General features: G+C 66.8%; 115 protein-coding genes, 1 tRNA gene and 1 riboswitch (1 of these 117 cut by a window edge). Of the genes, 61 read left to right on the top strand and 55 right to left on the bottom strand.

What is annotated here, in order from left to right:
• Window positions 1–1287, top strand: the 3' portion of a protein-coding gene (gene ligD, locus GQE99_RS02995; RefSeq protein WP_161350096.1) for a DNA ligase D. The gene continues 1155 nt to the left of window position 1, outside the view; the window shows 1287 of its 2442 coding nt (coding positions 1156–2442); its start codon lies off the left edge, out of view; its stop codon occupies window positions 1285–1287.
• Between the two features lie 3 nt (window positions 1288–1290).
• Here ligD and GQE99_RS02990 read toward each other — a convergent pair whose 3' ends face one another.
• The 3 genes from GQE99_RS02990 to GQE99_RS02980 all read right to left on the bottom strand — a co-directional run bounded on the left by GQE99_RS02990 (window position 1291) and on the right by GQE99_RS02980 (window position 3400).
• On the bottom strand, window positions 1291–1473 hold the full coding sequence (locus GQE99_RS02990; RefSeq protein ID WP_161350095.1) for a DUF3008 family protein: 183 nt from the start codon (window positions 1471–1473) through the stop codon (window positions 1291–1293).
• A 27-nt stretch (window positions 1474–1500) separates the two neighbouring features.
• On the bottom strand, window positions 1501–2922 hold the full coding sequence (locus GQE99_RS02985) for a phospholipase D-like domain-containing protein (RefSeq protein ID WP_161350094.1): 1422 nt from the start codon (window positions 2920–2922) through the stop codon (window positions 1501–1503).
• A gap of 70 nt (window positions 2923–2992) precedes the next feature.
• Window positions 2993–3400, bottom strand: a complete 408-nt coding sequence (locus GQE99_RS02980) for a CBS domain-containing protein (protein ID WP_161350093.1) — start codon at window positions 3398–3400, stop codon at window positions 2993–2995.
• 226 nt (window positions 3401–3626) lie between these two features.
• On the opposite strand from GQE99_RS02980, the gene GQE99_RS02975 reads away from it, so the two are divergent.
• Genes GQE99_RS02975 through GQE99_RS02965 form a run of 3 tightly spaced genes read left to right on the top strand, consistent with a single transcriptional unit; the run spans window position 3627 to window position 5266 of the window.
• Window positions 3627–4277 carry a sensor histidine kinase gene (locus GQE99_RS02975; protein ID WP_161350092.1) on the top strand — a complete coding sequence of 217 codons (651 nt, stop codon included), beginning with the start codon at window positions 3627–3629 and terminating at the stop codon, window positions 4275–4277.
• Complete coding sequence (locus GQE99_RS02970; RefSeq protein WP_161350091.1) at window positions 4270–4995, top strand: Crp/Fnr family transcriptional regulator; 726 nt, start codon at window positions 4270–4272, stop codon at window positions 4993–4995. Before GQE99_RS02975 ends, GQE99_RS02970 begins: the two co-directional genes overlap by 8 nt.
• A 37-nt stretch (window positions 4996–5032) precedes the next feature.
• Complete coding sequence (locus tag GQE99_RS02965; RefSeq protein ID WP_161350090.1) at window positions 5033–5266, top strand: DUF6894 family protein; 234 nt, start codon at window positions 5033–5035, stop codon at window positions 5264–5266.
• Between the two features lie 45 nt (window positions 5267–5311).
• On the opposite strand, the gene GQE99_RS02960 is transcribed toward GQE99_RS02965, so the two are convergent.
• From GQE99_RS02960 to GQE99_RS02945, 4 genes are all read right to left on the bottom strand, one after another.
• Entirely contained in the window at window positions 5312–5884 is a 573-nt protein-coding gene (locus tag GQE99_RS02960; protein ID WP_328794037.1) for a hypothetical protein, read from the bottom strand.
• A gap of 39 nt (window positions 5885–5923) precedes the next feature.
• Window positions 5924–6241, bottom strand: a complete 318-nt coding sequence (locus GQE99_RS02955) for a hypothetical protein (protein WP_161350088.1) — start codon at window positions 6239–6241, stop codon at window positions 5924–5926.
• A 283-nt stretch (window positions 6242–6524) separates the two neighbouring features.
• Window positions 6525–7301, bottom strand: coding sequence for a transglutaminase-like domain-containing protein (locus tag GQE99_RS02950; RefSeq protein WP_161350087.1), 777 nt, complete (start codon window positions 7299–7301; stop codon window positions 6525–6527).
• Window positions 7302–7388: 87 nt separating this feature from the next.
• Window positions 7389–8510 carry a cobalamin-independent methionine synthase II family protein gene (locus GQE99_RS02945; protein WP_161350086.1) on the bottom strand — a complete coding sequence of 374 codons (1122 nt, stop codon included), beginning with the start codon at window positions 8508–8510 and terminating at the stop codon, window positions 7389–7391.
• Between the two features lie 338 nt (window positions 8511–8848).
• Window positions 8849–8955: riboswitch (TPP riboswitch) on the top strand.
• On the opposite strand from GQE99_RS02945, the gene GQE99_RS02940 reads away from it, so the two are divergent.
• The 4 genes from GQE99_RS02940 (at window position 8946) to GQE99_RS02925 (ending at window position 12084) form a co-directional block, all read left to right on the top strand.
• Window positions 8946–9557, top strand: a complete 612-nt coding sequence (locus tag GQE99_RS02940; protein WP_161350085.1) for a YkoF family thiamine/hydroxymethylpyrimidine-binding protein — start codon at window positions 8946–8948, stop codon at window positions 9555–9557. Its footprint overlaps the riboswitch before it by 10 nt.
• 55 nt (window positions 9558–9612) lie before the next feature.
• A complete protein-coding gene (locus GQE99_RS02935; protein ID WP_161350084.1) occupies window positions 9613–10380 on the top strand; it encodes an ABC transporter permease in 768 nt (255 codons plus the stop codon).
• Window positions 10367–11107, top strand: coding sequence for an ABC transporter ATP-binding protein (locus tag GQE99_RS02930; protein WP_161350083.1), 741 nt, complete (start codon window positions 10367–10369; stop codon window positions 11105–11107). Before GQE99_RS02935 ends, GQE99_RS02930 begins: the two co-directional genes overlap by 14 nt.
• Window positions 11104–12084: an ABC transporter substrate-binding protein gene (locus GQE99_RS02925; RefSeq protein WP_161350082.1), complete on the top strand. Its 981-nt coding sequence runs from the start codon at window positions 11104–11106 to the stop codon at window positions 12082–12084. The genes GQE99_RS02930 and GQE99_RS02925 overlap by 4 nt, the downstream gene beginning before the upstream one ends.
• A 16-nt stretch (window positions 12085–12100) precedes the next feature.
• Here the strand turns inward: GQE99_RS02925 and GQE99_RS02920 are convergent, their stop codons facing one another.
• The gene (locus GQE99_RS02920; protein ID WP_161350081.1) at window positions 12101–12901 is read right to left on the bottom strand and encodes a glutathione S-transferase family protein; all 801 of its coding nucleotides are present in this window, start codon (window positions 12899–12901) and stop codon (window positions 12101–12103) included.
• Window positions 12902–13119: 218 nt separating this feature from the next.
• Complete coding sequence (locus tag GQE99_RS02915) at window positions 13120–13668, bottom strand: helix-turn-helix transcriptional regulator (protein WP_161350294.1); 549 nt, start codon at window positions 13666–13668, stop codon at window positions 13120–13122.
• Window positions 13669–13822: 154 nt separating this feature from the next.
• On the opposite strand from GQE99_RS02915, the gene GQE99_RS02910 reads away from it, so the two are divergent.
• Window positions 13823–14719, top strand: coding sequence for an alpha/beta fold hydrolase (locus GQE99_RS02910; protein WP_161350080.1), 897 nt, complete (start codon window positions 13823–13825; stop codon window positions 14717–14719).
• Here the strand turns inward: GQE99_RS02910 and GQE99_RS02905 are convergent.
• The 10 genes from GQE99_RS02905 to GQE99_RS02860 form a co-directional block, all read right to left on the bottom strand.
• On the bottom strand, window positions 14704–15510 hold the full coding sequence (locus GQE99_RS02905) for an enoyl-CoA hydratase/isomerase family protein (RefSeq protein WP_161350079.1): 807 nt from the start codon (window positions 15508–15510) through the stop codon (window positions 14704–14706). The genes GQE99_RS02910 and GQE99_RS02905 overlap by 16 nt on opposite strands.
• Window positions 15507–17321, bottom strand: coding sequence for an AMP-binding protein (locus GQE99_RS02900; RefSeq protein WP_328794036.1), 1815 nt, complete (start codon window positions 17319–17321; stop codon window positions 15507–15509). Before GQE99_RS02900 ends, GQE99_RS02905 begins: the two co-directional genes overlap by 4 nt.
• Window positions 17318–17812 carry a MarR family winged helix-turn-helix transcriptional regulator gene (locus GQE99_RS02895; protein ID WP_161350078.1) on the bottom strand — a complete coding sequence of 165 codons (495 nt, stop codon included), beginning with the start codon at window positions 17810–17812 and terminating at the stop codon, window positions 17318–17320. Before GQE99_RS02895 ends, GQE99_RS02900 begins: the two co-directional genes overlap by 4 nt.
• Entirely contained in the window at window positions 17812–19104 is a 1293-nt protein-coding gene (locus GQE99_RS02890) for a TRAP transporter large permease (protein ID WP_161350077.1), read from the bottom strand. The genes GQE99_RS02895 and GQE99_RS02890 overlap by 1 nt, the downstream gene beginning before the upstream one ends.
• On the bottom strand, window positions 19101–19643 hold the full coding sequence (locus GQE99_RS02885) for a TRAP transporter small permease (protein WP_161350076.1): 543 nt from the start codon (window positions 19641–19643) through the stop codon (window positions 19101–19103). The genes GQE99_RS02890 and GQE99_RS02885 overlap by 4 nt, the downstream gene beginning before the upstream one ends.
• 61 nt (window positions 19644–19704) lie before the next feature.
• Window positions 19705–20724, bottom strand: a complete 1020-nt coding sequence (locus GQE99_RS02880; protein WP_161350075.1) for a TRAP transporter substrate-binding protein — start codon at window positions 20722–20724, stop codon at window positions 19705–19707.
• Window positions 20725–20913: 189 nt separating this feature from the next.
• Window positions 20914–21744, bottom strand: a complete 831-nt coding sequence (locus GQE99_RS02875; protein WP_161350292.1) for a metal ABC transporter permease — start codon at window positions 21742–21744, stop codon at window positions 20914–20916.
• Window positions 21744–22604, bottom strand: coding sequence for a metal ABC transporter permease (locus GQE99_RS02870; RefSeq protein ID WP_161350074.1), 861 nt, complete (start codon window positions 22602–22604; stop codon window positions 21744–21746). The genes GQE99_RS02875 and GQE99_RS02870 overlap by 1 nt, the downstream gene beginning before the upstream one ends.
• Window positions 22601–23491: a manganese/iron ABC transporter ATP-binding protein gene (locus GQE99_RS02865; RefSeq protein WP_161350291.1), complete on the bottom strand. Its 891-nt coding sequence runs from the start codon at window positions 23489–23491 to the stop codon at window positions 22601–22603. Before GQE99_RS02865 ends, GQE99_RS02870 begins: the two co-directional genes overlap by 4 nt.
• A 29-nt stretch (window positions 23492–23520) precedes the next feature.
• On the bottom strand, window positions 23521–24426 hold the full coding sequence (locus GQE99_RS02860; RefSeq protein WP_161350073.1) for a metal ABC transporter substrate-binding protein: 906 nt from the start codon (window positions 24424–24426) through the stop codon (window positions 23521–23523).
• A gap of 234 nt (window positions 24427–24660) precedes the next feature.
• On the opposite strand from GQE99_RS02860, the gene GQE99_RS02855 reads away from it, so the two are divergent.
• Entirely contained in the window at window positions 24661–25086 is a 426-nt protein-coding gene (locus GQE99_RS02855; protein WP_161350072.1) for a Fur family transcriptional regulator, read from the top strand.
• 7 nt (window positions 25087–25093) lie between these two features.
• Here the strand turns inward: GQE99_RS02855 and GQE99_RS02850 are convergent, their stop codons facing one another.
• From GQE99_RS02850 to GQE99_RS02840, 3 genes are all read right to left on the bottom strand, one after another.
• On the bottom strand, window positions 25094–25837 hold the full coding sequence (locus GQE99_RS02850; protein WP_235917088.1) for a COG3904 family protein: 744 nt from the start codon (window positions 25835–25837) through the stop codon (window positions 25094–25096).
• Entirely contained in the window at window positions 25837–27123 is a 1287-nt protein-coding gene (locus GQE99_RS02845; protein WP_161350071.1) for a hypothetical protein, read from the bottom strand. Before GQE99_RS02845 ends, GQE99_RS02850 begins: the two co-directional genes overlap by 1 nt.
• A gap of 95 nt (window positions 27124–27218) precedes the next feature.
• Window positions 27219–27617 (bottom strand): DoxX family protein, encoded by a 399-nt coding sequence (locus tag GQE99_RS02840; protein ID WP_328794034.1) that lies wholly within the window; start codon window positions 27615–27617, stop codon window positions 27219–27221.
• A 172-nt stretch (window positions 27618–27789) separates the two neighbouring features.
• Here GQE99_RS02840 and GQE99_RS02835 point away from each other — a divergent pair, with 172 nt between their 5' ends.
• Together GQE99_RS02835 and GQE99_RS02830 are read left to right on the top strand one after the other, a co-directional pair.
• Window positions 27790–27996 (top strand): hypothetical protein, encoded by a 207-nt coding sequence (locus GQE99_RS02835; RefSeq protein WP_161350069.1) that lies wholly within the window; start codon window positions 27790–27792, stop codon window positions 27994–27996.
• Window positions 27997–28064: 68 nt separating this feature from the next.
• Entirely contained in the window at window positions 28065–29420 is a 1356-nt protein-coding gene (locus tag GQE99_RS02830; RefSeq protein WP_161350068.1) for a cyclic nucleotide-binding domain-containing protein, read from the top strand.
• Window positions 29421–29441: 21 nt separating this feature from the next.
• Here the strand turns inward: GQE99_RS02830 and GQE99_RS02825 are convergent, their stop codons facing one another.
• The gene (locus GQE99_RS02825) at window positions 29442–30326 is read right to left on the bottom strand and encodes a LysR family transcriptional regulator (protein ID WP_235917087.1); all 885 of its coding nucleotides are present in this window, start codon (window positions 30324–30326) and stop codon (window positions 29442–29444) included.
• A gap of 169 nt (window positions 30327–30495) precedes the next feature.
• Between GQE99_RS02825 and GQE99_RS02820 the strand changes: the two genes are divergently transcribed.
• From GQE99_RS02820 to GQE99_RS02800, 5 genes are all read left to right on the top strand, one after another.
• The gene (locus GQE99_RS02820; RefSeq protein ID WP_161350066.1) at window positions 30496–31215 is read left to right on the top strand and encodes a DUF4386 domain-containing protein; all 720 of its coding nucleotides are present in this window, start codon (window positions 30496–30498) and stop codon (window positions 31213–31215) included.
• Between the two features lie 27 nt (window positions 31216–31242).
• On the top strand, window positions 31243–31923 hold the full coding sequence (locus tag GQE99_RS02815; protein ID WP_161350065.1) for an NAD(P)H-binding protein: 681 nt from the start codon (window positions 31243–31245) through the stop codon (window positions 31921–31923).
• A gap of 521 nt (window positions 31924–32444) precedes the next feature.
• Window positions 32445–33449: an ABC transporter substrate-binding protein gene (locus tag GQE99_RS02810; RefSeq protein ID WP_161350064.1), complete on the top strand. Its 1005-nt coding sequence runs from the start codon at window positions 32445–32447 to the stop codon at window positions 33447–33449.
• A gap of 60 nt (window positions 33450–33509) precedes the next feature.
• Window positions 33510–34292, top strand: a complete 783-nt coding sequence (locus GQE99_RS02805; RefSeq protein WP_161350063.1) for an ABC transporter ATP-binding protein — start codon at window positions 33510–33512, stop codon at window positions 34290–34292.
• A 103-nt stretch (window positions 34293–34395) separates the two neighbouring features.
• The gene (locus GQE99_RS02800) at window positions 34396–35121 is read left to right on the top strand and encodes an ABC transporter permease (RefSeq protein WP_235917096.1); all 726 of its coding nucleotides are present in this window, start codon (window positions 34396–34398) and stop codon (window positions 35119–35121) included.
• Window positions 35122–35345: 224 nt separating this feature from the next.
• Here the strand turns inward: GQE99_RS02800 and GQE99_RS02795 are convergent, their stop codons facing one another.
• The 4 genes from GQE99_RS02795 to GQE99_RS02780 form a co-directional block, all read right to left on the bottom strand.
• Window positions 35346–36287, bottom strand: a complete 942-nt coding sequence (locus tag GQE99_RS02795) for a phosphatase PAP2 family protein (protein ID WP_161350061.1) — start codon at window positions 36285–36287, stop codon at window positions 35346–35348.
• Between the two features lie 505 nt (window positions 36288–36792).
• Window positions 36793–38190, bottom strand: a complete 1398-nt coding sequence (locus tag GQE99_RS02790; RefSeq protein ID WP_161350060.1) for a TRAP transporter large permease — start codon at window positions 38188–38190, stop codon at window positions 36793–36795.
• A gap of 3 nt (window positions 38191–38193) precedes the next feature.
• Window positions 38194–38844 carry a TRAP transporter small permease gene (locus GQE99_RS02785; RefSeq protein WP_161350059.1) on the bottom strand — a complete coding sequence of 217 codons (651 nt, stop codon included), beginning with the start codon at window positions 38842–38844 and terminating at the stop codon, window positions 38194–38196.
• A gap of 84 nt (window positions 38845–38928) precedes the next feature.
• Window positions 38929–39939 carry a DctP family TRAP transporter solute-binding subunit gene (locus tag GQE99_RS02780; protein ID WP_161350058.1) on the bottom strand — a complete coding sequence of 337 codons (1011 nt, stop codon included), beginning with the start codon at window positions 39937–39939 and terminating at the stop codon, window positions 38929–38931.
• Window positions 39940–40230: 291 nt separating this feature from the next.
• Between GQE99_RS02780 and GQE99_RS02775 the strand changes: the two genes are divergently transcribed.
• The 3 genes from GQE99_RS02775 to GQE99_RS02765 are packed head-to-tail and all read left to right on the top strand — an operon-like array spanning window position 40231 to window position 41381.
• Window positions 40231–40620, top strand: coding sequence for an ArsR/SmtB family transcription factor (locus GQE99_RS02775; protein ID WP_202530561.1), 390 nt, complete (start codon window positions 40231–40233; stop codon window positions 40618–40620).
• On the top strand, window positions 40571–40993 hold the full coding sequence (locus GQE99_RS02770; RefSeq protein WP_161350057.1) for an SRPBCC family protein: 423 nt from the start codon (window positions 40571–40573) through the stop codon (window positions 40991–40993). Before GQE99_RS02775 ends, GQE99_RS02770 begins: the two co-directional genes overlap by 50 nt.
• Window positions 40994–41003: 10 nt before the next feature.
• Entirely contained in the window at window positions 41004–41381 is a 378-nt protein-coding gene (locus GQE99_RS02765) for a DUF1761 domain-containing protein (RefSeq protein WP_161350056.1), read from the top strand.
• 170 nt (window positions 41382–41551) lie between these two features.
• Here GQE99_RS02765 and GQE99_RS02760 read toward each other — a convergent pair whose 3' ends face one another.
• The 7 genes from GQE99_RS02760 to GQE99_RS02730 form a co-directional block, all read right to left on the bottom strand.
• Window positions 41552–42778: a sigma-54-dependent transcriptional regulator gene (locus GQE99_RS02760; RefSeq protein WP_161350055.1), complete on the bottom strand. Its 1227-nt coding sequence runs from the start codon at window positions 42776–42778 to the stop codon at window positions 41552–41554.
• Complete coding sequence (locus GQE99_RS02755; RefSeq protein WP_161350054.1) at window positions 42775–44505, bottom strand: sensor histidine kinase; 1731 nt, start codon at window positions 44503–44505, stop codon at window positions 42775–42777. The genes GQE99_RS02760 and GQE99_RS02755 overlap by 4 nt, the downstream gene beginning before the upstream one ends.
• A gap of 51 nt (window positions 44506–44556) precedes the next feature.
• Window positions 44557–45294 (bottom strand): proteasome-type protease, encoded by a 738-nt coding sequence (locus GQE99_RS02750; protein WP_161350053.1) that lies wholly within the window; start codon window positions 45292–45294, stop codon window positions 44557–44559.
• Window positions 45295–45303: 9 nt separating this feature from the next.
• The gene (locus GQE99_RS02745) at window positions 45304–46101 is read right to left on the bottom strand and encodes a transglutaminase family protein (RefSeq protein ID WP_161350052.1); all 798 of its coding nucleotides are present in this window, start codon (window positions 46099–46101) and stop codon (window positions 45304–45306) included.
• 12 nt (window positions 46102–46113) lie between these two features.
• The gene (locus GQE99_RS02740; protein ID WP_161350051.1) at window positions 46114–47049 is read right to left on the bottom strand and encodes an alpha-E domain-containing protein; all 936 of its coding nucleotides are present in this window, start codon (window positions 47047–47049) and stop codon (window positions 46114–46116) included.
• Between the two features lies 1 nt (window position 47050).
• Window positions 47051–48475, bottom strand: a complete 1425-nt coding sequence (locus GQE99_RS02735; protein ID WP_161350050.1) for a circularly permuted type 2 ATP-grasp protein — start codon at window positions 48473–48475, stop codon at window positions 47051–47053.
• A gap of 195 nt (window positions 48476–48670) precedes the next feature.
• Entirely contained in the window at window positions 48671–49624 is a 954-nt protein-coding gene (locus tag GQE99_RS02730; RefSeq protein ID WP_161350049.1) for an L-threonylcarbamoyladenylate synthase, read from the bottom strand.
• A gap of 99 nt (window positions 49625–49723) precedes the next feature.
• On the opposite strand from GQE99_RS02730, the gene GQE99_RS02725 reads away from it, so the two are divergent.
• From GQE99_RS02725 to GQE99_RS02695, 7 genes are all read left to right on the top strand, one after another.
• Window positions 49724–51439 (top strand): acyl-CoA dehydrogenase, encoded by a 1716-nt coding sequence (locus tag GQE99_RS02725; protein WP_161350048.1) that lies wholly within the window; start codon window positions 49724–49726, stop codon window positions 51437–51439.
• The gene (locus GQE99_RS02720; RefSeq protein WP_202530560.1) at window positions 51436–52479 is read left to right on the top strand and encodes an MBL fold metallo-hydrolase; all 1044 of its coding nucleotides are present in this window, start codon (window positions 51436–51438) and stop codon (window positions 52477–52479) included. The genes GQE99_RS02725 and GQE99_RS02720 overlap by 4 nt, the downstream gene beginning before the upstream one ends.
• Window positions 52476–52940 (top strand): DUF6173 family protein, encoded by a 465-nt coding sequence (locus GQE99_RS02715; RefSeq protein WP_161350047.1) that lies wholly within the window; start codon window positions 52476–52478, stop codon window positions 52938–52940. Before GQE99_RS02720 ends, GQE99_RS02715 begins: the two co-directional genes overlap by 4 nt.
• An 81-nt stretch (window positions 52941–53021) precedes the next feature.
• The gene (locus GQE99_RS02710; RefSeq protein ID WP_161350046.1) at window positions 53022–53156 is read left to right on the top strand and encodes an aa3-type cytochrome c oxidase subunit IV; all 135 of its coding nucleotides are present in this window, start codon (window positions 53022–53024) and stop codon (window positions 53154–53156) included.
• Between the two features lie 64 nt (window positions 53157–53220).
• Window positions 53221–53814: a hypothetical protein gene (locus tag GQE99_RS02705; RefSeq protein WP_161350045.1), complete on the top strand. Its 594-nt coding sequence runs from the start codon at window positions 53221–53223 to the stop codon at window positions 53812–53814.
• A 93-nt stretch (window positions 53815–53907) separates the two neighbouring features.
• Window positions 53908–54639 (top strand): metallophosphoesterase, encoded by a 732-nt coding sequence (locus GQE99_RS02700; protein WP_161350044.1) that lies wholly within the window; start codon window positions 53908–53910, stop codon window positions 54637–54639.
• Window positions 54632–55435 carry a hypothetical protein gene (locus GQE99_RS02695; RefSeq protein WP_161350043.1) on the top strand — a complete coding sequence of 268 codons (804 nt, stop codon included), beginning with the start codon at window positions 54632–54634 and terminating at the stop codon, window positions 55433–55435. Before GQE99_RS02700 ends, GQE99_RS02695 begins: the two co-directional genes overlap by 8 nt.
• Window positions 55436–55501: 66 nt before the next feature.
• Here GQE99_RS02695 and pnp read toward each other — a convergent pair whose 3' ends face one another.
• The gene (gene pnp, locus GQE99_RS02690; RefSeq protein WP_161350042.1) at window positions 55502–57655 is read right to left on the bottom strand and encodes a polyribonucleotide nucleotidyltransferase; all 2154 of its coding nucleotides are present in this window, start codon (window positions 57653–57655) and stop codon (window positions 55502–55504) included.
• Window positions 57656–57968: 313 nt separating this feature from the next.
• Between pnp and GQE99_RS02685 the strand changes: the two genes are divergently transcribed.
• A complete protein-coding gene (locus GQE99_RS02685; protein ID WP_161350041.1) occupies window positions 57969–58538 on the top strand; it encodes a YceI family protein in 570 nt (189 codons plus the stop codon).
• A gap of 1 nt (window position 58539) precedes the next feature.
• Window positions 58540–59073, top strand: coding sequence for a cytochrome b (locus tag GQE99_RS02680; RefSeq protein WP_161350040.1), 534 nt, complete (start codon window positions 58540–58542; stop codon window positions 59071–59073).
• Between the two features lie 64 nt (window positions 59074–59137).
• On the opposite strand, the gene rpsO is transcribed toward GQE99_RS02680, so the two are convergent.
• Both rpsO and GQE99_RS21245 read right to left on the bottom strand, forming a co-directional pair.
• Complete coding sequence (rpsO, locus tag GQE99_RS02675; RefSeq protein ID WP_161350039.1) at window positions 59138–59407, bottom strand: 30S ribosomal protein S15; 270 nt, start codon at window positions 59405–59407, stop codon at window positions 59138–59140.
• A gap of 141 nt (window positions 59408–59548) precedes the next feature.
• Window positions 59549–59929 carry a DUF5665 domain-containing protein gene (locus GQE99_RS21245; protein ID WP_202530559.1) on the bottom strand — a complete coding sequence of 127 codons (381 nt, stop codon included), beginning with the start codon at window positions 59927–59929 and terminating at the stop codon, window positions 59549–59551.
• 156 nt (window positions 59930–60085) lie between these two features.
• Between GQE99_RS21245 and GQE99_RS02665 the strand changes: the two genes are divergently transcribed.
• A complete protein-coding gene (locus GQE99_RS02665) occupies window positions 60086–61372 on the top strand; it encodes a calcium-binding protein (RefSeq protein WP_161350038.1) in 1287 nt (428 codons plus the stop codon).
• Between the two features lie 261 nt (window positions 61373–61633).
• On the opposite strand, the gene GQE99_RS02660 is transcribed toward GQE99_RS02665, so the two are convergent.
• Window positions 61634–61813: a DUF1674 domain-containing protein gene (locus GQE99_RS02660; protein WP_161350037.1), complete on the bottom strand. Its 180-nt coding sequence runs from the start codon at window positions 61811–61813 to the stop codon at window positions 61634–61636.
• A 65-nt stretch (window positions 61814–61878) separates the two neighbouring features.
• Between GQE99_RS02660 and GQE99_RS02655 the strand changes: the two genes are divergently transcribed.
• The 10 genes from GQE99_RS02655 to GQE99_RS02610 all read left to right on the top strand — a co-directional run bounded on the left by GQE99_RS02655 (window position 61879) and on the right by GQE99_RS02610 (window position 73980).
• On the top strand, window positions 61879–63141 hold the full coding sequence (locus GQE99_RS02655; RefSeq protein ID WP_161350036.1) for an RsmB/NOP family class I SAM-dependent RNA methyltransferase: 1263 nt from the start codon (window positions 61879–61881) through the stop codon (window positions 63139–63141).
• Between the two features lie 92 nt (window positions 63142–63233).
• Complete coding sequence (locus GQE99_RS02650) at window positions 63234–64967, top strand: heparinase II/III family protein (protein ID WP_161350035.1); 1734 nt, start codon at window positions 63234–63236, stop codon at window positions 64965–64967.
• A gap of 13 nt (window positions 64968–64980) precedes the next feature.
• Entirely contained in the window at window positions 64981–66570 is a 1590-nt protein-coding gene (purH, locus tag GQE99_RS02645; RefSeq protein ID WP_161350034.1) for a bifunctional phosphoribosylaminoimidazolecarboxamide formyltransferase/IMP cyclohydrolase, read from the top strand.
• A 1-nt stretch (window position 66571) separates the two neighbouring features.
• Window positions 66572–67051 carry a signal peptidase II gene (lspA, locus tag GQE99_RS02640; RefSeq protein WP_161350033.1) on the top strand — a complete coding sequence of 160 codons (480 nt, stop codon included), beginning with the start codon at window positions 66572–66574 and terminating at the stop codon, window positions 67049–67051.
• A 51-nt stretch (window positions 67052–67102) separates the two neighbouring features.
• Entirely contained in the window at window positions 67103–67630 is a 528-nt protein-coding gene (locus GQE99_RS02635; RefSeq protein WP_235917086.1) for a DUF3035 domain-containing protein, read from the top strand.
• Between the two features lie 89 nt (window positions 67631–67719).
• The gene (locus GQE99_RS02630; protein ID WP_161350032.1) at window positions 67720–69075 is read left to right on the top strand and encodes a M16 family metallopeptidase; all 1356 of its coding nucleotides are present in this window, start codon (window positions 67720–67722) and stop codon (window positions 69073–69075) included.
• A complete protein-coding gene (locus GQE99_RS02625) occupies window positions 69072–70382 on the top strand; it encodes a M16 family metallopeptidase (RefSeq protein ID WP_161350031.1) in 1311 nt (436 codons plus the stop codon). Before GQE99_RS02630 ends, GQE99_RS02625 begins: the two co-directional genes overlap by 4 nt.
• Before the next feature lie 110 nt (window positions 70383–70492).
• Window positions 70493–72367, top strand: a complete 1875-nt coding sequence (gene mutL, locus GQE99_RS02620) for a DNA mismatch repair endonuclease MutL (protein WP_161350030.1) — start codon at window positions 70493–70495, stop codon at window positions 72365–72367.
• Complete coding sequence (locus tag GQE99_RS02615; protein WP_161350029.1) at window positions 72364–73599, top strand: DNA recombination protein RmuC; 1236 nt, start codon at window positions 72364–72366, stop codon at window positions 73597–73599. The genes mutL and GQE99_RS02615 overlap by 4 nt, the downstream gene beginning before the upstream one ends.
• A gap of 60 nt (window positions 73600–73659) precedes the next feature.
• Window positions 73660–73980 carry a DUF3775 domain-containing protein gene (locus GQE99_RS02610; protein ID WP_161350028.1) on the top strand — a complete coding sequence of 107 codons (321 nt, stop codon included), beginning with the start codon at window positions 73660–73662 and terminating at the stop codon, window positions 73978–73980.
• Window positions 73981–74094: 114 nt separating this feature from the next.
• Here the strand turns inward: GQE99_RS02610 and GQE99_RS02605 are convergent, their stop codons facing one another.
• The 3 genes from GQE99_RS02605 to GQE99_RS02595 are packed head-to-tail and all read right to left on the bottom strand — an operon-like array spanning window position 74095 to window position 77433.
• The gene (locus tag GQE99_RS02605) at window positions 74095–74745 is read right to left on the bottom strand and encodes a histidine phosphatase family protein (RefSeq protein ID WP_161350027.1); all 651 of its coding nucleotides are present in this window, start codon (window positions 74743–74745) and stop codon (window positions 74095–74097) included.
• Between the two features lie 58 nt (window positions 74746–74803).
• Window positions 74804–75508 (bottom strand): response regulator transcription factor, encoded by a 705-nt coding sequence (locus GQE99_RS02600; RefSeq protein WP_161350026.1) that lies wholly within the window; start codon window positions 75506–75508, stop codon window positions 74804–74806.
• On the bottom strand, window positions 75505–77433 hold the full coding sequence (locus GQE99_RS02595; RefSeq protein ID WP_328794032.1) for a PAS-domain containing protein: 1929 nt from the start codon (window positions 77431–77433) through the stop codon (window positions 75505–75507). Before GQE99_RS02595 ends, GQE99_RS02600 begins: the two co-directional genes overlap by 4 nt.
• A gap of 199 nt (window positions 77434–77632) precedes the next feature.
• On the opposite strand from GQE99_RS02595, the gene GQE99_RS02590 reads away from it, so the two are divergent.
• The 9 genes from GQE99_RS02590 to GQE99_RS02550 all read left to right on the top strand — a co-directional run bounded on the left by GQE99_RS02590 (window position 77633) and on the right by GQE99_RS02550 (window position 88275).
• Window positions 77633–79609: an AMP-binding protein gene (locus GQE99_RS02590; protein ID WP_161350025.1), complete on the top strand. Its 1977-nt coding sequence runs from the start codon at window positions 77633–77635 to the stop codon at window positions 79607–79609.
• Window positions 79610–79712: 103 nt separating this feature from the next.
• A complete protein-coding gene (locus GQE99_RS02585) occupies window positions 79713–80534 on the top strand; it encodes an ABC transporter ATP-binding protein (RefSeq protein ID WP_161350024.1) in 822 nt (273 codons plus the stop codon).
• A gap of 65 nt (window positions 80535–80599) precedes the next feature.
• A complete protein-coding gene (locus tag GQE99_RS02580) occupies window positions 80600–81586 on the top strand; it encodes a branched-chain amino acid ABC transporter permease (protein ID WP_161350023.1) in 987 nt (328 codons plus the stop codon).
• A 2-nt stretch (window positions 81587–81588) separates the two neighbouring features.
• A complete protein-coding gene (locus GQE99_RS02575) occupies window positions 81589–81831 on the top strand; it encodes a hypothetical protein (protein ID WP_161350022.1) in 243 nt (80 codons plus the stop codon).
• Window positions 81831–82907: a branched-chain amino acid ABC transporter permease gene (locus tag GQE99_RS02570; RefSeq protein ID WP_161350021.1), complete on the top strand. Its 1077-nt coding sequence runs from the start codon at window positions 81831–81833 to the stop codon at window positions 82905–82907. Before GQE99_RS02575 ends, GQE99_RS02570 begins: the two co-directional genes overlap by 1 nt.
• A 73-nt stretch (window positions 82908–82980) precedes the next feature.
• Window positions 82981–84264: an ABC transporter substrate-binding protein gene (locus GQE99_RS02565; RefSeq protein WP_161350020.1), complete on the top strand. Its 1284-nt coding sequence runs from the start codon at window positions 82981–82983 to the stop codon at window positions 84262–84264.
• A gap of 64 nt (window positions 84265–84328) precedes the next feature.
• Window positions 84329–85156, top strand: coding sequence for an ABC transporter ATP-binding protein (locus GQE99_RS02560; protein WP_161350019.1), 828 nt, complete (start codon window positions 84329–84331; stop codon window positions 85154–85156).
• Between the two features lie 144 nt (window positions 85157–85300).
• On the top strand, window positions 85301–86521 hold the full coding sequence (locus GQE99_RS02555) for a phenylacetate--CoA ligase family protein (protein ID WP_161350018.1): 1221 nt from the start codon (window positions 85301–85303) through the stop codon (window positions 86519–86521).
• 104 nt (window positions 86522–86625) lie between these two features.
• A complete protein-coding gene (locus tag GQE99_RS02550; protein WP_161350017.1) occupies window positions 86626–88275 on the top strand; it encodes a peptidoglycan-binding protein in 1650 nt (549 codons plus the stop codon).
• A gap of 171 nt (window positions 88276–88446) precedes the next feature.
• Here the strand turns inward: GQE99_RS02550 and GQE99_RS02545 are convergent, their stop codons facing one another.
• From GQE99_RS02545 to GQE99_RS02535, 3 genes are all read right to left on the bottom strand, one after another.
• Window positions 88447–90144, bottom strand: a complete 1698-nt coding sequence (locus GQE99_RS02545; RefSeq protein ID WP_161350016.1) for a PHA/PHB synthase family protein — start codon at window positions 90142–90144, stop codon at window positions 88447–88449.
• A gap of 175 nt (window positions 90145–90319) precedes the next feature.
• Window positions 90320–90445 (bottom strand): type B 50S ribosomal protein L36, encoded by a 126-nt coding sequence (gene ykgO, locus GQE99_RS02540; protein WP_005850168.1) that lies wholly within the window; start codon window positions 90443–90445, stop codon window positions 90320–90322.
• 68 nt (window positions 90446–90513) lie between these two features.
• Window positions 90514–90588: transfer RNA gene (locus tag GQE99_RS02535), tRNA-Val, on the bottom strand.
• A gap of 148 nt (window positions 90589–90736) precedes the next feature.
• Here GQE99_RS02535 and GQE99_RS02530 point away from each other — a divergent pair.
• A complete protein-coding gene (locus GQE99_RS02530; protein WP_161350015.1) occupies window positions 90737–91597 on the top strand; it encodes an N-formylglutamate amidohydrolase in 861 nt (286 codons plus the stop codon).
• 4 nt (window positions 91598–91601) lie between these two features.
• Here the strand turns inward: GQE99_RS02530 and GQE99_RS02525 are convergent, their stop codons facing one another.
• Genes GQE99_RS02525 through GQE99_RS02515 form a run of 3 tightly spaced genes read right to left on the bottom strand, consistent with a single transcriptional unit; the run spans window position 91602 to window position 94057 of the window.
• The gene (locus tag GQE99_RS02525) at window positions 91602–92855 is read right to left on the bottom strand and encodes a DNA polymerase IV (RefSeq protein WP_161350014.1); all 1254 of its coding nucleotides are present in this window, start codon (window positions 92853–92855) and stop codon (window positions 91602–91604) included.
• A gap of 12 nt (window positions 92856–92867) precedes the next feature.
• Window positions 92868–93464 (bottom strand): Pr6Pr family membrane protein, encoded by a 597-nt coding sequence (locus tag GQE99_RS02520; protein ID WP_161350013.1) that lies wholly within the window; start codon window positions 93462–93464, stop codon window positions 92868–92870.
• Window positions 93461–94057 carry a Pr6Pr family membrane protein gene (locus GQE99_RS02515; protein WP_161350012.1) on the bottom strand — a complete coding sequence of 199 codons (597 nt, stop codon included), beginning with the start codon at window positions 94055–94057 and terminating at the stop codon, window positions 93461–93463. The genes GQE99_RS02520 and GQE99_RS02515 overlap by 4 nt, the downstream gene beginning before the upstream one ends.
• Window positions 94058–94131: 74 nt before the next feature.
• Here GQE99_RS02515 and recO point away from each other — a divergent pair, with 74 nt between their 5' ends.
• The gene (gene recO / locus GQE99_RS02510) at window positions 94132–94857 is read left to right on the top strand and encodes a DNA repair protein RecO (protein ID WP_161350011.1); all 726 of its coding nucleotides are present in this window, start codon (window positions 94132–94134) and stop codon (window positions 94855–94857) included.
• Here the strand turns inward: recO and GQE99_RS02505 are convergent.
• Both GQE99_RS02505 and dapB read right to left on the bottom strand, forming a co-directional pair.
• On the bottom strand, window positions 94854–95414 hold the full coding sequence (locus GQE99_RS02505; RefSeq protein ID WP_161350010.1) for a TetR/AcrR family transcriptional regulator: 561 nt from the start codon (window positions 95412–95414) through the stop codon (window positions 94854–94856). The genes recO and GQE99_RS02505 overlap by 4 nt on opposite strands.
• A gap of 92 nt (window positions 95415–95506) precedes the next feature.
• Complete coding sequence (gene dapB / locus GQE99_RS02500) at window positions 95507–96316, bottom strand: 4-hydroxy-tetrahydrodipicolinate reductase (protein WP_161350009.1); 810 nt, start codon at window positions 96314–96316, stop codon at window positions 95507–95509.
• A 73-nt stretch (window positions 96317–96389) separates the two neighbouring features.
• Here dapB and rbfA point away from each other — a divergent pair, with 73 nt between their 5' ends.
• Together rbfA and truB are read left to right on the top strand one after the other, a co-directional pair.
• Window positions 96390–96797 carry a 30S ribosome-binding factor RbfA gene (gene rbfA, locus GQE99_RS02495; RefSeq protein ID WP_161350008.1) on the top strand — a complete coding sequence of 136 codons (408 nt, stop codon included), beginning with the start codon at window positions 96390–96392 and terminating at the stop codon, window positions 96795–96797.
• The gene (gene truB, locus GQE99_RS02490) at window positions 96797–97702 is read left to right on the top strand and encodes a tRNA pseudouridine(55) synthase TruB (protein WP_161350007.1); all 906 of its coding nucleotides are present in this window, start codon (window positions 96797–96799) and stop codon (window positions 97700–97702) included. Before rbfA ends, truB begins: the two co-directional genes overlap by 1 nt.
• Before the next feature lie 130 nt (window positions 97703–97832).
• Here truB and deoA read toward each other — a convergent pair whose 3' ends face one another.
• Complete coding sequence (gene deoA / locus GQE99_RS02485; RefSeq protein ID WP_161350006.1) at window positions 97833–99137, bottom strand: thymidine phosphorylase; 1305 nt, start codon at window positions 99135–99137, stop codon at window positions 97833–97835.
• A gap of 77 nt (window positions 99138–99214) precedes the next feature.
• Here deoA and GQE99_RS02480 point away from each other — a divergent pair, with 77 nt between their 5' ends.
• Window positions 99215–99721: a DUF1643 domain-containing protein gene (locus tag GQE99_RS02480; RefSeq protein WP_161350005.1), complete on the top strand. Its 507-nt coding sequence runs from the start codon at window positions 99215–99217 to the stop codon at window positions 99719–99721.
• Between the two features lie 114 nt (window positions 99722–99835).
• Here GQE99_RS02480 and serA read toward each other — a convergent pair whose 3' ends face one another.
• The 3 genes from serA to mobA all read right to left on the bottom strand — a co-directional run bounded on the left by serA (window position 99836) and on the right by mobA (window position 103466).
• The gene (gene serA / locus GQE99_RS02475; protein WP_161350004.1) at window positions 99836–101428 is read right to left on the bottom strand and encodes a phosphoglycerate dehydrogenase; all 1593 of its coding nucleotides are present in this window, start codon (window positions 101426–101428) and stop codon (window positions 99836–99838) included.
• A 133-nt stretch (window positions 101429–101561) separates the two neighbouring features.
• A complete protein-coding gene (locus tag GQE99_RS02470) occupies window positions 101562–102707 on the bottom strand; it encodes a phosphoserine transaminase (protein ID WP_161350003.1) in 1146 nt (381 codons plus the stop codon).
• 156 nt (window positions 102708–102863) lie between these two features.
• Window positions 102864–103466: a molybdenum cofactor guanylyltransferase MobA gene (mobA, locus tag GQE99_RS02465; RefSeq protein ID WP_161350002.1), complete on the bottom strand. Its 603-nt coding sequence runs from the start codon at window positions 103464–103466 to the stop codon at window positions 102864–102866.
• Between the two features lie 97 nt (window positions 103467–103563).
• On the opposite strand from mobA, the gene GQE99_RS02460 reads away from it, so the two are divergent.
• The 3 genes from GQE99_RS02460 (at window position 103564) to GQE99_RS02450 (ending at window position 105118) form a co-directional block, all read left to right on the top strand.
• A complete protein-coding gene (locus GQE99_RS02460; protein ID WP_161350001.1) occupies window positions 103564–104268 on the top strand; it encodes an AzlC family ABC transporter permease in 705 nt (234 codons plus the stop codon).
• The gene (locus GQE99_RS02455) at window positions 104265–104597 is read left to right on the top strand and encodes an AzlD domain-containing protein (protein WP_161350000.1); all 333 of its coding nucleotides are present in this window, start codon (window positions 104265–104267) and stop codon (window positions 104595–104597) included. The genes GQE99_RS02460 and GQE99_RS02455 overlap by 4 nt, the downstream gene beginning before the upstream one ends.
• 71 nt (window positions 104598–104668) lie before the next feature.
• A complete protein-coding gene (locus GQE99_RS02450) occupies window positions 104669–105118 on the top strand; it encodes an Mpo1 family 2-hydroxy fatty acid dioxygenase (RefSeq protein ID WP_161349999.1) in 450 nt (149 codons plus the stop codon).
• Between the two features lie 55 nt (window positions 105119–105173).
• On the opposite strand, the gene GQE99_RS02445 is transcribed toward GQE99_RS02450, so the two are convergent.
• Window positions 105174–105446: an EF-hand domain-containing protein gene (locus GQE99_RS02445; protein ID WP_161349998.1), complete on the bottom strand. Its 273-nt coding sequence runs from the start codon at window positions 105444–105446 to the stop codon at window positions 105174–105176.
• 341 nt (window positions 105447–105787) lie between these two features.
• Between GQE99_RS02445 and GQE99_RS02440 the strand changes: the two genes are divergently transcribed.
• The 4 genes from GQE99_RS02440 (at window position 105788) to msrQ (ending at window position 109241) form a co-directional block, all read left to right on the top strand.
• Window positions 105788–106120, top strand: coding sequence for a hypothetical protein (locus GQE99_RS02440; RefSeq protein WP_161349997.1), 333 nt, complete (start codon window positions 105788–105790; stop codon window positions 106118–106120).
• Between the two features lie 46 nt (window positions 106121–106166).
• The gene (locus tag GQE99_RS02435; protein WP_161349996.1) at window positions 106167–107660 is read left to right on the top strand and encodes an FMN-binding glutamate synthase family protein; all 1494 of its coding nucleotides are present in this window, start codon (window positions 106167–106169) and stop codon (window positions 107658–107660) included.
• A gap of 67 nt (window positions 107661–107727) precedes the next feature.
• A complete protein-coding gene (gene msrP / locus GQE99_RS02430; RefSeq protein WP_161349995.1) occupies window positions 107728–108624 on the top strand; it encodes a protein-methionine-sulfoxide reductase catalytic subunit MsrP in 897 nt (298 codons plus the stop codon).
• On the top strand, window positions 108624–109241 hold the full coding sequence (gene msrQ / locus GQE99_RS02425; RefSeq protein ID WP_161349994.1) for a protein-methionine-sulfoxide reductase heme-binding subunit MsrQ: 618 nt from the start codon (window positions 108624–108626) through the stop codon (window positions 109239–109241). Before msrP ends, msrQ begins: the two co-directional genes overlap by 1 nt.
• Before the next feature lie 204 nt (window positions 109242–109445).
• On the opposite strand, the gene GQE99_RS21465 is transcribed toward msrQ, so the two are convergent.
• Window positions 109446–109732: hypothetical protein (locus GQE99_RS21465; RefSeq protein ID WP_235917085.1), on the bottom strand; the 287-nt coding region annotated here is incomplete at its 5' end.

Raw genomic sequence — 109732 nt, 5'->3', positions numbered from 1 at the left:
TCGAAGTGCGTGCGCCGCGCCGAGTTCGTGGTCGCGGGGTGGTCCCCTTCGGACAAGAAAGGGCGCCCGTTCTCGTCGCTCATCCTGGGCAGTTACGAGGACGGCGACCTGGTCTATCGCGGCCGGATCGGCACCGGCTTCGACGAGGCGGATTTCGACACGTTGATGTCTGAACTGAAACCACTCGCGCGCAAGACGTCGCCCTTCGACGGCGACCTGCCGTCCGAGGCGAAGGGCGCGCACTGGGTCACGCCGAAGATCGTGGTCGAAGCCGAATACACCGAATTCACCAGCGAAGGCCGGATCCGCCACGGGGTCTACCAGGGCCTGCGCGAAGACAAGGAGGCCGAGGACGTGAGCGCGAAGGCTGAAGCCGAGACCGACAGCGGCGATACCGCCGCGATCTGCGGCGTGAGGGTGTCGAGCACCGGGCGCGTCGTCTACCCGGACGCGGGCCTGACAAAGGGTGAGGTGGCGCAATACTACGCCGACGTGGCCGAACGCATGCTAGACCATGCCGCCGACCGGCCCTTGTCGCTTCTGCGGTGTCCCGACGGAATCTCCGAGGACTGCTTCTTCCAGAAACACGCCGGGAAGGGCTTCCCCGACGGTGTCAGGGCCATGCCGATCGAAGAAAAGGACGGCGGGACCGAGGATTACATGTACGTCTCCACGCCCGATGGCCTCGTCGGCGCGGCCCAGATGGGGACGCTGGAGTTCCACATCTGGGGGGCCCATCGTGACCGGATCGAGCGGCCGGACCGGATGTTCTTCGACCTCGACCCCGACGAGGGGCTCGATTTCGCGGACGTGAAGGCCGCCGCGCGTGATGTGCGCGAGGGGCTGGACGCCGTCGGGCTTTCGAGCGGGGTGATGGTCACCGGCGGCAAGGGCGTGCACGTGGTGGTGCCCCTGCGCCGGATCGCGGAATGGGACACGGTCAAGTACTTCGCCAAGACCTTCGCCCATGTCATGGCCGAGCGTGACCCCGACCGCTACACCGCGACGATGTCGAAGAAGAAGCGCAAGGGGCGCGTGTTCATCGACTGGCTGCGCAACGAACGCGGCGCGACCGCGATCGCGCCTTATTCGCTGCGCGCGCGGCCCGGTGCGGCGGTTGCGATGCCGGTGAGCTGGTCGGAACTCGAGGATCTGAAGCGACCAGACGGCTTCCACGTGGACGACGCCCGCGACCGGCTCTCGCAAGCCTGCCCGCTGAGCCGGATCGAGCCGCACGGGATCGGCAAGAGCGTGGTCGAGGCGCTCGAGGCGTGGTCGAAGGACTGAGGATCAGTCCTTGTGCTCGGGCTTGCCCTTGCGGTCGCTGTCGGCGAAATCCTCGAGCTGTTTTTCAGTCATGGACTCGTACATGTCGCGCGCGGCGCCTTGCAGGTCGTCCTTGTCGGTCTCGCCCCGCTTGGCGGCGAGCGCGGCTCCGGCGGCCTTCTGCTGTGCTTTGGACTTGGCGGGCATCGGGCGTCTCCTTTCCCTTGGGTTTGACTATCCGGCGCGCTTCCACGGGCGCCAGGCATCGCGTTCGCCTTCCGGGTCGCCCAGGTGCATCCGGGCAAGCCAGCCGCGCCAGAGGGGCGGATGGGGCACGATGGGCGGCAGGCGGTGTTCGTTCGCGTCGAGTTGGCGGATCGCGGTGCCGATGCTGCCCGTGGCCCGTTCGGCCCGGGCGACCTGTTCCGCTTCCAGCCCGAGGAAATGTGCGATCAGGCGGTGGCGCAGACCGCGCAAGGGGGCTTCGTCCTCCGCCTCGGCGACCACGTCGCTTTCCGCGTCGTAGCCGCTGGAGCGGTTGGCGAAGTTGAACGAGCCGACGCGGATCAGCCGGTCGTCGACGATCAGGAGCTTCGCATGCACCCGGATCATCCTGCCCTTCTCCGTGCGCGGCGACAGGAGCGACAGGCGATCGTGCACGTCGGCCTCCGTCAGTCGATGGAGAAAGAGGTTGCGTGGCGGGTCCATCATGGCGCGGTCGAAAAAGGACGGCGCGTGACGGCCGGTGATCAGCACGACCTCGGGCCCGTCGGGCTCCTGCAACCGTTCGGCCAGCGCCTCGCGCAGCGGTGGCGCGGTGAGGTAGGTGGTTTCGGCATAGATCGTGCGACGCGCGGCCCGGATGGCGGCCAGCGCGTGCTCCAACCCGGCCTGCGGATCGCCGATCTCGCCGGACGGGTCGGTGCCGGTCAGCGTCACCTCGGTGTCGGTGAGGAGGGGCGAGAGGCCCTCCGGCCAAAGGTCGGTGCGCCGCTCGTCTTCGCCGGTCACGCCTTCGCCGGTCGCTTGGTACCAGCCTGCCCGCGCGACATCGCCCAGCCGGGCGGCGGCGTCGCCGTCGAGCACCACGTGGTTGGCATGCCACGGCGGTCCCGGCCGTCCCGAGGGCAGGCGGCGCAACTTGTTGTGGTCGTGGTGGTGCGGATCGTCCCAGCGGTTCACGGCGATGTCGTCGTTCGGACAGAAGGCAAGACTGTCATCGACCACCAGCAGCTTGCGGTGCATCGCGGCGCCGAAGGAAAGCGTGCTGTCGGTGGCGAAATGCACGTTGCTGCCGGAGAACCAACCGCGCGCGAGCGCCGGTTGGAACCGGCGCGCGAGGTGGGCAAGCCCGCCCGCGTTCCACACGAGGATCCGGATATCGAGCTCGGGCCGCTCGTCGGCGAGGGTCTTGAGAACCGTCCCGATCCGCGTGTCACGCTCGGTGTCCGTGGGGTCCAGTTTCGTGCGGGGGTCGAAGGTCCAGCCGATGAGCCAGACGGAGCGTTTCGCCTGGTCGAGCGCGTCCAGCGCGGCACGGAAATAGGCCGCCGAATCGATCATAACGCCCATGCGGTCTGCACGGGCGCGCGCCCAACCGGGCGTGTCGTCGAACGCGGCCGCCTGGCCGCTGGTGCGGGCGAAATCGGAATCCATCTGTCCTTCCCTGCTGGTCCTCGGGACCACCCGCCGCGCTGGGCGCGCGGCAGGTGCGTCGGTGCGGGTGTCAGGCCGAGATATCCTCGAGCGCGACACCGGCGGCGGACGGGTCGCCGTGGGCCGACAGGTCGCCGAGCGAGATCACGCCAACGAGGCGCTTGTCACGGTCGACCACCGGCATGCGGCGCACCTGGCATTCGCCCATGTTGCGCGCCACTTCGGCGACTTCCTGGTCGTCGTAGCAGAACAGCACGTCCGTCGACATCACGTCACGGAGCGGGCTGTCGGCCGTCTTGTCCTTGGCGATGCCTTTGACGACGATATCACGGTCGGTGACCGTTCCGACCAGGCGGTCGTTCTCGCCGATCGGCAGAAAGCCGGTATCCATGCGCTGCATGATCTCGGCGGCGTCGCGGATCGTTCTGTCGGGTGTGGCTGTCAGGCTGTGCGGGCTCATGATTTCACTGACTTGCATCATGTCCTCCTCACGTATCGGTGGAATCGCAGGATGCGATCCGCTTCACTGGTTAAACCAAGAAAGGCGGGCGAATGTTCCTGCCCGGCCCCGATGGTGCGCGGCGCCGGATCTTTCCCGCCGAGGTAGCCTTTTGATAATCGGGATAGGCAACATTTGTTGCCGACGGACGGCGCCGCAATCCGCATGCTGGAGGAAATATCTCGACCAGATTGGAGGTGCCGAGATGATGGAAGGCCATCACAGCGACGTGGACGATTTGCACGTCGCCGAAATTCGCCATCGCATGACCAACGGGTTTCAAATGCTCGAGTCCTTTGCCCGTCGTCAGCTGTCGGCCTGCGAAACCGAGGAAGCCGAGGTGCGCGTGAGCCAGGTCCTTGAGCAGATTCGGGCGGTGGCGAGCCTTCAATCGGCCCTCGCCGAAGCGGACACCGGGAATTTCCGCGGCTTCCTCGACCGGATCGAATCGCATTGGAAGAACCTGGGATCGGCGCGCAACATCACGGTGACGGTGAATTGCGACGAAATGGAGTCGATGCCGAAAAAGACCTCGGAAAACGCCGCGCGCATCCTGCTCGAAGCGGTGGCGAACTGCGTCGAACACGCCTTCCCGGACGTCTACGGCGGGGCATTGTCCATCGACGTGAGCTGCCCCGACAATCAACATTTCCGCCTCCGCATCTCCGATGACGGCGTCGGAATGGATGGCGATGGCGAGGGTGGTCAGGGGACCGACATCATCCGCTCGCTGGCTGCCGAAATCGGTGGGCGCGCCCTGTGGAACATGCGCGAGGGTGGAGGAACCGTGCTTAATGTGGAGTTTCCTGTTAACTTGCCGTCATCTGTCACCAATTTGAACGGGGTCCATGCCTGATACCAACATCCTCGCGCAGAAGCTTCAGAATGCCGGGCCCCTGGATCCGGCCGATATTGCCCGCCTCGACGAGGTGGTGTCCGAGCCTTACGAGCTTGGTCCGCGCGAGGACCTGATCACGCACGGGGACGACCCGGAGTACGTGAACCTTGTCGTGAGCGGCATGGTCTGCCGCTACAAGGTGCTGCCGGACGGTGGCCGCGCGATCGTGGCGCTCATGCTGCCCGGCGACATCTGCGATCTCCACGTCGCGATCCTGGGACGCATGGACCACAGCATCGGCACGCTGACGGATTGCCGGCTGGTGAAGATCCCGCGGCGCACGATCGAGGATCTGCTGGACAACCATCCGCGCATCCGGCGCGCGTTGTTCTGGTCCACGCTGGTCGACGAGGCGATCCTGCGCGAATGGCTGGTCAACATGGGTCGCCGCCGGTCCGATCACCAGATGGCGCATCTCTTCTGCGAGGTGCACATGCGGTTGTCGGCGGTGAACGAGATGCACGATGCGCTCATGCCCCTCACGCAAGAGGAGCTGGGCGACATCCTGGGCATATCATCGGTGCACGCGCAGCGCGTGCTGTCGGGACTGCGACAGAAGGGCCTGGTGACCGTCCAGGGCAGCCGCGTCGCCGTGCCCGACATCGACAAGCTGTGCGAGTTTGCCGAGTTCGACGGGGACTACCTTCACCTGCGCGACACGCAGGACGGAACATGAGGACAGGCGACACCGCAACCCGAGAGGAGGTTCGGATATGAGACTCTTCTATTTCGACATCAGGGATGGCGCCAGCGTCTCGCGCGACACCACCGGGACACGCCTGGCCGATCTCGAAGCCGCCCGTCATGAGGCATTGTCGGTCCTTGCCCCGATCGCCGGCGATGCATTGCCCGACGACACGCCGTGCTCGGTCACGGTCACAGTGCGTGACGAGGACAGGCAGCCGGTCTTTCACGCGAGCCTCGCGCTCGTGGAGGACTGGATCTGAAAGCGCGGGCTTCCCGTCACGACCCGGGCCGCAGGCGCGGTCGGATCAGCCGCGTCCGCTTAGCCGCATCCAGCGGAAGACCAGCATGAGGATCAGGGTCGTGACGCTCAGCCCGACGAGATCCCCCACCGCGTAGGCCGCGAGTACCGCGAGCGCGTGGCCCGTCAGGATCTCGGCCGAGAACACGATCGACTGGCCGATCGAGTTCAAGATCGACGCAATGACGCCGACGAGCAGGAGCCATTTCCAATGGATGCGCAGGGTTTGCCCGGCATAGAGCCTGTGCCCCAGGAAGCGCATCACCTCGAACGCGAGCACGGCCGAGATCGCGCCGACAAGGATCGAGGCCAGCATCACGGGCGACTGTACGTTGGTGATGCCCTCCGGGGTGAACAGCACCTCGGACAGGAAGCCGCCGACGATGAGCGCGGGCACCGCCGACCATCCCATCAGCCAGGTCGCCAGCACCCGCACGCCGTGGGGCAGGTAGACGAGGCTCGCGAAAGCCGTGATGTCGGGCAGGATGCGCGACTGTACCGGCGTGATGAGAAAGGCGGTCAGGCCGTGCGCCAACACATAGGCGATCACGACGAAGAGGGCACTTTTCAGATACGTCACATGGACCATCCGTGTTCTTCGCAGAGACGGAGGCGTGTCCTACAACTCGGGCAGGTCGCCGCCGACAAGATCACTGCGCACGACGTAGGAACGCGACTTGGTCTCCGCGGCGCGCTCCAGAAGGCCGAGCCCGAGAAGCCGGCGAATCGCCCGGTAGAGCGTTGCCTGCGCCACGGGTTGCAGCAGCGTGTGGCTGCGGATCTGATCGGAGCTGACGATGTCGCCCGGCTTTTTGCTCAGGCTGTGGGCCGCGAGAAAGACATCACGTTCGGTACGGCTGAGATCATCCAGGCCAACATCCCGCTCGAGCTGCCGAAGCATTTCGCGGAGCTCGAATATCGATCGCAGCTTATCCATGTTCAATAATGTCCGTCACGCAGGCCGGTCCGTCAACAATCATAAAAAAGACTGTCCACGGGCACAATTATCATAATGATAATATTGGCCTCGCCGCCGGCCCGTGGTATTGTCTTCAAGACGTCTTTCCGTGAGTGGTGGCGTCGCCTTGTATTTCGATCACTATCCGCCTTGGCGATGAAAGTCGCCAAGGCTCATTCTGTTATATGAATATACTGCCCAAATCCAGATTTTATTCATACCAGGCTTAACGGAAGGGCATACTGTGGCCGGTCCGCCGCGCTCAGACCCGCTCAACCTGCACCGACTGGTACTGCAGCATCGCCGGCGCTTCGGAATCCATGAAGGCCACGTCATAGGCGTCGCGCCCGACGGCGATGATCGCCATCGTCTCCGGCGCGCACATGCCGGTGGGGTCGACAAGGTGCCAGGCCCCGTCGAGCCAGACCTCGGCCACCGCGTGGAAATCCGGCGGCGTCACGTCCGGGCCGTAGTTGGCCACCATCCGCGCCGGGATCTGCGCCGCGCGCACCATCGCGCACATCAGGTGGGCATAGTCACGGCAGACGCCCTGGCGGCCCGCGAAGGTCTCCAGCACGTTGGTATCCGCGTCGGAGCTGCCGGGCACGTAGGTGAGGTTCTCTTCGATCCAGTCGCGGATCGCCGCGACCTTGTCACCCCCCGACAGGTGGCCGAAGCGCTTGCCCACGAAGGTGACGAACTTGTCCGACTGGCAGTAGCGCGAGGGGCGCAGGTAGGGCGCGGCCTCGGCCGGGATGTCGTGCAAGGGTGCCGCGGAGAGGGTGGTGAGCGGGATGTGCGGCCGGGTGATGTCCAGCGTGGCGCGGTAGTCCAGCACCATTTCGGTCCCCGGCACGCGCGCCCAGATCCGTTCGCCCACGCCATCGTCGCCCGCGATCCGCGTCAGCGTCGCGTTGCCCAGGTGCAGTTCTTCGGAGACGACCCTCTGGCCATGCGTGTGCGCGGCTTCCACGGCGAGGAACACGGTGTTCGCCATCGGGAAGGTGTAATGCATGGACAGGTCGATCTTGAGACGCATCGGGGCTCCATCGGGTCGGGCGGGATGTGACCCCGCCCTAACCGCTTGTCCCCCGCGTTTCAACGCTGCCGGGCGTCCCCTTGCTGATCAGGACGAGGCGAGCTCTGCGCCGAGGCGCAGGTTGCGGAGCTTCTTCCAGGTCACGTCGGGGTCGATCTTGCCGTAGCCCGCGAAGGTGCCGAAGCCGCAGTCCGTGCTCGCCACCACGCGGTCTTCGCCCACGATGTCGATAAAGCGCTGCAGGCGCTGGGCCACGAGCTGCGGATGCTCGACGTAGTTCGAGCAGGTATCGATCACGCCGGGGGCGAGGATCTTGTCCTCCGGGATGGCCGCGTCGCGCCAGACCACCCATTCGTGTTCGTGGCACGGGTTCGCGCTTTCGAAGAGGATCGTGTTGGGGCGCGCCGACAGGATCACGTCGATCACCTTTTCGAGCGGAATGTCGTGGTCGTGCGGCCCCTCGTAGTTGCCCCAGCACAGGTGCATGCGCATCCGGTCGGCGGGCAGGCCCTCGGTCGCGGCGTTCAGCGCCTCGACGTTGGCGGCGGCGACCTTCACGAACTCGTCCTGCGACATGTCCTGGTAGCCGGTATGGGCCGACATGGCGAGGTCGGGGCAGTCGAACTGGATGTCGAACCCGGCCTCGAGGATCGCCTCGTACTCGGGCCGCATGGCGGCGACCAGCGCCTCGAGATAAGCCTCGTGCGAGGGGTAGTACTTGTTCACCTGGAAGGCGGTGATCAGCCCCGGCGAGGCGGCGTTCATGAAGGCACGGGTGCCGTCGCCCTCGGCGTCGAGCGCGGTCCGGAAGCGGCGGATGTCGTCCAGCGCCGGCTGCAGGTCGACGAGCTTCACCTCGTCGATGCAGGAGGCGCGGGTGAATTCCTGGCTGCCCATGATCGCGCTCAGCTTCTTGGCAAGGTCGGGGTGGGCCGCCAGGTCCTTGGCCGGCTTGCGTTCGATATGCCCGCCGAAACCGCTCAGGCGTTCCTGCATGTAGGTCGAGTAGCCGACCTTGCCCAGTTCGCCGTCGGAGACGATCGAAACGCCCGCTTCGCGCTGATGCTTCACCGCCTCGTTGATCGCCGCCTGCACGGCGGCTTCGAAGGCGTCCGGGTCGTAGGCTTCGCCTTTGTCCTTGGCCAGCAGCAGCGCGGAGAGCGCGTCGCCCCGCGGCAGGCTTCCGACATGGGTGGTTTCGATGGTCATGATGTGGTCCCGTCTGGCATCCAATTGGTCGGACGCCATCAGACCACCCCGGCGTTGGGAACACAACCTGTGTGAGGGCCGAAGGCTCCCGCCTGGTGCCGGATGCGTGCGCCGGGGAGCGCGCCGCTTTCATCGGAAAGGTTGCTGCGTCGTTAACCCCTCCTCTTAGAAAATGACTTATTTTCAATATGTTGGACGCATCGGAAAACCGGTTTTCCGGAAAAGTGGTTTTCGTGGTGGACGCCGAAACGGGACTGCGGCGGCCGGGGGGCAAGCCCCGCGATTGGTCCAGGACATGGGCCCCTTGACACCCGCCGCCTCCTCGCCGATGACTGTCGCCACATCACCAGGGGTGCCCCGGCCGGGGCTGAGATACGCGGGAGCGCGTGAACCCTTCACAGCTGATCTGGGTCATGCCAGCGGAGCGAGGTTACCATGTTCATAGGCGCGCAAGTGTCACTCTACCCGATGACGTCCGACTTCGTGGAGGTCATCGAAACCGGGCTCGAAGCCCTCTCCCCCTATCGCGAACACCTCCGGATCGAGACCGACGACATGTCGACGCTCATGGTCGGTGCGCCCGAGGCTCTGATCGACGCGATCCGCGACCTCTTCGCGGCCTCCGCCCGCCGGCCCGCGCATGTCACGATGCACGTCACCCTCTCGCGCGGCTGCCCGGGGGAGCCAGACGATCCGACCTGCCGCTGCGATACGCTCATCCGGTCGCAGGACCAGCCGCTCGACGCGCGCAAGGCCGCCGCGCGGGACGCCGTCGAAGCGGCCTCGGTGCTGGGCGTCGGGATCGACGTGCAGTTCTCGCTCTACGTGCTGGGACAATCCCACCACATGGACGAGATCTACGGCTGCATCGACTTCCTGAAGTCCTCCGGCACCTTCCTCCGGTCCAAGAATTTCTGCACCCGGCTGCGCGGTGACGCGGGCGCGGTGTTCGAAACGATCCGACAGGCGTTCCTGCGGTTCGGCCCGGCCGAGGGGCATGTGACCATCGACCTGACGGCCTCGGCCAACTCGCCCAGCCTGCGCTGATCCGCGAACCCGGATCGTGCCCGCGCCGGTCGCGCGGGCCGTGTCGGAGGCCGTCATGTCCCACCTGTTCCGCATCCTGCCCGCTCTCGGTTTCGCCCTGGCGCTCGTCCTGGGCTGGGAGCTTTATTGCGCCCTGAGCGGCGTCTCCACGCTGGTCCTGCCGGCCCCCAGCGGCGTGGTCGGCGCGCTTGTGCGGGAACGGGACGAAATCCTGCGCCACGCGGTGAGCACCGTCGGCGTGGCCGCCACGGGCTTTTCGCTGTCGGTCACCTTCGCTTTCGCCACCTCGGTCGCGCTGCATTTCCTGCCCTGGCTCCGACGCGGCGCAATGCCGCTTCTCGTGGCGAGCCAGACGGTCCCGCTTGTCGCGCTCGCCCCCCTCATGATCCTGTGGTTCGGCTTCGGCCTGCTGCCCAAGGTGCTCCTGGTCATTCTCGTCACCTTCTTCCCGATCCTCGTGAGTCTTCTGTCGGGCTACCGCGCGGCGCCGCGGGCCTTTGTCGACCTGATGACCTCGATGGGCGCGGGCCGGGGCCGGATCTTCCGGCAGGTCAACCTGCCGGCGGCGCGCGCCTCGTTCTTCGCGGGGCTGCGGATTTCGGCCACCTACGCGATCGTGGCGACGATCTTCGCCGAATACGCCGGCGCGCGGCAGGGGATCGGGATCTACATCCTGACCGCAAAGAACAACTTCCGCGCCGATCACGTCCTGGCGGGCGTGGTGGTGTCGGCGGTGCTCACGCTCACGCTTCTGGGTCTTCTGTGGCTCGTGGACGCGCTCACCGCGCGCCGGTTCCGGGAGAGGCGCCATGCTCAGGATTGAGGGGCTCACGATCCGCGCCCGTGACCGGGTGATCGTCGAGGACATCGGCTTCGACATGGCCGAGGACCGGGTCACATGCCTGATCGGTCCCTCGGGCTGCGGCAAGACTTCGGTCCAGAAATGGCTCGCGGGCGTGCTGGCGCCGGAGCTTTCGGTCGAGGGGCAGGCGCGACGCGACGGACGCGGACTTGCCCGACCCGACCCGGATCTCGCCTACCAGCCGCAACAGGACGCGCTCTTCCCGTGGCTCACGATCCGCGAAAACGCCTGCCTGGGGCTTGGTGTCGCGGGCCTTTCGCGTCGGGCGGCGCGTGCGAAGGTCGATCCGCTGTTCACACCCTTCGGCCTCGCGGGGTGCGAGGACCTGTTCCCCGACCAGCTGTCGGGCGGCATGCGCCAGCGCGCGGCCTTCCTGCGCACCATCGTGCAGGACACGCGTTACGTGCTCTTGGACGAACCCTTCTCTGCTCTCGATGCGGTCACGCGGCTCACCATGCAGGACTGGCTCTGCGCCCGGCTGCGCGACCGTCCGCGCGGCGTGCTTCTCATCACCCACGACCTGCACGAGGCGACCCGGATCGCGGACCGCATCCTCGTCATGTCGGCCCGACCCGGCCGGATCGTCGCCGACATCCCTCTCACCATCGCGCGGGAGGACCGGAGCGAAGCCGCCCTGGCCGATCTGCGCACCCACCTGAAGACCCTGCTACTGGAGGACACCCAATGATCAGACATATCCTGACCGCTCTCGCGCTGACGGCCCCGGCCGCCGCGCTCGCCCAGGACGAGGTGAGCATCGCGCTCGACTGGACGCTCAACACCAACCACGTCGGCCTGATCGCCGCGCGCGACCGGGGGCTTTATGCCGACGCCGGGCTCGAGGTCGATATCCTGCCCTATTCCGACACGAGTTCGACCGCGCTTCTCGCGGCCGGTGCGGCCGATTTCGCCTACATGACCTCGCTCGGGTTCATGAGCGCGCGTGCCGGCGGGGCCGACATCACCGCCTTGTGGGTAACGATGCAGCACGAGACCGGGCGACTGGTCTACAACAGCGACAACCCGGACATCACGCGGCCCGCCGACCTGTCGGGCAAGACCTATGCCGGGTTCGGCAGCGACTGGGAGGACGCCCTGATCTCGACCATGATCGAGCACGACGGGGGCGAGCCGGTCTACGATACCGTCACCCTTGGCACGGGCGCCTACGAAGCGCTGGCCACCGGCGCGGTCGACTTCACGCTCGAGGTCGCGACGTGGGAGGGCGTGAACTCCGAGATCCTGGGCCGGGACCAGTCGTCCTTCGCCTATGCCGACTACGGCGTGCCGGACCAGCAGAACGGCTACATCGGGACGCGGGCCGAGGTTCTGGCCGAGAAACCGGAAATGGTCGAGCGCTTCATGGAGGCGACGCAGGCGGGCTATGCCTGGGCGGCCGAGAACCCCGAAGCGGCGGCCGAACTCCTGATCGAGGCGGGTGATTTCCCGAACGAGGAGCTCGTCCAGGGCTCGATGCAGAAGATCGTCGAAGGGGGCTTCCTGCGCGATGGCGACGTGCCGGTGGGCACGATCGACGCGGCACGCTTCGCGCGCATGGCCCGGTTCCTCTTCGACAGCGGTGTCCTGTCGGGCACGGATGGTGCGCCGCTGACCTGGCCCGGCGAAGTGTCGGACTGGTACGATCAGGGCTGGATGGCCGACTGAGGGTGACCGGGGCCGGTCAGGCGACCAGCCCCAGCGCCTCGTCCGAGGCGCTTTCCCCGTACTTGTCGCGCGGCGGCCACGGGCGGTCGCGCCAGTCCGGCTCGAACGCGAAACTCGACACCCGGCGCCCTTCGACCAGCGCGCCGTTCCCCGCGCCCTTGGCGTAGTCGTAGTAGAGTTTCACGATCTCCTCTTCGCTCACCTGGCCCGTGGCCGGGTGGGCCATGCAGGCCTCCCGCCACTTGCGCACGCGGGCGTAGTCCGGCGTATCGGGCAGGGTGAAGCCCTCGTAGTAGTCGAGGAACCAGAAGCGCTTGAACATCGGCGTGAAGACGGCCTCGGCCAACCCGAAATCGTCGAACAGGAACGTCCCGTCCGGGTTGTGTTCGCGCAGGAACCCGTCGATGTCGCGGTAGATCCCCAGGATCTTCTCCTGGTGTTCTTCGCGCCGGTCGGGGTCCTGGTTCAGAACGTAGAGATACCCGGCCGCGGTGAAGGGGCCTTCGCGCGCGATGAGCATGGATTCCACCGCGTGCTCATAGGGATCGGCCCGGCGAAGCGCGCTGCCTTCGAGCACCTCGTCAAGGAAGCGCAGGATCACCAGGCTTTCCTTGATGATCCGCCCGTCCGGCGTTTCCAGCACCGGCAGCGCGGTCGTCCCGCGCGTCTTCTCCAGCAGGGCCGGGTCGCGGGGCTTGGTGATGTCGACCACCCGGAACTCGACCGCGTCCTCCTGTCCCCGCAGCGCGAGCATGATCTCGAGCCGCTGCGAGAAGGGGCAGACCGGGATGTGGTAGACGATATGTTTGTCGGGCATGGTTCACTCCTGTGGCGGACCCGCGAAGGTCATGTTGTCGCGGCGCGCGGCGATTTCGATGGCCGGCATGTCCGCGGGACGGGGCACCGGGCACGATCATCTTGAACGTATGTTCTCTGCCGCGCCACAAGAAGAAGTTTTCGCACGACACGCCACACGCCCGTCGCCCGGAGGCGCCGGCTGGTGTTCGACCTGATGCGCCCGCGGGCCGGGCCCGCTCAGAAGGGAAACCCTGCCAGCCGCGCCACGAGTTCGAGGCTGTTGCGCGCGTTGAGCTTGGCCAGGAGCTTGGCCCGGTGCGTCTCCACCGTCCGGTGTGACAGGTTCAGCGCGCGGGCGATTTCCTTCGCGGTGAGCCCCTCGGCCAGCTTCGCGGCCACCTGCCGCTCGCGTTCCGTGAGCTCGACCGTGGGCCGGATCTCGGACAGGTCGGCGAACGTCCAGACCGCCTTCTCGAACGGCGCCTCCGGGCGCAGGGCCTGGCCCCGGACCCGGCACCAGAAGAGTTCACCCGAGGCGCGGCGCATCAGCCGTTCGTCCCAGTGGCGTCCCGTCAGTTTCATCCGGTCCGGTAGCGTCTCACCGATCCGGTCGAAATCGATCACCGACGGGTAGAGAACGGCGAGCGTCTGGCCCCGCAGGTCGGTCTCGGGGTAGCCGAAGGTTTCCGCGAAGCGGGCGTTGTAGTCCCGGATCACGCGGTTCTCCGAGAACAGGATCCCGATGGGCGCGTAGTCGAACGCGATATCCGAGTAACCGTGGTCCATCGTCCTGCCTTCCGTCCCTGTCGCCACAGATGATCCCATCGGCGCGCCGGGTTCAACGTGTTCGCGCATCGCGCCGGGGCTGCAATCCCGTTTCCCCGCTTCAATCTCCCCCGCGGGCTGGGCTATGTCCGGGGCGACACCGAAGGGGGACAGGATGGGCACACCGGGAAACGACGACACGCCGCGCGAATGCGCGTGGGAGGTGGACGGGCTGACGCTGCGCGGGCTGGCGTGGGGCCCCGCGGACGGCATACCGGTACTCGCGCTGCACGGATGGATGGACCATGCCGACAGTTTCCGGGAACTCGCGCCGCGCCTGGTGGGGTGTCACGTGGTCGCGCTCGACCTGAGTGGGCAGGGGCTGAGCGGGCATCGCGCGCCGCATGCGACCTACAACATCTGGGATGACCTGCCGCAGATCGACGGGCTTCTGGACCAGCTTGGCTGGGACGACTGCGTGATCCTGGGCCATTCGCGCGGGGCCAACATCGGCGCGCTCCTGGCCGCGGCGCTGCCGGCGCGGGTGCGTGCGCTCATCTCGCTCGACGCGCTGGTGCCGGATCCGGCGAAGGGCGATTTCGTGTCCACGCTGCGCGCCTTCGTCGCCGACACCCGCAAGCAGAAGGCCCGCGCGCCGCGCAGCTTCGCCACCCGCGAGGACTACGTCGCGCGGCGCAGTTCCCAAGGCAACGCCGCGCACACGGCCGAGGCGCTGGCCGACCGTGCGCTCGAAGAGGTGGAGGGGGGCTTTCGCCTGCGTGGCGACCCGCGGCTCTTCGCCAGTTCCGCGGTCAAACTGACGCAGGCGGACGCGGACGCCGTGATGCGCGCCATCGCCTGCCCGGTGCTCAACATATGGGCCGAGGACGGCATTCTGCGCGGGCGCCCCGCGTTGGCCGACACGGCGGCGCGCGGGGCCGAGCTGATCGCGGATTACCGGCGCGTGGACATTCCCGGTGACCACCATTTCCACCTGGACCCCGAGGCGGCCGGGCGGATCGCGGCAGAGATCACCGATTTCCTCGCCACGGCGGTTCAGCGCCCGCGGTAGACCGGCTTGCGCCGCTCCATGAAGGCGCGCGGCCCTTCGCGGGCATCCTCGGTCGCCATGACGCGGTCCATCGCTTCGGTCTCGATCGCGAAGCCTTCCGCCAGCGGGCGGCCGATGGCCGACTGGGTCACCGCCTTGATCGCTTCGATGGCCACCGGACCGTTGGCCGCGATTTTCTGTGCCATGTCGAGCGCGGCGGGCAGAACGTCGTCGGCCGGCAGGACCCGGTTCAGCAGCCCGGTCTCGGCCAGGCGGGCGGCCGGGACGGTGTCACCGGTCAGGAGCATTTCCATGGCGATGGGCTGAGGCAGTTGCCGGGTGAGACGCGCCAGCGCCCCCGCGAAGGGGATGAGCGCGTGCTTCGCCTCCGGCAGCCCGAACATCGCGTGTTCGGCCGCGATGCGGATGTCGGTGCCGAGCATCAGCTCGAACCCGCCCGCCAGGCAATGCCCGTTGATCGCCGCGATGACGGGTTTCGGGAACGTCTCGCCCTTCAGCCCCGCGCGGAAGACCAGCGACCGATCGGCAAGGATACGGCGATCCCACTCGGTCTCGGGCGCACGGGCGCCGGAAAGAAGCGGGAGCGACAGTTCAAGGTCACCGCCGGAGCAGAACGTCTTTTCCCCCGCGCCGGTCATCACCACCACCCGGACCGCATCGTCCTTCGCGAGCGTGTCGAAAAGGTCGGCCAGCCGGCAGATCAGTTCCGGCGACAGGGCGTTATGGCGGTCGGGGCGGTTGAGTGTGACCAGCGCGACGGGGCCGTGGTGTTCGCAGGTTAGAACGCTCATGCGGCCATGACCGTCAGGCTGATCGGCATGCCCGCGAGCGCATCCTTCATCTTCTCCACGTCACTGCCCGGGACCTTGACGCGGGTGGCAAGCTTGTCGTCCACCTCGACGGTCGCATCGACGCCCAGCTTGTCGGCCGTGGCGGCGACCGCCCAGCGGATCGCCTCGGCCCGGAGGGTGGGCTTGAAGATCTTGCCGACCGGGGTGACCGGCATCGCCTCGACCATCCCGATGCGTTTGGGCAGGGCGACCGGGTCGTCGATGCGCCCCTTCAGGAAGTCGATCAGCTCCGCTTCGCTGACCGTGCTGCCGGCGCGCAGCTCGGCGAAGACGACGGGCAATTCGCCGGCATAGGCATCGGGCATCCCCACCGCGGCCGCGGTCGAGACCTCGGGGTGGGCCAGCAGCGCGTCCTCGATCATCTGCGGATCGATGTTGTGGGCACCGCGGATGATCACGTCCTTCTTGCGCCCGGTGATGAAGAGCCGGCCTTCCGCGTCGATCATCCCCAGGTCGCCGGACACCAGCCAGCCGCCGTCGAGGAACGTGCCCACGTTGCGCGCCGGATCGGAGTAACCCGCCGCCACGTTCGGCCCGCGCAGCGCGACGATGCCCGTCTCGCCCGCCCCGAGCCGCTTGGTCGGGTCCGCGTCGCCGTCGGTTTCGCCGAACACCGCGACTTCCGTGAAGGGCAGGCGCAGGCCGCAGGACATCGGCGTGCGGGGGCCGTGCACCGGCTCGACCGCGATGGTGCCGGCGCATTCGGTCATCCCGAGGATGTTGCGCACCGGCACGCCCACCTGCTTCTCGGCCGCGTCCGCGAGTTCCGTGGGGAGCGGCGACCCCCCGGTCAGCAGCCATTTGAGCGACGAGATGTCGGCGTCCACCGGCGTCGCCTTCAGCGTGGCGAGGATCGTGGGCACGACGCCGATCACCGTGATGCCGAGGCGTTCCACCTGCTTCCAGATCGACCCCATGAAGGCCGCGTTGCGCATCCCCAGCCGCCCGGGCACGACCAGCGTGCCGCCGGCCGACAGCGTCGACAGGCCATAGACGAAGGCGCCCGCGACGTGGAACAGCGGGAAGCCGTTCACCACCACGTCGTCGGGGCCGAGGTCATGCATGATCGCGCAGGAGCGGGCGACATGCGCCTCGTTCAGACGCATGTGCTGCACGAGCTTCGGCGCGCCCGTGGTGCCGCCGGTGTGGTAGTAACCGGCAAGCGCCGTCTCGTCGCCCTCCGGCACGATGTCGGGGCCGTCGGCCGCCGCGATCATCTCTTCGAAGACACCGTCTGCGCCGGGCGAGGGCTGGTCGGCATCGCAGGCGAGGATGGGCAGGGTGATGCCCGCTTCGCGCAGGGCCGGGACCACGCTGTCCCAGTAGTTGAGCTCGTCGTTCACGCCCATGATCACGACCGCCTTGCAGCCGGCCGCCTCGATCAGTCCGGCGATATGCTCGGGTTTGAGCATCGGGTTGATCGTGCAGGCCCGGCCCGCCACCTGCGCGCCCCAGAGCGCGACCTCGCCATAGACCGTGTGCTGCGTGAGGATGGCGACCGCGCTGTCGGCCGTGACACCCAGGCTGCGGAACACCTTGGCCGCGCCCATGACCCGGCCCGCGAAATCGGCGTAGGTGACAAGCTCGTCGCGCTTCGGATCCGTCGCGTCGTGGAGGTAACGGATCGCGACCGCGTCGGGCCGCACTTCGGCCTGGTGGCGCAGAATGTCCCAGGGCGAACGCTGGGGATAGACCTCGGCGAACGGCTGCGCTTCGATGGCGCGGACGTCCTCCTCGCTGCGGATGATCACGGCTTGGCTCCTTTGTCTTCGAATTGGCGGCGCAGGTTGTCGTCGAGCCGGCCCAACAGGCGCAGGAGTTCGGATTTTTCCTGCGCGGAGAGGCCCTCGGTCAGCGACTCCTCGTTCTTGACCACTTCCTGTTCCAGGAGGGCCAGCCGCTCGGTCCCCTCCTCGGTCAGGAAGACCCGGCGCACGCGCTTGTCGGTCGGGGCGGCGCGGCGCTCCACCCACCCCTCGCGCGTCAGCGTCTCCAGCAGCGGGACAAGGCTGGAGCGGTCCAGGAAGACCGCCTCGGCCAGCCGCGACTGGGGAATGCCGGGGTTCGCCTCGATGATCTTCAGAAGACCGAAATAGCGCGGCGCCGAGCCGAACCCCTCGAGCTGCCCCTCGAACCGCTTGTAGGCGGCGATCTGGAGCAGCCGGATGCGGTAGGCCACCGACTGGCGCAGGAACGGCGGTTCCACCAGCGCGGCGACGTTACGCATGATTTCGCCGCTCATCAGTTCATGCTCCCCGGCAGGAACAGGACGAGCGCCGGGAACGCGATCAGCAGGATGAGGCGCGCGATGTCGATCACCACGAAGGGCGTCACGCCCTTGAAGATCGTGGTGAGGCTGACTTTCGACGCGATCGAGTTGATCACGTAGACGTTCATCCCCACGGGCGGGGTGATCAGGCCCAGTTCCACCGTCATCACGATGATCACGCCGAACCACACGGGGTCGAAGCCCAGGGCCGTGACGACCGGGAAGACGATCGGAACCATCAGGATGATCATCGCCATCGCGTCGAGGAAGCAGCCCATCACGAAGAACAGCAGCAGGATCAGCGCCAGCGTGCCGTAGCGGCCCGCCCCGAGCTCGGTCAGGAAGGTGGTGAACTCCTGCGGCACCTGCGTGATCGCGAGGAAGTAGCCGAAGAGCGTCGCGCCGATCAGGACCGTGTAGATCGCGACCGAGGTGCGCAGTGCCTCGACCAGGCTGTCGAGCAGGCTGGACATGTTCAGACGCCCGCGCAGAAGGCCGATGAGCGCGGTCAGGAGCGCACCGGCGGCCGCGGCCTCGGTGGCGGTCACGATGCCGAAGTAGATCGACAGGATCACCGCGATGAACAGCAGGCCCACGGCCCAGACGCCGCGCAGCGCGGACAGGCCCTCGGACAGCCGGAACGGCTCGGCGGCCGGAAGCTGGCGACCGTACCAGATGCGCACGGTCAGCATGTACATCAGGAGCGCCAGGATGCCGGGCACGACGCCCGCGATGAAGAGCGTGCCGATGTCGGTCTCGGTGATGAAGCCGTAGATCGCGAGCACGACCGACGGCGGGATCAGGATGCCGAGCGTGCCGCCCGCGGCGACGATGCCGGTGGCCGCTTTGTCGGAATAGCCCGCGCTCTTCATCTCCGGGTAGGCGATCTTGGTCATCGTCGCCGCGGTGGCGACGGACGAGCCGCAGATCGCGGCGAACCCGCCGCAGGCGCCGACGGAGGCAAGACCGAGGCCGCCCCGGAAGCCCCCGAGCCAGGCGCGCCCGGCGCGGAAGAGCTCTGACGACATGCCGGAGTTGGTGGCCAGCACGCCCATCAGGACGAAGAACGGGATCAGGGTGAGGTTGAAGTCGGTGATCGCCGAGATCGGCGATTGCGACAGCAGGTTCAGCGCGGGGCGCGTGCCCACGACGCTGGCGAAGCCGCCCACGCCGACGATCCCCATCGCGATGCCGATCGGCACGCGCAGGGCCATGAGGGCGAACAGGATTACGAAGCCGCCACCGGCGATGAGTTCGTTGCTCATTTCTTCTGATCCTCGATAAGCTGCTCGTCGATCCCGTCGAATTCGTCGAGGTCGCGGTTTTCGCGCGCGATCAGCCACAGGCGCACGCCGACGGCGAAGAGCCCGGCGAGCAGCCCGGCCCAGATCGCCAGGAAGAACGGCCAATGCGGCAGGCGCAGGTCCATCGTCGTGTCACCTCCGCTCATCGCCGACATCACCCGGCCCCAGATCTTCCAGGTCATCACCGCCGTGAAGACGAAGAGCACCGCCCAGGCGAAGAGGTTGAGCCACCGGCGCGTGCGCGGGCGTACGGCCTGGGCCAGCAGGTCCACCTTGATGTGGCTGCCGTGATAACCGACCGAGGCCATGCCCCATGCGATCGCCACCCCGAGCATCAGCCGGGAAACGTCGAAGGCATCGGGGATGGGACGGGCAAAGCCGTAGCGGCCGATGGCGGAGGCCACGATGAGTATCGTGACGAGGCCGAGGATCGCCCCCGCGATCCGTTCGATCAGCCGGATCGCCTGGCGGATGGGTCTTTTGGCGGGTGTGTTGTCCATAACGTGTCCTGCAAAAGGAATTGCGCGAGGGCGAATCCGCCCCCGCGCCTATCATTACGGATTAGTAGTCGGCGTCGCGAGCCTCGAGAGCTTCCTTGTACGCCGCGAGGATCGCATCGGCGTCATGGCCGTTGTCGGTGACCGCCTCTTTCCACTCGTCGATGAGCGGTGCGGCGGCGTCGATCCAGCTCTGGACCTCTTCCTCGGTCGGCGTGTTGAAGGTCTGGCCCTCGTCCGCCATCAGCTTCTCTTTCGCCGCCATGTCGTCCTCGGCCCAACCGGCCGCGACGCGACCCGACCATTCCGGGGAGCAGTGCTCGTCGATGACCGCCTTGTTCTCGTCCGACAACGAGTCGTACGAGGCCTTGTTCATGACCATGACCTGCGAGGACAGGTAGAACGGCATGTCGAGGTGGACCGGCACTTCGTCGGTCAGGTTGAAATCGTACATCGACCCCCACGGGAAGGTCACGGCTTCTGCGGTGCCCTTCGAGAGCGCTTCACGCACTTCCGGCGCGGGCACCTGGACGGGGCCGCCGCCGAGAAGCGAGACGAAGCGGGCCATCGTGGCGTGCGCCGGGCGCACGTTCATGCCCTGCACGTCCTCGGGGCTCGTCACGTCCTTCTGGCTGTGGAACGCGCCGGGGGCGTGCGGATGCACGAAGCACACCTTCACGTCGCCCATTTCCTGCTCGGCGCCATATTCTGCGTACCACTCGTGGATCGCCTTGGCACCTTCGACGCTGTCGTCGACCATGAAGGGGGCCTCGGTCAGCGCGTAGATCGGGAACCGGCCGGCGGTGTAACCCGGGTTCACCCAGGCGAGATCGACGATCCCGTCGCGCGCCATGTCGTAGTGGTCCGGTGCCTTGCCCAGCTGCTGCGCGGGGAAGATCTGGATGTCGATGCGGCCATCCGAGGCTTCCATCACCGATTCCGCCCAGGGCTGGATGCCCTTGGTGGCCGGCGAGATGGTCGGCGGCACCCAGTGCGAAAGGCGCAGCGTCACGTCCTGTGCGGTCAGGGTGGCGGGCACGATGGCGGTCAGGATCGCCCCGAGGGCGACGTGGGTCTTTTTCATGATGTCCTCCCAAAGATGTTCGCAACTGCGAAAACTGGGAATGATGGATATCAAACAATCTCGGGAGATCAATGGGAAATTCACGGGGCGGGGCGTGCAGGGATCATCACGCCGCCCGGCGCGGCGCACCCTGCCACGGAATGTCGGGGGATGTGAAGCGGGGGTGACCGGAGGTCGCGCCCGGCGCGTTCAGGCGGCGGCCGAGGCGCGCTTGACCTGGACCAGGCGCCGCACGAAGGCGACGATGAAGACCGCCGTGAGGATCAGCACGATGGTGGGGGCCGGGGCGCTGTCGAGGAAGAAGCTCAGGTAGGTGCCGCCCAGCATCGCCGCCATGCAGATGACGACCGCCACCCACAGCATCCGGCCGAACCGCCGCGTGAACAGAAACGCGCTCGCCCCCGGTGCGATCAGCAGGCCCACGGCGAGGATCAGCCCGGTGGCCGACAGAGTCGCGACGATGGTGAGCGACAGGATGGTCAGGAGGCCGTAGTGCAAGAGCCCCACCCGCAGGCCCGAGGCGCGCGCCTGCGCCGGATCGAAGGCGTGCAGCATCAGGTCCTTCCAGAACAGGACGAGCGCAGCCGAGACGGCGGCCGAGATCAGCCCGGCGGTCCAGAGGTCGCCCGGCCCGACGCCCAGCATGTTGCCGAACAGGATATGGTCGAGGTGCACGTTCGTGTTGATCGAGACGTAGATCACGATACCCAGCCCGAACATGCCGGAGAAGACGACGCCCATCACGGTGTCCTGTTTCACCCGGCTGTTCTCCGACAGGTACCCGGTGGCCACCGCCGTCAGCATGCCCGCAGCGAAGGCCCCGAGGATCAGGGGCAGGCCCAGGACATAGGCCAGCACGATCCCCGGCAGGACCGCGTGGCTCACCGCGTCGCCCATCAGCGCCCAGCCCTTGAGCACGAGAAAGCAGGACAGGAGCGCGGTGGGCACCGACACCATCAGCGCGATCCAGAACGCGTTCTGCATGAAGGGGAACTGGAAGGGCATGAGCAGCATGTCCATCACGCGGCGCCCTCCTTCAGCGCGGCCGCGGCCTTGCGCCGGGCGGCGAGCAGCCCGTGCTTCGGCGCCAGCAGGAAGGTGGCTAGGAAGATGGCCGTCTGCAGCACGACGATGATGCCGCCGGTCGCCCCGTCAAGAAAGTAGCTCGCATAGGCTCCGACGAAGCTCGTGACCGCCCCGATCGCGACCGAGGTCACGATAAGGCGCGGGAAGCGGTCGCAGAGCAGGTAGGCGGTCGCCCCCGGGGTCACCACCATCGCGATCACGAGGAAGGCCCCCACGGTCTGCATCGCCGCGACCACGCTGGCCGACAGGAGTATGAAGAACACCGCCTTGAGAAGCCCGGGACGAAGCCCGATCGAGCGCGCGTGGCTTTCGTCGAAGAAGACGACCATCAGGTCCTTCCATTTCATGATCAGGATGGCGAGCGACACCAGCCCGATGATCGCCAGTTGCAGCGTGTCGCCCGGGGTGATCGCCAGGATGTTGCCCATCGTGATCGTCTGGATCGACACCGCCATCGGGTTCACCGAGGCCATGAAGAGCCCGAGCCCGAAGAACGAGGTGAAGATGATGCCGATGATCACGTCGACCTTGAGCCCCGAGCGATCCGACAGGAATAGCATCGCCGCCGCCGCTAGCCCGCCCGACAGGAACGCCCCGAGCGCGAAGGGCAGCCCGAGGATATAGGCCCCCGCCACCCCCGGGACCACCGAATGCGACAGCGCGTCCCCGATCAGGGACCAGCCCTTCAGCATCAGGTAGGACGACAGGAAAGCGCAGACCGCGCCGACCAGCGCCGACACCCACATGGCATTGGTCATGTAGCCATAGCTGAAGGGTTCGAGGAGCACGCTCACTTGTCCGGCTCCTGCACGCGGGTCTGGTCGCCGTACTGCACGAAGGGCCGCTCATCGTCGGTGAGGATCGTGACGTTGCGCGCGTCCTCGTCGTCGTGGAGGTCCGAGCCGCCCAGCGTGAAGTGGCGCAGCACGCCGCCGAAAGCGGTGGTCAGGTTCTCGCGCGTGAAGGTCGTCTCGGTCAGGCCGTGGGCCAGCACGGTGCCCTTGACCAGGACCGTGCGGTCGCAGAACTCCGGCACGGTCCCGAGGTTGTGGGTGGAAACCAGCATCACCCGGCCCTCGTCGCGCAGCTCGCGCAGAAGCGCGATGATCTGCGCCTCGGTCTTCACGTCGACGCCGGTGAAAGGCTCGTCCAGCAGGATCACCTGCCCGTCCTGCGCGAGCGCGCGGGCAAGGAAGACGCGTTTCTTCTGCCCGCCCGAGAGCTCGCCAATCTGGCGCTTGCGGAAGTCCTGCATGTTGACCCGCCCGAGCGCCGCCTCGACGGCCTCGTGGTCGGCGCGCGAGGGGCGGCGCAGGAAGCCCATGTGGCCGTAGCGGCCCATCATGACCACGTCCTCGACGAGGACGGGGAACGACCAGTCGACCTCTTCCGACTGCGGCACGTAGGCCACGAGGTTGCGCTTCAGCGCCTCCTTTACCCCGAGGCCGAGGAGCCGGATCTCGCCGGCCGCGACCGGCACGAAACCCATCAGGGCCTTGAACAGGGTCGATTTCCCCGCGCCGTTCACGCCCACCAGCGCGGTGACTGTGCCGCGCGGGATGTCGAAGCTGGCGTTGCGCAGCGCGGTGTGGCCGTTGCGGTAGGTCACGGTCACGTCGTGCACCGCGAGGCCCGGCTCCGAGGCGGTGGGGGTGGCCGGTGCGGCCTGCGTGGGGGTCATGTGTTCGGTCATGTCTGCCTTTCGCCGGTTCACTCGGACCCCGCCGTGAGCCCCTCGACCACCGTCTCGGAGGTGACGCGCAGCAGGTCGAGGTAGGTCGGCACCGGGCCGCCCTCTTCCGACAGGCTGTCGACGTAGAGCACGCCGCCGAAGCGCGCGCCGGTTTCGCGGGCGACCTGTTCTGCTGGCGCGGTGTTGACCGTGCTTTCGCAGAACACGACCGGAATGTCGTTGTCGCGCACCCCGTCGATCACCTTGCGCACCTGCTGCGGCGTGCCGTTCTGGTCGGCATTCATCGGCCAGAGGTAGAGCTCCTTCATCCCGAAATCGCGGGCGAGATAGCTGAACGCCCCTTCGCAGGTGACGAGCCAGCGTTGCGCCTCGGGGATCTCGGCGACCGCGTCGCGCAGCGGCTCCAGCGTCTCGCGCAGCGCGTCCTTGTAGGCGGCGGCGTTCGCGCCATAGACCTCGGCATTGTCCGGGTCATGTTCGGAGAAGGCTTCGGCGATGTTGTCGATGTAGACCAGCGCGTTGTCGAGCCCCATCCAGGCGTGCGGGTTCAGCTGCCCCTCGTAGGCGCCGGACGAGATCGAGATCGGCTCGATCCCCTCGGTCAGCGTGACCGATGGCACGTCGCCCAGGTTGCGGATGAACTGTTCGAACCAGAGCTCGAGGTTCATGCCGTTCCACAGGATCAGGTCCGCGTCCTGCGCGCCGACGAGGTCGCGCGGCGTGGGCTCGTAGCCGTGGATCTCGGCCCCCGGCTTGGTCACCGACACGACCTCGGCCGCGTCGCCGGCCACGTTAGCGGCCATGTCGGCCAGCACGGTGAAGGTGGTGACGACCTTCATCCGGTCGTCCTGTGCCTGGGCGGGAGCGGTGACAAGCGCGGCCGCGAGGGCGCCAGCCATGAGACGGGTCAGGGTCGGGGTCATCGTGATCAGTCTCCGATCGTCAGTTGCAAGCGGGTTGCAGATAGGGATAACAGCCCTGCGATCAGTTGCAAGTGCAAATCATTTGCAATAAGAAGAAGCCCACCACCACGGCTGCACCGGTGAACATTCATTGATGGCTGACCTTTCTTTCCCGCCATGTTACCCCGATATCCCAGCCGGATCGGCCCGCTCCGATTTCCGGTTGGCAAGACTACGGCTGGAGCGGGGCGCCAGATGACCAAGGCAAAACACGAAACGCTGATCGACCGCTGCCGGGAGTCCGGGCTGCGAATCACGGGCCAGCGGCGCGTGATCCTCGAGGTGCTGGACGCGGCGAGCGATCACCCGGACGTCGAAGAGCTGCATCGCCGGGTGGGCGAGATCGAACCGGGCGTGAACATCGCGACCGTCTATCGCACCATGAACAAGCTGGCCGAGCACGACCTGATCGAACGCCACATGTTCGACGACGGGCGCCTGCGCTACGAACCCGCGCCCGAAGAGCACCACGACCATTTCATCGACGTGGAAACCGGTGAAGTGATCGAGTTCATGTCGGACGAGATCGAGCGGCTGCAGGAAGAGATCGCGCGCCAGCACGGGTTCGAGATCGTGAGCCACAAGCTCGAACTCTACGTGAAGCGCCGCAAGACCGACTGACCGCGGGTTACTCGGTCACGAAGGCGTAGTCGGTCATCTCTTCGCGCGACAACAGGTAGATCTGGTCGGGCGGCGTGCGCATCGCATGTTCCATGACGCCCAGCGCGATCCCCATGCGCGCGAGGTAGGACATGACCTCGGCCTGACCGCGTTGCACGTCCTCGACCGCCATGAAAGCGGGCAGGATCGTGCTCTCCCCGAAATAATGCTGGTGCACGCCGAGTTGTCCGGTCGCGGCCACATCGCGCGCGACGCCGCCCGCGAAGACATAGGGGCAGGCGGACAGGCAGACGCCGTTGTCGCCCACCTCGGTGTCGATGCCCGCCGCGCGGATCGTTTCGCCGATCTCGAGTGCATCCGCGACCGAGCCGCCGGTGCTGTCGAGCCGTATGCGCGTGACGTCCTGCCCGGCCGAGGCGCGGGTGGAGAGTTCCTGCCCGATCCGTGCGCCGTCGCCCCAGGCGATCTGGCCCGTAAGCGTGATCGTCGATCCTTCGCCGGAGATTTCCAGGCGCTCGGGCATCGGCCCCGTTTCGGGTCCGCCACCGGGCATCGAGGCCGGGGACCGATCCGGCGAATAGGGGCGCGTCGACGGGCCCGCCGGCCGTTCGCGGGTCAACGGGTCGCTGCGCGGCAGCGTGTCGCGCAGGTCGGTGAAGAGCAGCGCGGCGGCGATGGCCACCTGTACGCCGACGATCGCTGTGATCGCCTTGCGGATGCCGCCCGGGCTCCTGTCCGGCATATCGGTCATCAGTCCACCGCACGCACGTGGCGGGTCTTGCCGTCTTCCTCCGGCGGGGTCGGATCGGGCGTGTGCGGGTGCATGTCGAAGGCGCGGGCGGCGTCGAGGGCCGCGCGCATCTCGGCCACGGTCATCGTGTCCTCGATCGTGCGCACGCCCTGGCCCTGCCGGATCGCCGCATGGGTCACCATGAGCACGAAGACGAGCACCGCGGGCAACAGGTCGATGGCGATCGCCCCGGCCCAGGATGGCACGAAATTGCCGGCATAGCGGATGACCGCGTCGGCGGCCGAAAGGGGCGTGTATTCGATCTCCTGCGCGTCCGGCAGTGCCTGAACCTCGGCCGCGGCGGCCTCGAGCGTCGTGGCCCGGTCGGCGAGCAGCACGAGCACGCTTTCGATTGTCGATTGCTGGTTGGCGCGCCCCTCGGCCGATCCGGCGTCGAGATCGGGAAGCACCACGCTGTCGCGCAGGTCCGAGGCGGCGCGGGCCACCAGCGGCGCGACATTGAGCTGGCGCAGCTCCGCGATCAGCCCGGACAGGCGCACGGCCTCTTCCGCGAAGCGGACCGACCGGCCCTCGACCGCGCCCGGTTCGACCGACAGGGCGCGCATCCGGCTGAGCACCGCGTTGCCCTGCTGGAAAGCGGCCTCGACGGCCTCTTCCTGCTCTGCGATCTGTTGTTCCAGCCCTTCGAGCTCGGCGGATTTCTGGGTGAGCACGCGGAACACGGCGCCCCGGCCGGCAAGGCCGGAGAGGTTCCCCTCATCCTCCTGCGCCGACAGGTCCTGAAAGGTTTCGCGCGCGCGGGCGACGTCGCGCTCCAGCGCCTGGCCCGCGATCGTCTTGGAATGGGCGCGCTCCAGCGCGGTCTGGTAGGCCTGCACGGTGTGCGCGAGGTGCTGTTCAACTGCCGCCGCCCCGGCCAGCGCCGCGGCGTTGAGCCAGGAGGACATCGCCACGATCGCCACGGACCCCAGCGCCATCGACAGGAGAAGCCCGATGCGCGAGGCGGCGCTGCGCATCGCGGGCAGGAGCCGCATCATGAACGACCAGAAGACGAAGATGCCGACCGACACGGCCAGCGAATAGGACAGGGCCGCGAAGGTGGTCCACGCGCCGGTTTCGTCCAGAAGCGAGCGCACACCGAGGTAGGTATAGATGCCCGAGGCCGCCGCGAGCACGCCGAGCGCCACGCCGGTGAAGCTGTCGAGCCAGGTCAGGTGTCCGCGAAGCTCCCGCGCGTAGCGCGCCCCTTCGCGCTCCGGCGCGTGTGCCTGATCGTCCTTGGTCACGGGAGTCCCCCACCGGAAAATGCCTTAAACCCCATCAATCTAGGGGCGGGCAGGGGGTCAGGCAACGCAGGCGGGCCGAAATAGCGGCCTTTCGCCTACTTCTTGTCGGGCTGGAACCCGCTGCTGGCCGCGCGTCGGCCGGTCCCGAGGGTCGCGCCGGGGCCCTGCGAGGCGAGGATGAGAAGCCCGCCTGCGATCGCCCAGTTCTTGACCATGATCGTCAGCTGCCACGGGTCCTCGCGCAGGTCCCAGTGGAAGTAGCTCGTGCACAGGCAGTAGACGGCCAGTGCCAGCGCCCAGAACCGCACGCCCGGCCCGGTGATCAGCGCCACCGCCGCCACGGCGTTGAACCCGGCCGCGGCCCAGACGAGCCACGCGGGCAGGCCCAGCCCCGTGACCATCTCGGTCGCCTGGGTCGGGTCCATCACCTTCTGCACCGCTCCCCCGATGAAGAGGAGTGCAATCAGGAAACGGCCGATGAAATTCAGGATCATGGACATGCCGTTCTGTTCGCAAAGTCAGTGAGGAACCACAACCACTTCGCCGCGGGTATGCGAATGCCCGCCTATGGCCAAATGCGCCCGGGCCGGCCTTTTCGCTTCGTGATCACGCGTGAGGCGGCTAGGCTGCGCAAAGAAAGTCATTTTTTGTCAGGAGATTGAGCGCGTGCGGAATTTTCTTTTGCCGGTATTCGGCCTCATGCCTGCCGGCGCGTTCGCGGCGGCCGGCGGGGTCGGTGAAGGGTTCGGGGCCGATGATTGGCTGTCCAAGTGGCCGGTGCTCGCCGTCGTGCTGGCACTCGTCCTGTGCACGACGGGGTTCCTGACCGTCCAGATCCGCCGGCGCGCCCGCGCCATGGGGGACGAGGGGTGAGGCACCCCCACAGCGCCGCCGTTCTTTTCGACGCTTCGAGCGTCCCTTTTCTCCGCGAGGTTTGATCCATGTCCCAGCTGGTGACCCAGTTCCGACGCTTTTTCCGGTTCGAGGGCGTGAGCCTTCAGGTCGTGCTCGTGACCGCCCTCATTTCGTACGTCCTTCAGATCAACGCGATCGTGGGGGGAGAGCCGCTTTACCTGATCGCGTTCTACACGCTCCTGCCCTGGATTCCGCTCGCTATGTTCGAGGGGATCTGGAAGGTCAAGAATTACTCCATGATCGCGGTGCTGGGCCTGTTCACAGTGCTCCAGATCGGCCATTTCGCCGAGCACCTGATCCAGGTGATCCAGCTCAACGTCCTGAACGGCACCGTCGCCTGTCCGCCGCCGGTGGACACGATCGAGAACGCCGGGCGGGCGATCGAGATGGGCCTGCGCACGCTGGCGGCGGAGCCGAGCTATTACTCGGTGGAGCGCATCGCCAAGGCGGGCGCGGACGGCATGCCGCTGCTCGATGCCAACGGTGACTACATCGTCGGTCCGGCTGCTTGCGCCGTCTTCGGACAGCTCGACCTCGAGGTCGTCCACCTGGTGTGGGAGCTCGTGGGGTATTTCGGGACCGGCATGGTCCTGCTCTTCTTCCCGCGCAACGTCTGGCTCTACGTCGCGCTCCTGGCGCTGAGCTGGCACGCGCTCGAGCATCTCACGATCACCTATTTCTACTACTTCGACCAGGCTCCTCTCTGGCCGGGGGTCCAGCAGCTCTGGGCGACCGTGCCGGTGTCGGGAAACAGCTACATGGCGGTGCCCGCGGGGCAGGTCGAAACGATGCTCAATTTCTACCAGGCGGGCGGCAAGTTCGGTCTCATGGCCAACAACGGCCTGTTCGAGCAGCTGACCGGCTTCGACGGGATGCCGGGGCGCGCGACGCTTCACATGGGCTACAACCTCGCCATCACCGTCCCGACGGTGATCGGGTTCCTCGTCGAGCTGCGCAAGCTGCGCTCGCGCTACCTGGAGCAGACCTTCAAGGAGCTTTCGATCGACGAGGTCACGCGGCTGAGCCAGAAGGTGCAGGACGTGGTGTTCCACAAGGGCGACCTGGTGCTGAAAGAGGGTGATCCGGCGACCCATTGCTACCTGATCAAGGAAGGCAAGGTGGACATCGTGATCGACCATGGCGGTCCCGGCGAGAAGACGGTCGCGGAACTCCGCGACGGCGCGCTGCTGGGTGAGATGGGGCTTCTGGACGGGAAGCCGCGGTCGGCAACGGCGATCGCGCAGGGCTATGTCTCCTGCCTTGTGATCGACGCGGTGACCTTCGCGGACCTCATGAACCCGGGCGAGGGGGAGTTCCGGTCCGAGGCGACGATGCAGCAGGTCATGCGCATCGCTGACCTGCGGCGTGCCGACAACGCGTGATGCGATCAGCCGGCGCGCGGCCTAGCGCAGCGCGTCGGCGAGGAAATCCCACACGAAACGCAGCCGCCGGTTCTGGTGGATGTCGCGGTGTGCCGCGAGCCAGATGGGGAACGCGAGCGGCGCCTCTTCCTCGAAGACCCGCTCCACCGCCGGATCGGCGTCGCCGATCCGGTCGTCGAGCATGCCGACCCCCATCCCCTGCTTCACCAGTGCCCACATGACGAGGAAGTTCGCGGTGTGTATCGGGACGTTGTCCTCCGTGATCGGCACGCCGCGCTGCTGCAGGACCGACAGGAAAAGCCCGCCGCGCTCGGGCCCGACGAAACGGGCGTGGGCCAGGTCCGCGTAGCTTCGCACGTCGCCCAACGTGGCGATGTAACCCGGCGTCGCGAACATGCGGGCGGTGGCGTCGCGCACCTTGCGCGCGATGAGGTCGGGTTCTTCGGGGCGGAAGTTGCGGATGGCGATGTCGGCTTCGCGCCGGAGCAGGTCCGAGGCGGTATTGGACACGACGACGTTGACCTCGATGCGCGGCTCGGCCGCGTTCAGGCGCGCGATGATCGGGGGCAGGAGCAGCCCGGCGTAGGCATCCGACGCGCTGATCGTGACCGGCCCTTCCATCGTGTCGTTCTGCCCGAAGGCGACGTTGGACAGCCGCCCCGCGGCCGCGCCCATTGCGCGGGCGTGTTCGATCATCGCGTGGCCCGCCGGGGTGAGTTGCATACCCCGCCCCGCGCGTTCGAAGAGCGTGACGCCTAGCTCCTCCTGCAACGCCTCGACCTGCCGGCCAAGGGTGGGCTGCGCGAGCCCGAGGGCACGGGCGGCAGCCGACAGGGAGCCTTCCTCGGCCGTCACAAGGAAGGCGCGGGCGCGGTTCCAGTCGAAGCTGACGTTTTTCCAATCCATGCGGATATGCATATCAATTCCACGATATTGGTCAATTTTGTTGATGTAGTCCGCGAGCTATAAAACTCTCACCGGCCAACGCGGCCGACCAACATTCAAACGAAACAGCCTCTCGACCGGCGCGCCCCTTCGCGCCGGACCGATGCCCCTGTGCCGAAAGGACCACGCCATGAAAGCCTTCAACGATCCGACCTCCCGCGCCTACGGCCGCCTGACAGGCGCCTTCTATTTCTCCATCGCCATCTTCGGCGCCTTCGCCATCGGATACGTGCCCAGCCAGATCGTCACCGGCGATCCGGCCACGACGATGGAAACGCTCGTTGCCCGGCGCGGGCTCTACAACGCCGGTATCGGCGCGGACGTGCTGGTGATGCTGATCGAGGTCATGACCATGACCATGCTCTACCAGATCTTCCGCCGCACCAACGAAACGCTGGCTTTCGCAGCCATGCTGGCCCGCTTCGGCATGGTGGCCGTGATGGGTGCGATGCTTCTCTTCCAAGCGGGCCTGACCGGGTTGGCCACGGGCGAAATCGCGGCCTCGGACGACATCCGCAATGCGCTTGCCGGGTTGATGCTCGAAATCCACCATGCCGGTGTCTGGGTCTGGCAGGCGTTCTTCTGGATGCACCTGATGCTGCTGGGCACGCTCGTGCTGAAGTCCGGGCTGGTGCCGCGGCTGTTTGGCTACGGCCTGATCGTGGGCAGCTTCGGCTACGTCTTCGACAGCCTCTACAGCTTCGCCTTCCCCGAGGCCGACTGGTTCGGAACCCTGCGCATCGGCTTCCTCGCCATCGTCACCCTGTCCGAAGTCGGCTTCGCCCTCTGGCTCGCCCTCCGCGGGCCGAAGGACACCGCCCCCCTGAACCCGGCGCTGGCCGCGGCCTGATCCCCGAACGTGAAAGGAACCGAACCCATGAAACGCATCTGCATCATCGGCATCTCCGGCAAGCTGGGTCAGTACATGACCGAACACGCCCTGAAGATGGGCTACGAGGTCCAGGGGGTCTGCCGCCCGGAGAGCGTCGGCAAGCTCGCCCGCTTCGAAGGCCGCATCAAGATCTTTCCGGGCCGCACAAACGACCGGGAGGTGATCCGCAAGGCCGTCGAGGGCTGCGACGGGGTCCTCACCGTGCTGGTCCCGTGGGGGGTCGACGATTACGCCTCCGGCACCGCGAAGGCCGTGCTCGCCTTCGCCGATCCGGGCGCCCGGCTTGTCTTCTCCTGCGGCTGGCACATCACGATGGACGGCCGGGACCACTACGGGTTCAGGATGAAGGCGGCGCTGGCCATCGCGAAACTGGCCCGGTTCACCCGCCTCTTGGACGTCGACGACCAGTACCGGGCGACCGACGCGATCTTCGCCTCGAACCGGCTCTGGACCGTCGTGCGGGGATCGGATCTCGAGGAAGGTGAAAGCCAGGGGCTGCCGATCTGGGCCGAACACGTGCAGGACCCGCGCCTTGCTTCGAACCTGACCCGGCGCACGGATTTCGCGCTGTTCATGGTCCGCGCGCTGACCGACGACAGCCTGGTCCACAAGGCCCCGGCCATCGTCAGCCGGGTCTCGGCCTCGGCCACGGCGCATGCGGCCTGACAGGGACCAATATGGCCAAGGCGAAGGCCCCCGGTGACGGGGGTCTTTTGCATCGCGCTGCCCGATCCGGGGCATCCGGCCCCGGCGCCTGCACAACAGGCAGGCGAATTCTGCATTGCAGAGAAATTTTCCCCGATGCGGCATGCTGTCTCTTGAACGGGCAGCAGGGCAGGTTATCTGTAGATCAGGCGGATGGATTTATCCGCATAAATTGTAATCCCGAACCTCGGGATCTTACGATCAAAGCCGCCCGGTCGTGCGTCGTGACCTCCTCCCCACGACGATGCCCGGGCGGTTTTTTGTTTCCGAAATCACCCCGGGCCAAGCCGCCCCAACGCGCAACACGGGTGCATTTGCCGGTGGGGACGTTGAATTGCCTATTGATTGGGCAAGGTCGCATGGAATTAGATCATTCACACAGCAACGACCTCGGGGCCGGGGATTCCGGGCGGTAATTCTGGACCGCCCCCGCCGTTTGACTCAACCCTTCCGAGGCTTTGAAAACAAAGGGAGACTCAATCGTGTTTCATCGCGCCATCCTGACCGCCGCGGCCTCCGTGCTTCTCGGCAGCGCTGCTTCGGCCCAGACCGAGGTTCCGTTCGCGCTCGACTGGAAGTTCGAAGGCCCCGCGGCCCCGTATTTCGTCGCCATCGACAAGGGCTATTTCGAAGAGGCCGGGCTGTCGGTCGAAATCTCTGCCGGCTCCGGGTCGCTCGACGCGATCCCGAAGATCGCCACGGGTGCCTTCCCGGTGGGCTTCGCCGACATCAACTCGGTCATCAAGTTCCTCGACCAGAACCCCGGCGCGCCGGTCATCGGGGCGATGATGGTCTACGACAAGCCGCCCTTCGCGGTGATCGGGCGCAAGTCCCTGGGCATCGAGGAACCCGCCGATCTGATGGGCAAGGTGCTGGGCGCGCCGCCGCCGGACGGCGCCTGGGCGCAGTTCCCGATCTTCGCGGCCGAGAACGACCTGGACATGGACCAGATCACCGTCGAACCCGTGGGCTTTCCGACCCGTGAGCCGATGCTGGCCGAGGGCAACGTGGCCGCGATCACCGGCTTCAGCTTCTCGTCCTACCTCAACCTCGTGCGCCTCGACGTGCCGGAAGACGATATCACGACGCTCCTGATGGCCGACTACGGCGTGGACCTTTACGGCAACGCGATCATCGTCAACACCGATTACGCCGCCGAGAACCCGGAGATCATCGAAGGGTTCCTGGAGGCCGTGGCGAAGGGCTGGAAGGATGCGATCGCCGATCCGGCGGGTGCCATCGAGAGCCTGATCGAGCGCAACCCGGCGGCGGATGCCGACCTCGAGCAGCGGCGTCTGCAGCTGGCCATCGATGCGAACGTGATGACCGACTACGTCGCCGAGAACGGCTTCGGCGCGATCGACGAGGCGCGGATGGAGAATGCCGTGACCCAGATCGGCACGACCTACGAATTCGAGACCGACCCGGACATCTCACTCTACTTCACCGAGGCCTACCTGCCCGAAGGCGGCTTCGCGCTGGAATGACACGATCGGGCGCGGGGGCCGGTCCCCCGCGTCCGCACCAAGAAAAAAGGGGCAGGGCAGATGTATCCCATGATCAAGATCGAGGGCGTGCGCCACGCCTACAAGACCCCGGCGGGGCCGCTTCCTGTGCTCGACGGGCTCGAGCTGTCGGTGGACGAGGGGGGCTTCGTCGCCGTCGTCGGCCCTTCGGGCTGCGGCAAGTCCACGCTGACCCGGCTGGTGGCCGGGCTGATGAAGCCCGACGAGGGCAAGGTGATGCTGCACGGCGAGCTGGTTTCGGGTCCGCGCTCCACCGTCGGCATGGCGTTCCAGAACCCCGTGATGCTGGAATGGCGCACGATCCTGGAAAACATCATGCTCCCGCTGGAGATCGTCGCGACCAAGATGTCGAAGGCCGAGCAGCGCGAGCGGGCGAATTACCTGCTGGAACTCGTGGGGCTCGAGGGTTTCGGCGACAAGCGCCCCTCCGAGCTGTCGGGCGGCATGCGGCAGCGCGCCAGCCTGTGCCGGTCGATCGTTCACAAGCCCGAGGTGCTGATCCTCGACGAACCCTTCGGTGCGCTCGACGCCTTCACCCGCGAGGACCTTTGGCAGACGATGCACAAGGTGAAGGAGGAAGAGCCCTTCACCGGCGTGCTCATCACCCACGATCTGCGCGAGTCGATCTTCCTCGCCGACCAGGTGGTGGTGCTCAGCCAGCGGCCCGCGCGCACGCAATACGTGCTGGACGTGCCCAACACCGGGCCGCGCGATCTCGATCATCTCTACACGGCCGAGGCGGCCGACATGCTCAACATCCTGCGCCACCAGATCGAAGTGGCCCAGGGCCGCGCGGCGGCGTGAGGAGGCGGACATGGCTTACGTTCCGGACATGAAGCCGCGCTCGACCGGCGGTTCGATCGCGAAATTCCTCACCTCCCGGGCCTTCCTCGCCCCGATCATCGCGATGGTGATCTTCGTGGCGCTGTGGGAGTTCCTGGTCTGGGTCAACGACTGGCCCGACTACGTCATGGCGTCGCCCTCGGACCTGCCCGAGGCCTATGCCGATTACTGGGGTCTTTTCATCAAGTACGGCTGGCAGACGCTCTGGCGGACCGTCGTGGGCCTGATCCTCGCCGTGATCGTCGGGCTTCTGCTCGGAATGATCATGGGCTTCTCGCGGCTGATGCGGGACGCGCTCTACCCGCTTTTGGTGGGCTTCAACGCGATCCCCAAGGCGACCGTGGTGCCGATCGTGGCGCTGCTCTTCGTGGGTGCGCACGACTTCAACACGATCCTGATCGCCTTCATGATCTCGTTCTTCCCGATCGCCGTGTCGGTGAGCATCGGCCTGTCGACGCTGGAGCCGGAATACCGCGACATCCTGCGTGCGCTGGGCGCGAGCCAGGCGACGATCTTCTGGAAGATCGCGTTGCCCAAGACGTTGCCGGAGTTCTTCGGCGCGCTGAAGGTTGCGGTGACGCTGGCCTTCATCGGCACGAACCTGATGGAGATCGTGTCGCCCCACGGACGGGGGCTCGGTGCATTGTTCGACAGCGGCAAGACCAACTCGGACTACCCCCTGATGTTCGCCGTGCTCATCGCGCTCGCCGTGCTGGGGATCGTGCTCTACTACGTGATCGTCGCGCTCGAGAAGATCTTCGCGGGCTGGGCGGAGCGGTCGCCGGGCTGAGCGGTTTCGCCGCGGGCGGTGCCCGCGGCGATCCGCGCGGGGGCGCTGCCCCCACCTCAACCGTCATTTGCGGATCGTTCGCGAAGCGCTTGGCGATGTCTGTCGCATGGCCTGCCCCAGAAAGCCAACTGCCGAGATCCATCTGGATCTCGGCAGCCATTCCGTCAGGTGCATCTGCGTCAGGCGTTAGCCTGATACTTTGGGAGTGAGCCTCCTTTTCCGGATCATTCACACCACGACGTCTTGGTTGGCTCCGCCACATTTGCGGCTTCTTCGCGCTTCTTCCAAAACCAGTTGGCGCACCAGACTATGGCGGTCGCCACAATGGCATCCCAAATATAGTGGTAGCCAGAGTAAATCGAAATCCAGACAATCATTGCGAAAAACGACCAGCCCATCACTGCAAGAATGCGTGATCGCTCCTGAAGATAGAGAGCTACCACCGTAGCCACAGCGACATGCATAGACGGAAAAGCCGAGATGGCCGATATTTCAATGACATCAGTGCTTGAAGATACCCTCCACAGGCGGTCCTGAACTTGGCCTATCGGTGACGTAAGCCAATCTTTCGACATGAGAGCGGCATGAAGTTCAGCAAATGTATCTCCGCCGGTCATCCGGTCAATATAGATGGGTCCGACCGATGAGCCGAGTGTGGCGAGGATATTGCCAATCACGAGCCATGACCCGAAAAAGATCCAAGTGAAGCGGCGGGCGCGGCGAATATCAGGGTCAGTCGCGACAACCAAGATCGGGAACGCCAAGGCTGCGAACATCCAGACAGGCAGATAAAGCGTGTGAAACCACGCCGCGAGCGCCTCAGGAGTGATCCTGTGACTCAGCTCCCATGCGTGATTGCCGAATAGGATCGCCTGATCCAACTGAATTAGTGCTTCGTCCGCATAGAACGGAACAAGCTGCGGAATGGTGCATTTCGCGAAAATGAAGCCGACCTGCAAAACGACTGCGCTGGCTGTGACGTAAAGAGTTGGAACCAGGCGATCGATGGACCTTTTGGGCCCCAAGGCAAGAGCTGCGAGGGGTATTGCCCACCACAGCTTGAACAGCAACCCAGACATCTTTTTAAGTTCGTCAATGATCGTTCCAGAAAACGCGTTAAAAGCAGCCGCGAAGTCGTTGTTCAGCAGAGCGGTAATCAGAAGCATTATGCTTAAGTATATAATGCTCGATCTAAACAAAATGCTCATAACACCACCATTAAAATCATTTCAAAGGGCACCCATCGCGGCGAAATGAGGCGACGGTGTGGCACTTGCTTGATAAAACACTGTCGAATTCTTTAAGACAAAGTGGAGAGCGATCTCTGAGAATTGTGACCAGGAAACGAGCGCCAATAGCGAAGGGAGTAAGGCCTCAATCGGTGTCGAACACGCAGGTGTGGAGCAGATTGACTCGTCAGCGCCAGTCGCACCGCTTTCCGCCGAAATTCCGGCGTCGGTCGTTTCGCTTTGGACATAGAACACCCCCTGGTTCCTCAGTTGGTGCTCTCCACTTTTTCAGGCCGACCGGTTTGCCGTTGAATGTGGGCGTAAATGACTTTCGAGCTCCGCCCCCGCACCCCCGAAGTATTTCGGGAACGATGAAGGGGATCGGGGCGACGACAAAAGGGCCGGGAGCGACCCGGCCCTTCTCGCATTTTGGATGGTGCGCCTAGTTCGTGATGATCTCGGGTCCCATGAGGCTTGTCGGCAGCCAGGTCGAGATCCAGGGTACGTAGGTCACCAGGATCAGGAAGGCGAAGAGGATGGCGAGGAACGGAAGCGCCGCCTTGACCACCTTCATCATCGGCATCCCGGCCACGCCGGAGGTCACGAAGAGGTTGAGGCCAACCGGTGGGGTGATCATCCCGATCTCCATGTTCACGACCATGATGATCCCGAGGTGGATCGGGTCGACGCCCAGCTCGATCGCGATGGGGAAGACCAGGGGTGCGACGATCACGATGAGGCCCGAGGGCTCCATGAACTGGCCGCCGATCAGCAGGATGACGTTCACCACGATCAGGAACATGATCTTGCCGAAGCCCGCCGAGAGCATCGCGTTGGCGATCTGCTGGGGGATCTGCTCGTCGGTCAGCACGTGTTTCAGGATCAGCGCGTTGGCGATGATGAACATCAGCGTGATCGTCAGCTTGCCCGCGTCGAAGAGCGTGTCGCGGGTGTCGCGGTGCCACAGCGCGGTGACGATGGCCTGCGGCTTGGACAGGAGCGACTTCTTCGTGCCGTCGTTGTTGGCCTCGGCCAGCGGGCCCATGTCGCGGTAGACGAAGGTCGCGACGATGAAGGCGTAGATGGAGGCGACCGCCGCGGCTTCGGTCGGGGTGAAGATCGCGCCGGTCACGCCGGGGATGCCGTAGATGCCGACCATGATGATGACGATCAGGAGCAGGCCCCAGACCGCGTCGCGGAACGAATTCCAGATCTCGCCCCAGCCGGCCCATTCGCCCTTGGGCATGTTGCGGATGCGCGCGATGACGTAGATCGCGACCATCAGCATGGCACCGGCCAGCAGGCCCGGGATGACGCCCGCGAGGAACATCCGGCCCACCGAGACTTCGACCGACGAGGCGTAGACCACCATCACGATGGACGGCGGGATGAGGATGCCCAGCGTGCCCGCGTTCGCGATCACGCCGGCCGCGAAATCCTTGGTGTAGCCCACCTGCCGCATCGCCGCGATGACGATCGAGCCGATGGCGACCACGGTGGCCGGCGACGACCCCGAGAGCGCGGCGAAGAGCATGCAGGCGAAGACGCCGGCGATGGCGAGCCCGCCGCGCAGGTGGCCGACCACCGCGATGGCGAAGCGGATGATGCGCTGGGCCACGCCGCCGGTCGACATGAAGGACGACGCCAGGATGAAGAACGGGATCGCGAGCAGCGTGTAGTGGCCCGCCATCGCCTGGTAGAAGCTCTGCGCCACCGAGGCGAGCGAGGTGTCCGAGAACAGGAGCAGGAACAGGATCGACGAGACGCCCAGCGACACGGCGATGGGCACGCCGATCAGCAGCAGGCCGATGATCAGGACGAAAAGGAGTGCGACTTCCATGGATCAGTCCTCCAGGCGGGCGGAGTCGACATCGTCTTCCATCTCGTGGGAGACGATGAGGCTGTCGGATTGGCCGCGGATGATGCGGATCGTGGCCTGGATGAAGCGGAACAGCAGGAGCGCGATCCCGATGGGCAGCATGGCGTAGGGGATGACGCGCGGAAGCTTGTCGTATTCCTCGCCGAAGTTGATCCAGTCCTCGAGGAACTTGAGGAACCCCGGCATCGGGACCTGGTCGGTCACGAAGAACGCGCGGTCGCGGGTGTTCTCGTCGAACCCCAGCGGGAACCAGCGCCCCTCGGTCTGCCACAGGCCGGCGTAGGGGGCCCAGTAGTCCCAGGCGCCCTTCATGAGGAGCGCGGCGTAGACGAGGCAGATGGCGGCCGAAACCAGCGCGAGGATGCGGCGCGGGCGTGAGGGAAGCATCCCGGTGATCGCGTCGACGCCCAGGTGCATGGTCACGCGCACGCCGTAGCTGATGCCGAAGAGCACGAGCCAGGCGAACAGGATCAGGGTGACTTCGAGGCCCCAGATCAGCGATTCATTGAAGCCGTAGCGAAGGACCACGTTGACGAAGGTCACGGTGGTCATGAGGCCCAGGATGACGGCGATGGCCGTTTCCTCGAAGCCCCGGCGGTGTCCCGGTGCGGTCATTGTTCCTCTCCCCCCCGACGGGCCTGGCCCGAAACTGCGAAAGGGGCGGCGCGGGGTGGACCCGCGCCGCCCGGGGCGCATGGATTACATGCTTTCGTTGATGTCCTGCGCGGCGGCGATGTTTTCGGCGCCGACGTCACCTTCGAACTGTTCCCAGACCGGCTTCATCGCCGCGACCCAGGCCGCGCGCTGCTCCGGCGTCAGTTCGCGGATCGTGCCGCCGGCGTCGAGGATCGCCTGCCGGTTCTCGGCGTCGACTTCGGCGATCGCCGCGTTGCGCTCGGTCGTGACCTCGTCGAGGATCGTGAGGAACTGCTCCCGCGTCGCGTCATCCAGGCTGTCGAGCCAGTCGACGCTGGCCACGACGAGGTAGTCGAGCAGGCCGTGGTTGGTTTCGGTGACGCCGTCCTGCACCTCGAAGAATTTCTGGCCGTAGATGTTGGACCAGGTGTTCTCCTGCCCGTCGACGACGCCGGTCTGCAGCGCGCCGTAGACCTCGGAGAAGGCCATCGGTTGCGGCGAGGCGTCGAGCGCTTCCATCTGGGCGACCAGCACGTCGGACGGCTGCACGCGGAACTTCAGGCCGGCGGCGTCCTCGGGCATCAGAAGCGGCTTGTTGGCCGAGAACTGCTTGAGCCCGTTGTGCCAGAAGGCGAGGCCCTGGAGCCCGCGGCGAGTCATCGAGTCGAGCATGTCCTGCCCGGCGTCGGATTGCTGGAACTCCTCGACCGCGTCCATGTTCTTGAACATGAAGGGCAGGTCGAAGATGCGGAACACCTTGGTGAACGTCTCGAACTTCGACAGGGACGGCGCGGCGAGCTGCACGTCGCCCTGAAGCATGGCTTCGAGCACCTGGTCATCGTTGTAGAGCGTGGAGTTCGGGTAGACCTCCATGCAGGCGGTCCCGTCCATCTGTTCGTTCACCCGTTCCATCAGCAGGTTCGCGGCGATGCCCTTGGGGTGCTTGTCGGTGTTGGTGACGTGGCTGAACTTGATCACCATTTCGCCGTCGTCGCAGGCGGCGAGGGCGGCGGTGCCGGCAAGGGTGCCGGCGGCGAAGGTGGCCGCGGTGAGCGCGGTCGTCAGGATTTTCATGTGGTCTCCTCCATGTATCTCCCGACCCCGATCGGGGTCTGCCGGTATCTGGCGGGGCGGGCGACGGGGCGGCAAGCGTTGATTGCGCCCGGAGAGATTGAAGGCGCAATGCATTGAAAAATGGTGAATATTTCCGTGGTCCTGCGAGCTTCGTGCCAAATGCCCGGGCTGCATTGTGCGATTTTCCGCACGCGAATATTTGGCCGGTGTGCGGAAAATCGCACACTTCGGCGGTCCCACTCATTCATCTTTTTGGTTGACTGAGCGTCGGCCCCAATATTATTCACCTATATGGTTGAACGAATGGACGACGAGTCGCTGAGCACGATCCTGAAGGCCGCCAGCGATCCGACCCGGCGGGCGATCCTGACGCTGCTTGCGCAGCAGGGCCCGCTGCGGGTGACGGATATTCACAGCCGGTTCGATATGAGCCTCAATTCCGTCTCCAAGCACATCAAGGCGCTGGAGCGGGCCGGGCTCGTGAAACGCCGGACCGAGTGGCGCGAACACCTGATCGAAGTCGACATGGGGCCCCTGTCCCTGATCGACGCATGGTTCGCGGAACTTCGATCCATCTGGGAGCTTCGCCTCGAGGCTCTCGACGGCATCCTGTCCAAGGAGGACCCTGAAGATGACCGACCTGAGCCTGACCGTAGAACGCGTCATAGACGCCGAGCGTGAACGCGTGTTCAACGCGTGGCTGGACCCGAAACTGCTTGCCCGGTTCATGGTGCCGGCCCCGGGGATGAGCGTGCCGCACGCCACATCCGAGGCGCGCGAAGGCGGGCGGTTCGAAATCACGATGCAGGCGGGCGACGACGAGATACCGCATTCCGGCGAGTACCGCGAAATCTCGCCCCACGACCGGATCGTGTTCACGTGGGAAAGCCCGTTTTCGGCCGAGAACAGCACGGTGACCCTGACGTTCGAGCCGGAGGGCGACAAGACCCGGGTCGTGCTGACCCACGTGCGCTTCCCGGACGCGGAATCGCGCGACAATCACGAAAGCGGGTGGGGCGCGATCCTTGCCGCGCTCGACGAAACGCTGCGCTGAGGGGGACGGGATGGATATCGCGATGATGGACTGGGGGGCCGTGGCGCTGGGCACGGTTCTGGCCTTCGGGCTTGGCATGGTGTGGTTCAGTCCGAAGATGTTCGGTCGCGCCTGGTCGACCGGCAGTCACAGCCTTCAACCGCCCGAGAGCCCGCCCGTCCTGGCTATGGTGATGCAATTGCTGGCGACGTTCGCGCTCGCGGTCATGGTGGGGATCGCTGAAACGGCAGGCGCGCTTGGGTTCGCTGCCGGCATCACGGTGACGGTGGCGCTTTTCGTGGCGGGCATGGACCTGTTCAGCCAGAAGACCGGCGGCGCGACGGCGGTGGACGCGGGTTACGTGCTGGCGAATGGCGCACTGATGATCGGAGCGCAGGTGGTGCTTTGACGGGCAAGCGCCCGGTGGCGTCGACCGTATGGGACCCGGGCACAGGGCTGGAGTCCGCACCCCATTTGAAAACCAGTTTTCCGGAAAACCGGAAAACTGGAGTCCTTTGGTTTCAGGGATTGGGGTAAGCTTGTTGCTGAAATCCTGACGGAAACCGGTCCGTCAGCCGCCTAGGCCCGATAATCCTCCGCCCGGATTCCGTGGCGCGCCAGCTTGTCGTAGAACGTCTTTCGCGGGAGCTTCAGACTGCGCGCCGCCCCGGTCGCCTGGCCACCGTGATCGCGCAGCGCCTCGATCAGGAAGGCGCGCTCGACCTCGGCCATCCGCTGGGCCAGACCCAGCCCGCCCTCGGCATCCGGCTCCGCCAGCCCCATCGCGTAGCGCATCGCGGCGTTCATCAGCGCGCGCGCGTTGCCCGGCCAGTCCTGGCCCATCAGGCGCTGGATCGCCTCCGGTGGGACCTCCGGCACCGGCAGCGCGGCCTGTTCGCAGGCGATGGCGACGTAGTGGCGGAAGAGCACCGGGATATCCTCGCGTCGCTCCCGCAGCGGCGGGATGTGTACCCGGGCAGCCTCCAGCCGGTAATAGAGGTCGGGGTTGAACACGCCGCGATCGGCCATCTCGGCCAGGTCGTGGTAGGTGCCGGCGATCACCCTGGGCGCGGCGGGTTGCTCCAGCCGTTCCAGAAGCGCGAATTGCGCGTTCTGGCTCATGCCGCCGACCTCGTCGATGAAGATCGACCCGCCCTCGGCCTCCTCGAACGTCGCGGCAAGGCTGTCGGGGGTCAGCCCGGCACCGGCGATCTTCACGAAGGGCCCGCGCGACAGGGCGGAGAGCAGGTGGATGACCTCGGCCATTTTCGCGGTGCCCACGCCCGGCTCACCGGTGATGACCACGTCGGCCATCGTGCGCGCCACGGTGCGGGCGTCGTTGCGCATCTTCTCGGCCAGGGCCGAGGTGCCACGCAAGAGCCGCGCGGCGGCGTCGCCCGCCTCGACCTGGGCCTTGAGGTTGCGGTTTTCCAGCACGAGGGCCCGGGTCTTGAGCGCCTTTTCCACCACCGTCAGAAGGTCCGCCGGGGCGCAGGGTTTTTCGAGGAAATCGAAGGCCCCCTCCGACATGCCGCGCACGGCGGTCGGGATGTCGCCCTCGCCGGTGAGCAGGATGACGGGGAGCTCCGGGTCGATTCCGTGGGCATAGTCGAGAAGCGCGAAACCGTCCTTGCCGGGCATGCGGATGTCGGTCACCACGACGCCCGGGAAACCGGCCGTCACGTGGTCCTTCGCCTCGATGTAGCTGCCGGCGAGCACCGGTTCCAGGTCGGCAAGCTCGAGCGTCTGGCCAAGCGCCTCGCGCACCGCACCGTCATCATCCACGAGAAGCACGCGCCGCGTCATGCCGCGGCCTCCAGCCCGGCGGGCACCAGTTCCACCGTGAAGACCGCGCCGCCGTCGGGGTGATTGGCGCCACGGATCGCGCCGCCGAAGCTCTGCACCAGCCCGTAGGAGATCGACAGACCCAGCCCCATCCCCTCGGCCTGGCCGACTTCCTTGGTCGTGTAGAACGGGTCGAACACGCGGTCGGGGTCGGCGATGCCGGGGCCGCTGTCGCGCACCTGCAAGCGGACCGACTTGGGCCCGGCGTCGAGCGACAGGGTGATGTGGCGGGGCGCCGTGTCCGTCATCGCGTCGACCGCGTTCGAGACAAGGTTGACCACCACCTGCTGCAGGCGCACCTCGCCGCCGCGCACCATCACCGGGCCCTCGGGCCGGTCATAAGTCAGCGTCACCTCGTGACGCGCGAGCTTGTCGGCGGTCATCTCCAGCGCGGCATCCACGATCGCGGCCAGGTCCACGTCGGTGACAGGACCGCTTTCCTGCCGGGCGAAGGCGCGCAGGTTCTGGATGATGCGCCCCATGCGCCGCGCGAGTTCCGAGATCCGGCCGAGGTTCGCGCGCGCCGCCTCGGGTTTGCCGCGGTCGAAGAACAGCTCGCCGTTCTCGGCGAAGGACCGGATCGCCATCAGGGGCTGGTTCAGCTCGTGGCTGATCCCGGCCGACATCTGTCCCAGCGCCGACAGCTTGCCCGCCTGCACCAGCTCGTCCTGCGCCCGTTTGAGCGCCGCTTCGGCTTCCTTGCGTTCGCCGACCTCGCGGCGCAGGTCGGCGTTTGCGGCGGTCAGTGCCTTGGTGCGCTGGGCCACGCGCGCTTCGAGCCGGGCGTTCGCCGCCGCCTCGACCGCGAGCCGGTCGGCCAGGGCCGCCCGTTTCTGCTGCACGAAGAACAGGATCGCCCCGAAGGTCAGGAGCGCGCCGCCCGCGATCAGGCCCCACATGAGCGCGTCGGCCAGCGCGCCGGCGCTGTCGATCAGGATCTCGGCGGTCAGCCCGATCGCGGGCAGGTCGCGGGCCAGGTGGATGGCGCGCGAAGGAAGGTAGCGGTCCCCGTCGAAGCGCCAGATCTCGCGCCCGGCCACGATCCCTTCGCTGTGGGCGGGCAGCCCGTCCGCCCGGTTCGCGAGGATCAGGTCAGAGCGGTTGGTGATGAACACCCGGTTCTCGTCGTCGGTGAAGAAGACGGGCGGCGCGTCGCCGGGCCAGTTGTCCTCGATCTGGGCGACGGAGACGCGGGTCATGACAGCGCCCATGACGCTGCCCGAGGCATCGCGCACCGGGGCGGCAAAGGCGAAATACCGGCGCTGGCCGCGCGCGGAGGGCGCGATCTCGTTCGTGGTGCCCAGCGCCCCGTTCAGGGCACGCGCCAGCGGCGCATCGGCCGGGTTGCGCGCCACCGCGCTGTCGAGGCTGCCGGCCACCACGCGACCGGTGCGATCGACCACCGCCACGTCCGAGGCCCCGGTCATGTCGGCCATGCCCTGTACCACCTCGCCCGCCGCGGCCTGCGAGCCGCCCCAGATCAGCAGACGCTCTAGATCGGGGTGACGCGACAGCACCACTGCCAGTTCGCGGTAGCGCAGGAGTTGCCCGGTCACGCGGTCGGCTGCCAGCGACAGGTCCGCCTCGCCCCGTTCGGTGAGCCGGTCGAGCGCGTCGCGATACACCACCCAGCCGACACTGGAGGCGAGCAGCGCAGCGGCGAGCACGAAGATGGCAAGGCGTTTCATGGGCGGCGGTCCTTCAGGCAGCGGCCATCATAGGCCGGGCCCGCCGCGCTGTCATGTGTCGAGCTTGAAATCCGGCAGCGAATCCAGGGCCTGTTTCAGCGCTTCGCCCCATTCCGAGGAGATCTCGTGGAAATAGGGATCGTCCGCGTTGATCCGCGAGCGGTGGCCCAGCTGGAGCGTGTCGGTTTCGTAGAGCTGGAAATCGAAGGGCAGGCCCACCGACAGGTTGGCCTTCAGGGTCGAATCGAAGCTGACCAGCAGAAGCTTCAACGCGCGCTCGAAGCTCATCTCCGGGTCGTAGGCGCGCACGAGGATCGGGCGGCCGTACTTGGTTTCGCCGATCTGGAAGAACGGCGTGTCCGGTCCCGCCTCGATGAAGTTCCCCTCGGGGTAGATCATGAAAAGCCGCGGCGGCCCGCCGTCGATCTGGCCACCCAGGATCAGGGTCGCGCTGAACGGGCTGTCGCCGGTGGGCCCTGCGCTTTCATGCGCCGCGATCACGTCGCGCAGCGTTTCGGCCACGAGCCGCGCCGCCTGGAACATCGAGGGCGTCTCGAGCAGCGAGGGCGCGCGGTGCTCCGGCGCCTTGGTGCGCTCGTCGAGCGTGGACATAACCGCCTGCGTCGTGGCCAGGTTGCCGGCGGACATCAGGATGAAGACGCGCTCGCCCGGCACTTCCCAGGTGTGCATCTTGTTGAAGGTCGAGATGTTGTCGACACCGGCATTGGTCCGCGTGTCGGACATCATGACAAGCCCGCGGTCGAGCATCATGCCAACGCAATAGGTCATGGGGGCCCTTTACTGCTGCGCCACCTGGATCTGAACGTCCAGCGTTTCGGTCGCGCCGCCGATGCGCGAACCGACGACCGGCGCAGCTTCGGTGTAATCGAGCCCGGTGGCAACACGAACGTAGCGTGCATCCGGCGATTGTCCGTTGGAAACGTCGAACCCCACCCAGCCCAGCGCGTCCACGTATGCCTCGGCCCAGGCGTGGGTCGCCTCCTGCTCGATCCGGTCGTTCATCATCAGGTAGCCCGAGACGTAGCGCGCCGCGAAGCCCATTTCGCGCGCGCAGGCGACGAAGATATGCGCATGGTCCTGGCAGACCCCGCGCCCGTCGGCCACCGCGTCCTCGGCAGTGCGGCTGGTGTCCGGGTCGCCCTTCTCGTACGTGACCGCGTCCCGGATCACCCGCATCAGGCTGTGCAGGCGCTCGAGGTCCGTCTCGCCCTCGACCTGGCGGATGAGCGCCCGGCAGCCGGAGCCCGCCTTGGTCAGCGGCGTGGAGCGCTCGTAGAGCCAAAGGGGCGAGGGGCCCGGGTGGCGCCCGACGATGCCGCCCGAATCCTCGACCTCGACCTCGCCTTCCGAGATCACGGCGACCTCGGTCGCGTCCCGGTCGATCGAGATCAGCTCGACCGTGTTGTGGTGATGATCCTCGAACACCACTTCGCGCTTGCCGTGCTCCACGCGGGTGGACCAGTCGATCACGGTCTGCTGGTGGCTGCTCTTGGGGATCTTGCGCAGCTGTTGCAGGCCGTAGGTCACCGGCTCGCCGAACCTGTAGCGGGTCGTGTGTTTGATCTTCAGCCTCATGCGCGCGTCACCCTATACGTAGAAACGGTAATCCTGTTCGATCTGGCGCCCCAGCTCCCCGATCGCGTTCAGCACGCTCTGGATGTACTCGTGCAGACCGTATTCGAAGATCTCGTCGATGTCGTGCGACGACAGGCGGTTGGCCAGCTGATCGGCGATGTCGTGGGCCGGAAGCCGCGTGTCGTAATCGCTCGCCAGGTAGTTCAGGTTGTCGCGGATCTTCGACACGCAGAACCCCAGACTGCGCGGCATCCGCTTGTCGAGAATCAGGAATTTCGCGATGTCGCGGGCGTTGTTCTGGTTGCCGTAGGCCATGCGATACCCGCCCGAGGCCGAGACCGAGCGCAGGATGGTTTCCCACTGCACGTTGTCGATGGTCGAACCAACGGCGAAGACCGACGGCAGGAGCACGTAGTATTTCACGTCGAGGATGCGCGCGGTGTTGTCGGCGCGCTCCAGGAAGGTGCCGATGCGCGCGAAATCGTAGATGTCATTGCGCAGCATGGTGCCGTGGGTCGCCCCGCGCACCAGCGCCGTGCGCTGCCGGATGGCCTTGAGAACGTTGGGCAGGTCGCGTTCGCTGACCTTGCGCGCGAAGAGGTCCTTGGATCGCATGTAGCAGGCATTCATCGCCTCCCACACGTCGTTGGTGAGCGCGGTGCGCACCATGCGCGCGTTCTGGCGCGCCTCGGAAATCGCGCAGGCCACCGAGGAAGGGTTGTCGGTGTCGCGCAGCATCCAGTCGATCGCCTGGTCCTGCGTCACCTCCCCGCGGTAGGCGGCATAGCCCTCGGCCACGCCCGCGGTCTGCATCACGGAGCCCCATTCCATCGTGCCCGACCGGGTCAGACCGATGCGCTGCCCGGTCTCGATCAGGCGCGAGGTGTTCTCGGCGCGCTCCAGGTAGCGGTACATCCAGTAGAGGCCGTTCGCCGTCTTGCCCAGCATCTCAGTCCTCCAGCACCCAGGTGTCCTTGGTCCCGCCGCCCTGCGAGGAGTTCACGACCAGCGACCCCTTCTTCAGCGCCACGCGGGTCAGCCCGCCGGGCGTGATGTTGATCCCGTCGGGCGAGACGAGGACGAAGGGCCGCAGGTCCACGTGCCGGGGTGTGAGCCCGGCGCGGTTGAAGATCGGGACCGTGGACAGCGAAAGCGTGGGCTGGGCGATGTAGTTGCCCGGCCGCGCCTGTAGCTTCTTGCGGAACGCCGCGATTTCCTTCTTCGAGGCGGTCGGGCCGATCAGCATCCCGTAGCCGCCGGACCCGTGCACCTCCTTGACCACCAGGTCGGAGAGGTTGTCGAGCACGTATTGCAGGCTCTCCTTTTCCGAGCAGCGCCACGTGGGGACGTTCTTCAGCAGCGGCCGCTCGCCGGTGTAGAACTCCACGATCTCCGGCATGTAGCTGTAGATCGCCTTGTCATCGGCGATACCCGCCCCCGGCGCGTTGGCGATGGTGATCCCGCCCGCGCGGTAGACGTCCATGATCCCGGGCACGCCCAACTGGCTTTCCGGGTTGAAGTTGAGCGGGTCGAGGAAATCGTCGTCGATCCGGCGGTAGAGCACGTCGATGGGCTGGTAGCCCCGCGTCGTGCGCATCGCCACGCGCCCGTCGATCACCCGCAGGTCGTGCCCCTCGACAAGCTCGGCGCCCATCTGGTCGGCCAGGAACGAGTGTTCGAAATAGGCCGAGTTGTAGATCCCCGGCGTGAGCACCGCGACGGTGGGCGGGCCGTCGGCGGCCGGCGGCGCACAGGCCGCGAGCGAGCGGCGCAGGTCGGCCGGGTATGTCGCGACCTGCTGCACCCGGTTGCGCGCGAAGAGCTCGGGAAACATGTGCAGCATGGTTTCGCGGTTCTCGAGCATGTAGCTCACGCCCGACGGCGTGCGCGCATTGTCCTCGAGCACGTAGAACTGGTTGTCGTCGGTGCGCACCAGGTCGATGCCGACGATGTGGGTGTAGACGCCGCCGGGCGGATGCACCCCGATCATCTGCGGCAGGAACGCCTCGTTCTTCGCGATCATCTCGGCGGGCAGGCGCCCGGCCTTGATGATTTCCTGGCGCCCGTAGATGTCGTTGAGGAACGCGTTGATCGCGCGCACGCGCTGCTCGATCCCCCGGCACAGCTTCTGCCATTCGCGCGCGGCGATGATGCGCGGCACGATGTCGAAGGGAATCAGTCGCTCCTCGGCCTCTTCGCGCCCGTAGACGTTGAAGGTGATGCCCGAGAGGCGGAACAGCTCGTCCGCCTCGCGCTGCTTGGCCTTGAGCCGCGCGTTGTCTTCGGCATCGAACCAGGATTGAAATTCGCTGTATGGATCGCGAAGCAGCCCGTCGCGGCCCCACATCTCGTCGAAAATCTTGTCGTCGCTCATGCCCCGACTGTAGCGCCCAAAGATGTAACCACAAACTCTTTGCACGCTTGCGGGCACCGCAAGGGGCGAACTGCCTCATATTTGGGCACTGCTCGGCATCCCTTTCATCTTTCGACAAATACGCCGGAGGGGGTGCGGGGGAGGCAGCGCCTCCCCCGCCCCCCGGATCGGATGGCGCACAGCGCCATTCGACACCTAGTCTCGGGGCGCCGCCGCCCGGCGCAGCCGGTCATTGATCGCGCGGCCGAGCCCTTTCTCGGGGATCGGCGCGACCGCGATCGGGGCGTCGCCTTCGGCGTCGAGCGCGTGGAACATGCCGAAGAGGTTTGCGGCCGCTTCCACCAGGTCGCCGGAGGGCGACAGGTTCATGTCGCCGTCGACATCCGCGAAACCGAGAAGCCGCTCGCCGGGCCGGGCGCTCGCGGCGTTCAGCCGGACGCGCGCGGCGGGCGCGTAATGCGACGACAGCTGACCCGGGGCGGTGATCGCGGCGTCCTCGGCCCGGGTGGCGAGCGGCGCGCCCAGGGCCTCGGCGATCGCCTCTTCCGGCAGCCCACCGGGGCGCAGGAGCACCGGGGTGGGGTCGAAGCCGACGATGGTGCTCTCCACGCCCACGCTGCACGGGCCGCCGTCGAGCACCGCGTCGATCCGCCCCGACAGGCCGGCCAGGACGTGGTCGGCACGCGTCGGGCTGATGCGGCCCGACGGGTTGGCCGAGGGCGCGACGACCGGCCGCCCGACCGCACGCAGGAGTTTCTGCGCAAGCGGGTGGTCGGGCACGCGGATCGCGACGGTGGTGAGCCCGGCGCTCACCAGCGGCGACAGCCCCGCGTCGGGCCGGATCGGCAGGACCAGCGTCAGGGGGCCGGGCCAGAAGGCCTGCGCCAGGTCGCGCGCCTTGCCGGTGAGCTCGGCGATCCCGTCCACCGCGTCGATGTCGGGCAGGTGGGCGATCAGCGGATTGAAGCGGGGCCGGCCCTTGGCTTCGTAGATACGCGCGACCGCGCGATCGTTGGTGGCGTCGCCGCCCAGGCCATAGACGGTCTCGGTCGGAAAACTCACAAGCCCGCCGTCGCGCAGCAGCGCGGCCGCCCGTGCGATGCCGGCCTCGTCGGGGGCCAGCGTCTCGGTCTCGATGGGGCGCTCCATGACGCGGCGTTTTCCTTGTGTCGCAGGTGATTGGGCTTAGGTTCCGACCATCTGCCTAGCGTGGCAGCCCCGCCTTGCCAAGCCAACGAAAGGTGTCCCATGCCCTACCGCTCTCCCGTCAACGATTTCCAGTTCCTGCTCGATCACGTGGTCGGGTTCCGCGCGGTCCAGGACACCGAGAAATTCGCCGAGGCGACCGATGAAACCGTCTCCGCCATCCTGACCGAAGCGGGCAAGCTGGCCGATGAAGTGATCGCGCCGCTGCAGCGTGTCGGCGACACCGACGGCGCGGTGCTTGAAAACGGCGTCGTACGGGCGAGCCCGGGGTTCCGGGAGGGCTACCAGGCGATGGCCGAAGGCGGTTGGATCGGCATGTCCGGCGACCCGGAGCACGGCGGAATGGGGCTGCCTTTCACGCTGACGGCCAGCCTGAACGACATGATCGGCGGCGCCTGCCTCGCGATCGGGCTCAACCCGATCCTGAGCCAGGGCCAGATCGAGGCGCTGGAGGCGCATGCCTCCGACGAGATGAAGGACCTCTACCTTCCCAAGCTCACCTCCGGGGAGTGGACCGGGACGATGAACCTGACCGAACCGCAGGCGGGTTCGGACGTGGGCGCGCTCACCACCAAGGCGGTGCCCAACGGCGACGGCACCTACGCGATCACGGGCCAGAAGATCTACATCTCCTGGGGCGATCACGACATGGCCGACAACGTCTGCCACCTCGTGCTGGCGCGCCTGCCCGACGGGGCGCCGGGGACCAAGGGGATCAGCCTCTTCATGGTGCCCAAGCTCATTCCCGATGCCGACGGCAAGCCGGGGCAGGCCAACGACCTGCGCGTCGTGTCGCTCGAAGAGAAGATGGGCCTGCACGGCTCGCCCACCTGCGTGATGAGCTTCGAGGGCGCGACCGGCTGGCTCGTGGGTGAAGAGCACGCGGGCATGGCCGCGATGTTCACCATGATGAACAACGCGCGTCTCAACGTGGGCGTGCAGGGCGTGGGCGTCGCGGAAGGCGCCTACCAGCATGCTCTGGCCTACGCGCTCGACCGCAAGCAGGGACGCACGCCGCTCGAGAACGGCACCGGCACGATCATCGATTTCGCCGACGTGCGCCGGATGCTGGTGCAGATGCGCGCCGAAACCTATGCCGCGCGCGCCATCGCGCTGGCCTGTTCCACCGCGATCGACATGGCGGGCGCCACCGGTGACAAGGCTTGGAAGGCGCGGGCCGCCTTCCTCACCCCGATCGCCAAATCCTATGGAACCGATACCGGCATCAAGGTGGCCGAGCTCGGCGTGCAGGTGCACGGCGGGATGGGCTATGTCGAGGAAACCGGCGCGGCGCAGTATTATCGCGACGTGCGCGTGACCTCGATCTACGAGGGTACGAACGGCATCCAGGCGATGGACCTCGTCGCGCGCAAGATGATGGACGGTGGCGACACCGCGTTCCGCATTCTCGACGAGATCGAGACCGACGCCGAAGCCGCGCGCGAATCCTACGGCAAGCTCGCCGAAGCGGTCTGGAGCGCGGCCGAGACGCTGCGCGAGGCGACAGAGTGGCTGGTCGAGCAGGATCTGCAGGACCGGTTCGCGGGCGCCGTGCCTTTCCAGTCCGCCTTCGCGCGGGTGCTTGGGGCGCATTACCACCTGCGTTCGGCCGTGGCCGAGGGCGGCGACGGGCCGCGTCGCGCGCTGGCCGCCTTCTACATCGAGCGCCTTCTGCCCGAGCACGCCGCGCTTCTCGAACAGGCGCGCGCCGGGGCGGACGGCCTCTATGCGCTGGCGGTCGAGGACCTGGCGGTTTGACCGTGCACCTGAGCTTTCCCTGGGACGTGGCGCCCGAACCGGGCGAGGCGGTCGAGGTCGCCGAGGGCGTGCTCTGGTTCCGCCTGCCGCTGCCCATGAAGCTCGATCACGTCAACGTCTTCGCCTTCGATGACGGAGACGGCTGGACCATCGTCGACACCGGCTTCGACACGAAGAAGACTCGCGCGATCTGGGAGACGATCCTGTCCGGCCCCTTGGCGGGCAAGCCGGTGCATCGCGTGATCGTCACCCACCACCACCCTGACCACGTCGGGCTGGCCGGCTGGTTCCAGCGCGACCACGGGGCCGAACTGGTGACGACGCGCACCGCCTGGCTGATGTCCCGGATGCTGCGGCTCGACGAGCACGAAAAGCCGGTCGACGAAACGCTGGCCTTCTGGCGTTCGGCGGGGATGGATCGCGAGATCTACGAACAGCGCGCCCATGAGCGGCCGTTCAACTTTGCCGACGTGGTGGCCGAACTGCCGCTCGGGTTCCGCCGGATCAAGGAAGGCAGCACCATCGTCTTCGGCGGCCGCACCTGGGACGTGCGGATCGGCAACGGCCACGCGCCGGAGCACGCGACCTTCTGGTCCCTCGATGACGACCTCGTGCATGGCGGGGACCAGCTTCTCGCCACGATCAGTCCGAACCTGGGCGTCTACGCGACCGAGCCGGAGGCGGACCCGGTGGGCGAATGGCTGGAAAGCTGCCGCAAGCTCATCCACCACGCGCGGCCCGAGCAGTTGGTCCTGCCCGGCCACAAGCTGCCCTATCGCGGGCTTCCGACGCGCATGAAGCAGCTGATCCAGAACCACCATTCGGCGCTCGAGCGGCTGATCCAGCACCTCGACGCGCCGCGCACCGCCGTCGAATGCTTTCCCTTCATCTTCAAGCGCAAGATCGGGGAAAGCGAGTATGGCCTCGCCCTGGTCGAAGCGTTGGCCCATCTCAACCACCTCTACCAGACCGGCAAGGTCACCCGCACGCGGCGCGACGATGACGCCTGGCTTTTCCAGGTGAAAGGTGCGCGGGCATGAGCGCGGGCGCGTCGCCGTCGGGCAAACCCCGCGCCGCCGTCGCGCGCTGCTCGGACGACGCGGCGCCCGGGGCCGAGGAGAAGCCCCTGCCGGCCGCGATGGGCGACACGCCGCCCGAGGCGAAGAGCCCGGCGGAGTGGGCGTATCAACGCATGATCCTCTACATCCAGAATTTCGAGGAACAGCTCGACAACGAGCACGAGGTCGCGATGGGGTTCACCGGATCGGACGCCGGGGTGCTTCGGATCGAGGGGATCGGCTATTTCGACCCGGATATCGTCACCTTCTACGGCACCGACACCTCGGGCGCGAAGACGCAGCTTGTGCAGCACGTCAGCCAACTCAACGTCATCCTGCGGGCCATGCCGCGCAAGCCCGAGCACAAGGAACCCTACCGCATCGGTTTCCGGCTCGTGGCCGACCTGGAACGCGACGCGCAGGATACACCAGGGACGAAATGACGCCCCCGGGGCGTCTGGCACGTGACAGCACGGGCGGAATCGTCTAATCGAAGCCGAAATACAGTCTTGCGAGGATGAAAAATGGCTGAACACAAGCAAGGATCGATGGACATTTCGGTGCAGGAAAAGACCTTCGAAGGGTTCATCAAGATTACCATCCGGTCCGTGATCGCGATCATCGTGGTCCTGATCCTTCTGGCCATCATCGGCGCCTGATCCCCGCGTCGGGCCGCGTCCGGCGGCCCGGGGCTTTCACCTCCCGGCAAGGACGGACCCCGCCATGCGACGCATCATCCTGTCTCTGTTCCTGCTGCTCGGGCTCACGGCCTGTGCGGCGGAAAGCAAATGGGCTCCGGCCGAGGAAGTCGCGCGGGCGCGTTACGTCCACGGCGGTCCGCCGACGATCACGCTCTTCACCGTGGTGAGCAACAGCTCGGACAACGGCGGGCACGCGGGGCTTCTGATCAACGGGTCGCAACGGATCCTCTTCGATCCGGCCGGGACCTGGTACCACCCCCAGATCCCCGAGCGGAACGACGTGCATTACGGCATGAGCGAGAATGCGGTCGATTTCTACATCGACTACCACGCCCGCGTGACGTGGCGCGTCTATCGCCACGACCTCGTCGTCAGTCCGGCCGTGGCCGAGAAGGCGATCCGGCTGGCCGAGGCGTACGGGGCGGTGCCCAAGGCGATGTGCACGCAGGCCGTGACGTCGATCCTGCGCGACCTGCCCGGGTTCGAGAGCATTCCGCGAACCCTGTTCCCGACCACCGCGATGGCCGCGTTCGAGAAGCTTCCGGGCGCAACCGAGCAGGTGTTCCGCGACAACGACCCCGACGACAACCGACAGATCCTCGCCCCGCCGGTCTGAGGGCAGGACACATCAAGAGCAGGGCCGGGCCGATCGCCCGGCCTTTCGTTTTCGGGGGTTTTGGCCGGCCGGCACAGCGGGTAACAGGGCGCCATGCGTACTTATGCCATCGGTGACATTCACGGCTATTCCAGCGAACTCGACCGGGCTCACCGCCTGATCGCCAAGGACCGCGCGCGGGCCGGCGACGACGGCGCGCCCGTGGTTCACATCGGCGACCTGTGCGACCGGGGGCCGGACACGCGCGGCGTGATCGACCGGCTGCTGGCGGGGATGTCCTCCGGCGAGCCTTGGATCGTGCTCAAGGGAAACCACGACCGGATGATGGAGCTCTTCCTGCGCGAAAGCGAAACGCGCGACCACCGTCTGCGCCCGCAGCTGGAGTGGCTGCATCCCAACCTGGGCGGGTCCGAGACGCTGGCTTCCTACGGCGTGGACACGAGCCTTCCGGCCGTCGAGCTGCACCGGGACGCCCGCGCCAAGGTGCCCGAGGCGCACCGCGCGTTCATCGCCGACCTGCCGTTGCAGTATGAGCGCGGGGCCTGTTTCTTCGCCCATGCCGGCATACATCCGGACGTGCCGCTGGATCGGCAGGACGAGGACGACCTCGTCTGGATCCGCGAGCCGTTCCTGTCGGACACGCGCGATCACGGCAAGCTCATCGTCCACGGTCACACCGCGATCGATGCGGCCACGCATTACGGCAACCGGCTCAACATCGACAGCCGCGCCGGGTACGGCGAGCCCATCAGCGCCGTGGTGCTGGAGGGGCGCGACGCGTGGCTTCTGACCGAGGACGGACGGGAAACGCTGCCCCATGTATGACACGCCGCCCCGCCACCTGACGCTGCCGCCGGTCGAACGCACGCTGCTCGACTGGTTCGCGGACGATTACGACCACGTCTTCATCGCCTTCCACCCCTTCTTCCGCGTGCCGGGCTACAGCCCCGCCACCGCCGCCTTCGGCCCGATCCACGCCGATCTGCGCGAAGTGGTCGAATACGCGGGTCTGACCGACGCGGTGATGGCGCGCCCGAACGAGGCGCCGGAAGGGTTCGAGGACGAGATCAAGCAATCGGGCGAACCGGTGCGTTGGGACGAGGTGCAGCGCCTTGTCGGCGCGTCGGATTTCAACCTTTTCGCGCGCACCGCCTGGCTCTGGACCATCGGTGCGGACCGGCCCGACCAGGACGGGCCGATCACCGATGCGCTCGACCGGCTGGTGGCCCGCGGGCTCTACAAGCCCGAAGAGGACACGATGCCGGTGGTGATGGAGCCGATGATCCACCGCTACCTCAATGCCATCGGGGCCGAAGAGGTGACGATATGGTCCGAATTGCGCGACGCGCAGGAGACGATCCACGCCGAGGCCTTCGCCGCCGAGAACCCGCCGGTGCGCCTGCCGGAAGCGCATGTCTCGGCGATCTCCTGCGACTCGCCCCGGATGCTGATCGCGTGGAACTTCGACGGGGTCGAAGCCTTCGTCTGCATTCCCGACGAGGTGCGCCGTCTGGCGGCCCCGGAGCGTTTCTTCGAGGGGCGCTATGCCGGGACCGACACCTATGTCGACTGGCTGAACCCCACGGACCTGTTCAAGCGAAAGCTCTCGCGTCCGAGCTGACAGGGCGGCGGACAAAAAAAGACCCCGGTGTTTCCACCGGGGCCGGTTCCTCGAAAGAGGCCCGCCTTATTCGGCGTCTTCTTTCTTCTTCTTCTTGTCTTCCTGCGGCATCTCTTCGCCGGTCTCCTGGTCCACGACCTTCATGGAGAGGCGAACCTTGCCGCGATCATCGAAGCCCAGAAGCTTGACGTAGACTTCCTGGCCTTCCTTCAGAACGTCAGAAGGATGGTTCAGGCGGCGGTTCTCGATCTGGCTGACGTGCACCAGCCCGTCGCGCTTGCCGAAGAAGTTCACGAAGGCGCCGAAATCGACGATCTTCACGACCTTGCCCTTGTAGACCTCGCCTTCTTCCGGCTCGGCCACGATCGCGTGGATCATGTCGTAGGCCTTCTGGATGGCGTCGCCGTTCGGCGAGGCGATCTTGATGATGCCGTCGTCGTTGATGTCGACCTTGGCGCCGGAGACTTCCACGATCTCGCGGATGACCTTGCCGCCCGAGCCGATCACTTCACGGATCTTGTCGGTGGGAACGGTCATCGTTTCGATGCGCGGGGCGTGGGCGGAGAACTCGGTGCGGCCAGCCGACAGCGCCTTGTTCATTTCGCCCAGGATGTGCATCCGGCCGTCTTTCGCCTGGGCCAGCGCCTTCTCCATGATCTCGGGCGTGATGCCGGCCACCTTGATGTCCATCTGGAGCGAGGTGATGCCGTTTTCCGTACCCGCGACCTTGAAGTCCATGTCGCCCAGGTGGTCCTCGTCACCGAGGATGTCGGTGAGAACGGCGTAGGAGCCGTCGTCTTCGAGGATCAGGCCCATCGCCACACCGGCGACCGGCGCCTTGAGCGGCACGGCGGCGTCCATCATGGACAGCGAGCCGCCACAGACCGAAGCCATCGAGGAGGACCCGTTCGATTCGGTGATCTCCGACACCACGCGGATGGTGTAGGGGAAGTCGGTCGCCGCCGGCAGAACCGCCTGAAGCGCACGCCAGGCAAGCTTGCCGTGACCGATTTCACGACGGCCCGGAGGGCCCACGCGACCGGCTTCACCGACCGAGTACGGCGGGAAGTTGTAGTGCAGCAGGAAGTTCGACTTGTAGGTGCCGGTGAGCGCGTCGATCATCTGCTCGTCGTCGCCGGTGCCCAGCGTGGTGATGACCATCGCCTGGGTTTCGCCGCGGGTGAACAGCGCCGAGCCGTGGGTCCGGGGCAGGAAACCGGCCTCGGAGCTGATCGGGCGCACTTCGTCCAGGGCGCGACCGTCGATCCGCTTGCTGTCACGCACGACCGAGCCGCGCAGGACATCCGATTCCAGCTTCTTGAGCGCGGCGCCGAGGTTCGGATCCTCGAGCTGCTCCTCGGAGAGGCCTTCCTTGATCTCGGTCTTGGCAGCGGCGACCGCGGCGGTGCGCTCCTGCTTGTCCGTGATCGCGTAGGCGGCGCGGATCTTGTCCTCGCCGGCCGCTTTGACGGCCTCGAACAGGTCGTCGTAGTTCGGCGGCGTGAAGTCGAAGGGCTCTTTCGCGCTTTCTTCGGCCAGGTCGATGATGCAGTCGATCACCGGCTGGATCTGCTGGTGCGCGAAGTTCACGGCACCCAGCATCTCGGCCTCGGACAGCTCGTAAGCTTCCGATTCCACCATCATCACGGCGTCTTTCGTGCCGGCGACGACGAGGTCCAGGCGCTGGTCCGGGTTGTTGCGCAGGTCGTGCATGTCGTCGCAGGTCGGGTTCAGGACGTATTCACCGTCCTCGTAGCCCACGCGAGCACCGGCGATCGGGCCCATGAAGGGCGCGCCGGAAATCGTCAGCGCCGCCGAGGCCGCGATCATCGCGACGATGTCGGGATCATTGACGAGGTCGTGGGACAGAACCGTGCACATCACGAGCACTTCGTTCTTGAAACCGTCGACGAACAGCGGACGGATCGGGCGGTCGATCAGGCGCGCGGTCAGCGTTTCCTTCTCGGTCGGCCGCGCCTCGCGCTTGAAGAAGCCGCCGGGCACCTTGCCCGCGGCATAGTATTTCTCCTGGTAGTGGACGGTGAGCGGGAAGAAGCTCTGACCTTCCTTCGGTTCCTTGGCGTACGTCACGTTCGCCATGACCGACGTCTCGCCCAGGGTGGCGATCACGGTGCCGTCGGCCTGACGGGCGACCTTGCCCGTTTCCAGTGTCAGCGTCTCTTCGCCCCACTGGATGGATTTTTTCACTTCGTTGAACATGTAAGCATCCTTCTGGGAGCTCCCGCAGGCGTACCCCGCGTCTCCCGTTGTCATGGCGGCCCCATTGCCGCCGACCCCTCTACCTTTTCATGCGCCGGGGTCAGAGCGTCACGTCTCAGATGACTGGCCCATACAGGAAAACAGCGCCATTTGAAAGCCTTTCCGGGCGCCGGCGCGGCGCGGCGGAAAACGGCGCAGCCGGGGCGGGGCGGGCGCCCGCGCCCGGGTGGGCAGAGCCGGGGAGGCGAGTGAACCAACGCTCCCGGCGCAGGGTATAGACTGCTAGAGTGGCAACCACATGCAGGAGGTGTTCATGCTTCGGTTCCTGGCGTCCATCCTGGCGCTCACGATCTGGTCCGCCACGGCATTGGCCGAGCCCGTTTCCTACCGCCTCGACGCGGCGCGATCCGTCGTCGGTTACGAGGTCGGCTTCGGCGATGACCTGATCAGGGGGCAGATCCCGGTGGCCGCGGCCGATGTCACGCTCGACTTTCGCAGCAATGCCAACAGCAGCGTTTCGGTGACTCTGAACGCCGCCGGGGCGACCTCCAGCTTTCCGTTCGCCGAACAGGCGCTCAAGGGACCCAAGGTCCTGGCCACCGGCCAGTTCCCGACCATGACATTCCGCTCCTCGACCCTGCGCATCGGCACGACGACCGCGGAGGTGGACGGGCAGGTGACCATCCGTGGCGTTACGCGGCCCGTCCGGCTTCAGGCCCAGGTCTTTCGTCAGCGCGGCACCGACGCCGGCGACCTGTCGAAGATGTCCGTGCATCTCACGGGCGCTCTGAACCGGTCGGACTTCGGCGCGACCGGGTGGAGCGACATGGTCTCCGACCGCGTGGTCATCAAGGTCGTGGCCCGACTGGACAGGGTCGAGTGACATGATGCGCAACACCGAGGCGCGGTTCGGCATCGTCACGCGGTCGATCCACTGGATCTCCGCGGTCCTCGTCATCGGGATGCTCGGCTTCGGGACCTACATCGCGCGGATGGAGGTGGACATGTCCAACTTCCACCTGTTCGGCTGGCACAAGTCCTTCGGGCTCGTGGCGCTGACGCTGGTGATCCTGCGGGTGCTCTGGCACCGCCTCTCACCCCCGCCGGGGCCGATGCCCTCTGGCCCCGCGTGGCAGGACCGGCTGGCGAAGGGAACCCACCTCGCGCTCTACCTGCTGCTGCTCGCCGTGCCCCTCACCGGCTGGATCGCCAGCGCGGCGACCGGGATCGACGTGGTCGTGTTCGAGAGCTGGACGCTGCCCCGCATCGCACCGGTGTCGGAGGGCTGGGAAACGGCGTTCTTCGCCGCGCACGGCGTGCTGACCAAGCTTCTCGCCGCGCTCATCCTGCTCCACGTCGCGGGCGCGTTCCACCGCCGGGATGGCACGCTGCGCCGGATGCTTCGGGGGCGGGCCTGACGCAAATGAAAACGCCCGCTCGAAAGAGCGGGCGTTCGCGGGTTCGAGGATCGAACCGAATTCCTTAGCGGCGGATACCCAGGCTCTTGATGAGGTCGCGGTAGCGGCCTTCGTCCTTGCCCTTGAGGTAGTCCAGAAGCTTCCGGCGCTGGGCGACGAGCTTGAGCAGACCACGGCGGGAGTGGTTGTCCTTCTTGTGGGTCTTGAAGTGCTCGGTCAGCGTCGCGATGCGCTTGGTCAGGATGGCGACCTGGACTTCGGGCGAACCGGTGTCGCCTTCCTTCGTCGCGTATTCCTTGATGAGCGCGTTCTTTTCGTCAGCAGTGATCGACATCGGGGTCTCCTTCACGGTTGAGGGTTATGGCGCAAGCCGGGATGTCGTCCAGCAGGGCCCGTGGAGCGCAGCATGTGCTGCAGATGCGGGCGTATAGGGGGAATCGCCCGTCGGGGAAAGGGTTTTCTTCACCGGGACAGGTCAGGGGGCATCGTCCCCGTCCGTCTCCGGTGTGCCCGGGCTCATGGTCGCGTCGGGACCGTCCTGCCCGTCGCCTTCGGCGTCGACCCCGTAGCTTTCGGCATTGTCCGCGTCGATTTCGCGCGCGATGTCGCCGGCCCAGTCGCCGATGATCGGGATGAAGTCGATCTGCGCAAGCAGGTAGGCCGCGACCGAGACCAGGATGGTCGCCCCGAGCACGGACCCCAGGCCGAAGGCGAGCCCGCGATAGAGCTGGAACAGGCCCAGTTTCAGGAGCTGGTCGTGCATCACGATGTAGCGATGATTGTTCAGCTTCGCGACTTCGGCACGCAGCGCGCGCACTTCGTCACTGAGATCATCGTTCTGGGTCTCTTCGGCCATGTCGTCCTCCATCCCTGAACGTAGCACTCCGGGGTCGTGTCTCAACCACCCTGTTAACATTGAATCTTAAGTATTTTCCGGCCGCGACGGCAGGCGTTCGTGCTATGTTCAGCCGTCCGGCCACTTGGGCCGGGCGGGGGTCGAAAGGGTCACTGGATGGGTGTCGCGCTGCTCTTGCTCGGTCTGGTGCCGCTGTATTTCCTTGGCGACATGATCCTTGGCGCCGGAAGCGATCCCGAGGGGGAGGCGGATGAGGGCGGCGATGCGCCCCGGCGCGTAGCAGTCGACACGGTGCTGCGTCCGGAGGACGGGGACGAGACGCCCGTGATCGGCGATCCGGTCGACCCCGACACGGTCCTGGCGCCGAACGAGGGGGACGAAACGCCGGTGATCGGCGCCCCGGTGGATCCGGCCAAGGTGCTGGATCCGATCGAGACCCCCGGCGAGGGCTATGTGCCCGGCAGCGGATCGGCATTGCAGGGACTGCTCGCGACGCAGACGGATTTCAACATCGGCGTGGACTGGCTGGGCGACCACGCACCCTCGACCGCCGACCACGTGCTTGGCGCGGGCGACGACACGCTGGTCCTGCCGGATGGTGGCGCGGGGGCAGGGACGGTGAGCGACCATGACGGCACGCCGGTGATCGGTGCGCCGGGCCGTGTCGACCTGGTCGATGGTGGCGCGGGGAACGACGAAATCGCTCTGGGCGAAAGGGCGGCCTATGCCTTCGGCGGGTCGGGTGCGGATACGATGCGGACCGGCAGCGGCGCATCAGCGCTGTTCGGGGGAACCGGCCAAGATGTGCTGATCGGCGGCGGGGCGGAAAGCGTGATCGACGGGGGGCCGGGCGATGATCGGATTCACGGCGGGACGGCGGGTGAACGGCTCTTCGGCGGTGCGCATGCCGCGGATGGGACCACGATTGCCGACGATGACGTAATCGATGGTGGCCCGGGCGACGATTTCGTTGCCGGGGGCTTCGGTGCGGACCGGCTGTTCGGCCGTGGGGGCGACGACGTGATCGACCATCACGGACGGGTCGAGCAGCAGATCGGGTGGGAGCGGCACGCGTTCGACTGGCACATCGACGGCGCGGCGGACGACCTGCACGGCGGGGCCGGGCGTGATACGCTGATCATGGATCGCGCGGACCGGGCCATGGGTGGCGCGGGGGTGGACACGTTCTGGGTCTACCACGACGACGCCACGGGGACGGGCCATGCGGAAGTGATAGATTTCGAACCGGGGGTCGATTTCCTGCGGGTCACGTTGAACCCCGTGCTGGATCACGGTGAGATCGAGGTCGCGGTGGGTGCGAGCGCGGACGGGGCTGATGGCGTCGTTTCGGTCAATGGCACCGTGGTGGCCCTGCTGCGCGGCACGCCGGGCATCACGCCGTCGGACGTGCTTGTCGAGGTGACGCCGGACATCTTCTCCTGACGCCTGACGGCTTGGTGCGTCGGGAGGCCGGACGTATCACTTCTTCCGAAATCGCTGGTTCGTGGGTGGACGCCCGACGTTCAACTGGGCGCGCGCCTTGGGATGGGCCCTGCCGTCACGGTGTGCACCGGAAAACCGCTTTTCCGGAAAACTGGTTTTCCGGTTTTCCGATTATTATGGGAAATCAATGGCTTGCGGTTGCCCTGGCGCACGCAAATGCAAACGTGCTGTTACCCCGAGGACCGCGGCTGCCGCGTCCGATCAGAAATCGATCGCCAGCCCCTTCTTCTCCCAGTCGCCGTAGCGCACCGGTTCCGGGCCGTCGCGCCCGCCCAGTTCGGTGGGGAGTTCAGTCTTCGCTGCCGCTTTGCGCCGCTCCTCGGCTTCGGCCAGCGCACGCAGGGCTTCGGGGGGCAGGTCGCGTTTGGTTTCGTCGCTCATGGCAGGCTTCCTTGTCTCTCCCGGTTGATATAGGTCGTCGCCACGCGATTGGCAAAGGAGAGCCCATGACCGCCGACCCGACCCTGCCCCGCAAGGTGGCGCTCGACCTGATGGGGGACGTGCTGGAGCATCGGCGGCTGCTGTCCGAGGTGCTGGCCAAGCGCCTTGCCCCGCTCGCCCCGGAAGACCGTGCCCGCGCCCAGCGGCTGACCCTGACCGCGTTCCGCGTCATGGACCGGGCCGACCGGGTTCTGGGCCCGCACCTGCGCAAGCGGCCGTCCGCGCGTATCCTGAACCTCCTGCGCCTGTCGGTCGCCGAGATCTGCGAAGAGGGGTCAGCCTCGCACGGGGTGGTCAATTCCGCCGTGACGCTCGCACGGGCCGACAAGAAGACGGCGGGCATGGCGGGGCTCGTGAACGCGGTGCTTCGCAAGGTCGATCCCGATGGCTGGAACGCCCTGCCGGTCCCGCGCCTGCCGAAATGGCTGCGCAAGCCGCTCACGGACGACTACGGGAAGGACACCGTGGCGGCGATGGAGGCGGCGTTCTACGCCGGCGCACCTCTGGACCTCACGGCCAAGGGTGATCCGGCCGCGCTTGCCGCGCGCCTGGACGGGCGGCTCCTGCCCACCGGGTCCATCCGGCTTGGCACGGCCGGCCAGGTCACGTCGCTGCCGGGCTACGATACCGGCGACTGGTGGGTGCAGGACGCCGCGGCCGCGCTGCCGGCCCGCATCCTCGACGCCGCACCCGGTGAGCGGGTGCTCGATCTCTGCGCGGCGCCGGGGGGCAAGACGCTCCAGCTCGCCGCGGCGGGAGCCGATGTTACGGCGGTCGACATTTCCGCCAGCCGGATGGAGCGCGTGGCCGAGAACCTGTCACGCACCGGTCTTGCAGCGACCTGCGTCACCGCGGACGCGCTGGAATACGAGGGCGGGCCGTTCGACGCGATCCTGCTCGACGCGCCCTGCACGGCCACGGGGACCATCCGGCGCCACCCGGACCTGCCGCATGCCAAGGACGGGTCGGACTTCCCCGGACTCTTCGAATTGCAGGAACACCTGATCGACCGGGCGCTGGGGCTTCTCAAGCCCGGTGGGCGGCTGGTCTATTGCACATGCAGCCTGCTCATAGACGAGGGCGAGGAACAGGTGCGCGACGCGCTCGCCCGTCACCCGGACCTTTCGGTGGACACCGCCGCGCTCGACCGGCCGGGCATCGACCCGTCCTGGCGGACCGAGGAGGGCGGGCTGCGCCTGCGCCCCGATTACTGGCCCGAGATCGGCGGAATGGACGGCTTCTACATCGCGTGCCTGGTTAAGGCATGACTCCCGGACCGGGCGTCTGTAGAGTGCCGCCAGAACCCGGCAAGGGTCGATGCATGAGGTGAGGCAAGGCGACGTTGGCGACGGATTCCCGCATGATCAGCCGCAGAACGCGGTGGCTCAATCGCTGGCACGCCTGGCGCGCCGCGCGCGCCAAGCCCGCGGTCGGGTTCACGTCGCAGCCGGAACCGCGCACCATCGGAAGCTATGCCCGTGGCAAGCAGATGGTCGCCGGCAATTTCCTTTTCGCCGGGCACCTCGTCCAATCCCCCGCCCGCACGCTGTGGGAGATCCGGCCGCCGAGTCCGGATTTCGAGGACGCGCTGCAAGGTTTCGTCTGGATGGACGACCTGGCCGCGCTGGGCGACCGGGATGCGCGCGCCCGGGCGCAGTTCTGGACGATGGACTGGATCGAGCGCTACGGGCGTGGGCGCGGTCCCGGCTGGGTCCCCGACGTGGCCGGACGCCGTCTGATCCGCTGGATCAACCACGCGGTCCTCGTGCTTCGGGGGCTGGACGAGCCCGGGTCCGACGCCTTCTTTCGATCCCTCGCGCAGCAGGCGATCTTCGTCTCCCGGCGATGGCAAGGCACGTCGCCCGGCCTGCCGCGGTTCGAGGCGCTGACGGGCCTGATCTATGCCGGCCTGTCGCTCATCGGGATGGAGCGGCTCATCGAACCCGCCGTGGCCGCGCTGGGCCGGGAATGCGACCGGCAGATCGACGCGGCCGGCGGCATCCCGACCCGCAACCCCGAGGAGCTGCTCGAGGTCTTCACCCTTCTCAACTGGGCGGCGCTCGCCCTGCGCGAATCGGGGCGGACGCCGGCGCCCTCGCATGAGCGGGCCATCGAACACATCGCGCCGATCCTGCGCGCCCTGCGACATTCCGACGGCGGGCTGGCGCGCTTTCACGGTGGCGGGCGCGGCGCCGAGGGGCGGCTCGACCAGGCGCTCGCCACCTCCGGCGTGCGTGGCGGGCCGGTCGACGGTCCCGCGATGGGCTTTGCGCGGCTGTCCTCCGGTCGCACCTCGGTCATCATCGACGCCGACAAGCCCCCGCAGGGCGCGGCCTCTTGGAACGGCCATGCCTCGACGCTCGCCTTCGAGGTCACGTCGGGGCGGCGCCCGCTGATCGTGAACTGCGGTTCGGGTCTGCAGTTCGGCGAGGACTGGGGCAAGGCCGGACGTGCCACGCCGTCGCATTCGGTGCTGGGGCTCACCGGCGTGTCGTCGTCGCGCATGGGTCCCATAGAGCCAACGATTCATGGGCCGCGGGCCCGCCTGGTCGAAGTGCCGGGCGAGGTCGAGGCGCGCCGGATCGGGGACATGGACATGATCGGCGTCGTCGGCGGGCACGACGGTTACCAGCCGCGCTACGGGCTTGCCTACGTGCGCCGGATCGAGCTTGCCGTCGACGGGCGCACCATCGCCGGAGAGGAAACGCTGGCGGCGGTTTCGGAGGCCGAGCAGGCCACCTTCGACCGCGCCCTTTCGCGTGAAACCGGCGAGGGCGTGCCGTTCGATATCCGCTTCCACCTGCACCCGGACGTCGATGCGACCATCGACCTCGGGGGCACCGCCGTGTCGATGGCGCTGCGCTCCGGCGAGATCTGGGTATTCAGGTTCGACGGGCCGGTCGAACTGTCGCTCGACCCCTCGGTCTACCTCGAAAAGAACCGCCTGAAGCCGCGTGCGTCGAAACAGGTGGTTCTATCCGGCGCGGCAATGGATTATGCGACGCGCATCCGCTGGTCCCTGGCGAAGGCGCAGGACACGCCAATCGGCGTGCGCGATCTGGTCATGGACGAGCCGGACGCTGGACAGGACTGACTTGGGGATCCACATGACCGACCTTTCGCCCGTGCGCCGCGCGCTCATTTCCGTATCCGACAAGACCGGGCTCACCGAGCTGGGGCAGGCGCTCGAGGCGCGTGGGGTCGAGATCCTGTCGACCGGCGGCTCCGCCCGCGCGCTGCGCGAGGCCGGCGTCACGGTCAAGGACGTGGCCGAGGTCACGCAGTTCCCCGAGATGATGGACGGCCGCGTCAAGACGCTGCACCCGATGGTGCACGGCGGGCTTCTGGCCCTGCGCGACAACGACGACCACGTCGCGGCGATGAAGGAGCACGGGATCGGACCCATCGACCTGCTGGTGGTGAACCTCTACCCGTTCGAGGCGGCGCTCGCACGCGGCGCGGGTTACGACGAGATGATCGAGAACATCGACATCGGCGGTCCCGCGATGATCCGCGCGGCGGCCAAGAACCACGGTTTCGTCACCACCATCGTGGATGTCGAGGATTACGACGCGCTGCTGGGCGAGCTCGACGCGAACGACGGCGCGACCACCTATGCCTTCCGCCAGCGCCAGGCCCAGATCGCCTATGCCCGCACCGGCGCCTATGACGCCGCCGTCAGCACCTGGATGGCCGAGTCCATCGGCGAGACGGCCCCGCGCCGCCGGGTCGTGGCCGGTCAGCTGGCCCAGACGCTGCGCTACGGCGAGAACCCGCACCAGGACGCGGCGTTCTACACCGATGGCTCGTCCCGCCCCGGCGTCGCGACCGCGACGCAGCACCAGGGCAAGGAACTGAGCTACAACAACATCAACGATACCGATGCGGCGTTCGAACTGGTGGCGGAATTCGCGCCCGAGGACGGTCCCGCCGTGGCCATCATCAAGCATGCCAACCCCTGCGGCGTGGCGCGCGGCGAGACGCTGATCGATGCCTACCAGAAGGCGTTCGACTGCGACCGCACCTCGGCCTTCGGCGGCATCGTGGCGCTGAACCAGCCGCTCGACGGAGAGACCGCCCGGAAGATCGCCGAGATCTTCACGGAGGTGGTCATCGCGCCGGGCGCCTCGGACGCGGCGAAAGAGGTGTTCGCGGCCAAGAAGAACCTGCGGCTCCTCACCACCGACGGCCTGCCCGACACCCGCGTGGGCGGGCAGACGATCCGGCAGGTGGCAGGGGGCTACCTGTTCCAGAACAAGGACAACGGCTTCATCGGCGAGAGCGACCTCAAGGTCGTGACGAAGAAGTCCCCGACGGACGCGCAACTGCGCGACCTGCTGTTTGCCTGGAAAGTCGCCAAGCACGTGAAGTCGAATGCCATCGTCTACGTCAAGGACGGGGCGACGGTGGGCGTGGGCGCGGGCCAGATGAGCCGTCTCGACAGCTCCACCATCGCCGCGACCAAGGCCGCACGCATGGCCAAGGAGCTCGGCCTGCCCGAGACGCCGGCGATCGGATCGGCCGTGGCCTCGGACGCGTTCTTCCCGTTCCCCGATGGCCTGCTCGAAGCGGCGGCGGCGGGCGCGACCTGCGTGATCCAGCCGGGCGGCTCGATGCGGGACGACGAGGTGATCGCGGCCGCCGACGAGGCCGGGCTCGCGATGGTCTTCACCGGCATGCGGCACTTCCGGCACTGACATGCGGCTGATGGTCATCTCCGCGGCGATCGTCTTTGTCCTCGACCAGGTGACGAAGTACTGGGTCGTGCAGGGGATGAGTCTGAAGACGAAGGGGGCCATCGACGTGTGGCCCCCCTACCTCAACTTCCGCATGGCGTGGAACGAGGGGGTGAACTTCGGCCTGTTCTCCTCGTCCGAGGACATCATGCGCTGGATCCTGATCGGGATCGCCATCGCGATCAGCCTCGGGGTGATCTGGTGGGTCCGGCGCGAGAACCTGGGCCGCTTCGGCCTGATCTCGGCCGGGGTGCTCGTGGGCGGGGCGATCGGCAACGTGGTCGACCGGGTCGTCTATGGCGCGGTGGCGGATTTCCTCAACATGTCCTGTTGCGGATTTACCAATCCCTATTCCTTCAATGTGGCTGATATTGCAGTGTTTGCCGGGGCCATCGGGTTGATCCTTTTCCCCGGGGAGGGGCAGAGAAAAAAGGCCCCGTGACGCGGCAAATCGAATGGGGTAAAGAAGGGCAAACGGGTGTTGGAGGCATAGATGCGGGCCATCGTCATGAAATTCGGACTATCTGTTGTGGCCCTCGGGCTGCTGTCCGCCTGTGCCGACGAGGATCCCAAGCTGATGAACATCCGCACGGACACGCCGGACGAATTCTCGATCATGCCCAACAAGCCGCTGGAGCAGCCCGAGGATTACGCCGCGCTGCCCGCGCCCACGCCGGGCGGCACCAACCGCGCCGACGTGAATCCGCAGGCCGACGCCGTGGCCGCGCTGGGCGGCAACCCGGAGGCTGTCACCTCGACCCGCGCCAACGCGGGTGAGGGCACGCTCCTGGCCCATGCGCAACGCTACGGGGCGAACCCGAACATCCGCCAGGTTCTGGCGGAGGAAGACGCCGAGTACCGGCGCGAGAACAACGGTCGCCTGCTCGAGCGCCTGTTCAACGTCAGCGTCTACTACGACAGCTATGCGCAGCAGTCGCTCGACCAGCACCGCGAGCTCGACCGCCTGCGCGCCGCCGGCGTCTATACCCCTTCCGCCCCGCCGGATCCCGAGCGCTACTGAGTTCCGCCGATCAGCGATCACACGGGCGTCATCGGGGTTGTCCCGCCGGCGTCATCGGCTAACTCTGTTTGGTGAACGGAGGATTTCTGATGACCCGATTTCTATCGGCCTGCCTGGCCGCGCTCGCCTTTGCCTGGCCTGCCGCGGCACAGGAGGTGACCGACTACACGCTCGACAACGGCATGCAGGTGGTTGTGATCGAGGATCACCGCGCCCCGGTCGTGGTCCACATGGTCTGGTATCGCGCCGGCGCGGCAGACGAACCGCCGGGGAAGTCCGGCATCGCGCATTTCCTTGAGCACCTGCTCTTCAAGGCGACCGACGACATGGAGTCCGGCGAACTGAGCCGGGTGGTGGCCGAGAATGGCGGGTCCGACAACGCGTTCACCAGCCAGGATTACACGGCGTATTTCCAGCGTATCGCCGCGGACCGGCTCGAGTTGATGATGAAGATGGAAGCCGACCGGATGCGCGACCTCCGGCTCAACGAGGGGGACATCGCGACCGAGCGCGACGTGATCCTCGAAGAGCGCGCGATGCGGACCGAGAATTCGCCCGGCGCGCTTCTGAACGAACAGATGCAGGCTGCGCTCTACATGAACCATCCCTACGGCATCCCGGTCATCGGCTGGCGCCACGAGATGGAAGAGCTCGGGCTCGAAGACGCGATGGGCTATTACCGGAAGTACTACGCGCCCAACAACGCGATCCTCGTCGTCGCGGGCGACGTCGAACCCGAAGAGGTGAAAGAGCTCGCCCGGACCTACTACGGGCCGCTCGAGCCGACCGAAGGGCTGGAGGCGCGGGACCGGCCGAAAGAGCCCGTCCAGCTTGCGGAACGCCGCATGACCTACGAGGACCCGCGCGTCAGCCAGCCCTACGTGGTGCGCAGCTACATCGCCCCGGAACGCAATCCGGACGACCAGACCGAAGCGGCGGCCCTGATCTACCTGTCCGAGATCCTGGGCGGCAATTCGGCCACCTCTGTCTTCGGCCAGGCGCTCGAATTCGACCAGCAGGTCGCGGTATCGACATTCGCGGGCTATGATGCGCTGAGCCTCGACCTGTCGTCCTTCCGGATCGGCATTGTTCCGGCCCAAGGCGTGTCGCTGACCGAGGCCGAAGCGGCGATGGATGCCGTGCTCGCCGACTTCATGGAAGAGGGCATCGACCCCGAACAGTTCGACCGCATCAAGACGCGCATCCGCGCCAACGACATCTACGCGCAGGATTCCATGCGCGGGCTCGCCAACCGGTACGGCGCCGCGCTGACGTCGGGCCTGACCATCGAGGATGTGCAAGCCTGGCCGGAAGTGCTGCAATCGGTGACGCCCGAAGACGTGATGGCCGCTGCCGAGAAGGTGCTGCAACGCGACAATTCCGTGACCGGCTGGCTCACCGGGCCCGACGCGGAACCGACCGCCGATGAGGAGGCCATCCAATGATCCGTCTTGCATTCGCCTTTCTGCTGCTCACGCTCGCCCCGGCCCGCGCACAGGTGCCGATCGAGGAGGTGACCTCGCCCGGCGGCATCACCGGCTGGCTGGTCGAAGAGCACTCGATTCCCTTCGTCGCGCTCGAAATCCGGTTCCGGGGCGGCACATCGCTCGACCTGCCCGGAAAACGGGGCGCGACGAACCTGATGACCGGACTGCTCGAAGAGGGCGCTGGCGACATGGACAGCCGCGCCTATGCCGAAGCCAAGGACGAGCTTGCCGCATCGGTGGGCTTCGACGTTTTCGGTGACGCGCTGACCGTGTCGGCGCGCTTCCTGACCGAGAACATGGACCCGTCGGTCGAGCTCGTGCGCGTCGCGCTGGAAGAGCCCACGTTCGCCGCCGATGCCATCGAACGGGTGCGGGGACAGGTGCTGGCGCATCTGCGGTCCCGCAAGACGGACCCGAACGAGATCGCGAGCGACGCCATCGCCGAAGCCGCCTACGGCGATCATCCCTACGGCTCCTACGACGGTGGCACGATCGAGAGCGTGTCCGGACTGACCCGCGATGACATCGTGACGGCCTGGAAGAACGCCATCGCGCGCGACCGCGTCTACGTGTCCGCCGTGGGCGACATCACGCCCGAACAGTTCGGCGAGGTGATCGACACGGTCCTGGGCGGCCTGCACGAAGAGGGCGGCGAATATCCCGGGCCGGTCGAATACAGCGCGGACCCGGGCGTTTCCGTCGTGCCTTTCGAGACGCCGCAATCGGTGGCCCGTTTCGGCCAGCCGGGGATGGAGATCGACAACCCCGACTTCTTCGCGGCCTACATCGTGAACACGATCATGGGCGGCTCGAACTTCGAGAACCGGCTGTTCGACGAGGTTCGCGAGAAGCGCGGTCTGACCTACGGTATCTACACCTACCTGGCCGACAGCGATTATTCCGACGTGCTGGGCGGGGGCTTTTCCTCGCAGAACGCCGTGATGGGCGAGGCCGTGTCGGTCGTGCAGGACGAATGGCGCAAGATGTCCGAAGACGGTATCACGGCCGAAGAGCTCGAAGCGGCCAAGACCTACCTCACCGGCGCCTATCCGCTGCGCTTCGACGGGAATGGCAACATCGCCAACATCCTTACGTCGATGCAGATGGACGGCTATCCGATCGACTACCCCGAGACCCGCAACGACAAGGTCCGGGCGGTCACGCTGGAAGAGGCGAACCGCGTCGCATCCGAGCTGTTCCAGCCCGAGAACCTGCGCTTTGTGGTGGTCGGGCAGCCCGCCGAGCTCGAGCCCACCGTGAACTGAAACCCCGCGTGCGGCGGCCCCGTGGCCGCCGTGCAACCGCCGCGCACGGAGGTGTTCAGCCCCTCTTAACCGCTGGCGGAATCGCGTGCCGTCATGCTAGGTCTGGTGGCATGCCAGACGACGCCCCCAATATAAGCCGCGAACGGCCGATCATCCGCCAGTTGGACGATTCGGCGATCAACCGCATCGCGGCGGGCGAAGTCGTGGAGCGTCCGGCCTCGGCCGTGAAGGAGCTGGTCGAGAACGCGATCGATGCGGGCGCGACCCGGATCGACGTGGCCTACGGCGACGGGGGCAAGACCCTGATCCGCGTCATCGACGACGGTTGCGGCATCACGGCGGACGACCTGCCGCTGGCGCTGAGCCGCCACGCCACGTCCAAGATCGACGGCTCCGACCTGCTCGACATCCACACCTTCGGCTTCCGGGGCGAGGCGTTGCCGTCCCTCGGCGCGGTGGGCCGGCTCACGATCACGTCGCGCTGCGACGGGGCGGCGGCGAGCCTGCGTGTCGTCGGCGGCGAGATGGAGCCGGTGAAACCCGCGGCGCTCTCGCGCGGCACCGTGGTCGAGCTGCGCGACCTGTTCTTCGCGACCCCCGCGCGGCTCAAGTTCCTGCGCACCGACCGGGCCGAGGCGCAGGCGATCACCGACGTGGTCAAACGCCTTGCGATGGCAGAGCCGCACATCGGCTTCACCCTGCGCGACGTGTCGGGCGGCGGCGAGGGGCGCGTGACCTTCCGCGCCGCCCCGGAGCAGGGCGACCTGTTCGACGCGCTCCACGCCCGGCTGGCCGCCGTGCTGGGCCGCGACTTCGCCGGCAACGCCGTGCCTCTCGACGCGCTGCGCGAAGGCTTCCGGCTCACGGGATATGCCGCGCTGCCCACTTATTCGCGCGGCGCCGCCGTGGCGCAGTTCCTGTTCGTGAACGGCCGCCCGGTGCGCGACAAGCTTCTCATCGGGGCGCTGCGCGGGGCTTACGCCGATTTCCTGTCGCGCGACCGCCACCCGGCCGCGGCGCTCTTCGTCACCTGCGACCCGAAGCTGGTGGACGTGAACGTGCACCCGGCGAAATCGGAGGTCCGCTTCCGCGAACCCGGGCTCGTGCGCGGGCTGATCGTCACCACCATCCGCCACGCGCTGGCCGAAGCGGGGCACCGCGCGTCCTCCACCGTGGCCGAGGCGACGCTGGGCGCCATGCGCCCCGAACAGCCCGCCGCGTCCGCCGATGCCATGCCGCGCGTCTACCAGATGGACCGCCCTTCTCAGGGCGCGATACACACGGCGCGGCAAGCCCAGGCCCCGATGGGGTTCGCCGAGCAGCCCTCGGCCCGTTTCGACCCGGTGGTGGAGCCGGACAGCGCGGCCGCCCCGGACAGCGAAGTCACCCGCGGGGCGGACGAGCGGCTGCCGCTGGGCGCCGCCCGCGCGCAGGTCCACGAGAACTACATCGTCGCCCAGACCGAGGACGGCATGGTCATCGTAGACCAGCACGCCGCCCACGAACGGCTGGTCTACGAAAAGCTCAAACGCCAGATGGCGGAGAACGACGTCGCCTCCCAGGCGCTGCTGATCCCCGAAATCGTGGACCTCTCCGAGGGCGATGCCGGCCTGCTCCTGGGCCTTGCCGACGAGCTCGCCCGCCTCGGACTCGTAATCGAGCCCTTCGGCGGCGGCGCCATCGCGGTGCGCGAAACCCCTGCAATCCTGGGCCAGGTGAACGCCGAGGCGATGATCCGTGACATCCTCGACGAGCTGGCCGACCTCGGGCAGAGCCAGACGCTCCAGGCCCGGATCGAAGCAGTGCTGTCGCGCGTCGCCTGCCACGGTTCGATCCGCTCGGGCCGCTGGATGCGCCCGGAGGAGATGAACGCCCTCCTGCGCGAAATGGAAGCGACGCCCCATTCCGGCCAGTGCAACCACGGCCGGCCCACCTATGTCGAACTCAAACTGGCCGATATCGAACGGCTCTTCGGGCGCACATGATCCAGATCGGTGATACCACCCTCGACCTCTCCGACCCCCTGATGCTGGCCGCGCTGATCGCGGGCGGCGTGGTCGTCCTGCTCGTCATCCTGTTGGCCGTGCTCGTCGTGCGTACCGGCCGGGCGGGCGCGACGAACGCGGATCTGGCGCGCCAGGTGAGCGGGATCGGCCAGGCGGTGCAGATGCTGGGACAGGGGCAGGACCAGCTGTCGGGTGGCCTGCGCACCGTGTCGGACGCGCAAGCCAACGCGCAGAGCCAGATGATCCACACGATGGAAACCCGCCTCTCCGAGGTGCAGCGCCAGATGCAGGACCGGTTGCACGAGAACGCGCTCAAATCGGCCCGCGCACTCTCGGACCTGCAGGAGCGGATGAACGAAACTCTCACCGGCTCATCGGTGAAGACCACGAAGTCGCTGACCGAACTCCAGGAACGCCTCGCAACCATCGACAAGGCGCAGGCCAACATCGAGAAGCTGTCGGGCGACGTGCTCTCGCTCCAGGATATCCTGTCGAACAAGCAGACGCGTGGCGCCTTCGGGGAAATCCAGCTCAACGACATCGTTTCGAAGGCGCTGCCCTCGGACAGCTATTCCTTCCAGCAGACGCTTTCGAACGGCCGGCGCGCCGACTGCCTGATCCACCTGCCCAACCCGCCGGGCCCGATCGTGATCGATTCGAAATTCCCGCTGGAGGCCTACGAAGCGCTGCGCCGCGCGGAGACGCAGGCCCAGGCGGTCGAGGCGGGGCGGCAGATGAAGACCGCCGTGCGCGCCCATATCAAGGCGATCTCCGAGCGCTACATCATCGAGGGTGAAACCGCCGACGGCGCGATTCTCTTCCTGCCCTCCGAGGCGGTCTATGCCGAACTTCACGCCAATTTCGCCGACGTCGTGCGCGAAGGCTTCAACGCCCGGGTCTGGATCGTGTCCCCGACCACCTGCATGGCCACGCTCAACACCATGCGCGCGATCCTCAAGGACGCCCGCATGCGCGAACAGGCCGGCGCGATCCGCAAGGAACTGCACCTGTTGTCGTCCGACGTCACCCGGCTGGGCGACCGGGTCGAGAACCTCGACCGGCATTTCCACCAGGCCTCCAAGGACATCTCCGAGATCAAGATCTCGGCGGAAAAGGCGGGCCGGCGGGCCCAGCGGCTCGACAATTTCGATTTCGAGGAACTGGCCCCCGACGACGAAGTCTCGCCGGTCGTGCGCCTGCCCAAGACCTGACCGCTTGCTGTCCCCCCGCAAGCGCGGGTAAATGGGGGCAACACAAAGGACAGGTCAGACATGCTCGAAATCAGCCCCTCCCGCATCGCCCGCATCGCGATCCAGGCGCGCGAACTGCCTGACACGGAACGGATCATCCGCAGCTACATCTCCGATCTCAACACCGACGAACAGGCGAGCCTCGTGGCGGTGATGTGGATCGGGCGAGACACCTTCTCGGCCGAGGAACTCGATGAGGCGATTCAGACCGCCAAGGCCGAAGCCACCGCGCCGACCGAAGATTACCTGATGGGGGAAACCCTGCTTGCCGACTACCTGGAGGCCGGGCTCGAGGCGCTGGGATACTCGGTCGAGGATCTCGAGGACGACCACCTCAAGTAACCCTTTCATCTTTCCCGAAATACGCCGGGGGTGCGGGGGCTGGCCCCCGCCCATCGCGCGGCGGCGCCGGAGGCGCGGACGCGCCAGACCTGCGCGCGCGCAGGCGCGCCCCGCTCAGATGAAGGTCTGGGCGTATTGCCGGTCCGGGTCGGCCAGGTGCGGCACCGTGTTGAACCGCGTGAGCGTGAGCCCGGCGCCCACCGGGTGCAGCTGGTGGACCGAGCTGTTCATGATGGTCAGCGCAAGCCGCGCCATCGCGGACAGCTGCAGCCCCATCGACACCTTGATCGCCATCGAGATCCAGCCGCCCGACGTGCAGACCAGCGCCCGGCCGTCGCCCTCCGCGATCTCGTGCAGGACCTCGCCCACCCGGTCCTCGAACTGGGTGTAGGTCTCGATCGTGTCCTTGATCTGGCCCTCGCGCCAGGCGGTGAAGACCAGCGGCAGATGCTCGATGAACTCGTCGCGGTTCTCGGGGGGCTTGATCCCCATCTGCGCATGCATCTTGGCGGACAGGTCGAAATAAGCGACCTCGTTCAACCGCGCGTCGCACACCGGATCGGCGTGCCCCATCGCGGCGGCGGTCTCCCTGTGGCGCACCAGCGTCCCGGAATAGACCCGGTCGAACACCTCGCCGACGCTGTCGAAATACTGCCCCAGCCACGCTGCCTGCTGGTGGCCGAGCTCGGACAGCTTGTCGTAGCCGTGTTCGTCGTTCGAGACCGAGTTCGCCTGTCCGTGGCGCACCAGCGTGACCTGTGACATCTGACTTCCTTCATCCGTTCCCGGGCGTGCTACCCCGGGAACATGACAGGGGAAAGACCTAGCGCCACGTGACGTCGCCGAGGAAGATGTAGCCGGCTCCGTAGATCGTCTTGATCAGCTTGGGGTTCTTCGGGTCCTCGCCCAGCTTCGTACGCAGGCGCGAGATGCGCACATCCATCGCACGATCGAAGCTTTCGCCCGCCGCGCCGCCCAGCGCCTCCTGCATCTGCGTGCGATTGATCAGGCGCTTGGGCGCCTCGAGGAACAAGCGGAGCACCTCGCCCTCGGCGTGGGAGAACGACGTCTCGCGCCCCTCGGCATCCTCGAGCACGTAGCGGTCGAAATGCGCGGTCCAACCGGCGAATTGCGCGGTGCTGGCCCCCCCGGTCGCCGCGGGGCGGGCGTCGCGCACCCGGGCGCGCACACGGGCCACGACCTCGGCCGGCTCGAAGGGCTTGATGATGTAGTCATCCGCCCCGAGTTCCAGACCCGTCACCCGGTCCTGCACCTGCGCCCGGCCCGAGATGATGATGATCGCGGCCCCGGATTCCAGCGCCAGCCGGTGCACGAGCGTCAGCCCGTCGCGGTCCGGCAGGCCGAGATCGACGAGGCAGACATCGGGCGCGGTCTTGCGCAACGCGGCCTCGAATTCCGTGGCGCGCCCGAAGCTCACGGTGCGAAAGCCCGCCTCGCCCAACGCGTCGCTCAGCATGTTCCGAATTTCCGGTTCGTCGTCGAGAATCGCGACCAGCGGCTGGCTCATCGTGGCAGCTCCGCATCGAGAAAGGCCGCAAGCTGGCCCTGCGTGAAGGGTTTCGAAAGCACGGCGCGCCCGGCCCGGCGGGGGTCGTCGGCGGGCAGGGACGACATCAGGAGCACGGGGGCGTCCAATCCGGCCCCGGCCAGCTCGCCGGCCAGCGCGTCACCGGTCAGGCCCGGGCCCAGCATGATGTCGGACAGCACCAGCCCGATCCCCTCGATCCCGGCCAGCTCCAGCGCCTCCTCCGCGCTTGCCGCCTCGATCACCTTGTGCCCCAGCGCCATGAGCATCTCGCGCACCGAGGCGCGTATGTCGTCGTGGTCCTCGACCAGCAGCACGAAGCGCGGATCATGCCCCTCGTCGACCGCGCGCAGCGGCAGGCGCATCGTGACCCGCGCCCCGTCCGCGCGGTTGCCGATGCGCACGTGTCCGCCGGACATCTTCGCGTGGTCGTAGACCATCGCGAGCCCCAGTCCCGAGCCTTCGCCGCCCTTCGTGGTGAAGAACGCGTCGAGCGCGTGTTCCAGCGCCGCGTCGCTGAACCCCGGCCCGGTGTCGTCCACCGCGAACTCGATCCAGGTCTCGGCCACGGGCCGCGCGGTCAGCGTGATCCGCCCCGGCCCGGGTCCCAGCGCGTCGCGGGCGTTCAGGACGAGGTTCAGCAGCGCGTCCTGCGTGCCGCCGGCATCCAGGAGCACGGGCGCCTCGAGCCCCTCCACCTTCGTCTCGATCACGTGATCGGCGTGCAGCGTGGGGCGCGCGAGCGTCACGATGTCGCCCAGGAGCCGCGCCACGTCCACGGCCTCGGGCCGAACCTCGCGCGACCCGGACAGGGATGCGATTCGGTCCAGCAGCGCGCCGCCGCGCCGCGCCGCGCCGGCGGTCGCCCCGACCAGTTGCCCGGCGTCCTCGGGCAGGTCCATCTGCCCCAGCCGCGCCTGCAGCCCGAGGATGATGGTCAACAGGTTCGAGAAATCATGCGCCAGCCCCGAGGTGAGCTGTGCCGCCAGTTCCCGCTTGCGGGTCTGGGTCAACGCCGCGCGCGCCTGTGCTTCTTCCGTCACGTCCGTCGACAGGATGTAGATCCCGCTCACCGCACCGTCCTGGTCGACGTCCGGCGTGAAGGCCACGCGCACCCGTCGCCCGGACCCCTCGTGGGCGAATTCCAGAACGCTCGCCTCGCCGTCGAAGCCGCGCTCGAGATGCGGGGTGATCCGTTCGAACGCCTCGTCCCCCAGCGCGTCGCGGGCGTGAAGCCCGACGATGTTGCGCGGGCTGTCGGGCAGGATCGCGGCCAGCTGCCGGTTGGAATAGGAATAGCGCCAGTCGCGCCCGATCCGGGCGATGTGGGCGGGCATCATTTCGGCGGTGACGCGGGCGCGGCGCTCCATTTCGGTGAGCTGGCGCTTGGCCTCTTCCAGCGCGGCGTTGGTCGCGGCGAGCGCGCGGTTGGTCTGGGACAGCTCCTCGGCATGGGCGAGGAGCTTGTCCGACAGCTCCTCGGAGCGCGAGCGCAGCATGGCCTCCTGCCGCTTGATCGCGGTGATGTCGGTATAGACCGTGACCCAGCCGCCCTGGGGCAACGGCGAACCCTCGACCGAGATCGTCCGGCCGTTGGCCCGCGTGCGCTCCATGTAATGCGGCTCGAACGCCTTCGCCTGCTCGACCCGGTCGCGCACGAACTGCTCCGGATCGTCGACCGCGCCGTATTCCCCGCTCTCCACCAGGAACCGGATCGTGTCCTCGAACCGCGCGCCCTGGGTGACGAGCCGGTCGGGCAGGCCGAACATGTCCTGGAAGGTGCGATTGCCCACGACGAAGCGCAGGTCGTCGTCGTAGATCGACAGCGCCTGCTGGATCAGGTTGAGCCCCGCCTGCGTGAGGGCGGCGATATCGGTGATTTTCAGGTCCAGAGCGGCTCCTCCCACCCCACTTCGCTAGCACCCCCGGGCCGGGTCGGGAAGTCCCCGGTGCCGGTTGCGGACCCGCTGAAAGAATTCGTTACAATTCGGAAAAACTGCCGAAACGTTTGACGTGGAACCCTGTTTCACAAATGCTTGTCTGGCTGACCCCGGGGTCGGTCGACGCAGACGCCGGCCGGGGAGGGTCGGTGCGGGAGGAGACAATTTGGCACAGGATCAAACCGCGACCGGCGGTCTGTCCTCCGTTCCGGCGCTTTTGGCCCGGAACGTGAAGGAATTCGGCGGTCGCCCCGCCTATCGCGAGAAGGAATTCGGGATCTGGCAGAGCTGGACCTGGGCCGAGACCGCCGAGGAAATCGACGCGCTCGCCATGGGTCTGCTCGCGCTGGGGATCGAACGCGGTGACCGGGTCGCCATCATCGGGCGCAACCGCCCGTCGCATTACTGGTCGATGGTCGCGGCGCAGAAATGCGGTGCGGTGCCCGTGCCGCTCTACCAGGACGCCGGCGCGGAGGAGATGGAATTCGTGCTCGACCACTGCGGCGCGCGCTTCGTCGTCTGCGGGGACCAGGAACAGGTCGACAAGGTGATCGAGGCGCAGGAACGGCTGCACACGATCGAACACGTCATCTACGTCGACAAGCGCGGCATGCGCAAATACGACCACGCGCACCTTCACTGGTACGACGAGGTTCAGGCCGAGGGGCGCGCCGGGCACAGCCGGCTCGAGGGCGAGATGGCCGCGCGGGTGGCCGAGCTCGACTACGATTCCACCTGCGTGATGCTCTACACCTCAGGCACCACCGGCAAGCCCAAGGGCGTGGTGCTGTCGAACCGCAACGTGATCGAGAGCGCCAAGAACTCGGTCGAGTTCGACCACCTCGGCCCCGACGAGGACATCCTCGCCTACCTGCCGATGGCCTGGGTCGGGGACTTCATCTTCTCGCTCGGGCAGGCCTACTGGGCCGGGTTCTGCGTGAACTGCCCGGAAGACGAGCACACGATGATGACCGACCTGCGCGAAATCGGGCCGACCTACTTCTTCGCCCCGCCGCGCGTGTTCGAGAACCTGCTGACCACGGTGATGATCCGGATGGAGGACGCCGGGCGCATCAAGAAGCGCATGTTCGACCATTACATGGAGGTCGCGCGCCGGGTGGGCCCCGCGATCCTCGACGGTAAGCCCGTTTCGGGCCGCGACCGCTTCGCCTACTGGCTGGGCAACCTCTTCGTCTACGGTCCGCTCAAGAACACGCTGGGCTTCAGCCGCGTGCGCGTCGGCTACACGGCCGGCGAGGCGATCGGGCCGGAGATCTTCGACTTCTACCGTTCGCTCGGCATCAACCTGAAACAGCTCTACGGCCAGACCGAGGCGACGGTGTTCATCACCGTGCAGCCGGACGGCGAAGTGCGCCCCGACACGGTGGGCGTGCCGGCCCCGGGCGTCGAACTCCGGATCGACGAGGGGGGCGAGGTCTACTACCGCAGCCCGGGCACCTTCGTGGAATACTACAAGAACCCGGAAAGCACCGCCTCGACCAAGGATCCCGAGGGGTGGGTGGCGACCGGCGACGCGGGCTTCATCGAGCCGGACACGGGCCACCTGCGCATCATCGACCGCGCCAAGGACGTGGGCAAGATGGCCGACGGGTCGATGTTCGCGCCCAAGTACGTGGAGAACAAGCTCAAGTTCTACCCCAACATCCTCGAGGCCGTGGTGTTCGGCGCGGGCCGCGACATGTGCACCGCCTTCATCAACATCGACCTCAACGCGGTGGGCAACTGGGCCGAGCGCAACAACATCTCCTACGCCTCGTACCAGGAGCTCGCGGGTCATCCGCAGGTCATGGACATGATCCAGAGCCACGTGGAGGAGGTGAACGAAAGCATCGCCCAGGACGACATGCTGTCGGCCTGCCAGGTTCACCGCTTCCTCGTGCTCCACAAGGAGCTCGACGCGGACGATGGCGAGATGACGCGCACGCGGAAGGTGCGGCGCGGCGTGATCTCCGACAAGTTCGGCGAGCTGGTCGAAGCGATGTATTCCGGCAAGACCGAGCAATACACCGAGACCGAGGTGACCTACGAGGACGGCCGCAAGGGCAAGATCACGGCGACGCTGGAGATCCGCGACGCCAAGGTCGTGCCGGTGGCGCCCAAGCAGGGGATCGCCGCGGAATGATCCTTTCATCTTTCACCAAATACGCACACCGCCCGTGCCCGCCGAAGGCGGGACCGGGCCAGACATGCGCGCGCGCCAGCGCGCACGACCTGGGAGGGCAGGCATGAACGACATGAGCCCGGACAGCTACGTGACGCCGGATGGCCGCACCATCGGCGGCGTCGTGATGGAGATGAAGAACATCACCCTGCGCTTCGGCGGCGTCGTTGCCATCAAGGACATTTCCTTCGACATCCGTGAAGGCGAGATCCGCGCGATCATCGGCCCGAACGGCGCCGGCAAATCGTCGATGTTGAACGTGATCTCGGGGTTCTACGTGCCCCAGGAGGGCGAGGTCTGGTTCCGCGGGTCCAAGCGCCCGCAGATGAAACCCTACGAGGTGGCGGGCCAGGGCATCGCCCGGACATTCCAGAACATCGCGCTCTTCGACGGGATGAGCGTGCTCGACAACATCATGACCGGCCGACTCACGAAGATGAAGACGGGACTGGCGAGCCAGGCGCTCTGGTTCGGCCGCGCGGAGCGCGAAGAGATCGAGCACCGTGAGCAGGTCGAGAAGATCATCGACTTCCTGGAAATCCAGAACATCCGCAAGACGCCGGTCGGCCGGCTGCCCTACGGTCTCAAGAAACGGGTCGAGCTCGCCCGCGCGCTGGCCGCGGAGCCCAAGCTCCTGCTTCTGGACGAACCGATGGCGGGCATGAACGTGGAGGAGAAGGAAGACATGTCGCGCTTCATCCTCGACGTGAACGACGAGTTCGGCACCACCATCGCGCTGATCGAGCACGACATGGGCGTGGTCATGGACCTGTCCGACCGCGTGGTCGTGATGGATTACGGCAAGAAGATCGGGGACGGCACACCGGACGAGGTGCGCGGCAACCAGGCGGTCATCGACGCCTACCTGGGGGTGGCCCATGACTGAGCCGACCCGCAACACAACGTCTCGTTCCACGCACGTGGCCGTGCACATGATGGGGGAGGGCACGCATGCCTGATCAGCTTCTTTTCGCGATCGAGGTCACGCTCAACGGCCTCATGGCCGGGGTGCTCTATGCCCTCGTGGCCCTGGGTTTCGTCCTGATCTTCAAGGCCTCGGGCATCTTCAACTACGCCCAGGGCGTCATGGCGCTCTTCGCCGCCTTGACGCTGGTGGGCATCCAGGACGGGCAGGTTCCGTTCTCGCACCTGATCAACGCGATCTTCGGGACCGACGTGCATCACTTCGGCTGGCACGTGCCTGCCGTGCTCGCGATCCTTCTGACCGCCGCCGTCATGGTCCTCTTCGCCTGGATCGTGGAGCGATACGTTCTGCGACACCTGGTCAATCAGCCGGGCATCATCCTGTTCATGGCGACCATCGGGCTGGCCTACTTCATGGAGGGCTTCGGCGACCTGATGTGGGGAGCGGACATCAAGAACCTCGATGTCGGCCTTCCGCAGGGCATCAACGAGACCATCGACGAAACCACCTACAATTGGTTCGGTTACGGGTTCTTCATCGACAACCTCGATATCGCGGCGACCATCGTGGCGGTGATCCTCGTGGTGTCGCTCACCTTGTTCTCGCAATACTCGAAACAGGGCCGCGCGCTGCGCGCCGTGGCCGACGACCACCAGGCCGCGCTGTCGGTGGGCATCAGCCTGCGCTTCATCTGGGTGCTGGTCTGGTCGATCGCCGGGTTCGTGGCGCTGGTCGCCGGGATCATGTGGGGGTCGAAGTCGGGCGTGCAGTTCTCGCTGTCGCTGATCGCGCTGAAGGCCCTTCCGGTCCTGATGCTGGGCGGCTTCACCTCGATCCCGGGCGCCATCGTCGGCGGCCTGATCATCGGGGTGGGCGAGAAGCTCTTCGAATTCCTGATCGGCCCGCTCGTGGGCGGTGCGACCGAGAACTGGTTCGCCTACGTGCTCGCCCTTCTCTTCCTCGTCTTCCGGCCGCAGGGCCTGTTCGGCGAGAAGATCATCGAGAGGGTGTAGCAATGGCCAAGTTCATCGCAATCACCAACACCGTCGCATGGGCCGGCTTCTGGGCCTTCGGATACCTGGCCCTGTCGGGACCGGTAGGCGGGGAGACGGCCGTGGCCGAGATCCTTGCCGCCCTCTGCGCCGCCACCGGGCTCGTCTGCTGGTTCCGGCTGGTGCGCCACACCGAAGTGACCGGATACGCACGGCCCGCCAACCGCGTGCCTGAACACATCAAGACCCAAGGGGAGACCGCCTGATGCTTTATCGCGAGGCCGGGGATTTCAAGACATCCTACCGGGACGACAGCCAGACCTTCCCGATCCGGTTCGATCGAACCGCCTACTACGTGCTGATCGCCGTGGCATTGGTGATCGTGCCGTTCGTGATCAACGACTACTGGCTCAACGCGGTCCTGCTGCCCTTCCTGATCTACGCGATCGCGGCGCTGGGGCTGAACGTGCTGGTGGGCTACGCCGGGCAGGTGAGCCTGGGCACCGGGGGCTTCATGGCGGTGGGGGCCTATGCCTGCTACAAGCTCATGACGTCCTTTCCCGACGTGAACATCTTCTTCCACATCATTCTCGCCGGTGCCGTGACCGCGCTCGTGGGCCTGCTCTTCGGCCTGCCGAGCTTGCGGATCAAGGGCTTCTACCTGGCGGTGGCCACGCTTGCCGCGCAGTTCTTCCTCGTGTGGCTCTTCAACCGGGTGCCGTGGTTCTACAACTACTCCGCCTCGGGCCAGATCAACGCGCCGGAGCGGTCGGTGTTCGGCATGAAGGTGACGGGTCCCGAGACCGAAGCCTGGGCGACCTACCTCTTCTGCCTAGTGTTCGTGTTCCTGTCGGCCTGGGTCGTGCGCAATCTCACGCGTGGCGCCACGGGGCGCAAATGGATGGCGATCCGCGACATGGACATCGCCGCCGAGATCATCGGGGTGAACCCGCTGCGCGCCAAGCTTTCGGCTTTTGCCGTCTCTTCGTTCTTCGTGGGCGTCGCGGGCGCCCTGTTCTTCTCGGTCTATCTCGGCGCGGTCGAGGTGGGCGAGGCGTTCGGTATCCAGAAGTCCTTCCTCGTCCTGTTCATGATCATCATCGGCGGGCTGGGGTCGATCTTCGGCAGTTTCGCGGGCGCGGCCTTCATGGTCCTGATGCCTGTCCTTCTCAAGAACACGCTCGTCGGCGGGCTCGGATGGGCCACCGACCTGGCCGCGCATCTGGAGTTCATGATCGTCGGCGGGCTCATCCTGTTCTTCCTGATCGTGGAACCCCATGGCCTTGCCGCGCTGTGGCGCACGGTGAAGGAGAAACTCAGGCTTTGGCCCTTCCCGCACTAGGGCGGGGCCCAACCAGAACGGGGGAAAACCCCGGGACAGACGCATCGGAATCAACCAAGGGAGGAGACACCCGATGAAATTGAAACTGACAACACTTGCCCTGGGCGCCGCGATCGCAGCGTCCCCGGCACTGGCCGAACTGACCTTTCCCTCGCTGAGCTACCGGACGGGGCCCTACGCGGCCAACGGTATTCCGTTCGCGGACGGGTACGCCGACTACTTCACGCTTCTCAACGAGCGTGACGGCGGCATCGGCGGCGAAAAGATCAACATGATCGAATGCGAGACCGGCTATAACACCGAGAAGGGCGTGGAATGCTACGAATCCACCAAGGGTGAAGGCAGCCTCGTCTACCAGCCGCTCTCGACCGGCATCACCTACCAGCTGATCCCCAAGGCGACCGCGGACAACATCCCGGTGCACTCGATGGGTTACGGCCGGACCTCCGCCAAGAACGGCGAAGTGTTCCGCTACATCTTCAACTATCCCGCCAACTACTGGGACGGTGCCTCGGTCGCGATCAAGTATCTCCTGAACGAGAACGACGGATCGCTCGAAGGCAAGAAGATCGCGCTGGTCTACCACAACTCGGCCTACGGCAAGGAACCGATCCGCACGCTCGAAGAGCTGTCGGAAAAGCATGGCTACGAGCTGACCACCCTGCCGGTGGACCACCCGGGCCAGGAACAGAAGTCGCAGTGGCTGCAGATTCGCCGGGACCGTCCGGACTACGTGATCATGTGGGGCTGGGGCGTGATGAACCAGGTCGCGATCCAGGAAGCCGTCAACATCCGGTTCCCGATGGAAAACTTCATCGGCATCTGGTGGTCGGGTTCGGAGAACGACGTGCTGCCGGCCGGTGAAGAGGCTGACGGTTACAAGGCGCTGACCTTCCACAACGTGGGCAGCGACTACCCGGTCTTCGACGACATCCAGAAGTATGTCGTGGACGCCGGCCTTGCCGCCGGTGCGGGTGACCAGATCGGCACCGCGCTCTACAACCGGGGCCTCTACGCCGCCATGCTCGCCGCCGAAGCGGCCAAGACGGCGCAGGAGATGCACGACACCGCTGCGATCACGCCCGAACAGATGCGTGACGGCATGGAGAACCTCGTCATCACCGAAGAGAAGATGGCCGACCTGGGCCTGCCGAACTTCGGTCCGGAATTCGAGGTCACCTGCGAGAACCACGGCGGCAACGGCTACGCGGCCGTGGCCCAGTGGGACGCGTCGGCCGGCGAATGGAGCCTGATCACCGACTACATGCAGTCGGATCTCGAGGTGCTCCAGCCGCTGATCGAGGAAGACTCGATGGCCTTCGCCGAAGAGAGCGGAATCGAACCGGGCTGCAACTAAGCCCTTTTCGCCCCGGCCCGCACAACGTGGGCCGGGGCTTCACGACGAACACACGGATATCGCCATGCTGGACACCGCCAAGACCGAGGTCGAGACCGTTCTCGAGGTCAACAATATCGAGGTGATCTACAATCACGTGATCCTGGTGCTGAAGGGGGTGAGCCTCGGCGTGCCGAAGGGCGGCATCACGGCGCTGCTCGGCGGCAACGGGGCCGGCAAGACCACCACGCTCAAGGCGATCTCCAACCTCCTGCGCTCCGAGCGCGGCGAGGTGACGAAGGGCTCGATCATCTACCGCGGTGAGCGCGTGCAGGGCATGACCCCCGCCGACCTCGTCCAGAAGGGCGTGGTGCAGGTGATGGAAGGGCGCCACTGCTTCGAGCACCTCACGGTGGAAGAGAACCTGCTCACCGGCGCCTATACCCGCCGGGCCAGCCGGGGTGACATCGATGCCGACCTGAACATGGTCTACGAGTATTTCCCGCGCCTGAAGGAACGGCGCAAGAGCCAGGCCGGCTACACGTCCGGCGGCGAGCAGCAGATGGTCGCGATCGGCCGGGCGCTGATGTCGCGGCCCGAGACGATCCTGCTCGACGAGCCCTCGATGGGCCTGGCGCCGCAGCTGGTGGAGCAGATCTTCGAGATCGTGAAGAACCTCAACGAGAGCGAGGGCTACACCTTCCTGCTGGCCGAACAGAACACCAACGTGGCGCTGCGCTTCGCCCATTACGGCTACATCCTGGAATCCGGGCGTATCGTGATGGACGGCCCCGCCGCGGACCTGCGCGAGAACCCGGACGTCAAGGAATTCTACCTCGGCATGTCCGACGAGGGGCGCAAGAGCTTCCGCGACGTGCGCTCCTACCGTCGCCGCAAACGCTGGCTCGCATGATGGCAGCGATCCGCGCGGACAGAGCCTGCGCAGGTCGCGGCCACCACCGTTCCCGCCCCGCGAACGCGGGGACGACATCTCCAACGACACGCTTTCGGGGCGCGGCCCATCCGGCTGGCTGCTCCAACGCCATGAGGTCCCGCCATGTCTGATTACTTCGATGATCTGGAAACCCGCTCGGCCGATGAACGCACCGACGACCTGTCGCGTGCGCTGCCCAAGCAGATCGCACGGGCGCAGGGTCTGCCGGGATACGCCGGGCTGCTGGACGGGGTCGACGCCGCCGCCGTCACCTCGATCGAGGCGCTGGCCGCGCTGCCGGTGCTGCGCAAGTCCGAGATCGGCAAGGCTCAGGCAGCAGTGAGCCCGTTGGGCGGCTTCGCGGCGCGCCCGGCGCATGAATTCGGCCACATCTTCCAGAGCCCCGGCCCGATCTACGAGCCGGGCGGGATCGGTGACGACTGGTGGCGGATCGGGCGTTTCCTGCACGCCGCCGGCGTCGGCAAGGGCGACATCGTGCAGAACTGCTTTTCCTACCACCTCACGCCCGCCGGCATGATCTTCGAGAACGGCGCGCGTGCCGTCGGGGCCGCTGTCGTGCCCGCCGGGGTGGGACAGACCGAGCTCCAGGTGCGCGCGGCAGCCGATATCGGCACGACTGCCTACGCGGGCACGCCGGACTTCCTGAAGGTCATCCTCGACAAGGCCGACGAGATGGGGACCGAGCTCTCCATCACCAAGGCCACGGTGGGCGGCGGCGCCCTGTTCCCGTCGCTTCGTCAGGCGTACGCGGACCGCGGCATCACCTGCCTTCAGAACTATGCCACGGCGGACCTCGGCAACATCGCCTACGAAACGCCGGCCCAGGAGGGTATGATCGTGGACGAGGGCGTGATCGTCGAGATCGTGCGCCCCGGCACCGGGGACCCGGTCGCCCCGGGCGAGGTGGGCGAAGTGGTCGTGACCACGCTCAACCCCGACTATCCGCTGATCCGCTTCGCCACTGGCGACCTGTCGGCCGTGATGGAAGGCCAGAGCCCCTGCGGCCGCACGAACACGCGGATCAAGGGCTGGATGGGCCGGGCCGACCAGACCACCAAGATCAAGGGCATGTTCGTGCGCCCCGAGCAGGTCGCGGATTTCGTCGCCAAGCACCCCGAGATCGCGCGCGCCCGCGTCGTGGCGAGCCGCGAGGGCGAGGCGGACGTGATGACCGTGAAGGTCGAGACCACCGGTGGCGACGCCGACGCCTATGGCCGCACGATCAGCGAGATCCTCAAGCTCAAGGGCCAGATCGAAATCGTGCCGCCCGGGCAGTTGCCCAACGACGGCAAGGTGATCGAGGATATCCGCAGCTACGACTGACGGGCGGACGCGGAACTTATCGCATAACCGTCCGTTGATATTGGATAACGGGGGGCGGGTCCCCAATCTGGTATCCAACGCACAAACGACGGATGGAAAGATCGATGCGATTCACAGCCTATGCCGCGCTCGCGGCCAGTTCCGCCCTTCTGACGACGCTGCCTCACGCCGTTGCCGCGCAGGACGCGGCCCTCATCATCGTGCAGAGCGAATACGAGAACCTGCCCGACGTGCCGGGCGCGGCCCAGGCCGTGACGCTGGCCCAACGGCTCGAGGACAGCGGGTTCTCCGTGACCTCTTCGCTGGATCAGAACGCCCGCGACGTCCGCGAGGCGGTCGAGGAATTCGGTGACGACGCCGAGGATGCCGACCGGGTGCTGGTCTACCTCGCCGGTCACATGGTCGGCGGCCCGCGCGATTCCTACCTTCTCACCCACGAGGCCGATGACCCGAACGCCGTGTCGGTCGCGGGCGAGGGGCTGGCCATCGGCCCGATCCTCGACCTGCTGGCGCGCTACCAGGGACAAGCGGTGCTGATGAACGCGCCGTCGGATGACGACGTGGCCGGGACCGGGCTTTCGGCGTCGTTCGAGCTGACCGCGCCGCAGGGCGTCACGATCCTCACCGGCCCGGTCGACCGGCTGATCCGCGTCGCCAACGAGGTGGTGCTGGTGCCGGGCCTGCCGCTGGGCCGTGGACTTGACGGCGCGCCACGCGGGGTCAGTGCAACGGGCTTCGTGTCGGACGTGGTGCCCTTCCTGCCCGCCGAGGGGGATGCGCCGCTCGTGATCGAGCAAGGCCAGCCCTCGGCCGACGAGGCGTTCTGGATCGTCGCGCAGACGATGGAGACGGGCGAGGGGTATGACCTCTACCTCGAGTATTTCCCGGACGGCGAACACGCGGACGACGCGCGTGCCGTGCTGAACCGGATCGAGGACGACGCGGTCAACCAGGTCGAGGCGGCCGAGGCCGCGCTGGGGCTGAACCGTGCCGCGCGCCGGCAGGTGCAACGCAACCTCGCGCTTTTGGGCCACGATCCGCGCGGCATCGACGGGATCTTCGGGCCCGCCACGCGATCGGCCATCCGCTCCTACCAATCCGCCAACGGCTACGAGGTTACGGGTTACCTTTCGCGCGAAATGCTGGCCGAGATGACCCGCGCCGCCGACGCGCGCGCTGCCGAGCTGGAAGCCGAGGCCGAACGGCGGCAGGCCGAACAGGAGCGCCAGGATCGACGGTACTGGAACGAGCTCGGACAGGGGCGGGACGAGGCCGCGCTGCGCGCCTATCTCGACCGGTATCCGGACGGACTTTTCTCGGACGTGGCGACCGCGCGGCTCGAAGAGATCGAGGCCCGCAAGCGCCGGCAGGCGCAGGCCGCCGAACGTGACCTGTGGGATGACGTGCGCGCCGAGGACCGGGCGGAAAGCTACCGGGTCTACCTCGACCGCTACCCGGACGGTCTGTTCGCCGAAGAGGCGCGCGCCCGGCTGGCCGAGATGCGCGACGCCGAGGATCGCGAGAACCGCAACGCCGTGGCGCGTGACGAGGAAGGCCGCGTGGCGGGGAACCCGGTGACCCGGCTGCTGGTCGAGACGCGGCTGGCGACGCTGGGCTTCGACCCCGGGTCCGTGGATGGCAACTTCACCCGTGAGACGCGGCGCGCGATCCGGCGTTTCCAGAATTCGCGCGATATCCCGGTGACCGGCTTCGTGACCCAGCAGACGATGGTGCGCCTTCTGGCCGCGTTCTGAGGGGCGGGCGCCGGGCACGCTCCCGGTGCCCCCTCCGTTTTTCCGCTGATTTCCGAAAACCACTTTTCCGGAAAACCGGAAAAGTGGTTCTTGTTTCAGGCCAAGGGGTTGGCCGCCCTGCGGCGGGACTTCGTCACGCGAAGGTTGACGGCCTTGGCGCGCCCGCGGGCCTTACGCCATAAGCACGTAGGTTCCCGGCGCGTCGCCCAGCGGCGGGTGCCCCGGGCGGCCGATCCCGGGCGGGGCGACCCGGTTCGGGCCGGACCGCTCGACCAGCCAGGCCGTCCATGGCTCCCACCAGCTGCCCTCGATCGGATCGTGCTCGGCGAACCATGTTTCCGGGTCCATGTAGAAGGCTTCCGGCGTCCGGTGCCCCAGCCGGTAATGGCGCCGCTTGCCGGGGGGCGAGACGATGCCGCCGTTGTGCCCGCCCGAGGTCAGCGCGAAGTGCAGATCGCCGTCGGTGAAGAGCTTCACCTTGTAGACGGAATGCCACGGCGCGATGTGGTCCTTCTCGGTCCCGACGGCGAAGATCGGCGCCTTGATGTCGCGCAGCGCGATCACCTTGCCGTCCACCGCGAACCGCCCGGCGGTGAGCCTGTTTTCCAAGAACAGCCCGCGCAGGTATTCCGAGTGCATCCGACCCGGCATTCGCGTCGCGTCGGCGTTCCAGCTCAGCATGTCGGCGTCCGGCATCTCTTCGCCCAGCCAGTACCGGCTCAGCATGCGGCCCCAGATCAGGTCGCGGTCGCGCAGCGCCTGGAACGAGGCGGCCATCTGCGCTGAATCGAGGATGCCGCGGTCCCACATCATGTCTTCGAGGAACGACACCTGGCTTTCGTCGACGAAGAGCAGGAGCTCGCCCGCCTCGGAGAAATCCGTCTGCGCGGCCAGGAGCGAGATGCTCGCCAGCCGGTCGTCACCGTCGCGCGCCATCGTGGCCGCCGCGATCGACAGGATCGTGCCGCCCAGGCAATAGCCGACCGCGTGGATCTGCCGGTCGGGGATGATCTGGCTGATAACGTCCAGCGCGGCCATCACCCCGTCATGGCGGTAATCGTCCAGCGAGGTGTCGGCGAGCTCGCGCCCCGGGTTGATCCAGGAGATCGCGAAAACCGTGAAGCCCTGCGCCACCAGGTAACGGATCATCGAGTTGTCCGGGCTGAGATCCAGGATGTAGTATTTCATGATCCAGGCGGGGACGACCAGGATCGGCTCCGGGTGGACGGTGCCGGTGGCGGGCGCGTACTGGATCAACTCGAACAGGTGATTTCGGAAGACGACCTTGTCCGGGGTGCAGGCGATGTTTTCACCGACGACGTAATCGGTTTCCGGCCGCTCGCCGCGCGCCAGGCGGGTCATGTCCTCGCGCAGGTGCCTGGCCCCGGCGACAAGGTTGCCACCCCCCGTCTTCACCGTCGCTTCGACCACTTCGGGATTCGTCACCGGTATGGTGGAAGGCGACAGGGCGTCGAGCCATTGCTTGCCCAGGAAGCGCACCCGTCGGGCGGCGGCCGGATCGGCGCCGCGCGTCGGCTCGGTGGCGGCGTTCCAGACCGCCTCGGTCGCGAGCTGCGCCTGTTTGAGCATGTTGAAGGGCGGCAGTGCCCACCCGTCATGCTCGAAGCGGTGATCGCCCGGCTCCGGTTCGAACCCGGCGCCGCCCAGAACCCCGGCCGTGGCCCGCAGGGCCGCCTGCCCGATGTCGCCGGCCAGCTCCAGCTGCCGGCCCGGCGCGCGGGCGAGGTGGCCGGCCCAGTTGGCGAAGGCCGCGACCGGCGCGTTGGGGGACTGGCCGCCGGTCAGGCGGGCGACGAAGGCCCGGCTCATCCGGTCGAGGTTCTCGTAGGGGTGTTGATCCTGGGTCATCTCTGTCGACTCGCATTTTGGCGGCAGTCTAGCGCCGGGATGTGGCGCTGACGCGTCGTTCAGCCTGCTTCAGATCGTCGCGATCGGCCGATAACCGCCGGTGCCGAGAATACAAAGAAAAAGGCCGCCGGGCGATGCCGACGGCCTTTTCCTAAAACGTAAGCCTGCTGGCCGATCAGCCCTGACGGGCCTTGAAGCGACGCTGGGTCTTGTTGATCACGTAGACGCGGCCTTTGCGGCGCACGACACGGCAATCCCGGTGCCGGTTCTTCAGCGAGCGGAGCGAGTTGCGGACTTTCATGGTCCTTCTCCTCATTTCGCGGCGCTGGTCGCGCCTTTGTGTTCATGCCTCGTTTCCAAGGCGGTTCATGGTGGGCGATACTGGGATTGAACCAGTGACCCCTTCGATGTCAACGAAGTGCTCTACCGCTGAGCTAATCGCCCTGAATTTTCACGTCCGGGGGTGAACCCAAACAACGAGACGCGGGAAATCCCGCGTCGGTCCGCTGGTCTATAAAAGGAGTCGAAGGACCTTGCAAGGGGCTTTTGGGCATGTGGTGGATCGGTCTATGCTGGGGCTCCAGGAGAGCACATGAGTCCGTCGCATCACGTTGAATATCCCAGCCTCCGGTCGACCTCGGCCGTGTTCGCCTCGCCGCACTCCGGGACCGACTACGGCTGGGGCTTCCTGAGGCGCACGGTGCTCGACGCGCGCACCATCCGGTCCTCCGAAGATGCCTTCGTGGACGAGCTTTTCGGCTCGGCACCCGCCCACGGTGCGCCGCTTCTGAGCCTCTTGGTGCCGCGCGCCTTCGTCGACGTGAACCGGGGGTGCGAAGAGCTCGACCCCGCCCTGATCCGGGGAGTGGAGAAGGGGACGCACAATCCCCGCGTCGCCTCCGGGCTGGGCGTGATTCCCCGCGTGGTCGCGGGCGGGCGCCAGATCTATCGCGGCAAGATTCCGTTGGCCGAGGCCGAAGCGCGGCTCAAGGCGCATTGGCATCCCTACCACGCGCGGCTCAAGACGCTGATGGACGAATCACACCGGCTTTTCGGGCAGGCGATCCTGGTGGACTGCCACTCGATGCCGCACGAGGCGATCGAGAGCCTGTGCCGGGGACGGCGCGAAAAGCCCGAGATCGTCCTGGGCGACCGGTTCGGGGCAAGCGCCGCGCCGGGGATCGTGGACGAGATCGAGCTCGCCTTCCGCGAAGAGGGCTTCAAGGTCGGGCGCAACACGCCCTTCGCCGGCGCCTATACCACGCAGCACTACGGCCGGCCTGCCCGTGCCCGGCACGCGGTGCAGATCGAGATCGACCGCTCGCTCTACATGAACGAAGCGAAGATGGTGCCGAACGGCAATTTCACCTCGATGCAGCAGGCGATGGATCGCGTGGTCGCGCGGATCGCCGAGTTGGGCCGTCCAAAGGACCTGCCGCTCGCCGCCGAGTAGGGCGTCAGCGGATCGACCGCCCCTTCAGGATCGCCCCGTCCCCGAACCGCGCCCGGATCGCGTCGGTCGCCTTTTCCGCCGCCCGGCGCTGCGCGGCCTGCGGGTCGAGCAGATCGCCCGCGCTGTCCGCCCCCTCGGCCCCCGAGATTTCTGAAATCCCGACGCCGATCAGCCGGAACGGCCCCTGGCCCGCGACCCGGTCGAAAAGCCCGCGCGCGGTGCGATAGATGCGGTCGGCGCTCTGCGTGGTGTCGGGCAGGCTCACGCGCCGGGTGATCAGCCGGAAATCGGCCCGCTTGAGCTTGAGCGTCACCACCCGGCCCGCGCGCCCCTTGGCCTTGGCTCGGTCGGCCACCTTTTCGGACAGGCGCCAGAGGTGGCCGTCGAGCAGGTCGGGGTCCGCGGTGTCCTCGAAGAACGTCGTTTCGTTCGAGATCGACTTTACCGGGGCATTGGGCGAGATGCGGCGGAAATCCTCGCCGCGCGCGAGGTGCCAGAGTCTTTCGCCCATGCCGCCGAATCGATCGATCAGGGCCTGCTTGTCCCACCGGCGCAGGTCCGTGAAGGTGCGGATTCCCGCGCGATCGAGGTTGGCCTGGGCCGCGTCGCCCACCCCCCAGATCATCCGAACGGGTTTGCCGGCCAGGAAGTCCGCCGTTTCATCCCGCCCGATCACGGAAAATCCGCGCGGCTTGTCGAGGTCGGAGGCCACCTTGGCCAGGAACTTGTTGTGGCTGAGCCCGATCGACCCGGTCAGCCCCAGTTCATCCTGCATCCGCTTGACGAGCCGGGCGAGCATCACGGCGGGCGGCTGACCGTGCAGGCGTTCGGTTCCGGTCATGTCCAGGAACGCCTCGTCCAGCGACAGCGGTTCGACCGCCGGGGTGAGCTCGTCCATCATCGCGCGGATCTGTTTCGAAATCGCCGCGTAGTGGCTGCCGCGCGGTTTGATCACCACCGCGTCGGGGCAGAGCTCCAGCGCTTTGAACATGGGCATCGCGGAGCGCACGCCTCGGATGCGCGCGATGTAGCAGGCGGTCGAGACCACGCCGCGCTTGCCGCCGCCGATGATCACCGGCTTGCCCGCGAGCTCCGGGTTGTCGCGTTTCTCCACGCTGGCATAGAAGGCGTCGCAATCCATGTGCGCGATGGAGAGGTCGAAGAGCTCCGGGTGCGACAGCACGCGCGGCGACCGGCAGGCGGGGCAACGGTCCCCCTGCTCGAAGGTGGTCAGGCAATCTCGGCACAGCGCGGGCATGCCCGCAATATACTAGCTCGCGCGGAGCCGTGCGATGGCAATCATCACGAGCCCGGCGATCCAGAAGGCGACGCAGAGGCCGATGGAATTGACAAGCACCGTGCCGACGGAGAACCGCGACAGGTCGATGAAGAAATACGGATAGATCCCGTCCGAAAGCCCGCGCCCGATCACGTAGATGACGTAGAAGAGCGGCCACCACAGCCATACGGCGGCGAGCCGCCAGCGGAACCGCACGTGGCGGGCGAACCCCACCCACCAGATCGCGGTGAAGGCGGGCACGGCCGTGTGGGTCGCGTGGTCTGCGATGAAGTCGAGCCCGGACTTGTCGTAGTTGGCAAGAAGCGTGTGGTAGACGACGCCCACGATCAGGATCCACAGCGTCACGCCCGCCGTCCACTGCGCGCGCATCCGCCGCCTGGTCACCGCCATCCATGTGAAGGTCACGGCGACCATGAGGTTCGTCAGGATCGTGAAATACCGCGCCAGCACCCACAGCGTGCGGGCCACGTCGTTGTTGGTCTCGTAGGACAGGGTGAACTGCGCGGCCAGCCCGATCCAGGCGATGACGGCGACCGCGATGGAAAGACGATGCGAGGTGCGGGTCATGGGAGAACCTTCGAAAGGGCGACGAGGATGAGGCCACCGGCCAGGAACGCAGCGGAAAGCCCGAGCGAATTCACCGCCACCTGCCCCGGCGACAGGACCGCCAGGTCGATGAACGGATAGGGGTAGGCGCCGGTGAACATGCCGCGGATCAGCGCGTAGATCGTGTAGATGAGCGGCCAGCCGATCCAGCGCACCGCGTCGCTCCAGTCAAGCGAGGCCTTGGGCGCGAAGAGAACCCAGAACAGGATCGTGAGCAGGGGCGTGGCCGTGTGCAGCCCCCGGTCGGCCCAGAGGGCCAGCCCCTGCGGCGCCCAAAGGGTCGCGAGCAGCAGGTGGTAGACGACGCCGACGATGGTGATCCAGAGCGTGACCCCGGCCATCCAGCGGTCGGACGGCATCCGTCCCGTGGCGGCGATGCGCGCGAAGGTGGCCAGCACGATCCCGTTGGTGAGCACGGTGAAATACCCGAGGATGATCCAGAGCGTCACCAACGGCCCGCCGGTCATCCGGAAGGTCACGATGTATTGCGTCACCAGCGCCGCGAGCGCGACGAGGGCGAGCAGGCTGGCCATGAGACGTGCGCGCGCGGTCATTGCCGCATGAGTGCCGAATCCGCCCGGCAAGGCAAGCCCTTGCGTGGCGTCGCCCCACGCGCAGAATGGCGGGCATGGAGTGGCGGGATCAGGGCGCGCTGTTGAGCGTGCGCAAGCATGGCGAGACCTCGGTGATCATCGAGGTGTTCACCGAAACGCACGGACGCCATGCGGGTGTGGTGCGCGGCGGGGTCTCGCGCAAGGTCGCGCCGATCCTGCAACCGGGCGCGCAACTCGACCTCACGTGGCGTGCGCGGCTCGAAGAGCATATCGGCGCCTTCACGGTCGAACCGATCCGGTCGCGTGCGGCAGGGATCATGGGGGATCGTGACGCGCTGGCCGCGCTGAACGCGATCACGGCGCTTCTGTCCTTCGCCCTGCCGGAACGCGAAGAGCACCCGGCGCTCTACCGCAAGAGCATCGAGATGCTGGACCTGCTGGCCGAAACGCCGGCCTGGCCGGTTGGGTACCTGCAATGGGAGCTGGCACTGCTCGAAGAGCTCGGATACGGGCTCGACCTTACCGCCTGCGCGGTCACGGGAACGCGCGACGACCTCGCCTATGTCTCGCCGAAATCCGGCCGCGCGGTGAGCGCGGAAGGGGCGGGGGACTGGGCCGACCGGCTGCTGCCGCTGCCACCCGAGCTTCTGGGCGTCGTGACCGGCGACCTTTCGGGGATCGGGGAGGGGCTGCGCACCACCGGGTATTTCCTCACCCACGGGCTCGCCCATGCGCTGGGCGACCGACCATTGCCGGAGGCGCGGGCGCGGCTCGTGGACCGGATGACCCGGCGGCGCTAGGCGTCCTGGAGCGCGAGCATGGCGGCGGTCAGGGTCGACAGGGCGTCGGTGTTGTCCTGCCCGTCCGTGGCCGACAGCGTCCCCATACCGATAAAGGCGCCGTAGAGGATGCGGGCGAATTCCGGGTTGGTGAGATCCAGCTGCTTCAGGGTCGCCCCGAGATAGGCGAGCCGCTTCGCGTCGATCTCCTCGACGGCGGCGGCGACCTCGGCATCGGACTGCGCCCATGCGCGAATCGCGGGCTCCAATGCTGCGCCGCCGAAACTTCCCGCCTCGGTCGCCGAGATCTCGTTGATCCGGTAGAGCCGCTGGGCGGCCGTGCCGCCGGCATCGACCGCAGCGCTGAGCGCCTGGATCACGGCGCCCTGCCAATGCTGGAGCATCTTCGTCTTGAAGTCCGGCACATCCTTGAAATGCCAGTAGAAACTCCCCTTGGTCGTTCCCAGTTCACGCGCGAGCGGTTCGGCCTTGAGCGCTTCGGGCCCCTTGGTGACGAGGGAGCGGAACCCGGCGGCGATCCAGTCTTTCGTGGAGAGGCGAGGTTTCGACGTGGTCATGGGGCCATCCGATAATCAATGCCTTCAGGCTACTTTGCACCTGCAGCATTTTCAAGATTTTTGGCCTGATGCGCGTCCGTTGGGTGCCGGGCTCAGAGGCCCAGAACGTCCATCATGTCGTAGGAGCCGGGCTTCTGACCCATGCCCCAGAGCGCCGCCTTCACCGCGCCGCGCCCGAAGATGGCGCGGTCGGTGGCCACGTGGCGCAGAATGATGCGCTCGCCGGGCCCGGCGAAAATGACGTCATGCTCGCCCACGATGTCGCCCCCGCGGATGGCGGAGAAACCGATGTGGCCCTCTTCGCGCTCCCCGGTGATCCCGTCGCGTCCCCGGTCGGCCACCTTGTCGAGCCGGAGACCCCGGCCCTCGGCAGCGGCTTCACCCAGCATCAGCGCGGTGCCCGAGGGTGCGTCGACCTTGTGCTTGTGATGGGCCTCGACGATCTCGATGTCGAACTCCATGTCGAGCGCCTTGGACACCGTTTCGGTCAGCTTGGTGAGCAGGTTGACCCCGAAGCTCATGTTGCCCGCCCGCACGATCACCGCGTGGCGCGCGGCGGCCTCGAGCTTGGAGAGGTCGTCCTCGTCGAGCCCGGTGGTCCCGATCACGTGGACTGCGCGCGCCTGCGCCGCGATCTCGGCCAGCGCGACGGTCGCGGCGGGCGCGGTGAAGTCGATCACGCCCTGCGCGTCCTTCATCGCCTCGAGCGGATCGTCGGTGACAGTCACGCCGATGGCGGGTTTGCCCATTGCGGTGCCCACGTCGAGACCGACCCATTCGTGTCCCGGCCGCTCAAGCGCCCCGGCCAGCCGGCAGGCGGGATTCTCGCTGACCAGATTGACCAGCATCCGGCCCATCCGGCCCGATGCCCCGTTCACCACGATCCCCGGTATGTCGCTCATCTCGCCCTCCGTTGCTGGCTTCCCTGAGTAGTCGCTGTTGCGCCGCCGTGCAATCGGCACTACATCGCGCTCCATGTCGAAGAACCATCATTCCGGCGGGGGTGCCCCGTCCCAGCGCCAGCTGCGCGTGGGCGAGCTGATCCGGCGTACGTTGTCCGAAGCGCTGATGCGCGGTGAGATCCACGACCCGGACCTGGCCGGGATGTCGATCACCGTCGGCGAAGTGCGCACGTCCCCGGACCTGCGCATCGCGACGGCCTACGTCATGCCGCTGGGCGGCAAGGACACCGACCTCGCCATCAAGGCGCTGGCGCGCAACTCCGGCGAACTGCGCCGGCTCGTGGGCAAGGCGATCAGCATCAAGCACACGCCGGAACTGCGGTTCGTGAAGGACGAGACCTTCGACCAGATGGACGAAACGCGGCGGCTGTTCTCGGACGAGAACGTGCGCCGCGACCTGGACAGCGACGAGGACGAATAATGGGACGCCGCAGGAAGGGGCGCGATGTCCACGGCTGGCTGGTCGTGGACAAGCCGGCCGGTCTGACCTCGAACGCCGTGGTGAACAAGGTGCGCTGGGCCTTCGACGCGAAGAAGGCGGGCCACGCGGGCACGCTCGACCCGGACGCGACAGGCGTGCTGGCCGTGGCGCTGGGCGAGGCGACCAAGACGGTTCCCTACGTCACCGATGCGATGAAAGCCTACCGCTTCACCGTCCGGCTGGGACAGGCCACGAACACCGACGATGCCGAGGGTGAAGTGATCGCCGAGAGTGACACGCGCCCCACGGATGACGAAATCCGCGCCGCGCTCGACCCTCTGACCGGCGACATCATGCAGGTGCCGCCCAAGTTCTCGGCGGTGAAGATCGACGGCGAACGCGCCTACAAGCGCGCGCGGGAGGGCGAAGACGTCGAGATCGCCGCGCGCCCGCTCTTCGTCGAGGCGCTGAGCCTGGTGGAGCGCCCCGATGACGATCACGCCGTGCTCGAGATGACCTGCGGCAAGGGCGGCTACGTGCGCGCAATCGCGCGCGACCTGGGCGAGGCGCTGGGGTGTCACGGCCACGTCGAAACCCTGCGCCGGATCTGGTCTGGCCCTTTCCTGGCGGAAGAGGGCGTCGACATGGAACGGATCGAGGAGCTGGCGAAAACGCCCGAGATCGACACGCTTCTCCAGCCGCTGGCCGAGGGGCTCACCAGCCTGCCGGAGCTCAAGTGCACCGCCGAGGGCGCCACGCGCCTCCGGCACGGCAACCCCGGCATGGTGATCGCGTCGGACGTGGACTACGGCGATGAAGCCTGGGCCTCCTACGACGGGGTGCCCGTCGCGGTGGGGGTCTACAAGGCGGGCGAGCTGCACCCGAGCCGGGTCTTCAATCTCTGAGGCCGCCGGGGGGCGCTGCCCCCCACGGCGCTGGCGCGCCGCTCCCCCCGAGGTATTTCCGAAACGAAGAAGGGCGGACCGCGCACGGGCGGCCCGTGGGGGCGTTGACCTTGATGATGGGTGAACGCGACTACGTGATGATTTCGCGCACCGGGTCGGTGAGTTCCGGGGCCTCGCCGAGGCGATAGGCCTGCCGGATCGCCGCCTCGGCGGTGTCGAGCTGGTCTTCGCTCCGCGCGTGGATGGTGCAGAGCGGTGTGCCCTGCGAGACCGACTGGCCGAGGTCCACGAGGCCGGTGAGCCCGACCGCGGGGTCGACCTTGTCCGAGGAGACGCGGCGACCGCCGCCGAGTTCGACCACCGTCAGCCCCACGCCGCGCGTGTCGATCTCGCAGACATGGCCGTCGGTCGGGGCCAGGACATCTCGGGTGAGCGGGGCCTGGGGCAGGTGTGTCTCGTAGTGTTCCACGAAATCGGTCGGACCGCCCAGCCCGGCCACCATCCGGCCGAAGACGTCGGCGGCGCGCCCGTCCTCGAGCGCGGCGCGCGCGACGGAAAAACCCGTGTCCCGGTCGGCGGCGAGGCCGGTGATCGCCAGCATTTCCGCCGCAAGCGCGAGGACCACCCATTCGAGCCGCACGTCGCGTTTGACGTCGGTGAGGAATTCGACCGCGTTGACCACCTCCACGGCGTTGCCGGCGGCGGAGGCGAGCGGCTGGTCCATCCCGGTCAATAGCGCGTGGCACGGGACGCCGGCCGCCGTCGACACGCGGGCGATGGAGCGGGCGAGTTCCTGCGACTGCGCGTAGGTGGGCATGAAGGCGCCGTTGCCGGTCTTCACGTCCATCACCAGCGCGTCGAGCCCGGCCGCGAGCTTCTTCGACAGGATCGAAGCGGTGATGAGCGGAATCGATTCGACCGTCGCGGTCACGTCGCGGATGCCGTAGAACCGCTTGTCCGCCGGTGCGATGGTCCCGGTCTGGCCGATGATGGCGCAGCCCACCTCGCGCACCACGCGGCGGAAGGTGTCGTTGTCCGGCGTGGCGCTGTAGCCGGGGATCGCTTCCATCTTGTCGAGCGTGCCGCCGGTATGGCCCAGCCCCCGCCCGGAAATCATCGGCACGAACCCGCCGCAGGCCGCCACGATCGGGGCCAGCATGAGCGAGACGTTGTCGCCCACGCCCCCGGTGGAGTGCTTGTCGACCACGGGGCCGGGCAGGTCCCAGGACAGCACGTCGCCGGAATCGCGCATGGCGAGGGTGAGGGCGGCGGCCTCGTCCGGCTCCATGCCCTGAAAAAAGACCGCCATGCCGAAGGCGCCCACCTGTTCGTCGGCGGCCGACCCGTCACTGATGCCCGCCACGAGGGTGGCGATCTCGTCCGCGCTCAGCGTGCCGCCGTCGCGCTTTTTCCGGATGATTTCGGATATCAACATGGGCTCACCTTGACCCATTGGTCAAAAACCGCAAGCCCGACTTGCCAAGCCGGACGTTGCGGGAGAAAACCCGCCCCATGATCACGCGCGAACATACCAAGGGCGACGCGCCGAGCGTCGCGGTCTACTCCGATTGCGAGCGTTACCGCTACATGCTCACCCGGACCTGGGACCCGGCGGGCAAGCGCGCGCTCTTCATCATGCTCAACCCCTCGACCGCCACCGAGGTGCAGAACGACCCCACGGTGGAACGCTGCGAACGGCGCGCCCGGGCGCTGGGCTTCGGCGCGTTCCGGGTGCTCAACATCTTCGCCTGGCGCGATACCGATCCGCGCAACATGCGCCGGGCCGAGGACCCGGTGGGTCCGGAGAACGATGCGGCCATCGTGGAGAGCGTCGACTGGGCCGACCAGGTGATCTGCGCCTGGGGCACGCATGGCGAACACCTGTCGCGCGGACCGGCGGTCGAGGCGCTCCTGCGGGCGACCGGCGCGCCGCTCTACCATCTGGGGTTGTCGAAAGCCGGACATCCCAAGCACCCGCTCTACATCGCCTACACGCAGCAGCCGGAACTCTGGGCGTGAAAAAAGGGGCCGCCGAAACCGGCCGCCCCTTCATCGTTCCGTAAATACTTCGGGAGGGTCTGGGAGGGCAGAGCCCTCCCAGCGCGTCGGACCGGCGCAAGCCGGTTCGATTCCTCAGATCGCGAAGTGCAGCGCGCTCACGTTCTGGAACATGCCGGTGTCCTTGAGCGCCTTGCGCACGTCGGCGGGGACTTCCGCGTCGACGTAGAGAAGCGCGATGGCATCGCCGCCGGCTTCCTTGCGGCCCAGGGTGAAGTTGGCGATGTTCACGCCCATCTCGCCCAGGGTGCGGCCCAGCGTGCCGATGATGCCCGGCTCGTCCCGGTTGGTGGTGTAGAGCATGTGCTCGCCGATCTCGGCGTCGATGTTGATGCCCTTGATCTGGATGAAGCGCGGCTTGCCGTCCGAGAACACGGTGCCGGCGATCGAGCGCTCCCGCGAGGCGGTCTTCACGACGATCTTGATGTAGCCGTCGAACACGCCCGACTTGTCCTGCGTGGTGATCGCGCTCTGGATGCCGCGGTCCTTCGCGATGACCGGGGCCGAGACCATGTTGATGTCGGCGTTGGTGGGCTTGAGCAGCCCCGCCAGCACGGCGCAGTCCAGCGCCTTGGTGTTCATGGTCGAGGCGACACCGTCGAGGATCACGTTGATCTCCTCGATCGGCTCTTCGGTCATCTGCCCGATGAAGGCGCCCAGGTGTTCGGCCAGCTTGATCCACGGGCCCATGACCTTGGCTTCCTCGGCGGTCACCGACGGCATGTTCAGCGCGTTGGTCACGGCGCCGGTCAGCAGGTAGTCCGAGATCTGCTCGGCGACCTGGAGCGCCACGTTTTCCTGGGCCTCGGTGGTCGAAGCGCCCAGGTGCGGGGTGCAGACCACGTTGGGCAGGCCGAAGAGGGGCGAGTCGGTGGCGGGTTCCACCTCGAACACGTCGAAGGCGGCGCCGGCCACGTGGCCCGACTTGATCGCCTCGGCGAGTGCGGCTTCATCGACCAGGCCGCCGCGGGCGCAGTTGATGATCCGCACGCCCTTCTTGGTCTTAGCGATGTTCTCGGCGTTCAGGATGCCGCGGGTCTTGTCGGTCAGCGGGACGTGCAGGGTGATGAAGTCCGAGCGCGACAGCAGCTCGTCCAGCTCGACCTTCTCGACGCCCAGCTTGTCGGCGCGCTCCTGGCTCAGGAAGGGGTCGAAGGCGATGACCTTCATCTTGAGGCCGCGGCCCCGCTCGGCGGCGATCGAGCCGATGTTGCCGCAGCCGATGACGCCGAGCGTCTTGGCGGTCAGTTCGACCCCCATGAACTTCGACTTTTCCCACTTGCCGGCCTGGGTCGAGGCGTCTGCTTCGGGGATCTGGCGCGCGACCGCGAACATCATCGCGATCGCGTGCTCGGCGGTGGTGATCGAGTTGCCGAAGGGCGTGTTCATCACGATCGCACCCTTGGCGCTGGCGGCGGGGATGTCGACATTGTCGACGCCGATGCCGGCGCGGCCGATCACCTTCAGGTTGGTGGCCTTCTCGAGCACCTCGGCGGTCACTTTCGTGGCCGAGCGGATGGCGAGGCCGTCGTACTGGTCGATGACGGACAGGAGCTTTTCCTTGTCCTTGCCGAGGGTGGGTTCGAAATCCACGTCGATGCCGCGATCACGGAAGATCTGGACGGCGGTTTCGGACAGCTTGTCGGAAACGAGAACTTTGGGAGCCATTGGTCTTGGTCCTTTTTCGGGTGCCGGACGCGCCGGCGCATGTTTTGGGAAACACGCCCCGGGCTGGACCCGGGGCGGCATGGTGGGTTTCACCCACCCTACGAGCGTCCGTAGGGTGGGTGCCAACCCACCGTTATTGCGCGGCGATCTCGGCGTTGAACGCCCAGTCGAGCCAGGGCATGAGCGCTTCGACATCGGCCGTCTCGACCGTGCCGCCGCACCAGATCCGCAGGCCGGCGGGGGCGTCGCGGTAGGCACCGATGTCGAGGGCCACGCCCTCGGCTTCGAGCCGCTTGGCGACCGCTTGCGCGAATGCCGCGCCGTCCTTGATCCGGTCGTCGGTGAACTTCAGGCAAACGCTGGTGTTCGACCGCGTCGCGTCATCGTCGGCGAGGTTGGCGATCCAGCCGTGGGTATCGCAGAAGTCCCAGATCACCCGCGCGTTCGCGTCGGCGCGCTTGATCAGACCCTGCAGCCCCCCGACCGAGCGGGCCCAGTCGAGCGCGACGAGGTAGTCCTCGACGGCGAGCATGGAGGGCGTGTTGATCGTGGCGCCTTCGAAGATGCCGTCGATCAGCTTGCCGCCCTTGGTCATGCGGAAGATCTTCGGCAGTGGCCAGGGCGGGGTGTAGGTTTCGAGCCGTTCGACGGCGCGCGGGCTCAGGATGATGATGCCGTGCGCGGCTTCGCCGCCCAGCACCTTCTGCCAGGAGAAGGTCGTCACATCGAGCTTGTCCCACGGCAGGTCCATCGCGAAGGCGGCCGAGGTCGCGTCGCAGATGGTCAGACCTTCGCGGTCGGCGGGGATCCAGTCGCCGTTCGGAACCCGCACGCCCGAGGTCGTGCCGTTCCAGGTGAAGACGACGTCGGTCGTGAAGTCGACCGCGGAGAGGTCGGGAAGCTGGCCGTAGTCCGCTTCCATGATGGTCGCGTCGAGCTTGAGCTGCTTGGCCACGTCCGAGACCCAGCCCGCGCCGAAGCTTTCCCAGGCCATCATGGTCACGCCGCGTGCGCCCAGCATGGACCACATGGCCATCTCGACAGCACCGGTGTCGGAGGCGGGCACGATGCCGATCTTGTAGTCGGCGGGGATGCCCAGCACCTCGCGGGTGCCTTCGATCGCGTCCTTGAGCTTGGTCTTGCCCACCGCGGCGCGGTGCGACCGGCCCAGGGCGGCGTCAGACAGCTTGTCGAGGGTGAAGGTCGGAATCTTGGCGCAGGGGCCAGACGAAAAACGCGGATTGCCCGGCCGCGTTGCCGGTTGACTCGTTTCGGTCATGGTATCCTTCCAGATATATGCCCCTCGTTGGGGAGGGGTGTCCCGCCGACGCAGATACGGCCCGCTTTCCTCCCGCACAAGAGGGAAAAGCGCGCGAAACCGACGCAATGCCGGGGCAAAACGCCACAAATTGGAGCGGATCGGAAACTCGGGGCGTCAGCCGGCGGCGAGCCGCGCCTCGGCGATCTCGAGATCTTCCGGCGTGTTGATGTTGAAGAAATCTTCCTCGGGGAAGAAGGCGGTGACCGCGTCCTTCGCCTCGGCGAAATCCGTGACCTTGCGCGTGCCGGATTCGATCGAGCCCCGCAGCGACGGGGCCAGTTCGGTGTACCAGAGCCCCGCGACCGGCTGCATCCCGTCGGCGGTTTCGGCCAGCACGACGGGCGACCGGCTGGTCATCTGCGCGCGCACGAGGCGCTCGACGAGGTTCTTCGGCAGGAAGGGCGTGTCGATCGCCACGGTGATGACCCAGTCCGATTTGAACGCCCGGGCCCAGTCCATCGCCGCGAGGATGCCGGCAAGCGGGCCCGGCCGGTCCTCGATACTGTCCGCGATGATCGGCAGGGGCGAGGGGATCTCCACCGGTTCGGCATTCGAATTGACCGCAAGCTGGCTCACCTGCGGCTCCAGCCGGTCGGCCACGTGCAGAAGCAGCGGCCGATCGCCCAGCGGGATCAACGCCTTGTCGCGCCCGCCCATGCGCAGACCACGGCCACCGGCGAGGATGACACCGGGAGGAAGGGATTTCTTGAATGCCATGGCGCGGATCGTGGAACGGATCGCGGGCATGCGCAAGGTCCGGGTTGCGCCCGCCGCGCGCGCGCCGTAGCCCTGCCGGCGACAAAGGATCGTAAAGATGCGTAAACCACTGACTTTCGGACAGGGTGTCCGCGACGGGCTGCCCTTCATTCTCGTGATCATTCCCTTCGGCGCGCTTTTCGGCGTCGTCGCGACCGAGGCGGGGCTCGACCTCGCGCAGGTGATGGTGATGACCGTGCTGGTGATCGCCGGGGCATCGCAATTCGCGGCCATCCAGCAGATGGTCGACAGCGCGCCGGTGATCATGGTTCTGGCCACGTCGCTTGCCGTGAACCTGCGCATGGCGATGTATTCCGCCTCGCTCGTGCCGCACCTGGGCAAGGCACCCCTGTGGCAGCGGGCGGTCGCGGCCTATTTCCTGGTCGATCAGAGCGGCGTCATGGCGGCCGAGAAGTTCGACGAGGCGCCCGAGACGCCGATCCGGGCCAAGCTTGCCTATTTCTTCGGGATCATCGTGCCGATCGCACCCTTGTGGTACGGCGCGACCTGGCTGGGGGCCGTGGTCGGGGGGCGCATTCCCGAAAGCTTCGCGCTGGACTTCGCGATGCCGATCACCTTTCTCGCGATGGTCGCGCCGATGGTCAAATCGCTCGCTCACCTGGCCGCCGCCATGACCTCGGTCGTGCTCGCGCTGGCGCTGGCGTGGATGCCGTTCGGCTCCGGCCTGCTGGTCGCGGCCATCGCGGCGATGGTGGTGGGCGCGCTGCTCGACCACCTGCGGGAACGGAGGGTCGCGACATGATCGGCTTCGAAGACACGAAGATCTGGCTCGTCATCGTCCTCCTGGGCGCAGGCACCTTCCTCATCCGTTTCTCCTTCCTCGGCCTGATCGGCGACCGCGAGCTGCCGGGCTGGGTCCTGCGCATGCTGCGCTACACGCCCGTCGCGGTGATCCCCGGCCTCGTCGCGCCGCTGGTGCTCTGGCCGCAAGCGACGGGCGGCAATGCCGATCCGTCCCGGCTGACCGCCGCGGGGGTGACGCTGCTCGTCGGCGCGGTGACGAAGAACGTGCTGGCCGCGATCATCTGCGGGGCGGCGACGCTCTATCTCATGCTCTGGCTGGTGGGCTGAAGCGCCTGACCCCGGGACATTCTTCCCGGGGCGGGGCAAGCGGGCTATCCTCCCGATCGGGAGGACTTGTCATGAGAAAGATAGACGCGCTGCTCGCCGAATACGGCGAGAGCCACCAGAACCCGACCAACAAGATGGTGCACTGGATCTGCGTGCCGGTCATCTTCGTCTGCGTCATGGCGCTGATCTACGCGATCCCGCCGGTGGCCGGGGTGAACCTGCTCTGGCCCGTGGCGATCGCGGCGCTCATCTACTACGCCGTGCTTTCGCCGCCGCTCGCCTTCGGCTTCGTCGTGGTGCTGGTGGCGGGTTACCTGGTCATCCTGGCGCTCGAGGCCGTGGTGCCGCTGCCGATCTGGGCGACCGCGCTGATCCTGTTCGTGATCGCGTGGGTCGGGCAGTTCTGGGGGCACAAGGTGGAGGGCAAGAAGCCCTCGTTCTTCAAGGACGTGCAATTCCTGCTGATCGGCCCGGCGTGGCTCATGTCCTTTCTCTACCGCCGGGCCGGCCTGAGTTATTGAAGCGACCCCCACCGGCGGGGGCGGGGGTCGCACAGGGAGATCTGTGATTAACGGATCAGGTGTCCGATTCTTCTGCCTCTTCCGCCTCGTCCGCGGGGATCAGACCGTCTTCCTGGGCCGACGCGTATTCCTCGGGGTCGAGCAGGCCGTCCCCGTTCATGTCGGCGGCCGTGAACATGTCTTCGTTCACGTCCGGGAAGGCCGCCATCAGCTCTTCGGCCGAGATCATGCCGTCCTCGTCGGTGTCGATCGGCATGACCTCCTCCTGCGCGAAAGCGATCGAGGCGGTGGTGAGGACGGTGGCCATCGTGATGGTCGCAAGTTTCATGTGTGTCTGTCTCCTTTGTTGAACACCCGTCATTGGGTGGGTGCAGGTGGCCCGGTTCGCCAAAGGCATGCATCTTTAGGATACCCGAAGCGCAGATTTGCGCGCAGATCTGCCCGAACCGGTGCGCGGGGCCGGCGGGGAACAGCACGTCAAAAGCGGGTTCCCGCCACGGGGCGGAGACCGACCGATCCCAAGGGTGTCTTTCGGCGACCCGGCGCCGGTTCCCCGCTTCGCCGCAGGCCCCTGTTTCCGAGCGGAAAAATGCCCCTTTCCGCTTGTTCGTCCCCGGACTGCGCGCCATGATCCGGCCAACGGTGCCAGACCCGAACCTGGGAGGCGGCATGAGCCCCGACGTCGAACGCATCCGGCGCAAGATCAATTCCGGCAAACCGTTCCGCGCCCACGACGCGACGATCCTCCATGCTCTGGTCGATGCCACGCGGTTCAGCTCCCGCGTCTTCGGGGAGGGCATTGGAATGCACGCGCGCGCGGGGCGCGACCACACGATCAAGTCGCATCGACCGTTTCTGCTGATCGAGGTGGACAACGCGAACGAACAGGCGTTCTTTGCCGAGGCCGCCGCCCGCGACGACGTGACCGGCAAGACGGTGCGGCGCGTCCGGCGGACCAAGAACCTCCGCGAGACGCGGACGGGCGACGGGACGACGCACTGAACAAAGGCCAGACGGCAAGGGAGACGAAAACATGGGCGGCGAAGAGATGAGTACCACGTTCTGGATACTCGAATACCTGGCACTCTTCTTCGTGTTCCTGATCGGCCTCGGGGTGCTGCTCGTCCTGCTGTGGTGGGTGGTCGACCGCTTCCAGACTGCCGACGCGGTGCGGCGCAACTACCCGGTGATCGGTCGGTTCCGCCGCCTCTTCACCAGCCTGGGCGAATTCTTCCGGCAATACTTCTTCGCGATGGACCGCGAGGAGATGCCGTTCAACCGGGCGCAGCGCGACTGGGTCTACCGGGCGGCGGACGGCAAGGACAACACGGTGGCCTTCGGGTCGACGCGGAACATTTCGCTCGCCGGGACGACGATCTTCGTGAACGCGGCTTTCCCGCCGCTTGGGTTCCAGTACGCCAAGACCGCGCCGGTCACCATCGGCCCCACGGCGCGCGAACCCTACGACGCGCCGAGCTTCTTCAACATCTCAGGCATGTCCTACGGCGCGCTCAGCCAGCCCGCGGTGCGCGCGCTTTCGATGGGGGCGAAGAAGGCAGGCGTCTGGCTCAACACCGGGGAAGGCGGCCTCGCGCCCTACCACCTCGAGGGCGGCTGCGACATCGTCTACCAGATCGGGACCGCGAAATACGGGGTGCGCGACAAGGACGGCAAGCTGTCCGACGAAATGCTCAAGAAGGTCGCGGCGCGCCCCGAGGTGAAGATGTTCGAGCTCAAGCTCGCGCAGGGCGCCAAGCCCGGCAAGGGCGGCATCCTGCCCGCGGCCAAGATCGACCAGGAGATCGCCACCATCCGCGGCATCCCGATGGGCCAGCCCAGCGAGTCGCCGAACCGCCACGAAGAGATCGACGACTGGGACGACCTGCTCGACATGATCGAGCATATCCGCACGGTCACGGGCAAGCCGGTCGGGTTCAAGACGGTGGTCGGCGCGGTCGACCCGTTCTCGGACCTGTTCGACTGCATCATGCGGCGGGGGCCGGACTGCGCGCCCGACTTCATCACCATCGACGGGGGTGAGGGCGGCACGGGCGCCGCGCCGATGCCGCTGATCGACCTCGTCGGCATGCCGATCCGCGAAGCGCTGCCGCGCATCGTCGACCTGCGCGACCAGCGCGGCCTTCACGACCGCATCCGCATGATCGCCTCGGGCAAGATGGTGAACCCGTCCGACGTGGCCTGGGCGATCTGCGCGGGCGCCGATTTCGTGGTCTCCGCGCGCGGGTTCATGTTCAGCCTCGGCTGCATCCAGGCATTGAAGTGCAACAAGAACACCTGCCCCACGGGTGTCACCACCCACGACCCGCACCTTCAGAAGGGCCTCGTCCCCAAGGACAAGGCGGCCAAGGTGGCGAGTTTCGCCAAGAACATGATCCGCGAGGTCGAGACCATCGCCCACAGCGTCGGCGTGGCCGAACCCCGCCAGATGCGGCGCCGTCACGTGCGGATCGTGCAGGGTGACGGGCGTTCGATCCCGATGAACGAGCTTTATCCAAGTTACAGCACTCACGCGCTATCGTGATGCACCTTTATTGGGCCTCGCTGCGTACCTTCCGTATCACTGCACTGGAAGGACGCAGGAGGATGCAATGGGCTACAAACCCGACCTGACCCGTGACGACGTCACGCCCAAGTCATTCTACATGAACCGCCGCCAGATCATGGCGGGCGCCGCGGGCCTTGCGGCCGGCGGTTTCGCCGCCCCCGCGCTGGCGCAGAACGGGCTCGATCCGAACACGTTCGAAGAGATCACCAACTACAACAACTACTACGAGTTCGGCACCGGCAAGGAAGACCCGGCCCGCTACGCCCACATGCTCACCGTCGACCCTTGGTCGGTGGTGGTCGACGGGCTGGTGGACAACCCCGGCACCTATTCCTTCGCCGATCTCACCGACGGCATGACCATAGAGGAGCGCATCTACCGCTTCCGCTGCGTCGAGGCCTGGTCGATGGTGATCCCTTGGAACGGCTTCGAGCTGAACCAGCTGCTCGAGAAGGTGGGCGTGCAGTCGGGCGCGAAGTACGTGGCCTTCGAAACCGCCTACCGGCCCGAGGAGATGCCGGGCGTGAAATTCCCCGTGGTCGAATGGCCCTACGTGGAAGGTCTGCGGCTGGACGAGGCGATGCATCCGCTCACCCTCATGGCCACCGGGCTCTACGGCAAGGAGATGCCCAAGCAGAACGGTGCGCCGATCCGGCTCGTGGTGCCGTGGAAGTACGGCTTCAAGTCGATCAAGTCGATCGTGCGCATCAGCCTGGTCGAGGATGAGCCGCCGACCACCTGGAACAAGGCGAACCCGCGGGAATACGGCTTCTACAGCAACGTGAACCCGAACGTGGACCATCCCCGCTGGAGCCAGGCGACCGAACGCGTGATCGGTGCCGGCATCTTCGCCAGCCGCAAGGACACGCTGATGTTCAACGGGTACGAGGAGCAGGTGGCCAGCCTTTACGAAGGCATGGACCTGTCGGAATACTTCTGATGTCCCCCGTTGCCCGCAGCGTGAACCAGGCCCTGCGCAAGGTGCCTGCCTGGCCGATCTACCTGATCGGTGTGATCCCGCCCGTCTGGCTCTTCTACCAGGGGGTGACGGGCAACCTCGGCGTCGATCCGGTGAAGAAGATGGAGCACGAGATCGGGCTGCTCGGTCTCCAGGTTCTGATCGCCACGCTGGCGATCACGCCGCTCTTTCGGTTCACCCGGATCAACCTGGTGAAGTTCCGCCGGGCGTTGGGCCTGGTCGGTTTCTTCTATATCGTGTGTCACCTCGCGGTGTGGCTGTTCCTCGACGTCCAGATCTGGAGCCAGATCTGGGCCGACATCCTGAAGCGGCCCTACATCACCATCGGCATGGCGGGCTTCGCGCTGCTGATCCCGTTGGCGGTGACCTCGAACGACTGGTCGATGCGCAAGCTGCGCCGGACGTGGAAGACGATCCACAAGCTCTTCTATCCCGCGATCATCCTGGGCGGCGTGCATTTCCTGCTCCTGCGCAAGGGCATCCAGCTGGAGCCGGTCTTCTACCTCGTCGGGATCGGTGCGCTGCTCGCCACCCGGATCCGGCTGCCGCGGCGCAGCCGCCGGGCCGTGAACGCGTGAGTTCCGTTCGCGGCGCGCCCGGAAACCGGGCTCCCGCTACGGCCCTTTGCCCGATCCTGCGCCGCTGTGGAGCCGGATTCGGGCGGGGTGCCCTGAATCGGGCGGCGATTCACGGGTGAACAGGGCTGAATCGGCCCTGAATCGGGGCGCCGAGTCCCACTGAGTCCCCCCAAAAGCCCGATTTGCCGGTGTTAGCGCCCACGATCAGCCATGCGCAGAAGCCGTTAGCGCAGAAGGCGACAAAAATATTACAGCAAAATCAATCACATATTCGGTTCTGGCCAAAAATGTCATGTTTCTGAAAAAAACCACTTGCGGGTGTCGGTCGAGAACCGTAAATACCCCCTCACCGGCGGCGCTGAGGCGCACAACGGGACGCCAGACGGAACGACGGAGCGGAGCTTCGGAGGGAAGGACGGCGGAAAGATTTGAGGTAAGACTGGGCGGGCGCGCCGAAGAAGTTAGGGCGCATCCGGTTATGTTTTGTCTCT

The organism is Maritimibacter harenae (genome assembly GCF_009882975.1).
In the GTDB taxonomy this organism is placed as follows: Bacteria; Pseudomonadota; Alphaproteobacteria; order Rhodobacterales; family Rhodobacteraceae; genus Maritimibacter; species Maritimibacter harenae.
This window is presented reverse-complemented; position numbering and strand designations above follow the sequence as displayed.

Excerpts from the sequence above, each read along its gene's own strand:
- GQE99_RS02880 (WP_161350075.1), bottom strand. The coding sequence starts at position 20,724 with ATGAAAAAGACCCACGTCGCCCTCGGGGCGATCCTGACCGCCATCGTG.
- GQE99_RS02585 (WP_161350024.1), top strand. The coding sequence starts at position 79,713 with ATGAACGACATGAGCCCGGACAGCTACGTGACGCCGGATGGCCGCACC.
- GQE99_RS02685 (WP_161350041.1), top strand. The coding sequence starts at position 57,969 with ATGCTTCGGTTCCTGGCGTCCATCCTGGCGCTCACGATCTGGTCCGCC.
- GQE99_RS02950 (WP_161350087.1), bottom strand. The coding sequence starts at position 7,301 with ATGCGTCTCAAGATCGACCTGTCCATGCATTACACCTTCCCGATGGCG.
- GQE99_RS02635 (WP_235917086.1), top strand. The coding sequence starts at position 67,103 with ATGCGGGCCATCGTCATGAAATTCGGACTATCTGTTGTGGCCCTCGGG.
- GQE99_RS02790 (WP_161350060.1), bottom strand. The coding sequence starts at position 38,190 with ATGGAAGTCGCACTCCTTTTCGTCCTGATCATCGGCCTGCTGCTGATC.
- GQE99_RS02785 (WP_161350059.1), bottom strand. The coding sequence starts at position 38,844 with ATGACCGCACCGGGACACCGCCGGGGCTTCGAGGAAACGGCCATCGCC.
- lspA (WP_161350033.1), top strand. The coding sequence starts at position 66,572 with ATGCGGCTGATGGTCATCTCCGCGGCGATCGTCTTTGTCCTCGACCAG.
- GQE99_RS02915 (WP_161350294.1), bottom strand. The coding sequence starts at position 13,668 with ATGGACCACGGTTACTCGGATATCGCGTTCGACTACGCGCCCATCGGG.
- GQE99_RS02480 (WP_161350005.1), top strand. The coding sequence starts at position 99,215 with ATGATCACGCGCGAACATACCAAGGGCGACGCGCCGAGCGTCGCGGTC.
- GQE99_RS02885 (WP_161350076.1), bottom strand. The coding sequence starts at position 19,643 with ATGGACAACACACCCGCCAAAAGACCCATCCGCCAGGCGATCCGGCTG.
- GQE99_RS02730 (WP_161350049.1), bottom strand. The coding sequence starts at position 49,624 with ATGGAGCGCCCCATCGAGACCGAGACGCTGGCCCCCGACGAGGCCGGC.
- GQE99_RS02655 (WP_161350036.1), top strand. The coding sequence starts at position 61,879 with ATGACCGCCGACCCGACCCTGCCCCGCAAGGTGGCGCTCGACCTGATG.
- GQE99_RS02625 (WP_161350031.1), top strand. The coding sequence starts at position 69,072 with ATGATCCGTCTTGCATTCGCCTTTCTGCTGCTCACGCTCGCCCCGGCC.
- GQE99_RS02705 (WP_161350045.1), top strand. The coding sequence starts at position 53,221 with ATGCGACGCATCATCCTGTCTCTGTTCCTGCTGCTCGGGCTCACGGCC.
- GQE99_RS02610 (WP_161350028.1), top strand. The coding sequence starts at position 73,660 with ATGCTCGAAATCAGCCCCTCCCGCATCGCCCGCATCGCGATCCAGGCG.
- GQE99_RS02955 (WP_161350088.1), bottom strand. The coding sequence starts at position 6,241 with ATGGATAAGCTGCGATCGATATTCGAGCTCCGCGAAATGCTTCGGCAG.
- GQE99_RS02725 (WP_161350048.1), top strand. The coding sequence starts at position 49,724 with ATGCCCTACCGCTCTCCCGTCAACGATTTCCAGTTCCTGCTCGATCAC.
- GQE99_RS02575 (WP_161350022.1), top strand. The coding sequence starts at position 81,589 with ATGGCCAAGTTCATCGCAATCACCAACACCGTCGCATGGGCCGGCTTC.
- mobA (WP_161350002.1), bottom strand. The coding sequence starts at position 103,466 with ATGGCATTCAAGAAATCCCTTCCTCCCGGTGTCATCCTCGCCGGTGGC.
- GQE99_RS02935 (WP_161350084.1), top strand. The coding sequence starts at position 9,613 with ATGTCCCACCTGTTCCGCATCCTGCCCGCTCTCGGTTTCGCCCTGGCG.
- GQE99_RS02560 (WP_161350019.1), top strand. The coding sequence starts at position 84,329 with ATGCTGGACACCGCCAAGACCGAGGTCGAGACCGTTCTCGAGGTCAAC.
- GQE99_RS02985 (WP_161350094.1), bottom strand. The coding sequence starts at position 2,922 with ATGGATTCCGATTTCGCCCGCACCAGCGGCCAGGCGGCCGCGTTCGAC.
- GQE99_RS02600 (WP_161350026.1), bottom strand. The coding sequence starts at position 75,508 with ATGAGCCAGCCGCTGGTCGCGATTCTCGACGACGAACCGGAAATTCGG.
- GQE99_RS02470 (WP_161350003.1), bottom strand. The coding sequence starts at position 102,707 with ATGACCGAAACGAGTCAACCGGCAACGCGGCCGGGCAATCCGCGTTTT.
- pnp (WP_161350042.1), bottom strand. The coding sequence starts at position 57,655 with ATGTTCAACGAAGTGAAAAAATCCATCCAGTGGGGCGAAGAGACGCTG.
- GQE99_RS02565 (WP_161350020.1), top strand. The coding sequence starts at position 82,981 with ATGAAATTGAAACTGACAACACTTGCCCTGGGCGCCGCGATCGCAGCG.
- rbfA (WP_161350008.1), top strand. The coding sequence starts at position 96,390 with ATGTCGAAGAACCATCATTCCGGCGGGGGTGCCCCGTCCCAGCGCCAG.
- GQE99_RS02680 (WP_161350040.1), top strand. The coding sequence starts at position 58,540 with ATGATGCGCAACACCGAGGCGCGGTTCGGCATCGTCACGCGGTCGATC.
- GQE99_RS02830 (WP_161350068.1), top strand. The coding sequence starts at position 28,065 with ATGTCCCAGCTGGTGACCCAGTTCCGACGCTTTTTCCGGTTCGAGGGC.
- GQE99_RS02775 (WP_202530561.1), top strand. The coding sequence starts at position 40,231 with ATGGTTGAACGAATGGACGACGAGTCGCTGAGCACGATCCTGAAGGCC.
- GQE99_RS02990 (WP_161350095.1), bottom strand. The coding sequence starts at position 1,473 with ATGCCCGCCAAGTCCAAAGCACAGCAGAAGGCCGCCGGAGCCGCGCTC.
- GQE99_RS02970 (WP_161350091.1), top strand. The coding sequence starts at position 4,270 with ATGCCTGATACCAACATCCTCGCGCAGAAGCTTCAGAATGCCGGGCCC.
- GQE99_RS02930 (WP_161350083.1), top strand. The coding sequence starts at position 10,367 with ATGCTCAGGATTGAGGGGCTCACGATCCGCGCCCGTGACCGGGTGATC.
- GQE99_RS02525 (WP_161350014.1), bottom strand. The coding sequence starts at position 92,855 with ATGCCCGCGCTGTGCCGAGATTGCCTGACCACCTTCGAGCAGGGGGAC.
- GQE99_RS02840 (WP_328794034.1), bottom strand. The coding sequence starts at position 27,617 with ATGATCCTGAATTTCATCGGCCGTTTCCTGATTGCACTCCTCTTCATC.
- GQE99_RS02520 (WP_161350013.1), bottom strand. The coding sequence starts at position 93,464 with ATGACCCGCACCTCGCATCGTCTTTCCATCGCGGTCGCCGTCATCGCC.
- GQE99_RS02855 (WP_161350072.1), top strand. The coding sequence starts at position 24,661 with ATGACCAAGGCAAAACACGAAACGCTGATCGACCGCTGCCGGGAGTCC.
- GQE99_RS02715 (WP_161350047.1), top strand. The coding sequence starts at position 52,476 with ATGAGCGCGGGCGCGTCGCCGTCGGGCAAACCCCGCGCCGCCGTCGCG.
- GQE99_RS02895 (WP_161350078.1), bottom strand. The coding sequence starts at position 17,812 with ATGAGCGGCGAAATCATGCGTAACGTCGCCGCGCTGGTGGAACCGCCG.
- GQE99_RS02515 (WP_161350012.1), bottom strand. The coding sequence starts at position 94,057 with ATGACCGCGCGCGCACGTCTCATGGCCAGCCTGCTCGCCCTCGTCGCG.
- GQE99_RS02965 (WP_161350090.1), top strand. The coding sequence starts at position 5,033 with ATGAGACTCTTCTATTTCGACATCAGGGATGGCGCCAGCGTCTCGCGC.
- GQE99_RS02570 (WP_161350021.1), top strand. The coding sequence starts at position 81,831 with ATGCTTTATCGCGAGGCCGGGGATTTCAAGACATCCTACCGGGACGAC.
- purH (WP_161350034.1), top strand. The coding sequence starts at position 64,981 with ATGACCGACCTTTCGCCCGTGCGCCGCGCGCTCATTTCCGTATCCGAC.
- GQE99_RS02800 (WP_235917096.1), top strand. The coding sequence starts at position 34,396 with ATGGTGATCTTCGTGGCGCTGTGGGAGTTCCTGGTCTGGGTCAACGAC.
- deoA (WP_161350006.1), bottom strand. The coding sequence starts at position 99,137 with ATGTTGATATCCGAAATCATCCGGAAAAAGCGCGACGGCGGCACGCTG.
- GQE99_RS02505 (WP_161350010.1), bottom strand. The coding sequence starts at position 95,414 with ATGACCACGTCGAAACCTCGCCTCTCCACGAAAGACTGGATCGCCGCC.
- GQE99_RS02545 (WP_161350016.1), bottom strand. The coding sequence starts at position 90,144 with ATGACCCAGGATCAACACCCCTACGAGAACCTCGACCGGATGAGCCGG.
- GQE99_RS02630 (WP_161350032.1), top strand. The coding sequence starts at position 67,720 with ATGACCCGATTTCTATCGGCCTGCCTGGCCGCGCTCGCCTTTGCCTGG.
- GQE99_RS02700 (WP_161350044.1), top strand. The coding sequence starts at position 53,908 with ATGCGTACTTATGCCATCGGTGACATTCACGGCTATTCCAGCGAACTC.
- GQE99_RS02865 (WP_161350291.1), bottom strand. The coding sequence starts at position 23,491 with ATGACCCCCACGCAGGCCGCACCGGCCACCCCCACCGCCTCGGAGCCG.
- GQE99_RS02795 (WP_161350061.1), bottom strand. The coding sequence starts at position 36,287 with ATGCTTCTGATTACCGCTCTGCTGAACAACGACTTCGCGGCTGCTTTT.
- GQE99_RS21245 (WP_202530559.1), bottom strand. The coding sequence starts at position 59,929 with ATGGCCGAAGAGACCCAGAACGATGATCTCAGTGACGAAGTGCGCGCG.
- GQE99_RS02875 (WP_161350292.1), bottom strand. The coding sequence starts at position 21,744 with ATGGACATGCTGCTCATGCCCTTCCAGTTCCCCTTCATGCAGAACGCG.
- GQE99_RS02850 (WP_235917088.1), bottom strand. The coding sequence starts at position 25,837 with ATGACCGATATGCCGGACAGGAGCCCGGGCGGCATCCGCAAGGCGATC.
- GQE99_RS02450 (WP_161349999.1), top strand. The coding sequence starts at position 104,669 with ATGAGAAAGATAGACGCGCTGCTCGCCGAATACGGCGAGAGCCACCAG.
- GQE99_RS02740 (WP_161350051.1), bottom strand. The coding sequence starts at position 47,049 with ATGCTGGGCAAGACGGCGAACGGCCTCTACTGGATGTACCGCTACCTG.
- GQE99_RS02765 (WP_161350056.1), top strand. The coding sequence starts at position 41,004 with ATGGATATCGCGATGATGGACTGGGGGGCCGTGGCGCTGGGCACGGTT.
- GQE99_RS02650 (WP_161350035.1), top strand. The coding sequence starts at position 63,234 with ATGATCAGCCGCAGAACGCGGTGGCTCAATCGCTGGCACGCCTGGCGC.
- mutL (WP_161350030.1), top strand. The coding sequence starts at position 70,493 with ATGCCAGACGACGCCCCCAATATAAGCCGCGAACGGCCGATCATCCGC.
- GQE99_RS02455 (WP_161350000.1), top strand. The coding sequence starts at position 104,265 with ATGATCGGCTTCGAAGACACGAAGATCTGGCTCGTCATCGTCCTCCTG.
- GQE99_RS02780 (WP_161350058.1), bottom strand. The coding sequence starts at position 39,939 with ATGAAAATCCTGACGACCGCGCTCACCGCGGCCACCTTCGCCGCCGGC.
- GQE99_RS02460 (WP_161350001.1), top strand. The coding sequence starts at position 103,564 with ATGCGTAAACCACTGACTTTCGGACAGGGTGTCCGCGACGGGCTGCCC.
- ykgO (WP_005850168.1), bottom strand. The coding sequence starts at position 90,445 with ATGAAAGTCCGCAACTCGCTCCGCTCGCTGAAGAACCGGCACCGGGAT.
- GQE99_RS02695 (WP_161350043.1), top strand. The coding sequence starts at position 54,632 with ATGTATGACACGCCGCCCCGCCACCTGACGCTGCCGCCGGTCGAACGC.
- dapB (WP_161350009.1), bottom strand. The coding sequence starts at position 96,316 with ATGAGCGACATACCGGGGATCGTGGTGAACGGGGCATCGGGCCGGATG.
- GQE99_RS02615 (WP_161350029.1), top strand. The coding sequence starts at position 72,364 with ATGATCCAGATCGGTGATACCACCCTCGACCTCTCCGACCCCCTGATG.
- GQE99_RS02710 (WP_161350046.1), top strand. The coding sequence starts at position 53,022 with ATGGCTGAACACAAGCAAGGATCGATGGACATTTCGGTGCAGGAAAAG.
- GQE99_RS02435 (WP_161349996.1), top strand. The coding sequence starts at position 106,167 with ATGAGTACCACGTTCTGGATACTCGAATACCTGGCACTCTTCTTCGTG.
- GQE99_RS02980 (WP_161350093.1), bottom strand. The coding sequence starts at position 3,400 with ATGCAAGTCAGTGAAATCATGAGCCCGCACAGCCTGACAGCCACACCC.
- GQE99_RS02580 (WP_161350023.1), top strand. The coding sequence starts at position 80,600 with ATGCCTGATCAGCTTCTTTTCGCGATCGAGGTCACGCTCAACGGCCTC.
- GQE99_RS02860 (WP_161350073.1), bottom strand. The coding sequence starts at position 24,426 with ATGACCCCGACCCTGACCCGTCTCATGGCTGGCGCCCTCGCGGCCGCG.
- GQE99_RS02975 (WP_161350092.1), top strand. The coding sequence starts at position 3,627 with ATGATGGAAGGCCATCACAGCGACGTGGACGATTTGCACGTCGCCGAA.
- GQE99_RS02890 (WP_161350077.1), bottom strand. The coding sequence starts at position 19,104 with ATGAGCAACGAACTCATCGCCGGTGGCGGCTTCGTAATCCTGTTCGCC.
- rpsO (WP_161350039.1), bottom strand. The coding sequence starts at position 59,407 with ATGTCGATCACTGCTGACGAAAAGAACGCGCTCATCAAGGAATACGCG.
- GQE99_RS02825 (WP_235917087.1), bottom strand. The coding sequence starts at position 30,326 with ATGGATTGGAAAAACGTCAGCTTCGACTGGAACCGCGCCCGCGCCTTC.
- serA (WP_161350004.1), bottom strand. The coding sequence starts at position 101,428 with ATGGCTCCCAAAGTTCTCGTTTCCGACAAGCTGTCCGAAACCGCCGTC.
- GQE99_RS02530 (WP_161350015.1), top strand. The coding sequence starts at position 90,737 with ATGAGTCCGTCGCATCACGTTGAATATCCCAGCCTCCGGTCGACCTCG.
- GQE99_RS02735 (WP_161350050.1), bottom strand. The coding sequence starts at position 48,475 with ATGAGCGACGACAAGATTTTCGACGAGATGTGGGGCCGCGACGGGCTG.
- GQE99_RS02920 (WP_161350081.1), bottom strand. The coding sequence starts at position 12,901 with ATGCCCGACAAACATATCGTCTACCACATCCCGGTCTGCCCCTTCTCG.
- truB (WP_161350007.1), top strand. The coding sequence starts at position 96,797 with ATGGGACGCCGCAGGAAGGGGCGCGATGTCCACGGCTGGCTGGTCGTG.
- GQE99_RS02665 (WP_161350038.1), top strand. The coding sequence starts at position 60,086 with ATGGGTGTCGCGCTGCTCTTGCTCGGTCTGGTGCCGCTGTATTTCCTT.
- GQE99_RS02445 (WP_161349998.1), bottom strand. The coding sequence starts at position 105,446 with ATGAAACTTGCGACCATCACGATGGCCACCGTCCTCACCACCGCCTCG.
- GQE99_RS02755 (WP_161350054.1), bottom strand. The coding sequence starts at position 44,505 with ATGAAACGCCTTGCCATCTTCGTGCTCGCCGCTGCGCTGCTCGCCTCC.
- GQE99_RS02750 (WP_161350053.1), bottom strand. The coding sequence starts at position 45,294 with ATGACCTATTGCGTTGGCATGATGCTCGACCGCGGGCTTGTCATGATG.
- msrP (WP_161349995.1), top strand. The coding sequence starts at position 107,728 with ATGGGCTACAAACCCGACCTGACCCGTGACGACGTCACGCCCAAGTCA.
- GQE99_RS02815 (WP_161350065.1), top strand. The coding sequence starts at position 31,243 with ATGAAACGCATCTGCATCATCGGCATCTCCGGCAAGCTGGGTCAGTAC.
- GQE99_RS02805 (WP_161350063.1), top strand. The coding sequence starts at position 33,510 with ATGTATCCCATGATCAAGATCGAGGGCGTGCGCCACGCCTACAAGACC.
- GQE99_RS02945 (WP_161350086.1), bottom strand. The coding sequence starts at position 8,510 with ATGACCATCGAAACCACCCATGTCGGAAGCCTGCCGCGGGGCGACGCG.
- GQE99_RS02770 (WP_161350057.1), top strand. The coding sequence starts at position 40,571 with ATGACCGACCTGAGCCTGACCGTAGAACGCGTCATAGACGCCGAGCGT.
- GQE99_RS02940 (WP_161350085.1), top strand. The coding sequence starts at position 8,946 with ATGTTCATAGGCGCGCAAGTGTCACTCTACCCGATGACGTCCGACTTC.
- recO (WP_161350011.1), top strand. The coding sequence starts at position 94,132 with ATGGAGTGGCGGGATCAGGGCGCGCTGTTGAGCGTGCGCAAGCATGGC.
- GQE99_RS02555 (WP_161350018.1), top strand. The coding sequence starts at position 85,301 with ATGTCTGATTACTTCGATGATCTGGAAACCCGCTCGGCCGATGAACGC.
- msrQ (WP_161349994.1), top strand. The coding sequence starts at position 108,624 with ATGTCCCCCGTTGCCCGCAGCGTGAACCAGGCCCTGCGCAAGGTGCCT.
- GQE99_RS02745 (WP_161350052.1), bottom strand. The coding sequence starts at position 46,101 with ATGAGGCTGAAGATCAAACACACGACCCGCTACAGGTTCGGCGAGCCG.
- GQE99_RS02905 (WP_161350079.1), bottom strand. The coding sequence starts at position 15,510 with ATGAGCGTTCTAACCTGCGAACACCACGGCCCCGTCGCGCTGGTCACA.
- GQE99_RS02440 (WP_161349997.1), top strand. The coding sequence starts at position 105,788 with ATGAGCCCCGACGTCGAACGCATCCGGCGCAAGATCAATTCCGGCAAA.
- GQE99_RS02910 (WP_161350080.1), top strand. The coding sequence starts at position 13,823 with ATGGGCACACCGGGAAACGACGACACGCCGCGCGAATGCGCGTGGGAG.
- GQE99_RS02820 (WP_161350066.1), top strand. The coding sequence starts at position 30,496 with ATGAAAGCCTTCAACGATCCGACCTCCCGCGCCTACGGCCGCCTGACA.
- GQE99_RS02605 (WP_161350027.1), bottom strand. The coding sequence starts at position 74,745 with ATGTCACAGGTCACGCTGGTGCGCCACGGACAGGCGAACTCGGTCTCG.
- GQE99_RS02660 (WP_161350037.1), bottom strand. The coding sequence starts at position 61,813 with ATGAGCGACGAAACCAAACGCGACCTGCCCCCCGAAGCCCTGCGTGCG.
- GQE99_RS02760 (WP_161350055.1), bottom strand. The coding sequence starts at position 42,778 with ATGACGCGGCGCGTGCTTCTCGTGGATGATGACGGTGCGGTGCGCGAG.
- GQE99_RS02925 (WP_161350082.1), top strand. The coding sequence starts at position 11,104 with ATGATCAGACATATCCTGACCGCTCTCGCGCTGACGGCCCCGGCCGCC.
- GQE99_RS02550 (WP_161350017.1), top strand. The coding sequence starts at position 86,626 with ATGCGATTCACAGCCTATGCCGCGCTCGCGGCCAGTTCCGCCCTTCTG.